Origin of the sequence: Streptomyces sp. CB01373, from assembly GCF_002803075.1 — a bacterium.
In the GTDB taxonomy this organism is placed as follows: Bacteria; Actinomycetota; Actinomycetes; order Streptomycetales; family Streptomycetaceae; genus Streptomyces.
Genome location: NZ_NNBK01000011.1, coordinates 167,392 through 249,559, shown reverse-complemented (window position 1 = coordinate 249,559; position 82,168 = coordinate 167,392). Strand labels below are relative to the sequence as shown.

Sequence of the window (82,168 nt, the reverse complement as noted above, 5' to 3'; positions counted from 1 at the left end):
GAGCAGGGCGTAACCGATCTGGCCGGCCGCGCCGGTGACGGTGACGTTCACGGGAGTGCGAGTCATGGCGTTCTCCGTATGACAGCTGGCGGTGGGGCGTCCCTGCCCCGGGGTGCGGGATCCCGCCGCCGGCCGCTGACCGGCGGCGCCGCGATGACCGATCACTCAACGGATGATCGATCTCTTGGCGTCAAGAGAGATCCAGCCGTCAGGCTATCGCCTCTCCGGGATCTCGGACGGCCGGGCCCCTGTGGCCCGGCCCACAGAGCGGCCCGGTGACGTGGGAGAGGCGGCCGCCCGTCCGGGAGAGGAGGGACGAGGGCGGCCGCCGTATGGGGTTGCCGGAAAACCGGACTCCCGTGGGGGTACTGTCCGCGTGCCCGGTTCGGCGGCCCCCACACCTGTCCCGTGCGACTTGTCACCCGGACGGCCCCCACCGCCACTGCGGCTCCCCCAGGGCCTCTCGTTTGGATCATGCCGGGCTCGCGGGCCCTGGCACCGCTCCCCCAAGCTCTTCGAGCAGGGGGCACCCCCAGCCGCGTTGTCGTCGGTTGGCAGGGCTCCGCCCTGCCGCCCTCCTCCGCCTTGCGACGCTCCCCCACTGCCTGAACGGCGTGGGAGGTGCCCCCAGCACCAGACCCCGCTCCCTGATCCGGCCTGAGCCAAACGAAAGACCCTAGCCGGTGCACCCCGTCAGCCCCGACGCCAGCGTCACGCACGCCTTGGCCTGCGTCGCGTCCCGCACCGCGACCATGGGCGTGTACGCGATCGTCTCGCCGTCCGCCGCGAGGGTGCCGCGCTCCGTGCGCGAGCCGACCGTGACCCGGACCTCGTCCCCCTGGACGGCCCGGGTGATGCGGGCCCAGGCGGCGCCGCAGGTCTTGCTGTAGCGGACCTCGACCAGGGTCGCGCCGACGGTGACGCTCTCGGCCGTGCTCACCAGGTTGCCGCTGCACCCCATGGCCTCGGCGTCCTTGCCGGTGCAGCCGTCCGCGACGCACTTGACGCCGGGCGGCAGGCTGACGTCGGCGGAGGGGGAGGGCGACTTGGCCGTGTCCGCGGCCTTCTTGCCGTCCCCGCCGCCGGTGAGGAAGAAGACGGCGCCGACCACGGCCAGGGAACTGGCCGCACCCGCGAGGAACATCAGCACCTGCCGCTTCCGCCCCCTGCCGCCGGAGGCAGCGGGGCGCTGAGAGCGCGGGGGCTCGCCGTTCGGGCCCGGTGAAGCCGGGGTGTACGGGCCGCCGGGGTCGCTCGGGGCGTAGGAGCCGGAGGAGACCACGGGCTGCGGGCTCGTGAGTCCGGCGGCCGGTCCGGCACCGCCGGCGGCGGGCGCCTTGTCGTCGGAGGCGCGGCCGCCCGTGCGGGACGGGCCGCGGTAACCGGCCAGCCCCCAGGAGTTGCCGCCCGTCGACGCCGGGGAGCCGGAGGCGGAACCGGAACCGGTGTCCTTGCCGGCTCCCGCGGCCGAGTCGGGGCGGGCGTCGGAGCCGGAGCGGTCGGGGTCCGGACCGGCGCCGGGAGCGGCGGGCCCCGGTGCGGTGGCCGGGAGGTAAGCCGTCGGCACGGCGTCCTCCGGGACCGGCGGCGCCTTTCTCGCCGTGCCCTCGCGGGCGTCGGCGTCGGACGCCGTCGGCTGCACGGGCACCGCGGGGGACGCGCCCGCCGGGCCCGCGCTCCCCGGGGCCGCCGTGGCGGTGCCGTTCCTGCGGGCGGTCTTGCCCCCGCCCGCCTCGGCGCCGGATGCCCCCGCGCCGGCCTCCCCGAGCGCGACCCGCGCCTGGGCTATCCGGATGGCCTCCATGGTCCGGTCGTGGCGCATCTCCGCACGGCTCCAGGCCCGTTCGGCCAGCTCCCACATGGTGGTGAGGTGGACCGGATTGGTGCCGGTGACCTCGGCGAGCGCGACGACCGCACCCTTGGGCGCCAGGAGCCGTCCGTTGAGATACCGCTCCCAGGACGTCTTGCTGTAACCCGTGCGATCGGCAAGCGCGGCGATGCTCAGACCGCCGCGGTCCACGAGCCTGCGCAATTGACTCGCGAACTCCCTGATCTGTGGATCGAGTTCATCGGGCAAGGCCTTCCAACGAGGCATCGCTTCCCCTTCCCCCCGGTACGTGCTGGTTGTTCCCCGCGCGTGACACCTGTGCCGATTCCCTGTTCTCACTGCCCAGTTCTCGCTACCCACAGGAGCGCGCCCCGTCAGGATCTCAGGTCCCGCCCCCAGGGGCGCACGGAAGCACTCGGGCCGACGCTCGCGCCCGGTGCGACTGCCCACGCTAGCCCGACGGGCGGACGGTCTCAGCCGCGTGGCGGGATCTGTCGACATTTCGCCACATCCCGGATCCCGGCGTGACCTCGCGCGTCGCAGCGGCCCCCGGCTCCCCGGCCGGGGACCGGGTCCGAGGTCCTGTGGCAAAGCGCGGACAGCGTGGCGGAACGGTCACTTCCGTGCCACAGCGCACGGACAGGCGTTGAACAGCCCGTTCACCGTGCAGGAGGGTTGGTCCCGGCGACGGCCCGTCCTGACTCGGGGGAGAGGACGGGCCGCCGCGTGCCAGTGCTGTGGCCGGGAAGGTTTGCCGGAAAGCTCGCGGTGCCGTGCCGGGCGTCGCGAGCCGGTGAACCTTTCCGGTCGCGGCACTAGCCGTTGCGGACCGTGAAGTGCAGCGCGTCGTCCAGGAACGGGATCTCCAGCCAGGGCCTCGGCTGGGCCATCAGCGCCAGCAGGACGATGGTGCAGCCCAGTACGGCGAAGGTGATGATGTCCGTGAAACGGGAGCGGACCGCGAGCATGCCGACCCGGGGCAGGAACCAGCGCAGTGCGGCCCCGCCCAGCAGCGCGAGGCCGATCAGCAGCAGACCGACCCTGAAGGCGTCGAGGGCGGTCACCAGCAACCCGAGCCCCACCGTGCCCAGCACGGCCAGCAGCGGCCACTGCCGGGCGGGCGCCAAGGCGCCGCCGGGCGCGGCCCGGCCGCCGCCCTCCGGCCGCGCGGTGTCCCGGGTGAACAGCGGAAAGCGGCGTGTGCCCCGGCGCGCCCTGCCCGTGGCGTCCACGACGCCGATCGGGTCACGTACCTCTGTCTCCGGCTCCGCGGGAGCGGCCTCCCGCCCGGTGCCCTCCACGTCAGCCGACACTGCGCTCCGCCGCCTCGACCACGTTCACCAGCAGCTGGGCGCGGGTCATCGGGCCGACCCCGCCCGGGTTCGGGGACAGCCAGCCGGCCACCTGGGCCACGTCCGGGTGGACGTCGCCCACGATCCGGCCCTCGGCGTTGCGGGAGACACCGACGTCGAGGACGGCCGCGCCGGGCTTGACGTCCTCGGCGCGGACCAGGTGCGGGGATCCGGCCGCGGCGACGATGATGTCCGCCCGGCGCAGGTGCGCGGACAGGTCGCGGGTGCCGGTGTGGCACTGGGTCACCGTGGCGTTCTCGCTGCGCCGGGTGAGCAGCAGCGGCATCGGACGGCCGATGGTCACGCCGCGTCCGACGACCACGACCTCGGCGCCCTTGATCTCCACGCCGTGGCGGCGCAGCAGCGTCAGCACGCCGTTGGGGGTGCAGGGCAGCGGGGCGGGCTCGTTCAGGACGAGCCGGCCGAGGTTCATCGGGTGCAGGCCGTCCGCGTCCTTGTCCGGGTCCATCAGCTCCAGGACGCGGTTCTCGTCGATGCCCTTGGGCAGCGGCAGCTGGACGATGTAGCCGGTGCAGGTGGGGTCCTCGTTCAGCTCCCGGACGACCGCCTCGATCTCCTCCTGGGTCGCCGTGGCCGGCAGTTCCCGCTGGATGGAGGCGATGCCGACCTGGGCGCAGTCGCGGTGCTTGCCGGCGACGTACTTCCGGCTGCCGGGGTCTTCCCCGACCAGGATCGTGCCGAGGCCGGGCGTGACGCCCTTCTCCTTCAGCGCCGCCACGCGGGCGGTCAGATCGGTTTTGATCTCGGCTGCGGTGGCCTTGCCATCGAGAATCTGGGCGGTCATGTCCTTATCCTCGCGGATGACCGGCTCCCGGTTCCAATCCGGGAGGCCCGTGGGCCTTTCCGGGCGTCCGCACACGTGATCGGCGATGTTGCACTTGCACAACACATGGTTCCCCGGGCTGGACAACATCTCGCCCCGCCTAGAACGATGAACGCCGCAACAGCGCGGTTCGGGTTCGGGGGGCAAACCGCTCAGATCGTGTCGTTCCTCCGCGCAGTCCGCGTCGTCCCCGCAGTTCAACGGAGGAACCGGCCATGAGTTTCGGCTCGCCCAACGATCCTTACGGAGCGCCGCAGAACCCTCAGCAGGGCTACGGCCAGCCCCAGCCGCAAGGCCAGCCCGGCTACGGCTACCCGCAGGCGCCCCCCATCCCGCCCCAGCAGGGTTACGGCTACCCGCAGCAGCCCGGCCACCCGGGCGGCGCCGGTCCCCGCGTCGCGTCCATGGGCCGCCGCTTCGGTGCCCGCCTGATCGACGGCGTCATCTTCGGCGTCATCTACGGCATCCTCATCGCCGCGGGTGCCTCCAGCTTCGTCGGTGCGGCCAAGGACTGCGATCCGAACGCCGCCGACTACAGCACCTGCATCAACAACGCGAGCTCCGACTTCACATCCAAGTTCGGCGCCGTCTTCGGCACTATGATGATCATCACCCTGCTCTACGAGTGGCTCATGGTCGGCCTGCTGGGCCGCACCCTGGGCAAGATGGCCGTCGGCCTGTACGTGGTGAACGCCGAGACGGGCGGCAAGCCGGGACTGGGCAAGGCGTTCATCCGCTGGGTCATCCCGACGGTGGGCAGCGTCGCCTGCGGTATCGGCCAGCTGCTGGTCTACCTGTCCCCGTTCTGGGACAAGTCGGGCCGCCAGCAGGGTTGGCACGACAAGGCCGCCGGCACCATGGTCGTACAGAACTGACACACGCCGCGCAAGAGAACACTTCGCGCCATTCATTCCCGAGGGCCGTGTCCCACCCCGTAAGGGGGGACACGGCCCTGGTGCGTCGCCCTGGTCTGGATTCCGTAGCCGTCAGGCACGGGGAGACGCACCTTGTACAGCATCATCGTGGTACCTCCGCCGGCCACGGGGGACGGACGACACAGCAGGCCAGGTAGTCCCAGTTCCGGCTCGCCGGCATCGCGGGCAGCGCCCAGGCGGCGTCGCCGTGCTGGAAGAGCGGATCCGTCTGGTACTGCGACAACGCCAGTGGCGCCAACGTCTACCTGAGCCCCGACACGGGGTCCGTCGGCCGCATGTACTCCAACCCGTCCTGGTTCGTCTGCAAGTTCGACGGCGGGCAGAACCACGGCGGCCCGCACCCCACCCGCTGGGTCTGGACCCAGGCGGACAACGGGGCCTGGGGCTGGATGAGCGACAACAACATCGCCTCGGAGACCAGCCCGCTGCCCACGTGCTGAGTCCGGCGTGAGCGCGGCCTCCGGCTCTCTCGTGGAGAGGGCCGGAGGCCGCGGTCGTCAGGGACGTTCGCCGATCAGTGGAAGAAGTGGCGGGTCCCGGTGAAGTACATCGTCACGCCCGCCTTCTGCGCGGCCTCGACGACCTGCTCGTCGCGGATCGAGCCGCCCGGCTGGACGATCGCGCGGACACCGGCGGCGATGAGGATCTCGGGGCCGTCCGGGAACGGGAAGAACGCGTCCGAGGCCGCGTAGGAGCCGTCGGCCCGCTCGGCGCCGGCCCGCTCGACAGCCAGCTTGCAGGAGTCGACGCGGTTGACCTGGCCCATGCCGACGCCGACCGAGGCACCGTCCTTGGCGAGCAGGATGGCGTTGGACTTGACCGCCCGGCAGGCCCGCCACGCGAAGGCGAGCTCGGCCAGTTCCCCGGCCGGCAGCGCCTCGCCGCTGGCGAGGGTCCAGTTGGCCGGGTCGTCGCCGTCGGCCTGGAGCCGGTCGGTGGCCTGCAGCAGCACGCCGCCGTCGATGTGCTTGGCCTCCACCCGCCCGCACGGGCCGTTCGGGGCCTTCAGCACCCGGATGTTCTTCTTCTTGGCGAGGGCCTCCAGCGCGCCGTCCTCGTAGTCAGGCGCGACGATGACCTCGGTGAAGATCTCCGCGACCTGCTCGGCCATCTCCTTGCTGACCGGGCGGTTGACCGCGATCACCCCGCCGAACGCGGACAGCGGGTCGCAGGCGTGCGCCTTGCGGTGCGCCTCGGCGACGTCCGCGCCGACCGCGATGCCGCACGGGTTGGCGTGCTTGATGATCGCCACGCACGGCTCGTCGTGGTCGTACGCGGCACGGCGGGCGGCATCCGTGTCCGTGTAGTTGTTGTACGACATCTCCTTGCCGTGCAACTGCTCGGCCTCGGCGAGTCCGCCGACCGGGCCGCCGGTGTAGAGGGCGGCGGGCTGGTGCGGGTTCTCGCCGTAGCGGAGGGTGTTCTTGCGCGCGTAGGTGGCGCCGAGGAAGTCGGGGAAGGAGGACTCGTCGGCGGGCGCGTAGGAGGAGGCGAACCAGGAGGCGACGGCCACGTCGTAGGCGGCCGTGTGCTGGAAGGCCTCGGCGGCCAGCCGCTTGCGGGTGGCGAGGTCGAAGCCGCCGTCCTGCACCGCGGCGAGGACGTCGGCGTAGCGGTCCGGGCTGGTGACGACGGCCACGGACGGGTGGTTCTTGGCGGCGGCGCGGACCATCGAGGGGCCGCCGATGTCGATCTGCTCGACGCACTCGTCGGGCGAGGCGCCGGAGGCGACGGTCTCGCGGAACGGGTAGAGGTTGACCACGACGAGGTCGAAGGGCTCGACACCCAGCTCGCCCAGCTGCCGCCGGTGGTCCTCCAGGCGCAGGTCGGCGAGGATGCCGGCGTGCACCTTGGGGTGCAGGGTCTTGACCCGGCCGTCCAGGCACTCGGGGAAGCCGGTGAGGTCCTCGACCTTGGTGACGGGCACACCGGCCGCGGCGATCCGGCCGGCGGTCGAGCCGGTGGAGACGAGTTCGACGCCGGCTTCGTGCAGCCCGCGCGCGAGCTCCTCCAGGCCGGTCTTGTCGTAGACGCTGACGAGCGCGCGCCGGATGGGCCGCTGGTTCTCGGCGGTCACTGGATAACTACCTTTCGTCCCTCGATGCGATAGCCGTTGCGGGCGAGCCGCCCCACGACCTCGACGAGCAGCCTTCGCTCGACTTCCTTGATGCGCTCGTGCAGCGCGCTCTCGTCGTCCTCGTCCCGGACCTCGACGACGCCCTGGGCGATGATCGGGCCGGTGTCGACGCCGTCGTCGACGAAGTGGACGGTGCAGCCGGTGACCCTGGCGCCGTAGGCGAGCGCGTCCCGCACACCGTGGGCCCCGGGAAAACTGGGCAGCAGGGCGGGGTGCGTGTTGACGAACCGCCCGCCGAACAGCGCGAGGAAGTCCTTCCCCACGATCTTCATGAACCCGGCGGAGACGACGAGGTCCGGCTCGTGGGCGGCGACGGCCTCGGCCAGCGCCGCGTCCCACTCCTCGCGCGTGCCGTAGTCCTTGACCTTCCGCACGAAGGTCGGCAACCCGGCGCGCTCGGCGCGCGCCAGCCCCTCGGTGCCGTCGCGGTCGGCGCCCACGGCGACGATCTCGGCGCCGTAGGCCTCGACTCCCGTCTCGGCGATCGCGTCGAGGAGCGCCTGAAGATTGGTGCCGGATCCGGAGACCAGCACGACGAGGCGCTTGGCCACGGGCTTGGCGGCCACGATGGGGCCCTTTCTCGGGAAGCTGTTTTGTATGGTCGTACGAATGCTTCGCGCTTCCGGATACGGGGAAGCCTACGAAGCGGCCGACCGCCAGCAACGATACCGGCACATCGGACGGCCCCCATGGGACGGGGGCGTGGCCGGAAGGTAGCGTCTGGGGGGAGCTGGTACGGGAACGCACCGCACGCACCACACGTTGACGCGGTGAGAGACCCCGGACCGTGGGCACCCAGCGCACTCGGGGGGACGCTCAGCACCGGAAGGATCCGTGCCCGCGCGGTCGTGCCGGACCATCCGTGCCCGATCAGACGTGCCAGACCTGTCGTGCCAGACCGTTCGTGCCAGACCGTTCGTGACTCACCAAGGGGAAGACGCTCACTTGATGCCGCACCGCAGCCTGCGACTCTCCACGCTCCCTCCGCAGCCCGCGGGAGGGCGGCGCGGTGCCGTATTGCTGCGGGAGCACCCGTCCTCGCCTCCGGACGCGTCCTCGGACGGGCGGGACGGCGCCGGACGCGGCAGCGCCACCCCGGACGACAACCCCTTCGCACCGCCGCCGGAGGGCACCCCCGACCGCCCGTGGCAGCCTCGTCCCCAGTCCGGCGGTGACGGCTCGTCCGAGGGCGGATCCGAGGGGTCCGGCGACGGCGGCGGCCACTGGGGCAGCCAGTGGAGCGACCGTCAGCCCGGCCGCTCCTCCAACGGCTTCGGCGAGCGCCCGCAGCGGCCCGGCGGCCCGCAGAACCCGGGCGGCGGGCCCGGTCCGCGCTGGGACCCCACCGACCCCGCCCAGCGCCGCGCGCGGTACGCCCTGCTGTGCGGCATGTGGGCCTTCTTCTTCGCCCTGTTCAGCTGGCCGTACGTGGCCCTGCTGCTGGGCGCGCTCTCCCTGCACTGGGGCATCAGCTCGCTGCGCGCCAGGCCTCGCGGGCAGGACCCCGACAGCCCGGCCACCGGGGGCCGCCCGCAGACGACGGCCGCGGTCAGCGGCCTGGTCACCGCGTCCCTGGCGCTCGCCCTGGTCGCCGTGAACTTCACGGCGCAGATCGTCTACCGCGACTACTACTCGTGCGTGAACGACGCCCTCACCAACGAGGCCAAGCAGTCCTGCGACCAGCATCTGCCGCAGGAGCTGCGGGGCGTGCTGGCGATCAGCGACTGACGGGGGCGTCCGGCGCGGGGGGTTCCTCCGCGCCGGGGTCCTGTGCGGAAGGCTCCTGCCGGGCGGGCGGAGCGACCGGGTCGCCCTGACCTGGGGCCGGAGGGGAATCCACCGGCTGCGCGGTTCCCTTCGGCCTGGTGTCCTCCTCCCCCGCCGCGGCCTCCCGCGATGCCTCCGTGCCCGCCGCCGCCTCCTTCGGCGCGGTCAAGCGGGCCTGCCGGGCCGCGTCCTCGTGCCAGGAGGGGGCTCCCGGCACCGGCGGGTCGAGGGGCAGGACGTCGTACGGCTCGAGGAGGTCGTCAAAAGGAACGGGCACCGGTGCGGGCTGCGGGGACCGGGGCTTCGGGGTCTTCGCCCGCAGGAGCAGGCCCCACCTGCTCACTCGCGCGCGCACGGCTTCGGCGGCCGACGGCCGCGGCACCGTGACGGTGGTGCCCGCCCCGGCCTCGCCGGTCTTCGGCCGGACCGCGCCGCCCGCCCGAACCCGGAGCGAGCGGCAGCACCACGCCCGCAGCACCACCGCCGTCGGCACTGCCCCCAGCGAGGTCCACACCAGCGCCGCCGCGCCCACCTGCCACCCCACCGGCCCGAACCGGGCGAGCGCGGCGTCCCCGAGCGGGCCGCCGGCCAGCGCCGCGAGAGCCCCGAGGACCGCAGCGCACAGCAGGCAGGCCAGCCCGGCACCGGCCACCGTCCGCCACCACGACCAGGCCCGCAGGCCCGTGCATGCCTCCCCGCCGTCCCGCTCCCGGTCGCCCCGCTCCTCCCGTACCGCCGCCCTGGCCACGAACCACCCCATCGTCAGCCCCGCCGCCACCGGCACCGACGCCGTCGCCCAGTTCAGCTCGGTGCCGGGGCCGGGGTCCGGTACCGCGGCGAGCAGCGGGAAGGACGGCAGCAGCAGGGCCGGGGCGGAGGACAGCGGGCCGACGACATGACCAGCGCCGAGCACGAACCCGGGGCCGGCGGAGTACGCCGCCGCCCACAGCACCGCGTTCGGCAGCAGCGCCAGGCACAGCAGCAGCACGGCGAACCGCCCCGACCAGCCCTCGGTCAGCTCCAGGAAGGCCCGCTGGACCGACCCGGCGTGCGCCACCAGTGACACCGCGAGCATCACGGCCCCGCCGCCGGCGAACACCATGGCCCCGGCGCCCGCCGCCCGTGCCGCGGCACCGAGGCGCGCCCGCGGGCCGGGTCCGAGGAGCAGCCGCCGAACACCCCCCGGCAGCAGGCGCAGCGCCCGTTCCAGGGGTGCCCGGGGGCAGCCGTACGCCGTCCACACTCCACTGCCCGCGGCCGCCGCGGTGACCAGCGGTACGCACACCGCCGCCCATGCCCAGGAGGGCCGCAGCGCACCGCCGGCCGCGTACGCGGCGGCACCGGATCCGACGGCGAGGTAGCCGAGGACGACGCCCGCCCAGGCGGTGTGCGGGGCGACGAGCGGCCCGCCGTCGCTCCCGTCGGTCGTGTCCCGGGCCGCCCGGTGCACCAGCAGCACGGGCAGCGCGAGCAGCAGCAGCGGGGTCACGCCGACAGGCGCGGGAACCCCCGTGAGGGTTTCGGTGCGGATCAGTTCGGAGCCGTGTGCCAGCAGCCACAGCGCGGCGGCGACGTGCAGCGCGCCGCCGGGTCCGCTGTCCGGGTACGGCGAGCTGATCCACAGGACGACGACGAGCACGGCGAACGAGCCGAGGCCGAGGCCCGCCGCGACCGCACCGCTCAGGAACCCGGCTCCGAGGCCGGGTGAGCGGTCCGTCACGCGGGTGCGGAGACGCGACAGCGGGGAACGTCGGCGGGTCGTCTGGATCACGGCCTCCATGCTCCCAACGGCACACGCTTTCCGGGCGCAACAGGCGAACCTCCGTCGTGTCACTCAATATACGATTATGTGCCTATTCACACGGAGGGACGCATCATGACGAACAGTCATGCGAACCCGCTGCCATCCCCCTCGGAGGACCGGCGCTCCGGCGCGAACGTCTCCCTGACGCGGGATCAGGCCGTCGACGAGACGGGCACCCCGCTGACGCCCGCTCAGGCCTTCGACGCGCTGTACGCGTTCTGCGCCCCCGCCCTCGTCCGGCAGGCCTATCTGCTCACGGGCCGGCACGAGCGGGCCCGTGAGTCCGTGGAACAAGCCTTCCAACTGGCCTGGCAGCGCTGGCCGGAGGTGGCGCACGACCGGGACCCGGCGGGCTGGATGCGGGCGACGGTGTACGAGTGCGCGCTGTCCCCCTGGCACCGCTTCCGCCGGCGGGGCGACACCCCCGACCCGCCGTCCGACCCCGCAGACCGCGCGCTGCAAAGCGCCCTGCTGCTGATCCCGCCGTCGTACCGCCGCACCCTCGTGCTCTACGACGGTGTCGGCCTCGATCTGCCCGAGACGGCGGCGGAGACGGAGGCGAGCACTCCGGCCGCGGCGAACCGGCTGATGCACGCGCGCGAGGCGCTCGCCGCGCGTCTCCCCGAGCTGGCCGATCCCGCAGAGCTGCACCGGCGGCTGGTCCGCCTGGCCTCGACGGAACGCCTCGGGGCGGGCGAGCCGGCGGGCGTGCGCACGACCGGGGAACGCCGGACCCGGTTCTGGACCCGGTCCGCCATCGCCTTCACGGCCACCATCATCGGCGCGACGACGCTCACCCTGCGCACCGCGCCCACGCACTACCTGGCCCCGGTGTCCCCCGGGCACGCGGTCCACGGGCTGCCGGTGCAGGGCATGCTCGGCCCGCTCCCGCCGGAGGCGCTCAAGCTGCGCGCCGAGCTGAGGAAGGAGGCGGCGGGCGGACCGGAGCGGCTGGCTCCGGGCGTCAGATGACCCGACCGGTCCACCCGTGCGGCCGGCCCGTTCACGGAAACGCCGGTGGGCCTGCCGGAAACGCCGGTGGGCCCGCCCCCACCTGGGGACGGGCCCACCGGACCGGCTCCGGAGAGCTCAGCCGCCGAGGGCGGCCGGTGCTCAGCCGCCGAGGATGGCGCGGGCCAGCTTGGCCGTCTCGGTCGGGGTCTTGCCGACCTTGACGCCCGCGGCCTCCAGGGCCTCCTTCTTCGCCTGCGCGGTGCCGGAGGAACCCGAGACGATGGCGCCCGCGTGGCCCATGGTCTTGCCCTCCGGGGCGGTGAAGCCCGCGACGTAGCCGACGACCGGCTTGGTCACGTTCTCCTTGATGAACGCCGCCGCCCGCTCCTCCGCGTCGCCGCCGATCTCACCGATCATCACGATCAGGTCGGTGTCGGGGTCGTCCTGGAACGCCTTCAGCGCGTCGATGTGCGTGGTCCCGATGATCGGGTCACCGCCGATGCCGACGCAGGTGGAGAAGCCGATGTCCCGCAGCTCGTACATCATCTGGTACGTCAGCGTGCCCGACTTCGACACCAGACCGATGCGGCCCGGCTTGGTGATGTCGGCCGGGATGATGCCCGCGTTCGACTGACCCGGCGTGATCAGACCCGGGCAGTTCGGGCCGATGATCCGCGTCTTGTTGCCCTTCTTCCCGGCGTACGCCCAGAAGGAGGCCGTGTCGTGCACCGCGATGCCCTCGGTGATGACGACCGCGAGGGGGATCTCGGCGTCGATCGCCTCGATCACCGCGTCCTTGGTGAACTTCTCCGGCACGAAGATGACCGTGACGTCGGCGCCGGTCTTGTCGATGGCGTCCTTGACGGTGCCGAAGACCGGTACCTCGGTGCCGTCGAAGTCCACGCTCTGGCCCGCCTTGCGCGGGTTCACGCCACCGACGATGTTCGTGCCCGAGGCCAGCATGCGACGCGTGTGCTTCTGGCCCTCGGAGCCGGTCATGCCCTGGACGATGACCTTGGATTCCTTGGTGAGGAAGATAGCCATGGTGTTGTGTGACCTCGTCCCTTACTTCGCGGCAGCAGCCAGCTCGGCGGCCTTGTCGGCCGCGCCGTCCATGGTGTCCACTCGCTGCACCAGCGGGTGGTTGCGGTCGTCCAGGATCTGGCGACCCAGCTCGGCGTTGTTGCCGTCCAGACGTACCACCAGCGGCTTGGTGACCTCCTCGCCCTTGGACTCGAGCAGCTCCAGCGCCTGCACGATGCCGTTGGCGACCGCGTCGCACGCGGTGATCCCGCCGAACACGTTGACGAACACGGACTTCACGTCCGGGTCGCCCAGGATGATCTCCAGGCCGTTCGCCATCACCTCGGCGGAGGCACCGCCACCGATGTCGAGGAAGTTGGCCGGCTTGACGCCCTTGTGGGCCTCACCGGCGTAGGCGACGACGTCCAGGGTCGACATGACCAGACCCGCGCCGTTGCCGATGATGCCGACCTCACCGTCGAGCTTGACGTAGTTGAGGTTCTTCTCCTTGGCAGCCGCCTCCAGCGGGTTCGCGGCGGCCTTGTCGTGCAGCTCGTCGAACTCGGGGTGACGGAACTCCGCGTTCTCGTCCAGCGACACCTTGCCGTCGAGGGCGATGACGTCGCCGGAGGCGACCTTCGCGAGCGGGTTGACCTCGACCAGGAGGGCGTCCTCCTTGACGAAGACCTCCCAGAGGCTGACCAGGACATCGGCGACCTTGTCGGCGACCTCGGCCGGGAACTTGGCCGCGGCGACGATCTCCTCGGCCTTCGCCCGGTCCACACCGTCGATGGCGTCGATCGCGATCTGCGCGACGGCCTCGGGGCGGGTGGCCGCCACCTCCTCGATCTCCATGCCGCCCTCGACGGAGGCGATGGAGAGGAAGGTGCGGTTGGCGCGGTCGAGGAGGAAGGAGACGTAGTACTCCTCGAGGATCTCCGGGGCGGTCTCGGCGAGCATGACCTTGTGGACCGTGTGGCCCTTGATGTCCATGCCGAGGATGTCCGTCGCGCGCGCGACGGCCTCGTCCGGAGTGGCGGCCAGCTTGACACCACCGGCCTTGCCGCGGCCACCGACCTTCACCTGGGCCTTGACGACCGACTTGCCGCCCAGCCGCTCGGTGATCTCGCGCGCCGCCTCAGGCGTGTCGATGACTTCACCGGCCAGCACCGGTACACCGTGCTTGGCGAAGAGGTCCCTCGCCTGGTACTCGAACAGGTCCACGCGCTTCCGTCCCTATCAGTGATCTCGCGGTTCGTTGGATGCGTGGGCGTGCCGCGAAGGGCAACGTGACGTCCGCTCTGGGTCACAGGGAAGGCGCACACGGTGTCCGAGCGCGCGGCATGTCCGTCTCGCAGGTTATCCCCGCTTCCGGGGGTGGCCTAAATCGAGGGTCACACCTGAGCGGTGATACCTGTCACATGATGCCGCACTCTCTGGCACGGCGTGCCGTTGAAGCGGGGGCCTCACCGGGCTGGGGTTCGCCGGGTGAGGCCCCCTCGTACAGCCCCGAAGGGCCGCGGGCGGGTGATCCCCACCCCAATGGGAACCGGCCTGCCCTTCCGCGAGGTCCCGTGCGGCACGGCCGGACGGACCGACGGCTTTCAGCCGTCCGGGTCCACCGGGCCCGCGGAGTCGGGTGCTCTCCGCGTCCGGTCAGCCGGGGAAGACGGGGACGGCCTGGGACCGGTCCCGGATGCCGGCCTCGGCGGTCCGGGCGGCGGCGCCGGACAGCAGCCGCAGCGGGGCCCGCTCGGGCAGCGTGACGGCGGGCGCGTCACCGTGCCGCGAGCTGCCGGAGTCGGCCGCCGCGTGGTCGCCGAGCACACCGTCCGCGCCACGGGCGGGGCCGTGCCCCGCGGGGAGCCGGGTGAGCGGGGCAACGAGACCGGCCCTGGGCGCGGGGTGGGTCTGTACGCGCACGGTGGCGCCGCCGAGCCCGGCAGTCGCGCCGGCGCAGCGGGGGCCGTAGGGCGCGGTGACGCCGTGCCCCGTACGGGCGTTGGGCGTACTGGTGTGCCCCTTGGACGTGGTCGGGCCCGCGCTCCCGGTCGGCTGCCGCAACTGAACCTCCCGAGCCGGGGCAACGGGCCCCGACTGCGGCTCCGACGGCAACGGCAACGGCGCCGGAAGGCCGGGCACAACGGGCATGCCAGGCACGACCGGCACCACCGGTGCCTCGGGCCCCGCCCCGACCGCCCCGCCGACCACAGCACCGACCACGTCCCCGACCGGCTGCACAACCGGCCGGACGACAGACCCGGTCACCACGCCCACGACGGACTCGACGGCGGGCTCGACGACGGGCTTCACGACGGGCTTCACGACGGGCCGAACCAACGAGTCGACGACCGGCCCGACCACCGGCCGCACGCCACCTTCGACGACAGGCTGAGCAATCGGCTCGGCAACCGGCTTCACGACACGCTCGACGACGGACCCGGCGACCGGCTCGACCACCGGCCGCATCACGCGCTCGACGACGGGCTGGACGCCGGACGAAGGCAAGGACGCGGGTGCCCGCACCGACGCGGGCGCCGTCTCGGTCAACCGTGCTGCCGGTCCGCCCTCCGCCGCCCTCGCCTGCTGCCCGCAGACGAGCCCGAGGGCGAACAACAGCCCCACCAGCAGCCCAAGTTCCAACGCACGCCGTCCGGCCGCCGTACGCGTCGCGCGCAGAGCGGCACCGGGCAGGGCTGCTGGCCAGGTCAAGAGGGGACGGTTCTTCCCGTACGGCGACAAGGATGTTGGGGGCGTCGATCCTCGCACGGCGCTCCCGAGGGTGCGCAAGCCCTCTCCCACCGGTGGGCGGCCAATGTCACACGGCGTCCGGTATCGGCAGCGGCCGCTTCTCGATCGCCGCCGCCATCACTTCCGGGAACAGGTCGGGCGTGCAGGCGAACGCCGGTGCCCCGAGCGCCGCGAGAGCCGCCGCATGCTCACGGTCGTAGGCGGGCGCGCCCTCGTCGGAGAGCGCGAGCAGCGTCACGAACTGCACTCCGGACGCCTTCATCGCGGCGACCCGCTTCAGCATCTCGTCGCGTATGCCTCCCTCGTACAGGTCGCTGATCAGCACGACCACCGTCTCGGCGGGCCGGGTGATCCGTGACTGGCAGTACGCCAGCGCCCGGTTGATGTCCGTGCCGCCGCCCAACTGGGTGCCGAAGAGCACGTCCACCGGGTCGTCGAGCTGGTCGGTGAGGTCGACGACGGCCGTGTCGAAGACGACCAGCCGGGTGCTGACGGACCGCATGGACGCCAGCACCGCCCCGAACACGGAGGCGTACACGACGGACGCCGCCATCGACCCCGACTGGTCGACGCAGAGGACGACCTCCTTCTTCACCGACTGCGACGCGCGGCCGTAGCCGATCAGCCGCTCGGGCACGACCGTCCGGTACTCCGGCAGGTAGTTCTTGAGGTTGGCCGCGATCGTGCGGTTCCAGTCGATGTCGTGGTGGCGCGGCCGGCTGACGCGCGCGCTGCGGTCGAGGGCGCCGGTGAGCGTGGCCCGGGTACGGGTCGCCAGACGCTTCTCCAGGTCCTCGACGACCTTGCGCACCACGGCCCGGGCCGTCTCTCTCGTCGTCTCCGGCATCGCCTTGTTGAGCGAGAGCAGGGTGCCGACGAGGTGCACGTCCGCCTCCACCGCCTCCAGCATCTCCGGCTCAAGGAGCAGCGTGGCCAGCCCGAGCCGGTCGATGGCGTCCCGCTGCATGACCTGCACCACGGAGGAGGGGAAGTACGTCCGTATGTCCCCGAGCCACCGCGCCACCGAGGGCGCCGAGCCTCCCAGTCCCGCCGAGCGGTCCCGCCCCGTCCGTCCCGCCGGAGGCTTGTCCCCCTTTCCGTAGAGCGCGGCGAGCGCTCCGTCCATCGCCGCGTCCCGCCCCGACAGCGCGCATCCGGTGCCGTCGGCCGGCCCGCCGCCGAGCACGAGCCGCCAGCGCCGCAGCCGCTCCCGGCCCGCGTCCGTCACGTCGTACCCCTCTCCCACGGTCACCCCGCCACCTCCGCGAGCTCGTTGCCCGGCTTCTCCCCGCCGGAACCGGGTCCGTCGAGGCCCAACAGCAGCCGCAGCACGGGCAGTACGGCGTCCGCGCGCTCCTGGTCGGGTTCCTCGGCGAACCCGGGCACACCGCCCGTCAGGCCCCCGGCCCCGCCGCCCGGCCCCGGACCGCGCCGGACCAGCTCGCCGAGCGTTCTGCGCACACCCGGTTCGTACGCCGAGAAGGTGCGCCGCAGCAGCGGCAGCACGTCCGTGAACGCCTGCGCCGGCACGCCGGTCAGCCAGTCGTCGACCAGTCCGAGCAGCCGCTCGTCGTGCACGAGCAGCATCCCGCCCCCACCGCCCACGAAGCCCTCGATCCACGCGGCCGCGTCGGCCGGCGGCGTGCCCGGCGACAGCGCGAGGCTCATGAGGCGTGCCGCCTGCTCCTGCTCGACCTCCCCGTCGTCCAGGAGCAGCCGCACCGCGCGTCCCCGCAGCACCCCGGCGACGGTGTCCCGTCCGGAAAGAGTCCGGAGCACGGTGTGCCAGCGGGCGCGCAGGTCGCCGTGTCCCGCCTTGGGGGGGTCGTCGAGCAGGGCGACCGCGCCGTGCACCGCGTCCACATGGCGCCGTATCTCCTCGGCCGCGTCCGCGTCCAGTGCGACGCAGGCCGGGGGCAGGCCGACGAAGATCCGCTCGGCCAGGCCGGCCGCAACCCCGGCCAGCGCCTCGGTGTCCGTGCCGCGCACGTCCCCGTAGCGCAGGGAGCGAACCAGGGCCGGCAGCGCCTGGGCGAGGTGTCCGACGTCCGCGTCGAGCGCCGCCCGGTCGGCGAGCGCGCGCATGACCACGGGCAGCGCGTCGGGCAGTTCGGCGAGCAGGCAGCGCTCCGCCAGCGCGGTGATCTCGGCGAGGGCCTGTGCGGCCGCGGCGTCCGCCTCCGCCCTGGCGGTCGCGGCGGCCAGTACGGTCGTCCCCCACACCCCGGCCTCGGCGACGCGCACCGAAAGCTCCGGATCCCAGCGCAGCCGCCAGGTCTCGCGGAACGTACCGGTGCTGCCCCGCGAGGCCGTGGGCTCCCCCCAGCCCACGCCCAGCAGCCGCAGCCGGTGGAGCAGCCTGCTGCGCCCGGCGTCGGTCTCCTTGCGCAGGTCGAGCTCCAGATCCCGCTCCGGCGCCTCCGGTTTGAGCCGCAACCGCCTTTGCAGCCGGGCCAGATCGCGCTGCAACGGCACCGCGGGCGCCGCCTCCGGCACCGCGCCCAGCACGTCCCCGACCACCAGCCGGTCGTGCACCAGGGCCAGCGGCACGTCGGAGCCGTCGCACATCACGGCGCGCACCGCGTCCGTCGTCTCGCCCAGGCCCGGCAGCGGGCGGCCGCGCATCGCGGCGAGCGTCCCCGCCAGCCGCACCGCCTCGATGACGTGCGCGGAGGAGACGATCCGGTCCTCCTCACGCAGCAGTCCCGCAACCTTGGTCAGCCACCGCTCGACGGGCCGGTCAGGCACGTCGAACAGATGGGAGTACCAGCCGGGCGAGTCGATGCCCGCGCCGTAGCCGGAGGCCCGGGACAGCCGGCGGTGGGTCCAGGGCACCCAGGTCATGTCCGCCTTGACCCTGGGCAGGCCCTTCAGCAGGGCCCGGTCGGCGGCGACGGTCGCCTTCCGCCGGAGCGCGGGGACGTGCCAGGCCCCGCACACCACGGCGAGATCGTCCCCGAACTCGCGCTGTGCGGCGCGCACTTGGAGGCGCATGTACGCCTCACGCGCAAGATCCCGGTGGTCCTCCCCGCCGGCGTACGCCTCCCGCAGCGCGTCCATGGCCTCCTCCAGCACCAGGAACGGGGCGAACGCGTCGCCCCCACCGGTGCCCCGGTGCTCGACCATGTCCTCCCACCAGCGCTCGGGATCGTCGTACCCGGCGGCCTCGGCGAGCACGGCGAGCGGGTCGACGCGCACCGGGGCCTCGGCAGGGCACGCCTCCGCCGGGGGCTCCGCGGTCCCCTCCACCGCGGAGCCCTCCGCGTCGGCGCCGCCGTCCGCGGGCGGGCCGGCGTCGTCCCTGCCCCACGCGAGCGTGTGCGTGGCCGGCAGGTCGATGAAGCGGGCGGGGACGTCGTGCTCCAGTGCCCAGCGGATGGCGACCCACTCGGGCGAGAAACCGGCCAGCGGCCAGAACGCCGAACGGCCGGGCTCGTCCACCGCGTGGGCGAGGAGCGCGACGGGCGGCCGCATGTCGTGATCGGCGGCGAGCGGGATCAGCGCGTCCGCCTCCGGCGGGCCCTCGATCAGCACCACCCGCGGCCGTGCCGCCTCCAGCGCGGCCCGCACCGCGCGCGCGGATCCCGGCCCGTGGTGCCGGACCCCGAGCAGCAGCGGCCCCGCGCCGTGCGGCCGTCCCCCGGCCTCCTCAACTCCCCTCACGCCGTCCCCTCCTCGTGCTCCCTCGTCCTCGCCCCCCGGTCCAGCTGGGCTCGTCGTCGGCGCGGGCCCGCGCCGTGCCGGCCGACGGGCGTCCGGCGTGGGCCGGCCGTCCGGTGCCGCTCACGCGCTCACCTCCCGGCAGGCGCGGTAGAAGTCCTTCCAGCCGTCGCGCTCGCGGACGACGGTCTCCAGGTACTCCTGCCAGACGACGCGGTCGGCCGCGGGGTCGCGGACGACGGCGCCGAGGATGCCGGCGGCCACGTCACCGGCCCGCAGCACGCCGTCGCCGAAGTGGGCCGCCAGCGCGAGGCCGCCGGTGACCACCGAGATCGCCTCGGCGGTGGACAGGGTGCCGCTGGGCGACTTCAGCTTCGTCCGGCCGTCAGTGGTGACGCCGTCGCGCAGTTCACGGAAGACGGTCACGACGCGGCGGATCTCGTAGGCCCCGTCCGGGACGCCCGGCAGGTCGAGGGAGCGGCCGATCTGGTCGACGCGGCGCGCGACGATGTCGACCTCGGCCTCGGGGCTCTCCGGCAGCGGCAGCACCACCGTGTTGAACCGGCGGCGCAGGGCGCTGGACAGGTCGTTGACCCCGCGGTCGCGGTCGTTGGCGGTGGCGATCAGGTTGAACCCGCGGACCGCCTGCACCTCCTCGCCCAGCTCCGGTATCGGCAGGGTCTTCTCGGACAGGATCGTGATCAGCGTGTCCTGCACGTCGGCCGGGACGCGGGTCAGCTCCTCGACCCGGGCGGTCATGCCCTGCGCCATGGCCCGCATGACCGGGCTGGGCACGAGGGCGTCGCGGCTCGGGCCGTGCGCCAGCAGCCGCGCGTAGTCCCAGCCGTAGCGGATCGCCTCCTCCGGGGTGCCGGCCGTGCCCTGGACCAGCAGGGTCGAGTCGCCGCTGACCGCGGCGGCCAGGTGCTCGGACACCCACGTCTTCGCCGTGCCCGGCACGCCGAGCAGGAGCAGGGCGCGGTCGCTGGCGAGGGTGGTGACCGCGACCTCGACGATGCGGCGGGGGCCCACGTACTTCGGTGTGATCACCGTGCCGTCCGACAGCGTGCCGCCGAGGAGGTAGGTGGCGACGGCCCAGGGCGACAGCTTCCAGCGGGCGGGGCGCGGACGGTCGTCGTGTGCGGCGAGCGCCGCCAGTTCGGCCGCGAAGGCGTGCTCGGCGTGCGGGCGCAGCGCCTGCGCCTCCGGTGTGTTCGCGGGCGCGGAGTGGTTCTGGCGCGGTGCGACGGGTGTCGGTTCGACGGACACAGACATGGCTGAGGCCCCCTCCAGCTCGGCCGGTTCGGATCTGTCACCAACCGTGCACCACGGCACTGACAACGCGTTCTGACCTGCGCAAACGGGCTCGTCAGGTCGATTGTCAGTGGCAGCGTCTACCTTCGACGGCATGACTCAGCAGGGGGTGCGCTGGAGCGCGGACCAGGTGCTGTCACTGGCGCCTGACGCCGCGTCGCGCAAAGCGGGAAGCAAACTCGGCGCGGCCGGGCCGTGGTCCGAGGCGGGGTGTTCCGACGAGGGGGCGGTGTGGGGACTGTGCAAGGGCAGCGGCGGCAGGCCGTATCAGACGGTCGTCGACCTCGCGGGCGGTGCCGGGCCGGCGTACAAGTGCAGCTGCCCGAGCCGGAAGTTCCCGTGCAAGCACGCGCTCGGCCTGCTGCTGTTGTGGACGGGCGACGACGGCGCGGTGCCGTCCGGGCAGGCGCCCGACTGGGCCGGGCCGTGGCTGGCGGCCCGCGGGGAGCGGACGGCGCGGAGGCGGTCGGAGGGGGCCGAAGATCCGGCCTCCGGTTCCGCTGATCCACGGGCGGCGCTGCGCAGGGCGGAGCGCCGCGCCGAGCGGATCACCGCGGGGGTGACGGAGCTGGAGCAGCGCCTGGCCGACCTGCTGCGCGGCGGTCTGGCCCCGGCCGAACAGGCGGGGTACGGGCTGTGGGAGGAGACGGCGGCCCGCATGGTCGACGCGCAGGCTCCCGGGCTGGCGGGACGGGTGCGGGAGCTGGGGGCCGTGCCGTCGTCGGGGCCGGGCTGGCCGGTGCGGCTGCTGGAGGAGTGCGCGCTGCTGCACCTGCTGGGCCAGGGCTGGCTGGGCCGCGAGCGGCTGCCGGAGGGGTTGTCGGCGACGGTCCGTTCCCGGGTGGGCCTGCCCGTCTCCGCGGAGGGGCCCGCGGTGCGGGACCGCTGGCTCGTCCTCGCCCAGTACGACACCGCGGACGCGAGGCTGACCACGCGCAGGATCTGGCTGCACGGCGCCGACTCCGGGCATACGGCTCTTCTGCTCTCCTACGGCGCGGCGGGCCGGGCCCCGGAGCTCGCGCTGCCGGTGGGTCTGGCCCTGGAGGCGGAGGTGTCCTCCCAGCCGGGTGCGGGACAGCCGCGGGCGGTCCTGGGCGAGCGGTTCGCGTCCCCGGCGCCCACCCCGATCCGTCCACCCGGCGTGACGACGGCGCAGGCGGCCGCCCGCTACGGCGCGGCGCTGCGGGACGATCCGTGGCTGGAGTCGGTTCCGGTGACGCTGCGGGAGGTCGTACCGGTCCCTGACGGCGAGTCCTGGCAGCTGGCCGACGCCACCTCCGACTCCGCGCTGCCCCTCACGCGCGCGGCCCGGACGCGACCGGGTCTGTGGCGGCTCGTCGCTCTGTCGGGCGGCGCGCCGGTCACGGTCTTCGGCGAGTGCGGCCACCGGGGCTTCACCCCGTTGACCGCCTGGCCGCGAGACGAGGAAGAAATGGTGACGCTGTGCTGATATCTCATCAACCATCCGTGACATCGACCCTGGCGGCGGGCTCGGAATGTCCGGCAAAGGAGTGACGTCACCGCGCTACGCGGGGCACTGTCGGCACAGCGGGAACCTCTCACCCAAAAGGCGCAAAATATCAGAGAGTATCCCATCTGAATATCTTTTCTCTTCCGCACCACGCATTTGTTCCACCCCAGGGGAAACCCGGTCCATGTGACCCTTCAACCACTCCCGGGCAGCCGGCGACGGAAAGGAAGCTCATGATCAGGAACTCCACCCCGCCGGAGGCGCCTGCCACGGGCGCCTGGGAGGAGTTGGTCACCACCGCCCTGCTCGGCACGGACCGGCGCACGCCCCCGGCCGGCGCGCCCGAACGGACGGCGCCGGTGGCGCTGCTCGACGCGGCGGCCGTGCAGACCGTGCGGCGGCGTGCGGGGCTGCGCCCCGCTCCGGCGGCCCGGCGCCCGGAGCCCGCACCAAAGGATCCGCGTCCGCCGCTGCCCGCGGCCGCGGGCCGCAGGCTGGCCATGCTGCTGGCCGGCCGGCCCGGTACGGCGGGCGGCCGCAGGGGCACGGCACCGGACCTGATGGAACTGCTGCCCCAGTGGCTCGCGGCGGCGAACGCCCACGGGTACGCCCCGCCTCCGGAAGCGCTGCCCGCCCTGCTGGACGCCGCGCGGGGCCGTACGGACCTGCGCCCGGCCGCACTGGCCTTCGGCGGCCCGCGCGCACGGTGGCTGGCGGGCCTGAACCCGGACTGGCGGTTCGCCCTGCGCGCGGCCCCGGGCGCCGCCGTGCCGGCCGGCTCCGAGGACGCCGGCCGCGTCCGGAGGCTGTGGGAGGAGGGCCTGTTCGCGGAGCGGGTCGCGCTGCTGGCGTCGATACGTTCGCGCACGCCCGCGGCCGCACGCGAACTGCTCGCTGGCTCCTGGGCCACCGAGCGGGCCGAGGACCGGCTGATGTTCCTCGACTCCCTGCGGACGGGGCTCGGCCCGGACGACGAGGCGTTCCTGGAAGAGGCACTGGCCGACCGCAGCCGCAATGTACGGTCCACGGCCGCGGAGCTGCTCTCGGCGCTGCCCGGATCCGCGCTCGCCTCACGAATGTCCGGCCGGGCCCGCTCCTGCGTGGCCGTCGACCACACACGCGGGACACCGACGCTCGTCGTCGAGGCGCCGCACGAGTGCGACTCGGCCATGGAACGCGACGGGATCGTCCCCAAGGCTCCGGCAGGGCGGGGCGAACGATCTTGGTGGCTGGGCCAGTTGGTGGAGGCGGCACCGCTGGCGACCTGGCCCGGACGGCTGGGCGGGCGCACACCGCGGGAGATCGTGGCCCTTCCGGTCGCGGACGGATGGCAGGGCGAACTGCACGCCGCCTGGTGCAGGGCGGCGGTGCGGCAGCGGGACGCACAGTGGGCGCGGGCGCTCCTCGGACCACCCGCGGCCTCCGACGCCGGCGGTCCCGGCGCGGTGTCCCTGGCCGAGCGCGCCAAGCTGCTCGGCACGCTGGACGCCGCCGAGCGGGCCGACTGGGTGGCCGGATTCATCGCGGCACACGGACTGCCCGAGGCGTTTCAACTGCTCGGGGTGTGCGCGGTGCCGTGGGCGGCACCGCTCGGGCGGGCGGTGGTCGACGCGCTCAACATCGCGCGGGACGCAGGGAGTTACCCATGGAGTTTCAGTGGAGTGATGGGGCTTGCCGAGCGGTGCCTGGATCCCGCGGAGGCGAGTCGGCTCGACGGACTGCTGGCGGTTCCCGACGAGGCGGAGGACGCGTCGCCGGGGGCCGGAGGGTACTGGGCGGAAGCATTCCAGCGGCTCGTGACGACCTTGCGGCTGCGCTCCACCATGGCCGGGGAACTGGAGACGGCGCGGGCCGGCTGAGTCCCGCACCGGGTGAGGGCAGGTCTCCCTGGGGGCCGCGCCCCCCGGCCGGGCCGCTCGCACCCGGCCGGCGCCGGGTGATCCCGCGGGAGCCGCCGGCGCCCCTACGCCTCGGCCGGCTGGCGGACGTTCGCCCTGACCCAGTCGACGATCGACTGGGTGGTCGCGCCCGGGGTGAAGATCTCCGCGACGCCCTTCTCCTTGAGCGGCGGGATGTCAGCCTCCGGGATGATGCCGCCGCCGAAGACGACGATGTCCTCCGCCTCGCGCGCCCTGAGCAGTTCGATCACCGCGGCGAACAGGGTGTTGTGCGCGCCCGAGAGGATGGACAGGCCGATCGCGTCGGCGTCCTCCTGGATCGCCGTGTCCACGATCTGCTCCGGGGTCTGGTGGAGCCCCGTGTAGATGACCTCCATACCGGCGTCGCGCAGGGCCCGCGCGATCACCTTGGCGCCCCGATCGTGGCCGTCGAGCCCCGGCTTGGCCACCACCACGCGGATCGGACCGGCTGCCACACCCATCACTGCCTCCATGAAGCGACTACATCCATCCGTACCGACAAGTACCGCACACACGGCACGGACACCCCGCACCACACCGGCCGGGTAAGTGAACGAACGTTATCGCCAGCATCCCGCACCCGGCAGTTTCACGACGCAGAGGGAGGGGGAAATCACATGGTGGGACACTCCCCCGAGTTCACCGGCCAGGGGGACCCGCAGGCCGCGCACCGTTCCCCGTCCGCGCGGCCCGAGCGCCGCACTCCTGTGCCGCGGCGCGCGGAGCGCTGCGGGAGCAAACACGACGGGAGCCGCAACGAGGTCGCCGCACCACCGCGCCGCAGGCCGCGCGCCGCGGTGGTGCGACGTATCGGCGAGGGCAGGAAGGGCACCCGGGACCGGTGGGGCACGGCAGCGCGAAGCCCGCCCGGCCGGCCGCCCCTACCGCGACTGCCCACGAGGGCACACGGGGGACAGGGCCGTCCTCCAGCGTGCCGACAGGAGGTCGGCCATGAAGGTCACCAGGGTCGCGGACCCCATTCTCCCGCTCTGCCGGTGCCTGCTGCCGTGCAGGCTGGCGGGGCTCTCACTGGCTCTGCTGAAGGCGACCGCCCTGGAGCTCGCGATCCTCGCGGGCCATCTCCTGCTCTATCCCTCGGGCATCGTCCAGGAGCGCCGCGGCGCCTCCGGCGCGCTCCCGGAGCCCGGTGGCGCCGCCCAGCTGCCGACCGAGGCCAAGCCACCGGTCGTGCTGCTGCACGGGTTCATCGACAACCGCTCGGTGTTCGTCCTGCTGCGCCGCAGCCTCGCCCAGCACGGCAGGCAGCGCGTGGAGTCCCTGAACTACTCACCGCTGACCTGCGACATCCGCACCGCGGCCGAACTGCTCGGCCGGCACATAGAGGAGATCTGCGAGCGCACCGGCAGCAGGCAGATCGACGTCGTCGGGCACAGCCTCGGCGGGCTGATCGCCCGCTACTACGTGCAACGGCTCGGCGGCGACCTGCGGGTCCGCACCCTCGTCACCCTCGGCACCCCGCACTCCGGCACCCGGGTCGCGCCGCTGGCCAACGCCCATCCGATCGTGCGGCAGATGCGCCCCGGTTCCGAGCTGATCGAGGAGCTGTCACGCCCCGCGCCGGGCTGCAGCACCCACTTCGTCAGCTTCTGGAGCGACCTCGACCACCTGATGGATCCGCTGGAGTCGGCCTGCATCGACCACCCCGACCTGAAGGTGGAGAACATCCAGGTGAGCGGAGTCGGGCATCTCGCCCTGCCACTGCACCCCGCCGTGGCGACCGGGATACGACAGGTCCTCGACACCGCACGCCCCGGGGACCCGACCGCCAAGCGCGCCGGCGGAGTGACCGTCGCCTGACAACCGGCCCCTTGGGATCGAACGCGACTCGAACACAGAGTTAAAGCCGTCTCCACACACCGGCGAAACACGGCTGAATGCCCGTTTCCCACTTCGGGGAAACCTGCGGAAGATTGTCGCGCCCTCATACCGCCGGGTACAGTCACCGCACTGCTCTGCCAGCCCCTGTTGTCGAGGCGAAAGAGAAGTTGGTGAACGACCGTCACCCGTCGGGGAGCGCGACCGCCCCGGCTCCGGCCTCCGATGCCGCCTCGACGCCCTACGCGTCGTACAACGGACAGGAAGCCGCGTACGGCGACTTCACCTCCTACGGCGACTACGGCGCCACCGGTTTCCACACCGGCACGTACGCCCCGGTCGACTACGCCGCCGACCATCTCCACGAAGGCTTCACGGGCGCCGAGGCGCACACCACGGGTACGTACGACACCACCGGCTGGACCGCGAACGGCCACCAGAGCCCGGACTACGACCCGTACGCGGCTCAGCACCACACCGCCTACGACACCGGCGCGTACGACACCACCGCCTGGGCGACGGGCTACCAGCAACTGGCCTCCGTCCCGGCACAGTCCGCCCCGGTCGACACCAGCGGCCAGTGGGACGCGCACACCTGGCTCCAGCCGGATCAGACGGCCGTCGCCGACGCCACCCAGCAGTGGGACTGGAACACGCAGACCTTCGACACCGGCGCGTACGACGCCACGCAGTGGAACGGCGACGCCACCACCACGGTCGCCGAGAACTTCGACGCGCCCGAGCCGCACGAGCCTCAGGGCGACTTGGCGGAAGAGGAACCGGCCGCCACCGTCGAGCCGGACGCGGCACCGCCGCTGCTCGACGACGAGGAAGAAGTCACCCCCGCCCCGCCTCCCGCTCCACGAGCGGCCTCACGGGCCGCGGGCCGCTCCCGGCGCCGCCCCCCGGCCAAGCGCTCCGCACTGCTCACGGTGGCCGTGCCCTCGGTCTGCGTGATGGGTGTCGCCGGAATCGCCGCGGCCTCCGTGGGCGGACTGACCGAGGACGGCAAGGACAGCGCGGCGGCCACGCCCGACGCGCACCCGGTCAAGGCGTCCACCGCCAACAACAAGCTGGACACCCAGCTGCAGAGCGTGTCCGCAGGGGCGAACGACTTCGCCGACCGGGCCAGCCGGTACCAGGAGCGCATCGACCTCAAGGCGCAGCAGGAGTCCGAGAAGAAGAAGGCGGCGGAGGAGGCGGCCCGTCTGGAACGGCTGCGCCCCAAGTTCGCCGTCCCCGTCCTGCAGAGGGGTCTCAGCGCCTACTTCGGCCAGGCCGGCGTGAACTGGATGTCCGTGCACACCGGCATCGACTTCCCCGTGTCGTACGGGACCTCGGTGCTGGCCGCCACCGACGGCACGGTCCGCACGCAGTGGAACAGCGCCTACGGCAACATGATGATCGTGACCGCCATGGACGGCACGGAGACGTGGTACTGCCACCTCTCCAGCTACCAGGTCCCCTCCGGTACGACGGTGAAGGCCGGACAGCCCATCGCGTACTCCGGGAACTCCGGCAACTCCACGGGCCCGCACCTGCACTTCGAGGTCAGGCCCGCGGGCGGGTCGCCCATCGACCCGCTGTCGTGGCTGCGCAGCCACGGCCTCGACCCGACGTAGGCCCCGCCCCCACCCCCGCTACAGCTTCTCCACCGGCGCGTACCGCAGCAGCAGCCGCTTGGCCTTGCCGTCGCCGAAGTCGATCGTCGCCTGTGCCTTGTCGCCCGTGCCCGCGACGGCCACCACCGTGCCCAGGCCGAACTGGTCGTGCGTGACCCGGTCTCCGACGGCGAGGGCCGCCACCGGCTTCTCCGAGGTGCGGCGGGTGGCGAAGCCCGAGGCGCCGGACGCCGACGAGCGGGAGCGGGACGAGGACAGCGAGGCCGCCACCGAGGACGCCGGACCGGAGGACGCGAAGCCCGAGCCGCCCGTACGCTTCCAGTCCACGTGTGTCGTCGGGATCTCCTCCAGGAACCGGGAGGGCGGGTTGTACGACGGCTGGCCCCAGGCGCTGCGCATCGCCGAGCGGGTCAGGTACAGCCGCTCCCGCGCGCGCGTGATGCCGACGTAGGCGAGGCGCCGCTCCTCCTCCAGCTCCTTGGTCTGGCCGAGGGCCCGCATGTGCGGGAAGACACCATCCTCCATGCCGGTCAGGAAGACCACCGGGAACTCCAGGCCCTTGGCGGTGTGCAGGGTCATCAGGGTGATGACGCCGTCGCCGTCCTCCTCGTCCGGGATCTGGTCGGAGTCGGCGACCAGGGCGACCTGCTCCAGGAAGTCGGAGAGCGCGACCGGCTCCCCCTCACCACGCTCCTGCTCGAACTCCAGGGCGACGGCGGCGAGTTCCTGGAGGTTCTCGATACGGGTCTCGTCCTGCGGGTCGGTGGAGGCCTGCAACTCGCCCAGGTAGCCGGTGCGTTCCAGGACCGCCTCCAGGACCGTGGCCGGTCCGGCGCCGGACTCGACGATCGTGCGGAGGTCCTCCATCAGCGTGTTGAACCGCTTGACCGCGTTCGTGGAGCGTGCGGCCATCCCGTAGGCCTCGTCGACGCGGCGCAGCGCCTGCGGGAAGCTGATCCTCTCCCGCTGGGCGAGGGCGTCGATCATCGCCTCGGCGCGCTCGCCGATGCCCCGCTTGGGCACGTTGAGGATGCGGCGCAGCGGGACGGAGTCCTCCGGGTTGGCCAGGACCCGCAGGTAGGCCAGGACGTCCCGGACCTCCTTGCGCTCGTAGAAGCGGACGCCGCCGACGACCTTGTAGGGCAGGCCGACGCGGATGAAGATCTCTTCGAAGACACGGGACTGGGCGTTGGTGCGGTAGAAGACGGCGACGTCGCCGGCCTTGGCCTCGCCCGCGTCCGTGAGCCGGTCTATCTCCTCGGCGACGAACTGCGCCTCGTCGTGCTCGGTGTCGGCGACGTAGCCCGTGATGCGGGCGCCCGCGCCGGCGTTGGTCCACAGGTTCTTGGGGCGGCGGGACTCGTTGCGCTCGATGACCGCGTTGGCGGCGGACAGGATCGTCTGCGTGGAGCGGTAGTTCTGCTCCAGCAGGATCGTCGTCGCGTCCGGGTAGTCCTCCTCGAACTGGAGGATGTTGCGGATGGTCGCGCCGCGGAACGCGTAGATCGACTGGTCGGCGTCACCGACCACGCACAGCTCGGCCGGTCGCAGGTCGTCCTCGGCGGGCGGCACGTCGGCCACGTCCGGGGAGTGCTCGCCGGTGCCGACCAGCTCCCGTACCAGGGCGTACTGCGCGTGGTTGGTGTCCTGATACTCGTCGACCAGGACGTGCCGGAAGCGGCGGCGGTAGTGCTCGGCCACGTCCGGGAAGGCGCGGAGCAGGTTGACCGTCGTCATGATCAGGTCGTCGAAGTCGAGGGCATTGGCCTCACGCAGCCGCGACTGGTAGAGGGCGTAGGCCTGGGCGAGGGTCTTCTCGAAGCCGTCGGTGGCCTGGGCGGCGAAGTCCTCCTCGTCGATCAGCTCGTTCTTGAGGTTGCTGATCTTGGCGCTGAACGACTTGGGCGGGTAGCGCTTGGGGTCGAGGTCCAGGTCGCGGCAGACCAGAGCCATCAGGCGCTTGGAGTCGGCGGCGTCGTAGATCGAGAAGGAGGACGTGAAGCCGAGCTTCTTGCTCTCCCGGCGCAGGATGCGCACGCACGCGCTGTGGAAGGTCATCACCCACATCGCGCTGGCGCGCGGTCCGACGAGCTGCTCGACGCGCTCCTTCATCTCGCCGGCGGCCTTGTTGGTGAAGGTGATCGCCAGGATCTGGCCGGGGTGGGCGCCCCGCTCGGCCAGCAGGTGCGCGATCCGGTGCGTGAGCACACGGGTCTTGCCGGAACCGGCGCCGGCCACGATGAGCAGCGGGGAGCCGGAGTGCACCACGGCGGCGCGCTGGTTGTCGTTCAGCCCTTCCAGGAGCGCGGCCGCGTCCACGACCGGCCGGTGGGCGCCGTCGCGGTAGTAGGCGTCCCGGTCCGGGGGCACGTCGAACTTCCCGCCGAACAGATCGTCCGGAACCGGCTCCGGAGCGTGATCGTCCTCGGGCGGTGGCGGGGGCTCTTCCTCGTGGCCGCGGGGGGCCTGGAGATCCGCCAGGAAGCTGTCGTCAAAGAGGCTGCTCATCGCTCTACGAGTCTAGGGCGCCCCACCGACAACCCGTGGCCGCCCCGGAAAGATGACCGTTCCACGGGGCCGAGACGAAGGTCACGAAAACGTATCGGACATACCTCGCATCAACCTTCACACACGCCACACAAGTTGGTTAGCGTGCGGTCTGACCGCATGATCGTCACCGGGGGACTCGCCTGACGACGCGGCCTCCACGCAATCCACCCGCCCTCGACGGCCAACCGGCAGGCGGACGATGGAAGGAGTCGCCTCCCTTGGCGTCGCACAGCAGCACGCGCCCCGCCGCAACGCCCGGACCGGGCACGCGCGGGGCGGACGGCGCCGGGCCGAGCCCGGAGGAGATCGAGAGGAAGCTCGACTACCTGTACGGCCGGGCGGGGTCCACCGCGCGGAGGGACGCCGCGGAGAAGGACGGCGCCCAGAAGAGGGGGGCGAGGCAGCGCGGGCTGGTCGCCGCGCTCCTCGACGACGTCGCCAAGCGCACCGACATGCTCGGCAGGGCGCGCGAGATGCTCGGATCCTTCGCGGCGGCCCCGAACCGCAGCGGTGACGGCACCCCCGAGACCGCCGCCCTGCTGCTCACCGAGACCCCGCAGGGCTACTTCGACCAGGCCCAGCTGATCGGCCGGCTGAACGCACGCCGCGAAAGCCTGGCCGACGGTCCCGGCGCGCGTCCGCCCGCGCCCGAGGCCACGGCACCTGTTCTTCCCGAGCCGCCGGACGAGCAGCAGCACGACATCGGCGCGTCCAAGGCGGTCGTCCAGCGGAAGCTGGCACACGCGCGCGTACTGCTGTCCGCACACCACGCGCACGAGGCGACCCCCACGACCGAGTCCGCCCCGCAGCCGCAGGCGGCAGAGGACGCGCAGAACACCACCACCTCGACTCGGCAGGCCGCCGGCACGACCTCCGGGGCCCCGACCGGCATGTCCCCGGAGCACGCGGTCGGCGGGCTTCCGGAGCAGGCGGTCGGCGGGTTCCCGGAGCACGCGGTCGGCGGGTTCCCGGAACAGGTGGCCGACGCGTTCCCGGAACAGGCGACTGGCGGGTTTCCGGAACAGGCGACCGGCGCGTTCCCGGAACAGGCGACCGGCGGGTTTCCGGTGCAGACGCCCAACGTGGCCCCGGAGCAGGCGGCCGCCATGTCCCCGGGGCACGCGCCCGGCATGTCCTCGGAGCGGACGCCCAGCATGACCTCGGAACACGCGGCCGGCGTGTTTCAGGAGCAGACGCCCGGCATGTTCCCCGAGCAGGTATCCGGCGTGCTCCCGGGGTGGGCGCCCGGTTCCACGGCTGCCACCAGGGCCGATCAGGCCCTCGCCTTCGCTCGTGAACAGATCGGAAAGCCGTATGTGTGGGGGGCGGCGGGTCCGGGGTCGTACGACTGCTCCGGTCTCACCCAGGCCGCCTGGAAGGCCGCGGGTGTCACGCTGCCCCGAGCGGCCCGCGACCAGGCCCAGGCCGGTACGGCGGTTCCGCTCTCCGAGGCCCGGCCCGGAGACCTCGTCTTCTTCGCCTACTTCGACGACCCGGAGCACGTCGGCCTCTACGCCGGTGACGGCGTGCTGATCCACGCGCCGAGGCCCGGCGACCGCGTCCGCGAGGAGCCCGTCCACCACGACGGCGCATCGGCGGCGCACCGCGTGGTCCGACCGGCCTGAGGACGGCGTGTCCCGTCCGGCAGGCTGTCGACGGACCGGTTTTTGTGCGTACCCGCGCGCGTGCCCCGCGCGTGGGCGCGCGAAGCTCCTTAGCATCGGGCCATGCCCGGCACCTCACCCTTGCGCGCCTGGTTGGCGCAGCGCCCTCCGGCGGCCGGTGCCGCCGTGATGGCCACCGGCATCGTCTCGGTCGCCCTGCATCTGGCGGGCTACGAGCTGCTGTCCCGTGTGATCCTCGCGGTGGCGTGCTTCGCCTGGCTGACGCTGGCGGCGGACTTGGTCCTGCGGCTGCTGGGCGACCGGTCGCGGTGGATCAAGGATGCGGGGACGCCGGGCGCCCTCACCGCCGTCGCGGCGACGACCGTGCTCGGGACCCGTTTCTCGGCGCTGGGGTGGCAGACCCTCGCGGAGGCGCTGCTCGCGCTGGCCTTCGTACTGTGGCCGGGGCTGCTGGTGCTGGTGGTCCGCAACTCCCGGCGGCCCATGCCCGGAGCGGTGTTCCTGAGCTGCGTGGCGACCGAGGGCCTGGCCGTGCTCGCCGCCACGCTGGCCAAGACGCAGGGGGTGGCCTGGCCGGCGTACGCCGCGCTGGTGCTGTTCTGGATCGGGCTCGCGCTGTACGTCTTCGCGCTGTGCTGCTTCGACCTGCGGCAGCTGCTCGAAGGACACGGGGACCACTGGATCGCGGGCGGCGCCCTGGCGATCTCGGCACTCGCCGGCGCACGGCTGGTCACCGTCGGCTCGGGCAGGTACCTGTGGGACGGGGACGACAGCGGTGTCCTGCGGACGGTGACCCTGGCGCTCCTCGTGCTCGATCTGTGCTGGTACGCCGTCCTGGTCGTCGCCGAACTTGTACGGCCCCGGCTGCGCTACGACGTGCGCCGCTGGTCGACCGTGTTCCCGATGGGCATGACGGCGGCGGCGACCATGTCCGTCGCGACCGCCGCGAACGTCCCGTCGTGGGGGCTCGGGGAGGTGCTGATGTGGATCGCGGTGGCGGCGTGGCTGGCCGTCGCCGCGGGCGCGGTCCTGGAGGCGCGCACGGAACTCAGGGCGCTGCGCTGACCGTCACGTCCACAGCACGGCGATGAAGATGTTCGCCACGGTGAGCCCGCCCACCAGTCCGAACAGGCTCTTGTCCACCTTTTCGTCGTCCCGCTTGACGTAGACGAGGCCGAGGATCACGATCAGCAGCGCCAGCTTCACGCCGATCTTGATGTTGTCGACGTGGTGGCCCTGGGCCTGGTTGAGCCCGACCAGGACCGCGCCGGTGACCAGCATGGTCAGCGCGCCGTGCAGCATCGCCGGCACGAACCGGGCCGTGCCCCGGCCCATCGCCTTCATCTGGGTGAGGAAGCCGCCGAGCAGTGCGGCGATACCGACGATGTGCAGACCGACGAAGAGATGGATGAGTACGTCCATGACTCGGGAGCCTAACCAGCGGCCTGCCCGCCCCCGGCACCGGCCCGTCCCAAGCGATCCGCATATATGCGAGCCATAGCACCTCGTCCGGCCCGAATGCCCCGGAAACGCCCGCATCGGTCATCGCAGCACGTGAAGGCGGCGTCCCAGGAACAGATTCGCGGTCACATACGGTCAGCCCGCGATCCCCTGGCGCCACTTCCGTACATGACCTCACCAAGCGGTCACCGAGCGGCTTAGCTCCTCCCCCAGGTGACCGGCGTCACCGCCGCCCGGGCCAGGGGCGGCGGCCGGACACCACCGCCGAGAGGTCCGGCGGCGGGCTGCTCCCCTGTGCGGCCCGCCGCCGGACCAGGACCCCGCCTCAGCAGGCCGGCAGAAAGGACGTGACGCTCCAGGTGGCAGCGCACCGCAGGCTCCGACAGCGCTCGCTCGGCGGGAGCACCGTCCGTACGGCCGCCACGATCGCCCTCGCGGGCGCCGCGACGGCGACCGGCTTCGACGGCACCGGGCACGCCGCTCCCCGGCCGGCGCCGGAGCAGATCAAGGCCACGGTGGACACGCTCTACCGGGAGGCGGAGACCGCCACCGAGAAGTACGACGGGGCGAAGGAGAAGGCGGACACGGCCGAGAAGCGGCTGAGAGAACTGGGCGACGAGGCCGCCCGCAGGCAGGGGAGGCTGAACACCGCCCGCGACGCGCTGGGCACGATCGCCGCGGCGCAGTACCGGGACGGCGGGATCGACCCCGTGGTGCAGCTGCTCCTGTCCGACGACCCCCGGCAGTACCTGGACGGGGCCGAGTTCGCCGAGCGGGCCGGCATCCGGCAGACGGCCGCCGTGTCCGACGTGCGCCGGCAGCTACGGGAGATCGGCCGGCTGCGGGAGGACGCGCGGATCGAGCTGACCTCACTCCGCTCGCGGCAGGCGGAACTGCGGCGGCAGAAGAAGACGGTCACCGCCAAACTGGACGAGGCCCGGCGGCTGCTGGCGGGACTGCCCCCGCAGCAGCGCGCCGCGATCGCCCAGGGCGGGGACACGGGGCACGCGACCCGCCACGGCTCCGGTGCCCGGGATCCACTCGTCGGTGACCCGGCGTCGGTCACCGCCCCCGGTGCCCGCGCGGCGACGGCCGTCGCCTACGCCTACCGGAAGCTCGGCAGCCCCTATGTGTGGGGCGCGACCGGGCCCGACGCCTTCGACTGCTCGGGCCTGATCCAGGCCGCCTACCGCTCCGCCGGGGTGGCGCTGCCCCGCACCACCTACGCCCAGATCAACGCGGGCAGCCGCATCCCGCGTTCCGCTCTGCGCCCCGGCGACCTGGTCTTCTTCTACTCCGGTGTCAGCCACGTCGGCCTCTACGTCGGCAACGGCCAGATGATCCACGCACCCAACCCCTCGGCCCCGGTCCGCCTGGCCCCGATCGACCAGATGCCCTTCGCGGGGGCGACCCGGGTGGCATGAGGGGCGCCGGGTATGGGGGCCGCCTGGCCGGGATGCGCGCCGGCGGTCGGCGGCACCCACTCGCAAAAGCATGCCTACCGGCGGCGAAGGTCACACCAGCCGGCGTGCCGTCGCCCAACGGGTCAGCTCGTGGCGGTTGGAGAGCTGGAGCTTCCTCAGCACCGCGGAAACGTGGGACTCCACCGTCTTGACGGAGATGAAGAGCTGCTTGGCGATCTCCTTGTACGCGTAGCCGCGGGCGATGAGCCGCAGCACCTCGCGCTCACGCTGTGTGAGGCGGTCGAGGTCCTCGTCGACCGGCGGGGCGTCGGTGGAGGCGAAGGCGTCGAGGACGAAGCCGGCCAGGCGCGGGGAGAAGACGGCGTCGCCCTCCTGAACCCGGAAGATCGAGTCGATCAGGTCGGTGCCCGTGATCGTCTTCGTCACATAGCCGCGCGCTCCGCCGCGGATCACGCCGATCACGTCCTCCGCCGCGTCCGACACGGACAGCGCGAGGAAGCGTACGGGCCGCTCGGTGTCGGCGGTCAGCGCTGCGCAGCGCCGCAGCACCTCCACTCCGCCGCCCCCGGGCAGGTGGACGTCGAGCAGGACCACCTCGGGCCGGGTGGCGGTGATGACCGTGACCGCCTGGTCGACGTCCGCTGCCTCGCCGACGACCTCCACGCCCGTCTGCTCGGTCTGGCCGATCTCGGCCTGGACCCCGGTGCGGAACATGCGGTGGTCGTCGACGAGGACCACGCGCACGTGTCGCCCGCCCGCCCCCGTCGTCTCCGCTCCCGCCGTACCGTTCGCCTCGGTCGGGTCGCTCATCACGTGTTCTCCGCCCTCTCCATCTCCAGCTCGACCTCCGTGCCGCCGTCCGGCACGGCCCGCAGCCGGGCCGTCCCCCCGTTGCGCTCCATACGGCCGATGATCGATTCTCTGACGCCCATCCGGTCGGCGGGTATCGCGTCCAGGTCGAAGCCGGGTCCGCGGTCCCGGACGGACACGAAGACGGTCCTGCCCTCGACCTCGGCGTAGACCTGGACGGCGCCGCCCTCGCCACCGTACTTGGCGGCGTTCACCATGGCTTCCCTCGCGGCCTGCATCTGGGCGCCGATCCGGTCGTCGAGCGGGCAGTCGCCGACCACGACCACCTCTATGGGGACGCCGTGCTTGTCCTCGACCTCGGCGGCGTTGCGCTTGACCGCCTCGGCGAGGGTGGCCGGTTCGTCGGCCTCGTCCTTGCCGTTGCCTTCCGGCTTGTAGAGCCACGCGCGCAGGTCGCGCTCCTGAGCGCGGGCGAGGCGGCGCACCTCGCCCGCGTTCTCCGCGTTGCGCTGGATCAGGGTCAGGGTGTGCAGCACCGAGTCGTGGACATGGGCGGCGACCTCGGCCCGCTCCTGGGCCCGGATGCGCATCAGGCGCTCCTCGGAGAGGTCCTGGGTCATGCGCACGAGGTAGGGACCGGCGAGCAGGGTTATGCCGACCAGGACGGCGAGCGCCGCCTGGAGGACCGAGCCGAGGTGGGCGGCGGACCCCTGCATCACGAATATGGCGGAGACGCCGGCCGTGACCAGCAGGACGCCCGCGCCGGCGCGGGCCAGGGTGAGCGTACGGCGGCGGCGGCCGACCTCGACCCAGCGGGCCCGGCGGGCGTTGTCCGCCTGGCGCCAGACCAGGGCGACACCCGCGGCGACGAGGACGGCCGGCAGGAGGTAGGCCTTCGCCCCGTTGCCCGGATTGACACTGCCGACGAAGACCATCGCCACGACGACCATGAGGAGCAGGGCGACGATCTGGCCCTTGTCCGGCTTGCGGGCGACGATTCTGCGGCGGCCGTCCGGCGAGGTCTCGGTGGTGACGAGGGACGGCGGCTTCTGGTCGCCGACGCCGCCGACGCCGAGGGGCACGAAGAACCAGAAGGCCGCGTACACCAGCGCGCCGAGGCCGTCGGCCATGAACAGGCCGACGAAGACCAGCCGCACCCAGACGACGGGCAGCCCGAGGTGCCCGGCGAGGCCCCGCGCCACTCCGCCGAGCCAGCGTCCGTCGCTGCTGCGGTAGAGCTTGCGCGGCGGCCGCGGGTCGTCGAGGGGCGCTGCTGCGGCTTCCGGCATGCCACTGATGGTCACACGCCCGGCGGTGCGGGAGCATCAGGGTCCGCCCCCTAGACTCCCCTGATCTTCGAACCTGCCCTTCCGGCCCGCTCTTCGCGGGCACCCGGATCGCGGCCCGGAAGCCGGTCGAACGCATCCCCGGCCGCGGCTCAGGGGCGAATCAGGGTTCGCCCAGGGTCGTCCCGGCTCCCGCCACGGCCGCACGCCCGTCACCATGGACGCATGACGAATCACCAGCACGCCGCGAAGAGGCCGGAGCCCGGCTCCGGCCCGGGCCCGTCCCCGGGCACCGGAGCAGGGGACGCCGTGCCCGGCGCGGGTGCGGGTGCGGAGCGCGGCCCGGGGGCGACGCCGGGAGCGCACTTTGAGGCCGATACCGGGTCGGACGGCACCGAGGGCGTGCCGAGGTTCCGGCGGCACCGGGCGCACCGGATGATCGGCGGCGTCTGCGCCGGTCTGGGCCGGCAGTGCGACATGGACCCGGTGATCTTCCGGATCACGCTGGCCGTGCTGGCGGCGACCGGCGGCATAGGCCTCATCTTCTACGGCTTCGCCTGGCTCTTCGTGCCGTACGACGACGAGGACGAGAACGAGGTGCGCAAGCTCCTCACCGGCCGGGTGGACGGACCGGCGCTGGCGGCCGTGCTGTTCGCGCTGGTCGGCTGCGGGGTCTTCCTGTCCATGCTGGGCAACGGCAGCGTGCTGACCTTCGGCGTCGTCCTGTCCCTGCTGCTCGCCGGCGCCGGGTACTGGTCGCAGCACCGCGGGGCCCCCAGCCCCGATCCGCTCGCCGCCCAGGCCGTCGCCGACGCCCCGCCGGAGGCCCAGGCGCCGCCGGTGCCCGCCATCCACGCCTCCTGGTGGCGCGACCCGATAGTCAAGGACGGCACCCACGTCGGCGGCACGGGATATCTGTGGGGTCCCCAGGACGCGCGCGGCCGGAACGACCGGGGTGGCCGTGACGGCCGGGACCGCTGGGACTTTCGGGACGTCTCCGCTGCCGTCAGCATCGGCCTCGGCGCACGCGCCGGCACGCACGGCGGCGCGTACACACGTCCCGTACGCACCGAGCCGCCCCGTCGCCGCGGCCCGCACGGGATCGGTGGCTGGGTGTTCCTGCTGGCCCTGACCGCCGGCGTCCTCGGCACCCGCCTGACCTGGGACAACCACGCCCTGAACACCAGCCTCCAGACCGGTCTCGCCTGCGCGCTCGCGGTCCTCGGCCTGGGCATGGCGGTGAGCGCGTTCCTGGGGCGGACGGGCTTCGGTTCGATACTGCTGGCCCTGGTCACCGCGGCGCTGCTCGCCGCTTCCACGGCACTTCCGAAGGACGTCACCACGCAGTGGGGGCACCGCACCTGGCAGCCCGCGGCGACGGCGGAGGTCCGGCCCGAGTACCGCCTCGGCACCGGGGAGGGCACCTTGGACCTGAGCCGGATACGCCTCGGCAAGGGAGCGACGGTGACGACGAAGGCGCAGGTGGGAGCGGGCCGGCTGCGAGTGATCGTGCCCGCGGGTGTGACCGTGCGGGCGAACATCGAGGTGGGGCTCGGCGACATCCAGCTGCCGGGCGACTCCTCACAGGACGTGGACGTCGCTCCGGGCCGGCACCAGCAGGTCACGCTGCCCGCGACCGCGGGCGGCAAGGACGCCGGGACCGTGGACCTCAGGCTCCACGTCGGCATGGGACAGGTGGAGGTGAACCGTGCTGCGCCATGAGTTCCAGCCGGGGAAGCTGGTGTCCGGTGTCTTCCTCACCGGCGCGGGCGTGGTCTACGCGGGAGACGCGGCCGGCGCCTGGCACGTCCCGTCGTTCCTGCTGGTCCCGATGGTCGTCGGCGGCCTGTGCCTGGGCGGTGCGGCGGCGGTGGTGAACAGGGCCGTGCGCAGGGACCGGGACGCCCGCCGGACTCCCGGCGGAGCGGGAACGGGAGGGACGGGCTGAGCTACTGGTACTCCCCCGCCATTCGCCGTCGCCGTGCCCGCAGCGCGGCGTCGGCGGAGAGCATCGGGGCGCCGGCGAGGACGAGCGGCAGCCAGGCCATCAGATAGGCGAGGTCGTTGCCGTAGTAGTAGGGGGTGGTGGGCCAGCTGACCGTGAGCCACAGGCTGAGGGAGATCAGCGCGCCGCCGAGCGCGGCCAGGCGGCCCAGCAGACCGATCAGGGTGCCGAGGCCGACGGCCAGTTCGGCGAAGGCGATGGTGTAGCCGAAGCCGACCGGGTTCTTCAAGGCCAGGTCGACCAGGGCCGGGACGGCGGCGGAGTCGCGGACCGCGCGCATCGTCTCGCCGATCGACCCGGGGCCGGTGGCCTGCATGAAGCCGCTGGAGGTGAGCTTGTCGAGGCCGGCGTAGATGAAGGTGACGCCGAGGAAGACACGGAGAGGCAGGAGGGCGTAGCGGGCCGCTGTGTCCCGCCAGGTTCGGTTCGGTTCAGCTTGCATGGTCCGGGTCTCCGTACGAACGTGGGTCATCGCTGCGAGCCGCCTCTCACCGCCGTCGTATGTGTCCCTCAATCGACCATACGTATGCGACGCAGGGCCCGCTCAATCCCACGGGGAGGTTTTTCCGGCTTACGCGTGACTTCGGCTCATGCGTCCCAAGGAGTCGGTGTGCTGACCACCCTCCACAAAACCATCGCGCCCGATCCGCCGGAGGTGTCGCCCGCCGTCATTTCGTCGTTCCGCTGCCCCGTTGCTCCGTCACTCCGTCACTCCGTCACGTCGATCGTGTACCGGTTCGTCTCCACGCCCGCCGCCGTGACCACCTGCACCTCGACCCGGCCCGGTTCCACGTCCGCCGGGACGGGCACGGTCAGTGCCGTGTCCGTGGGGTTGCTGAAGCCGCCCGCGACCGGGACCAGGGGTACGTGCACGTTGACCGGGCCGATGCGGACCCTCATGCGAGCCAGCCGGTCGGCTCCCTGGGCACCCGGCGGGACGAACCCGGCGCCCCGGATCTCGATGTCGTCGCCGGTCCGGATCGGCGCGTCCAGGTCCCCGGCCTCCCGGGCCCGCACCACCGAGAGGACGACCGGCCGCCCGCCGTCCGCGTACTTGCCCGCCAGGTAGGTCGCCGCGGACACCAGCACCACCACCGCCAGCCCCCACGGCAGGTCGGGCAGCTGGTCGGGGCGCCGGGCCAGCCGCACCGCCGCGAACACCAGCGCGACGGCACTGATGACCACGTACTGGATGTCCGTGAAGGCGCCGCGTCCCGCGTCGTCGGTCAGCAGGTCGGCCGCCCGCGGCCGGTCCGCGCGCACCTTCTGGAGCCGCTGCCCCAGCACCCGCAGCCCGACCACCCGCCGTACCAGGACCGCGATTCCGCACACCACGGCGAGCACGGTGACCACACCGGCGCCGCGGGCCAGGTCCAGCCCGGCGATCAGGGCGTCGCGCTCGGTGTGGTCCGAGGCCGCGGCGAGCCGGCCCGCCAGCACCAGCACCGCGTACGCGACGAAGAGCACCCAGCCGGCGGCCACCGCGCGGGAGGTGGAGAGCCGGTTGTCCTCGCCGATGACCGGGGCGAGCGCCCCGCCGCGCGCCCGGTGGAGCCAGGAGGCGGCCGTCAGCGCCCCGGCCACCAGGACGGCCGCCAGCAGTCCCGCCGTCCGGGCGGTGCTCCAGCCCGCGCCGACCGCCGTCAGCGCCTGCACCAGAAGCAGCAGGACGACCACCGCCCACACCGTGTACGCCGTCCAGCGCCACAGTCGCGCCAGCCAGGCCTCTCCCTCGGCCCGCCCTCGTTCGGCGACGAGTTCAGCGGACTGCGTCAGCTCCTCCGAGACCCACTGCCGGGAGGCCGACGCCGAGTGCGCCACGGCCGCCGGCAGGCCGTGGCCCGCGGCGAACTCGTCCCGCTTGAGAAGGAACGCGGCAACAGCCTGCCGGTGTCCCGCACGCGCCCCGTGCGGGCAGTCCCCGCAGGTGCAGCCGCCCCCGTGGGCGGCCACGCCGCCCCTCGCCTCCTGCACCGCCACGCCCGACGCCCGCCTTCCCCGGATCCCGCGGCCCGGCCGCGGCAACAACACCCCTATGCAGAAAGCGAATTGTGCCCTATACCGCCCCGCTCGCGTTCGCCAGGTCCAGTCGGCGCGGGTGAAGCCGGGAACGCCGTGTTGACCCGGCCGCACCCGGCCGCGCCGTTCTCCGCAGGGGCGGCGGGATGTCCGGAGATGTCCCGCACGCCGAGGGACTCAGGTCAGCAGGTCGGGTTCGCTGCGGCTGATGTCCTGCCACAGGGGCTGGTAGTTGATCCACGCCACCAGGTCGCCGCCGAGCTGCTCCCGGGTCGCGACCGCCGGTTCGTGGTCGATCAGGACCGGCCGGCCCGCCGCCCGGGCGGTCAGCTGCACCTGGCAGGAGCGTTCCATGGCCAGGAACCACCAGGCGGCGGCGTCCACCGAGTCGCCGACCGTCAGCAGTCCGTGGTTGCGCAGCACCAGCGCCTTGCGCGAGCCCAGCGCGGCCGCGATCCGGCGGCCCTCCTCCGCGTCGACGGTGACGCCGGTGTAGGAGCCGTAGACGGCGTGGTCCTCGTAGAAGGCGCAGCTCTCCTGGGTGATCGGGTCCAGGAGGTCGCCGAGCGCCGCCAGGGCGCGGCCGTGCACGGAGTGGCAGTGGGCGACGGCGACGACGTCCGGGCGGGCGGCGTGGACCTGGGCGTGCACGGTGAACGCGGCCTGGTTGACGTGGTGGCGGCCCTGGAGCACCTGCCCGTCCTGGTTGACGAGCACCAGGTCGCTCACGGTGACGTGCTTGAACGGCATCCCGAAGGGGTTGACCCAGAAGCAGTCGCTGAAATCGGGGTCGCGGGCGGTGATGTGGCCGGAGACGCCGTCCTCGAAGCCGTACCGGCCGAAGATCCGCAGCGCGCCCGCGAGCCGCTCCTTGCGGTACCGGCGTTCGTCGTCCACCGACTCGTGCATCGGTGGCATCGCGAACTGCAGCTTCTCGGTGGGCAGGGGCGGGGGCGGGGTGGGCGTGGGGCCGTGCATGGGACCTCCGTCGCTGGATCGACGACGTACGGGCCGGAAGCTACCGCCCAACGGGCCCGGATACGAGCGCCGTGCGGTGAAGATGCCGCGCGGTACACCGGCTCCGCGGCCGAATGCCGCCGAATACCGCCGGGTCGCCCCGCCTGCGCGCCGGCCGCCCCCACCTGCCGCCGAGAAAATCCGACAGAAGATGTCGGGTATCCGCGCCAGACTCGGGGCATGGCGACGAACTGGGCGGCCTTCGCCGCCGCGGAACCCGAACTGGCCGCGACCGTCGAGCGGCGGTTCGGGGCGTTCCCGCACCACGTCCTGGTGACCCTGCGCAGGGACGGCTCCCCGCGCACCACGGGACTCGAGGTGCGCTTCCTGAACGGCGAGCTGTGGCTCGGCATGATGCCGGGCTCGCTCAAGGCGTTCGACCTGCGCCGGGATCCGAGGTTCGCGCTGCAGGCGAACCCGGGGCCGGACACCGGAATGGCCGGCGGTGACGCGCGCATCGCCGGGCGGGCGGTCGAGGTGGAGGATCCCGAGGTGAAGGGCGCGTACGTGAAAGAGGTGGAACCGCCGCAGCCGTTCCACCTCTTCCGCACCGAGTTGACGGAGGTCGTACGGACCAGCGTCGAGGACGACACTCATCTGGTCGTCCGGGTCTGGAAGCCCGGAGAGCCGGTGCGGACTCTCAGGCGGACGTAGACCGGAGCGGGGTCACTCCCACTCGATGGTGCCCGGCGGCTTCGACGTCACGTCGAGGACCACGCGGTTGACGTCCCGGACCTCGTTGGTGATGCGGGTCGAGATCTTCGACAGCACGTCGTAGGGCAGCCGCGACCAGTCGGCGGTCATGGCGTCCTCGCTGGAGACCGGGCGCAGCACGATCGGGTGACCGTAGGTGCGGCCGTCGCCCTGGACGCCGACGCTGCGCACGTCCGCGAGCAGGACCACCGGGCACTGCCAGATGTCACGGTCGAGACCGGCCGCCGTCAGCTCCTCGCGGGCGATGGCGTCGGCCTCGCGCAGCAGGTCCAGGCGCTCCTTGGTGACCTCGCCGACGATCCGGATGCCGAGGCCGGGACCCGGGAAGGGCTGGCGCTGGACGATCTCGTCCGGCAGGCCGAGCTCCTGGCCGACCATGCGGACCTCGTCCTTGAACAGCTTGCGCAGCGGCTCGATCAGCTTGAACTCGAGGTCCTCGGGCAGGCCGCCGACGTTGTGGTGCGACTTGATGTTCGCGGTGCCGGTGCCGCCGCCGGACTCTACGACGTCCGGGTAGAGGGTGCCCTGGACCAGGAACTCCACCGCGGGGCCCTCGTCCGCGATGATCTCCGCCTGGGCCTGCTCGAAGACGCGGATGAACTCGCGGCCGATGATCTTCCGCTTCTCCTCGGGGTCGCTGACCCCCTTGAGGGCGGTGAGGAAGCGCTCCTCGGCGTCGACGACCTTCAGCTGCACGCCGGTCGCGGCCACGAAGTCCTTCTCGACCTGCTCGGTCTCGCCCTTGCGCATCAGGCCGTGGTCGACATAGACGCAGGTCAGCTGGGAGCCGATGGCCTTCTGCACGAGTGCCGCGGCGACCGCGGAGTCCACGCCCCCGGACAGTCCGCAGATCGCCCGCCTGTCGCCGACCTGCTCGCGGATGACGGCGACCTGCTCGTCGATGACGTTGCCGGTGGTCCAGTTCGGCTCGAGGCCCGCACCGCGGTAGAGGAAGTGCTCGAGGACCTGCTGGCCGTGCGTGGAGTGCATGACCTCCGGGTGGTACTGGACGCCGTACAGCTTCTTCTCGTCGTTCTCGAACGCGGCGACCGGGACGACGTCCGTGGAGGCGGTGACCGAGAAGCCCGCGGGGGCGGCGGAGCAGGCGTCGCCGTGCGACATCCACACGTCCTGCTCGGCCGGGGTGCCCTCGAAGAGGGTGGAGGAGGGCTTGGAGACGGCCAGTCCGGTGCGGCCGTACTCGCGGGCCCCGGAGTTGTCCACGGTGCCGCCGAGGACCTGCGCCATCAGCTGGAAGCCGTAGCACATGCCGAAGACGGGGACGCCGGACTCGAAGATCGCGCGGTCGAGGCGCGGGGCGCCCTCCTCGTACACCGAGGAGGGTCCGCCGGAGAGGATGATCGCCGCCGGGTTCTTGGCGAGCATCTCCGAAACCGGCATGGAGCTCGGCACGATCTCGCTGTAGACCCGTGCCTCACGGACGCGACGGGCGATGAGCTGGGCGTACTGCGCGCCGAAGTCGACGACCAGGACGGTGTCGGGGGCGGCGGCAGCGGGAGTCGCTGATGACACGGGGTGCCTTCCGGCGTCGGGGGGTCCTTGTGTGTATCGATTCTACCGAGGTGGTCGTGGGTGCCTCCCCGGCGCCCGGAGACCGCCGCCCGGGGGCCGCCCGTCCCGGACCCGCGCCCGGCGGCCCGTCCGCCGCCCGTCTCATCATGCGAGCCGTGTTGGATGCCGCGCCCGGGAGCGGCATACTGGGAGCATGCTCGCGCAGACGACCTTCACCTTTACCTATGGCGACCGGCCCACCGGCTGCCATGGTCGTGCTGCTTGAGCCACTGACAAGCACTTCCCAGGCGCCCCGGGCCGACAAGGTCCGGGGCGCCTGGCGTTGTGGTCCTTGTCCGCCGGGGCACCGCATCCGACATCACCGAGGAGCCCCCGCGATGACCGCCACCGCAGCGCACACCCAGACCCCGGCCGCCACCGCCGCGAGCGGTGCCCGCACCGACGAGGCCACGCACGTGATCACCGGCGCCCGGGAGCGCATCGACGCCCTCGACGACCGGATCATCGGCCTGATCCAGGAACGGATGGCCGTCTCCGCGGTGATCCAGGAGACCCGTCTCGCCTCCGGGGGCCGGCGGGTGAACCTCTCCCGCGAGATGGAGATCCTCGGCCACTACAGGGACGCCCTGGGCAAGCCGGGCACGACCCTGGCGATGACCCTGCTGGAGCTGTGCCGGGGCAGGGTCTGAACCCGGCCGCACGGCACCCTCACCCGTACGGCGCGTGACCGTCGCGCGGGCCGCCTCGTTGTCCCGGTGTCCGTGCCAGCCAGGGACGGGCCCGCAAGAACCACGCGTGGATCTCCGGAGCGATGAGGCGTGCGGATCGTGCCGTGCGTCGTGGGACCTCGCTCCAGGAAGTGACCGGACGGCAGGGGACAGCAGCCCGGTCACCCGGATGAGCGGCCGGCTCCGGGGACGCCCGGGGCCGGCCGGCTCACAGAAACCGCACAGGTCCGGAATCAGGAAGTAGGGCCTCCGCCGCCCAAGGCCGCGGGGGTCCTTCTTCTGTGCGCACGGATACGCCCAGAGATGTGACGCAGGACACACAGGAAACCCACCGACTTGAGCGCAACCTTTCCCGGCCTCCCCTTGTCACATCAGCAGACGGAGGAGGACCTGTGCCAGGAGGGGGGTGCAGGTCTTCTTTCTTTCCCGTGCCTTCCCGCGCCTTCCCGCTCCTTCAGACGGATCGCGACTTCTTCGGCGGCACCGGCGGCATCCCCAGGAACGGCAGCCTCAGCGCGCCGAAGGCGTCCGCCGGAACCGCCGGATGCCGTGGCTCCACCGGCCGCAGACGCTCGTAGGCCGCCCCCTGCGCCGGACGCGGGTCGGCCTCGCCCTTGTTGGGCCAGTAGGACATCGCCCGCTCGGCCTGAGCGGTGATGGTCAGCGACGGATTCACCCCCAGATTCGCCGAGACCGCGGCACCGTCGACGACCGAGATGCCGGAGTGGCCGTGGAGACGGTGGTACGGGTCGATGACACCGGTCTCGGACGAGGCGCCGATCGGGCAGCCGCCGAGGAAGTGGGCGGTGAGCGGAGTGCCCATCAGCTCGCCCACGTTGGACCCGGCGAAGCCGTTGATCTCGGCGGCGAGCGCACTGGCGCCCTCCGTGGCGGCCCTGATCTGCTGGGGGTTGGGCGTGCCGTGCCCCTGGCGGGCCGTGAGCAGTCCCCTGCCGACGCCGTCCGGTTTCAGGTACGTGGTCAGGGAGTTGTCCAGGGACTGCATCACCAGGCCGATGATGGTCCGCTCCGACCAACGGCGGTTGGACAGGGAGCGCAGGACGAGCAGGGGGTGGCGGGCGGCGTTGGCCAGCCAGGCCGCCACCCTGGACGAGCCCTCGGCGTAGGGGACCTGGAGGATCGACAGGCCGCCCATCGCGTTGGAGCCCTTGCCGTAGCGGACCGGCTCGATGTGGGTGTTCTCGTCGGGGTGGACGGAGGACGTGATGGCGACTCCGCGTGTGAAGTCCGCCCTCGGCTTCCCGGTCGCCTTCCGATAGCGCCGGTCGCCGGTCTGGGCGCCCACCAGCGCCTCGGAGTTGGTACGGGTCAACTCGCCAAGGCGCGCGGACAGATGGGGCAGCCGGCCGCTCGCCCTCATGCGGTGCAGCAGCGTCTGGGTGCCGTAGGTGCCGGCCGCGAGGACCACCCTGGGCGCGGTGAACAGACGGCCGGCGCCCTTCTTCTTGTCGTCGGTGAAAAGCGTGGCGACCGCGTAGCCGCCGCGTGAGTCGTCCGTGACCGACACGACCGTCGTCATGGGGTGGACCACCGCGCCCGCCTTCTCGGCGAGGTACAGGTAGTTCTCGTTGAGGGTGTTCTTGGCGCCGTGCCGGCAGCCCGTCATGCACTCGCCGCACTCGGTGCAGGCCCTGCGGTCCGGTCCGGCCCCGCCGAAGTAGGGATCGGCGACCCGTTCGCCCGCCTCCGCCGTCGTCGTGCCGTCGGCGTCCTCGCCGTCGCCGAAGAACACCCCGACCGGAGCCATGTGGAAGGTGTCGCCGAAGCCCAACCGCTGTGCGGCGGACTTCAGATGAACGTCGGAGCAGGTCGTCGTCGGGTTGAGCCGCACGCCGAGCATGCGCCGCGCCTGGTCGTAGTACGGCCTCAACTCGTCCTGCCAGTCGGTGATGTCCCGCCACTGGGGGTCGTCGAAGAAGGGTTTCGGCGGTACGTAGAGAGTGTTGGCGTAGTTCAGGGAGCCGCCGCCGACGCCCGCGCCGGCCAGCACCATGACGTTGCCGAGCAGGTGGATGCGCTGGATTCCGTACATGCCGAGCTTCGGGGCCCACAGGTAGTTCCTCAGGTCCCAGGAGTTCTTCGGCAGGGTCGCGCGGGTGAAGCGGCGGCCCGCCTCCAGGACACCGACGCGGTAGCCCTTCTCGGTCAGGCGGAGCGCGGAGACCGATCCGCCGAACCCCGAGCCCACGACGATGACGTCGTAGTCGTAGCCATGGCCGTCTTGAGACACGTGCTCTCCTCGTCGGAAACGGGTGCCGTCGGGGGCTCTGTCCAGGGGTGCTGTCCAGGGGTGCGTCAGGTGCGTTCTAGCGGAAACGGAACGCCTTCATCAGCCTGAGGCTGCGGGTCATGAACGCCGCGTACCCCTCGTCGTCCATGCCGAGCGACGGGGCCATGGGCAGCAGCCGCTGGTGGGCAACGGTCTGGGCCTCGGTGTACTTGAGGACGCCCTCGGAGCCGTGCCGGCGGCCGAGACCCGAGTCCTTCATGCCGCCCATCGGCGACTGGACACTGCCGTAGGCGGGGGCGTAGCCCTCGTTGATGTTGACCGTGCCGGTACGCAGCCGGGCGGCGACCTCGCGGCCGCGTCGGGCGTCCTTCGTCCAGACGGACGAGTTCAGGCCGTACGGCGTGGAGTTGGCGCGCTCGACCGCCTCGTCGTCGTTCGTGAAGCGGTAGACGGAGACGACCGGGCCGAAGGTCTCCTCCGTGCACACGGCCATCGCGTCCTCGACGCCGTCGAGGATGGTGGGCTCGAAGAAGTACGGGCCGATGTCCAGGCGGGCGACGCCGCCCGCCACCACCTTGGCGCCCTTGGCGACGGCCTCCTCCACGTGCCGGGTGACGGTGGCCAGTTGCCGCTGGCCGACCAGCGAGCCCATGTCGGCGCCGTAGGCCAGGGACGTGCCGAGCCGCATCGCCCGCGTACGGGCGGCGAACCGTTCGAGGAACGCGTCCGCGACCGCCTCGTGGACGTACAACCGCTCGATGGAGATGCACAGTTGGCCGGCGGAGGAGAAGCAGGCGCGGACCGCTCCGGCCGCCGCCTTCTCGATGTCGGCGTCCGCGAGCACCAGCATGGCGTTCTTGCCGCCGAGTTCGAGGGAGACGCCGACCAGGCGGGCGGCGGCACTCCGGGCGACCTCGCGTCCGGTGCGGGTGGAGCCGGTGAAGGAGACGTAGTCGGCGTGCTTGACCACCTCGGGGCCGACGACCGGGCCGTCGCCGATGACGACCTGGAACACCTCGGCGGGCAGCCCGGCCTCGATGAGCAGGTCGCGGGCCCACAGCGCGGTCAGGCAGGTCTCGGTGTCGGGCTTCATCACCACCGCGTTGCCCGCGACGAAGGCGGGCAGTGCGTCGCCGACGGACAGTTCCAGGGGGTAGTTCCACGGGGCGATCTGGCCCACCACCCCGCGCGGGTGGCGCAGTTCGGTGACACGCGTGAGGGTGGGGATGGCACCCGTGTGCCGTCTGGGCCTGAGGTAGGCGGCGGCGCGGCGGCCGTAGTGCCGGGCGGCGACGGCGACGGCCTGCACCTCCTCGTGCGCGTGCAGGCGGGCCTTGCCGGTCTCCAGCTGGATCAGGTCGAGGACCTCGGCCTGGCGGGCGAGCACCAGGTCGTGGAAGTCGAGCAGGACGGCCGCGCGCCGCCGTACCGGCACCCGCGCCCACACCGCCTGGGCGGCGCGGGCGCGTTCGTAGGCGCGGGCCACGTCCTCGGGAGTGGACTCGGGCAGGTCGGCGAGCTTGTCGCCGGTGAACGGCGTGTGGTTGGCGGTCCGCCCGGATCCGGCGACGCCCTTGGTGAGCCGGGCGACCAGCTCCGGGGTCACCACGTCGTCGGCGGTGCGGGCCCCCGCGGGGGCGGGGGCCTGGGGATTGGTGCCGGTCTTCGCCGGGGCCTGCGCGTCCGTCATGACGCGCAGGGTATGCCGGTCGGACGGCTTTGTGTACCCGTCAGTAATAGGGATTCACGGGATTCACCGAGTGCTCACAGCGCGCCAGTGATCACTGGCAACGAACCCGCTGATCAGGGCCTTGTCACAGATCGTCGAGGTCCAGATTGGCGATCGCCGCACGCGCCACCTCGCGGCCGCGTTCGGTGAAGTCCCCCTTGCCGGGGTAGCCGACGGTGAGCTTGTACAGGTCGCCCTCGGAGGTCTTGTAGTAGAAGATCCGCAGCTCACGCGGCGTCGGGTGCGTGCTGTCGTCGGTGGTGTAGACGACCGTGTTCTCGGCGGCCTGCCCGCCGCGGTACGTCGACTCCTTCGGGTGGGTCACCGGGTTCTGGGGCATGCCGAGTTCATAGCTGCCGGACTGCTTGAAGGTGCCGAGGTCGTCGTACATCTGGGCGGCCGCGGAGTCCTTGATGGTGCGCTCCGGTTCCTCCGACTTCCTCAGCAGGCGCAGCCCGACCGTGATGCCGCCGCTCCAGTCGCTGTAGGTCACCCAGTGCTTCTTGTCGTTCTTCCCGTCCGGCACCTGCCGCTGGTAGTCCTTCGGCACGGCGATCGTCGCGGCGACGTCCTGCTCGTGATGGGTCGCCCAGTCCTCGGGCAGCGGGCCGGCGAACGGGTGGGCGATCAGGACGTACGCCGTCACCGCGGCCGCGACGACCGCCGCGCCGAGCCCGAGCCACGCGCCGCGCCCGAGCCGGAGGCGGCGCGGCCCGCCGGGGGCGCCCCCGGCGTACCGCACCAGCCGCGTGGGTGTCGGGGCGGGCGGCGCGGCGGCCGCCTCCAGCAGGGCACGCACCCGGGCGGCGGGCGGCCGGTGCGCCGGGTCCTTGTGCAGCAGGCCGGTGACGGCCTCGGCGAGCGGGCCCTGCGCGGCGGCCGGCGGGGCGGGCGTGGCGTTGAGGACCGACTGGAGGGTGGCCGGGGTGTTGCTGCGGCGGAACGGGGAGACACCCTCGGTGGCCGCGTAGAGGACCACGCCGAGCGACCACAGGTCGGAGGCCGGGCCGGGGCGCTGCCCCAGCACGCGTTCCGGCGCGATGTACTCGGGTGAGCCGACGAAGCCGCCGGTGTCGGTCAGGTTGGTCTCGCCCTCGATCTGGGCGATGCCGAAGTCGGTGAGGACGATGCGGTCGTACCGGCCGAGCAGGATGTTGTCCGGCTTGACGTCCCGGTGCAGGACGCCCGCGGCGTGCGCGGCCTCCAGCGCGCCGAGCACCTCCAGGCCGATCCGGGCCGCCTCGCGGGCGTCCAGGGTGCCCTCCTGGAGCGCGTCGCCGAGCGAGCGGCCCCGCACCAGCTCCATCACGATCCACGGCTGCCCGTCGACGACGGCCACGTCGTGGACGTCCACGACCGCGGGGTGGTCGAGCCGGGCGGCGGCGCGGGCCTCGCGGCGCATGCGTTCGAAGGCGTTGATCCGCTCCCGTTCGGGAAGGTGGTCGGGGACCCGGGGCTCCTTGACGGCGACCTCGCGGTCCACCGTCTCGTCCTTGGCCCGCCACACGGTCCCCATGCCGCCGTGGCCGAGCTTGGCGAGCAGCCGGTAACGCCCGCCGATCAGCCGGCCGGCGCCGTGCTCCGGCGGCTGCGCGGAGTCGGTGCCGCGCGGCCCGGGGGCGGTGCCCTGCGGCTCCACGCGTGTGGCCTGCGGCTGCCCGTCCTCACCGCCCGGTGCGGGGGCGGCGTACGGGCTCTGCGGGTGGGGCACCCGCGCCTGCGGGTCCGGCGGTTGCAGGGCGAAGGTCGTCGGATCGTCGGCCCCGTACTGGGCGCCCCCGTGGTTGCTCATGCGTCCATCCATATCGCGACCGCCTCCGCCGGCTCCAGCAGGCAGCGTATCCGGTCACCGACCCGTGACCTGTGCGTCGAAACCGCCGACCGCTGCGTCGAAGTGCTGCTTGGCCTCGCGCACCCTGCCGACCGGTGCCGACACCCACACGTCGTACATCCGCCCGTCCTGCTCCCAGCACAGGTCGTACGTGTGCCGCGGGCCCTCCGCCGCGCTGAAGCCGTTCCAGGTGAACTCCCAGAGGACGGCCGGGTGTCCGCGGTGGGTGGTGGCGGTGACGCGGCCGTCGCGGTAGCCCGGGTTGGTGTCCGCTCCCGCGGCGTCGGCGCGGCGCATCACCGCGAGCGGGCCTCCGCTCTCCGGCCGGGCCACCTTGATGCCGAGGCGGAAGGTCTCCCCGGGCGACACGTAGAAGACCCGCTCGCCCTGCGGCTCGCGGGTGAAGCCGTCCGGTACGGCGACGGAGAAGCCGGCCGGGTCGTGCACCAGGTGGTGGCCCGAGGGCACGGCGCCCTCGGCGGCGGGCGGGGCGGATCCCGTGACGGTGACCGTGGAGACCGGGACGGGGGGTGAACCCGGCGGCGAAGCAGGCGGTGGTGACGGCGTGTTCGGCCGGGAGGCGGTGCCGTCCGTGGCGTGCGTGGCGTTCGCGGGCATTTGCGGGCCCGAACTCGTCGGCGTCCCGCCGTCGCTGCCGCCGCCCCGCATCAGCAGTGCCACGGCGGACGCGCCCGCCCCGGCCGTCGCGGCCACCAGCAGCGCGGCGACCAGCACGTTCCGGGTGGGGTACCGGGCGGGTGCCCGGGCGGCGGGGTCGGTCGACGCCGGGCCGGGCGCATCGGAGGTGACGGGCACTCCGCGCTGCGTCGGCGCGATCCGGACCGGCGGCCCGGGCGTGCGGCCCGACTCCAGGAAGGCACGCAGCATCCGCTCCGCCTCGGCCGCCGTCAGCCGCCGGTCCGGATCGCGCTCCAGCAGCCCGCGTACGACGGGCAGGATCGGCGCGGCCTGCGCGGGCGGCCGGATCTCGTCGAAGACGACCGCGTGCAGGATGCCGCCGAGCGAGTCGCGCCGGAACGGTGACTCGCCGCTCAAGGCGGTGCACAGCAGCGCGCCGAGCGACCACAGATCCGACTCCGGCCCGGTCCCGGCCCCGGACATCCGCTCCGGAGCGGTGTACTCCGGTGAGCCGACGAAGGACCCCGTCTCGGTGAGCGTCGTCGCGCCGGCCATCCGCGCGATGCCGAAGTCGGTGAGCACGATCCGGTCGGTGCCCGACTCCACCAGGACGTTGGCCGGCTTGATGTCCCGGTGCAGGACACCGGCGGCGTGCGCGGTGCGCAGCGCGCTCAGCAGGGCGACGCCGATGCGGGCGCCCTCGGCGGCGTCCACCGGGCCGCGCGCGGCGATCCGGTCGGCCAGCGAGCCGCCGTCGACCAGCTCCATGACGATGTAAGGGCGCTCGTCCTGCACGACGACGTCGTACACGACGACGAGGTGGGGGTGTCGCAACCGGGCGACCGCGCGGGCCTCGCGCAGGGTGCGCTCCCGCTGGAGTGCGGCCTCCTCGGCGGACAGGGTCTCGTCCAGCGGGATTTCCTTGACCGCGACCCGCCGTTCGAGGAGCTGGTCGGTGGCCCGCCACACGATGCCCATGCCCCCGCGGCCGAGCCTCGCCTCCAGGCGGTAACGGCCCGCGATGACACGGAAGTCGTCCCCCTCGGTCCCCATACGCCCCATCATGCCGCAGGAACCACCCACCCCTTGGGGCGTCGTCCGGCCAACGAAGCGTCCCGGCCAGGGGTCGGCGGGGGGTCAGCCGGCAGCCGGCTGCCAGCTCTGGAGCACGGTCTGGAACTGCTGCCGCGTGCGCGTCCAGTCCTCCTCCGGCGAGGACATGTAGATCGCGTACTCGACGCCCTCGCGGGAGAAGTACGTCTCCTCGACGGCGTGGCGCGGGCCGGGGAACGGCGTGTCCTTCGCCAGGGCCGTCCATGTGTACTCCCACCGGGAGCCCGGGCAGTCGCGGTAGGTGTTCGGCTCCAGACCCACCCGCCGGTAGTCGACCAGCCGCTGGAGCCGCTGCTCGAGGTAGAGCTGGTGCTCGTGAGCGGTGGAGAAGTCCGGCGTGTTCTCCACCGCGACGCGGATGAAGTGCTTGCCGCCGTCGGGGGTGTAGTCGACCTGGTGGGTCGCCTCGTCGAACACTTCCCGCTGCCAGGTCTCGTCGGGGACGGCGAGGCTGAATCCGTAGGGGTCGCGAACGCGCACCCAGCCGTCCGGGAGACCGCCGGAGGCGTCGGTGGTCGAGGAGGGCGTGGACGGCGTGGTGGTCTCCGGCGGCGGGGTCGACGGGGAGGTGGCGGAGTCCTGCCGCCGGTCCTGGTCCCACTTCTGCAGCATCAGGGCGCTGCCGCCGCCGACGAGCGCGGCGAGGGCCACGACCAGGATCAGGGTGCGGCGGCGCCTGGGCATCCGGACCGCGGGGTGCTGCGGCATGGGTCCGATGGCGGCCTGCGCGGGCGCCGGGTACGGGGTCGTGGCCGGCGGCCAGGACCCCGAGGCGGGGTACGCGGCGGCGTGCGCGGCGGTCTCCGGGGGGAGTCCGGCCGCCTGCGTGGGCACGTACGCCTGCGCGCTGCTCGGTCGGCGGCCCTCGGCGGCCTCGGCGAGCATCTGCTCGGCCTCCTCAGCCTGCGGCCGTTCGGCCGGGTCCTTGCGCAGCAGGGCGGTGATGACCGGGGCGAGCGGGCCGGCGTGCCGCGGCTCGCGCGGCTCCTCGTCGACGACCGCCTGCATGGTGCTCAGCGGCGAGGTGCGGCGGAACGGCGACAGGCCCTCCACCGCCGTGTAGAGGGTGGCGCCCAGCGCCCACAGGTCCGAGGCCGGTCCCGGGTCGTGGCCGCGGACGCGCTCGGGGGCCAGGTAGTCGACCGAGCCGACGACCTCGCCGGTGCGGGTGATGGTGGTGTCGCCCTCTATCTGGGCTATGCCGAAGTCGGTCAGCAGGACGCGGCCGTCCTCGCCGAGCAGCACGTTGCCGGGCTTGACGTCGCGGTGCAGCACCCCGGCGGCGTGCGCGGCGCGCAGCGCGCGCAGCACCCACAGGCCGATCCGGGCGGCCTCCGCCGGGTCCATGCGGTCCCGGTCCTTGAGCGCGTCCGCCAGCGAGCGGCCCTCGACCAGCTCCATCACGATCCACGGGCGGCCGTCGTGCTCCAGCACGTCGTGCACCGTCACGACGGCGGAGTGGTTGATCCGTGCCGCCGCGCGTGCCTCCGCCCGGGTGCGCGCCAGCAGCACCTCCTGGTCGCTCTCGGCGACGTAGAGCGCGGCGGTCAACTCCTTGATGGCGACGGCCCGGTGCAGCACCTCGTCGTGCGCGCGCCACACCCGGCCCATGCCGCCGCTGCCGATGGCGTCGGCGAGCCGGTAGCGGCCCGAGAGGAGCAGGCCCTGCATCTGATTCACGTTTCCCCGCAGTGGTCTTGACAGGCTCAGCGTAGGGACCGGCCCCCCGGCTGGGAACCAGCGGGGTCCCAAGAGAGCCTCACTGTGACGGTTGTCGCTCCCCGGACAGTGTGCGGTTCCGGCAGTTCGGGCGGTTCCGGCGGTTGCCGCGGTTCAGCCGGTGTACCGGTACGTCGCCGAGGCCTGCTCGTACAGCGTGGTCACCCGGTCCCGCTGGGACTCGGGCCCCCGTACCTGCACCACGTGGTACTTGCCGTCGATCAGGGCGGCCAGGTTGCGCACGTACAGCTGCCGCCCGCTCCCGTCCGTCCAGGTGAACTGCCCCTCGGCCGTGGTCCGTCCGCCGACCTGGGTGGTCCGCAGACCCGTGGAGGTGGCCCAGCTCGAGTCGCGGTAGGCCTGCAACTCGCGCTCCTTCTCCCGCTGGTACGCCATCGGGTCGCTGCCAAACGTGGCCGCGGTGTCCCGTCCGGGCACGACGATCAGCTCGAACGAGCCCTGGGAGTAGACCACTTGCCTTTGGTTGTTGCCGGGCGTACGGGTCCAGCCCTTGGCGACGGCGACCTGGAAGCCGGCGGGGTCCTTGCGCAGCGTGAAGCCGTCGGCGGCGTCCGGCGCGGTCGTCTGCGTTTCGGCCTCGGCCGAACCGGCCGCCTTCGAGGGGCTGTCGTCCGCCGCGGACGAGGACTCGCCGGGCTGCGGGGCACCGCTCCCGCCGTCGCCGTCCGAGTGCGCCGGGGCGGGGCTCGCCTCGCCGGCGGTTCCGGTGCGGTCGCCGGCCGCCGCGCCGTCGCGGTCGGCCTTCGGCATGAACAGCACGGCGTAGGCGACGGCGGCGGCCATCAGCAGCAGGACGAGCAGGAGCAGTGTGCGGCCCAGGCGCCGCGGCGAACCCGTCTGCCGTCTGTGCCGTGCGTGTGTGGCGGGCAGCCCTGCGCGCCGCCTGCGCACCAGCTCGCCGCGGCGCCGTACGACGGGCAGCCTGCTGGGGTCGGCGGGAGGGGCGGCGATGACGTGGACGCCGGCCTCCGGCTCGGGGGCGGAGCGCACCAGTGAGCGCAGCCAGCCGCTGAGTTCCTCGAAGTCGAGGCGTTCGGTGGGGTCCTGGCGCAGCAGCGACTCCACGACCGGGCGCAGCGGCCCGCACTCCTCCGCGTACGCGGGCGGCTCGGCGCACACCATCTGCACCAGCTCGGCGGTGGACTCCTCCGGGTACGGCGCGTGTCCCTGCACCGCCCGGAAAAGCAGCGCCCCGAGCGCCCACAGGTCGGTCGCCGGGCCGATGGGCGCGGCGAGCTGCCAGTTCTCGTGCACGGGCCCGGCCTGTTCCGGCGCCCAGCGCTCGGTCACCGGCCCCACCACGGCCATCCGGGCCTGCCGCGCCCGCTCGGCGGCCAGCGCGGTGGCGGGCCCCCGCCGCGCGGGGCTGCCGGCCACGACGTCACCCCAACGGGCCGGTACGCCCCCGGCGTCGTCCGCCGTGCCCGCGCCGGGCTCACCGCGCCCTTGCGCGGGCACCATATGGCCGGGCGTGGTTCCGGGTCCTGTGGCGAGCGCCGGGCGCGGGCCGCGGGCGTCGGCGGCGGGTGCGGACGGGAGGGGCGCGGTCGCTCCGGGGTGGGCGGCGGTGCCGTTGCGGGTGGGGGGCCGGACTCCGTAGGGGTCGGCGATCTGTCCTGGCGGAGGGGTGGCGCTCCCGGCGGGCCGTGGCTCGCCCTCGACGGGCGTACGGGCGGTGGGCAGTTCGGCGCGTGCGCTCTGCTGCGCCTCCTGCACCCGGGCGGCCGCCCGCGCTCCGGCGCGGTACGCGGCGATCGCTCCGGCCCGTGCCGCCCTGATGTCCCCGCCGGTCTGCGGCGTCCGCCGCGAGGGCGGCTCGCCGGGCCCCGCGTCCGGGCCGGGCAGCGGCAACGGCCCGGCCGCCCGCGCCTCGATAGCGGCCCGCCGCGCGGCCTCGGGGTCCACCGGCGGGGTGCCCGCGCCGGTCCCGCCCCCGAAGCCAGGACCGCTGGTGATCTCGGTGAGTCCGGCGGAGTCCGTCGCACCCGCGCCGCCGGCCGTACCGCCGGGGCCCATGGGACCGCCCGGCGTGCCGGACGCGCCACCCGGAGCACTCTCGTCCCCGTCGTCCTCGGGCGGGACCGGGTCGTACCCGCACAGGGCCTCCTCGGCCGCGCCGACCGCGAGGCCGGTCAGCATCACGCGGCCGTCGTCGCAGACGAGGACCGTGCGGGCGGTGATGTTGCGGTGCACCCAGCCGTGGGCGTGCAGCACCCTCAGCGCCATGAGGATGTCGGAGGCGACCTCGGCCGCCCGGTACGGCGACAGCGGACTCTCGGCGAGCAGTGCGGCCAGGGGCCGGGCGGCGACCAGTTCGCTGACGACCCACAGCGAGCCGCCCTCCGCGAACACGTCGAAGACCTGGTCGAGCCGGGGGTGGTCGGGTATCCGCGCCGCGGCCTGCGCGGCCTCGACCGCCCGCCGCACCGCCGGATCGGCGGGGCGCCGCGTCGCCGACCGCGCGCCCCGGGCCTCGTCCGCCGAACGCCCCGTACGGACCGGCCCGCGCCGGGAGGCTCCGTCGCGCGCGGTGAAGCCGTCGGGCAGGCCGTCCGCGTCGAGCACCTCCGCCTCGACCACCTCGGGCAACGGCACCTGCCTCAGCAGGACTTCCTGCCCGCTGTAGGTGTCGAAGGCCCGGGTCTCGGTCAGCTCGTACTCGTCGGACGGGGGCAGCGGCAGGCGGTAGCGGTCGGCGAGAACCCGGCCCGCATAGTCGTCCACGTTGCCTCCCCCGGCCGCACGGTCGGTCAATTCCGTTCGCCACGCGTCCCGTTCGGCGATGCTTACGGTCCGCAACCACTCACGATACGTGCCGGAGGCAATCCGCAATGACGGGATGCCAGATCTCGCCGCGCCGAACCCGGAACCCCGGGGACGGGCGGCGGGACCGGTCCGCTCACTACTTCTTCGGCTGGAAGGTCTCCGTCAGCGTCTTCCAGGTGCTCTTGCGCAGGTCGCCGTCCCACGTCGCGGCCTTCGCGCTGTACATCAGCGCGTGCCCGAGGTGGTCGTTCACCACGAACCCGCGGTCTATGCTGCGGTACTTGGTCCCGCCCTCGACGTAGGTGAACTCCCAGTCGGCGGTGTTCCAGCCGCGGTAGTCCACCGCCTCTATGCGCACCCGCTGGTACTGGGAGCGCACCATGTACCTCTCCTGGTTGGTCCAGTCGGCCACCGGGTCGCCCTTGGGCGTGGTCGTCCAGGCGACGAGCAGCCGCTGCCCGTCGGGGCCGGTGAAGCGGACCCCCGCGGAGTCGGTGCTCGCGTACTTCCAGCCCTTGGGCAGCCCGATGGAGAAGCCCTGAGCGCCCTTGTACGTCGTCGCCACGGGGGCGCCGTCGTCGCCGGAGCGGCCGCCTCCGGAGCCGGAATCGGAATCGGAATCGGAAGCAGAACCGGAACCGGAGCCCGCGTCGGAGCCCTTGCCCGATGTCCCGGCGTCGGCGTCGTCGTCCGTGGCCGGTGTGCCGCCGGAGCCGTCGGCCTCCGTCGCGGAGCCGGACCCGTCCTGGCCCGTGGCGGCCTCGCCGCTCTCGTCCTTCTTGGTGGAGGGGCCCGCGGACGAGCCCGCGGTGGCGGCAGGGCGGTCGGCCGCGCTCTTGCCGTCGTCGCTCTTGTCGTCGCCGCCGAGCGTGAAGGCGAGCACGGCACCGGCCACGGCGAGCACCACGACCACCGCGACGATCACGAGCGTGCGCCGCGGCACCACGTCGGTGAGCGACGCCTTGGGCGCCGGGCGCGGCGGCAGGTCCAGGTCCGGCGGGGTCATCACGGGCCAGCCCGAACCGGAGCGGCCCGCCTGCGCGCCACCGGCGCCGCTCCCCGAGGCGGACGCGCTCTGCGTCCGGTCCGCCCCCGGCTGCGCGCCAGAACCGCTCGCGGAGCCGGGGCCCGCCGGAGCCGTGCCGCCGGACGCCGACTCGGCACCGGCCCCCGCCACTGCTGCGGGTTTCGCGACCACGGACGCCTTGCGCACCGAGCGCAGCGCCCCGCGAAGGCGGTCGCCCGGCTCCTCGCCCTGCCCGCCCGCGGAACCGGAACCGGAAGATCCCGAACCGCCTTTGCGGGAACGCCTGTCCGGCTGCGCGGGCAGCGGGACGACCTTGGTCGCGTCCGCGGGCGGCTCCGGCTCGGCGTGCTTCGGTTCGGGCGCGTCGATGACGGCCTTGAGCATGGCCCGGGCGCCCGCGTCGTCGAGCCGCTCGTCCGGGTCCTTGTTGAGCAGGGCGTGGATGACGTCCCTGAGCGGGCCGGCGTTCCTCGGCTCCTCCAGCGGTTCGGTCATCACCGCGGTCAGGGTGGCGATCGCCGAGCCCTTGTCGTACGGCGGCGTGCCCTCCACCGACGCGTACAGCAGGCCGCCGAGCGACCACAGGTCGGCCGCCGGTCCGGGCTTGTGCCCGCGGGCCCGCTCCGGGGAGATGTAGGAGGGGGCGCCGACGAGCATGCCGGTGGAGGTGATGGAGGGGTCGCCCTCGACCTGCGCGATGCCGAAGTCGGTCAGGACGACCCGGCCGTCCTCGGCGATGAGCACGTTGGACGGCTTCACGTCCCGGTGCAGGATGCCCTGGCTGTGCGCGGAGCGCAGCACGTCGAGGACCGCGAGCCCCACCTCGGCCGCCCGCCTCGGCGTGAGCAGCCCGTCCTCGCGGATGGCTTCGGCGAGGGACTTGCCCTCGACGAGTTCCATGACGATCCACGGGCGGTCGTCCTCGTCGACCACGTCGAAGACGGTCACCGCGCTGGTGTCGCGGATGCGCGCGATCGCCTTGGCCTCGCGCAGCGTGCGCGTGATCAGGCGGCGCTTCTCGTCCTCGTCGATGTTCGACGGGAACCGCAGCTCCTTGACCGCGACGGTCCGGCCCAGGGTCTCGTCCTCGGCCCGCCACACCGTGCCCATGCCTCCGCGGCCGAGCACGTCCCCCAGGCGGTAGCGCCCGGCGAGAAGGCGCTCGCTCCTGTCCTGCAGAGAGTCCTGACGAGTGTCCTGACGGGGTGTTCCCGCCCGCTCCGCGTCCGACATGCGTCCCCTCATGCAACCCGCCCTGACAGAGCCTCCATTGTCTCTCACCCGACAAGCACGCGACGCCCAGGGGCCCCCTCGGAACACTCCGGGGGCACGGTCGAACGGCCCGTCGTACACACGGGAATGACGGGCCGTGACAACACGGAAGCCATGGGTGCCGACCCTTCGGACCATTCCGGCCATAATCTGCGCCGGACGTCCACGGCGCGTGTCGTGCGTGTCCTGCGTCTCGTGCGGGACGGCGGACCGGCCCGCAGAGGGTTCATAACGGCACGATCGGCGGATTCACGACGCCACCACCGGCAAGCTCGCCACCGCGCGATCGGCGGGTGCACGAAGGACGATCGGCGCGATCACAACGGCACGATGTCCGGCGCTCCCAGCCGGGCCGCGTCGGCCGTCAGGTCGTCGGGCTGGCGCTGCGACTCCCGCTCGGCCTCCACCCGCTTCTCGTAGTGCTCGACCTCGCGTTCGATCTGGTCCTTGTCCCAGCCCAGCACCGGCGCCATCAGCTCGGCGGCCTCCCGGGCGCTGCGCGTGCCCCGGTCGAAGGTCTCGATGGATATGCGGGTGCGCCGGGTCAGCACGTCGTCCAGGTGCCGGGCGCCCTCGTGGGAGGCCGCGTAGACGATCTCGGCGCGCAGATAGTCGTCGGCCGCCTTGAGGGGAGCGCCCAGGGTCGGGTCCTCGGCGACGAGGGCGAGCACCTCCCGCGCCGCCGACCCGAACCTCCCCAACAGGTGCTCCACGCGCACCACATGGAGTCCGGCCTCGGCGGCGATGCGCGCCCGGGCGTTCCACAGGGCCGGGTAGCCCTCGGCGCCGAGCAGCGGGATCTCCTCGGTGACGCAGTCGGCGACGCGCATGTCGAGCCCGCGCACCGCCTCGTCGACGGCGTCCTTGGCCATCACCCGGTACGTCGTGTACTTGCCGCCCGCGACCACGACGAGGCCGGGCACCGGATGGGCCACGGTGTGCTCGCGCGACAGCTTGCTGGTGGCGTCGGACTCGCCGGCCAGCAGCGGCCGCAGGCCGGCGTACACGCCCTGCACGTCGTCGCGGCCGAGCGGCACCGCCAGCACCGAGTTGACGTGCTCCAGGAGGTAGTCGATGTCGGCGCTGGAGGCGGCCGGGTGGGCCTTGTCGAGGTCCCAGCCGGTGTCGGTGGTGCCGACGATCCAGTGCCGGCCCCAGGGGATCACGAAGAGCACGGACTTCTCGGTGCGCAGGATCAGGCCGGTGCTGGAGTTGATGCGGTCCTTGGGCACGACGAGGTGGATGCCCTTGGAGGCCCGGACGTGGAACTGGCCGCGCTCCCCCACCATCGCCTGGGTGTCGTCGGTCCACACCCCGGTGGCGTTGACGATCTGCTTGGCGCGGATCTCGTACTCGCCGCCGCCCTCCACGTCCCGCACCCGCGCGCCGGTGACCCGCTCGCCCTCGCGCAGGAATCCGGTGACCCGGGCACGGTTGGCGGCCTTCGCGCCGTACGACACCGCCGTGCGCACCAAGGTGGCCACGAAGCGGGCGTCGTCCATCTGTGCGTCGTAGTACTGGAGGGCGCCGACCAGGGCGTCCTTGCGCAGGCAGGGAGCCACCCGCAGGGCGTGACGGCGGGTCAGGTGACGGTGCAGCGGCAGTCCCCGGCCGTGGCCGCGGGCCATCGACATGGCGTCGTACAGGGCGACGCCCGAGCCCGCATACAGGCGCTCCCAGCCCTGGTGCTGGAGCGGGTAGAGGAACGGCACCGGGCGGACCAGGTGAGGCGCGAGGCGTTCCAGCAGCAGGCCGCGCTCCTTCAGCGCCTCCCGGACCAGCGCGAAGTCGAGCATCTCCAGATAGCGCAGTCCGCCGTGTATCAGCTTGCTGGACCGGCTCGACGTACCCGACGCCCAGTCACGCGCCTCCACGATGCCGGTGGACAGACCGCGGGTGACGGCGTCCAGGGCGGTGCCGGCGCCCACCACGCCTCCGCCCACGACCAGGATGTCCAGCTCCCGCTCGGCCATTCCCGCCAGTGCCTCGGCGCGCTGCGCCGGCCCCAGTGTCGCTGTCCTCACCGCTGCCTCCCGCTGTCGGTCGCGCCGGCCGCACCCGTCGGGCGAAGCCCGTTCCCATCCCCCATGCCTCTAGCGTGTCCCCCCGCCTCCTCCCCATGCCCAGATTCTGACCGGGTTGCCCGACTTCAGCCACCAGTGACCCCCGGCCTGTGGACAACTCCGGGGGCGTACCGAGAAACACGCTGGTCAATCCCGCATAACGGTCATATTTACTCCTAGTCTGACATTGCGCTCGCTCGTCCTGTCCACAGGACTTGCGGACCTGCCACGCCTCGGTTATTGGGAAGGACGGCCCACGCCATGCCCGCAGATCTCGCCGTCATCGGACTCGGCCCGCTCGGCCTGCCCCTGGCCCAGGCCGCCGTCTCCGCCGGCATCCACACCGTCGGGTACCGCACCGGGAACGAGTCCGGGTCCCTCAGCCCCGCCGAACTGCGCCGGATGCTCTCGGAGGGCTTCCGGCCGGCCACCAACCCGGCCGAACTCGGCCGGGTGCGCACCGCGGTGATCTGCGCGCCGACCCCGCGGGGCGCGGACGGCGGGCTCGATCTGAGCCAGGTGGAGTCAGCCGCACGCGCGCTCGCCGGGCACATGCGCCCGCACACCACCGTGATCCTGGAGTCGCCCGCACATCCCGGCACGACGGAGGAGTTCCTGCTCCCGCTGCTGGAAAACGGCTCGGGGCTGCGGGCGGGCCGCGACTTCCACCTCGCCTACTCGCCCAGCCGCGTCGACCCCGGCAACCGCGGGATCACCCCGGCCAACATGCCCAAGGTGATCGGCGGACTCACCCCGGCCTGCACCGAGTCGGCCGCGGCCTTCTACGGGCGGCTGACCGACAAGGTGGTACGCGCGCGGGGGCTGAGAGAGGCGGAGACGGTCCAGCTCCTGGAGACCAACTACCGGCACGTCAACATCGCCCTGGTCAACGAGATGGCCGTGCTCTGCCACGACCTGGGCGTCGACCTGTGGGACGTCGTGCGCTGCGCGGAGACCAAGCCGTACGGCTTCCAGGCCTTCCGCCCCGGCCCCGGCGTCGGCGGCCACGGCCTCCCGCAGGACCTGGCCGGCCACGCGGGCTGCGGGCTGCGCATGGTCGAACTCGCCGAGCAGGTCAACGGCCGCATGCCGCGCTACGTCGTCCAGCGCGCCGCCGCCCTGCTGAACGAGCACGGCAAGTCGGCCCGAGGCGCCCGGGTCCTGCTGCTCGGCGTCACCTACAAGGCGGACCTCGCCGACCTCCAGGGCACGCCCGCCGAGGAGATCGCCGTCCGCCTGACGGGCCTCGGCGCCTCGGTCAGTTACCACGACCCGTACGTGCCCGCGTGGAGCGTCCGCGACCGGCCCGTGCCCCGCGCGGACTGCCTGTACGAGGCGGTGGCCGACGCCGACCTGACGGTCCTGCTCCAGCAGCACCGCACCTACGACCTCCAGGGCCTCTCGGTGAAGGCCCAACTGCTCCTGGACACCCGCGGGGCCGCGCCCACGGGGGCGGCGCACCGGCTGTGAGAGGCGAAGGGGCCCGGTCGTCCGCCTGAGCGGACGACCGGGCCCCTTTCGCGGGCCGTGGGCGCGTGTGTCAGCGCTTGTGCTGGGAGTCCCCCACCGTCACCTCGACGCGCTGGAACTCCTTGAGCTCGCTGTAGCCGGTCGTGGCCATGGCGCGGCGCAGGGCGCCGAAGAAGTTCATGGAGCCGTCGGGGATGTGCGAGGGACCGGTGAGGACCTCCTCGATGGTGCCGACCGTGCCGAGGTCGACCTTCCGGCCGCGCGGCAGCTCCTCGTTGACGGCCTCCATGCCCCAGTGGTGGCCCTTGCCGGGCGCGTCGGTGGCACGGGCCAGCGGGGAGCCCATCATCACGGAGTCGGCGCCGCAGGCGATCGCCTTGGGCAGGTCGCCGGACCAGCCGACGCCGCCGTCCGCGATCACGTGCACGTACCGGCCGCCGGACTCGTCCATGTAGTCGCGGCGGGCGGCGGCCACGTCGGCGACCGCGGTGGCCATCGGAACCTGGATGCCGAGCACGTTGCGCGTGGTGTGCGCGGCGCCGCCGCCGAAGCCGACCAGGACACCGGCCGCGCCGGTGCGCATCAGGTGCAGGGCCGCGGTGTAGGTGGCGCAGCCGCCGACGATCACCGGCACGTCGAGCTCGTAGATGAACTGCTTGAGGTTCAGCGGCTCGTGCGAGGACGACACGTGCTCCGCCGAGACCGTGGTGCCGCGGATGACGAAGATGTCCACGCCCGCGTCCACGACGGCCTTGGAGAACTGGGCGGTGCGCTGCGGGGAGAGCGCGGCGGCGGTGACCACGCCCGCGTCGCGCACCTGCTTGATCCGCGCGCCGATCAGCTCCTCCTTGATGGGAGCGGCGTAGATCTCCTGGAGGCGGCTGGTCGCGACCTCGGCGGGCAGCTCGGCGATCTCGTCGAGCAGCGGCTGCGGGTCCTCGTACCGCGTCCACAGGCCCTCGAGGTTGAGCACGCCCAGGCCGCCCAGCTCGCCGATGCGGATGGCCGTGGCCGGGGAGACGACCGAGTCCATGGGGGCCGCCAGGAAGGGCAGCTCGAAGCGGTAGGCGTCGATCTGCCAGGCGATCGAGACCTCCTTCGGGTCCCGCGTACGGCGGCTGGGGACGACGGCGATGTCGTCGAAGGCGTACGCCCGGCGGCCGCGCTTGCCGCGCCCGATCTCGATCTCAGTCACGTCTGTGGCCTTTCCCTGATGCGTTGCAGCGTCTTCCAGTATCGCCGACACCCATGGCAAAGGCGGCCCCGGAGGCTTCCGGAGCCGCCCTGCACGGCGTGCCGCCTACTTGCTGCTGTAGTTCGGCGCCTCGACCGTCATCTGGATGTCGTGCGGGTGGGACTCCTTCAGGCCCGCCGAGGTGATCCGGACGAAGCGGCCCTTGGATTCCATCTCCTCGATGGTGGCCGCGCCCACATAGCCCATGGTCTGGCGCAGACCGCCGACGAGCTGGTGCAGGACGTTGGCCAGCGGGCCGCGGTAGGGCACCTGGCCCTCGATGCCCTCGGGCACGAGCTTGTCGTCGGAAGCGACCTCGGCCTGGAAGTAGCGGTCCTTCGAGTACGACCTCGCCTGGCCGCGGGACTGCATGGCGCCGAGCGAGCCCATGCCCCGGTAGGACTTGAACTGCTTGCCGTTGATGAAGAGCAGCTCGCCGGGCGACTCCTCGCAGCCCGCGAGCAGGCTGCCCAGCATGACCGTGTCGGCGCCGGCGGCGAGCGCCTTGCCGATGTCGCCGGAGTACTGCAGGCCGCCGTCGCCGATCAGCGGGATGCCCGCCGGACGGGCGGCGAGGGACGCCTCGTAGATGGCGGTGACCTGCGGGACGCCGATACCGGCGACCACACGCGTGGTGCAGATCGAGCCGGGGCCCACACCCACCTTGATGCCGTCGACACCGGCGTCGATCAGGGCCTGGGCGCCGTCGCGCGTGGCGACGTTGCCGCCGATCACGTCGACGGACACGCTCGACTTGATCTTCGACATCCAGCTCAGCGCGTTGCTGTTGTGGCCGTGCGAGGTGTCGACGACCAGGAAGTCCACCCCGGCCGCGGCGAGCGCCTGGGCACGCTCCAGGGCCTCGGGGCTCGCGCCCACCGCGGCACCGACGAGCAGCCTGCCCTCGGAGTCCTTGGCCGCGTTCGGGTACTGCTCCGCCTTGACGAAGTCCTTGACGGTGATCAGGCCCTTGAGGACGCCCGCGTCGTCGACCAGCGGCAGCTTCTCGATCTTGTGCTTGCGCAGCAGTTCCATGGCGTCGACGCCGGAGATGCCGACCTTGCCGGTGACCAGCGGCATCGGCGTCATGACATCGCGCACCTGGCGGCTGCGGTCGGACTCGAAGGCCATGTCACGGTTGGTGACGATGCCCAGCAGCTTGCCGGCCGGGTCCGTGACGGGCACACCGCTGATGCGGAACTTGGCGCACAGCGCGTCCGCCTCGGCGAGCGTCGCCTCCGGGTGCACCGTGATGGGGTCGGTGACCATGCCGGACTCGGACCGCTTGACCAGGTCGACCTGGTTGACCTGGTCCTCGACCGAGAGGTTGCGGTGCAGCACGCCCACGCCGCCCAGCCGGGCCATCGAGATCGCCATGCGGGACTCGGTCACCTTGTCCATCGCCGCCGAGAGCAGCGGGATGTTGACCCGGACGTTGCGGGAGATACGGGACGATGTGTCGACCGCGTTGGGGAGCACCTCGGATGCGCCCGGCAGGAGGAGCACGTCGTCGTAGGTCAGCCCGAGTGTCGCGAATTTCTCGGGCACTCCGTCGACGTTGGCAGTCATGACACCTTCCCCAAATGGCCTTGATCGGTGCGGATGTCCATGCTAACGGGAAGCACGCCTCTCTCATTCCACGGTTCTGAGCAGCCGCCGGATTCGTACTTTCGTACGGAAATGACCTGCCGCGCGTTCAACCGGGGCGGTGAGTGAGGGGCGGGACGGCCGCCTACTGTTCGGCCAGGGCGCGCAGCCGGCTGAGCGCGCGGTGCTGGGCCACCCGGACCGCTCCGGGTGACATTCCCAACATCTGTCCCGTTTCCTCCGCGGTCAACCCCACCGCGATGCGCAGCAGCAGCAGCTCGCGCTGGTTCTCCGGGAGGCTGGCCAGCAGCTTCTTGGCCCACTCGGCGTCGCTGCTGAGCAGGGCGCGCTCCTCCGGGCCGAGCGAGTCGTCCGGGCGCTCGGGCATCTCGTCCGAGGGCACGGCCGTCGAGCCCGGGTGCCGCATGGCGGCGCGCTGCAGGTCGGCGACCTTGTGGGCGGCGATGGCGAAGACGAAGGCCTCGAAGGGACGGCCGGTGTCCTTGTAGCGCGGCAGGGCCAGCAGGACCGCGACGCAGACCTCCTGGGCGAGGTCCTCGACGAAGTGCCGGGCGTCGCCCGGGAGCCGGGACAGCCGGGTGCGGCAGTAGCGCAGCGCCAGTGGGTGGACACGGGCGAGCAGATCGTGCGTGGCCTGCTCGTCGCCGTCGACGGCGCGGTGGACGAGCGCACCGATCGCCCCTTGGGCAAGTGCCGCCTGGTCGTCACGCATCGGTCCATGGTGCCTTGACGTCGTCCGGTCCGTGGCACCGCCTTCGTGGTTGTGCACCGAAGCGTTATGAGCAGGTGCGCCGAAGCTCATCCCCTGCGCCCTCCCCTTCCGCTCGACCAACTCGTCCGCGAGGAACTCCACACCCTCAAGGATGCGTCATCCGCGGCGAAACAAGCAGCGGGCCTCCGGCGGGGCGCTTTGCCACCGGCGCCCGCGGTGCTGTATGGCACCTCGCGCGTGTTCCGGCCCCACGTTCCCACAGGGCCGCGACGGCCGCCTGCCGTCTCCCGGCCGCCCGGGGCCGGGGAGCGGCACCCGTGCGGGGACGTGCGAGCGGCACGGCCGCGCGTCCGGCCGGCCGGACACCCCCCACGCTCGTCGCCGCGCGTGGGGGTGGCGTCACGTTCCGGTACGCCGGTCCGGGGCGGCCCGACCGGGATCCGCACGGGTCCTAGGGCGTGTTTCGAAAGTGCCGTCTGCCCCGCGACGCCTGGCACGCACGCTCGCTGCGTTGTCGGGATCGCCCACGTACACCCAGTACGAGGGCGACCCTCCGCCTTGCGATCGCACGCACCAGACGCCGCGGGGCCCGCCCTCCGGGCGAACGACGCCACTTTCGAAACACGCCCTAGCGGACCAGGCCCCAGCGGAAGCCGAGGGCCACCGCGTGTGCGCGGTCCGACGCGCCGAGCTTCTTGAACAGCCGGCGGGCGTGGGTCTTCACGGTGTCCTCGGAGAGGAACAGCTCGCGGCCGATCTCCGCGTTGGAGCGGCCGTGGCTCATGCCCTCCAGGACCTGGATCTCCCGAGCGGTGAGCGTGGGCGCGGCGCCCATCTCGGCCGAGCGCAGCCGGCGCGGGGCGAGCCGCCAGGTGGGGTCGGCGAGGGCCTGCGTCACCGTGGCCCGCAGCTCCGCGCGGGAGGCGTCCTTGTGCAGGTAGCCGCGGGCGCCGGCGGCCACGGCGAGCGCCACGCCGTCGAGGTCCTCGGCGACGGTCAGCATGATGATGCGCGCGCCGGGGTCCGCGGACAGCAGGCGCCGGACGGTCTCGACGCCTCCCAGACCGGGCATGCGCACGTCCATGAGGATGAGATCGGAGCGGTCGGCGCCCCAGCGGCGGAGGACTTCCTCGCCGTTGGCCGCCGTCGTCACACGCTCGACGCCGGGCACGGTCGCGACCGCGCGGCGCAGCGCCTCTCGGGCAAGCGGGGAGTCGTCGCAGACGAGGACGGATGTCATGGCCGTCCTCCGCAGCTGATGCGCGTCACCTTGAGCCTCCAGGCTGGTACGGAATCGTCACCTGTGCGGTCGACCGTCTCGGGCGCCCGCCCGAGCGCTTGTGTTCTCAACCGCCTCCGCACTCTCAACGACGGTCACTCGAAAGAGTTACGGGGCTGTACGCCGTCTTCGGCACTCTACGTGAGGGAACGGACACAGAGCAGACATGAACGTCAGACCCTCAACTTTTCATCACAAGCTATGCCCCATTTAGCCCCTTTTGTTCCCGTTTCTAGGTGTCTAGGGCTAGATTCGCAATGAGTCATATTTTCATCTCCTTAGATCGGAGATGTACGGTCGTTGGCACCGTATCCGCCACGAACGGCTACAAGGGGTCACGTAATGGCAGATTTCTCCCGCCTTCCCGGACCGAACGCGGACCTGTGGGACTGGCAGTTGCTGGCTGCCTGCCGCGGGGTCGACAGCTCGCTCTTCTTCCATCCCGAGGGCGAGCGCGGGGCGGCTCGGAGCGCTCGAGAGAACTCGGCCAAGGAGGTCTGCATGAGGTGCCCGGTCCGTGCGGAGTGCGCGGCACACGCCCTGGCGGTGCGCGAGCCGTACGGAGTGTGGGGAGGCCTGACCGAGGACGAGCGCGAGGAGCTCATGGGGCGGGCACGGAACCGGCTGGTGTCGGCGTCGTCGACCAGCGGGGACACCGCCTCCGAAAACTGAAGGAACGTTTTTTCTGATCCGTTCGCAGAGAGCCGCAGCAGGGCACGCGTCACGCGTGCCCTCGCGATACCCCGACCCCTGATCCGCCGACCGCCCGCCGGCCGATCCCCTGATCCGCCGATCCCCCGCCGACCGCCTGCCCGCCGATCCCGATCACTGACCCGGACCCCGGTCCCCCTTGTGCCGGCCCGTGTCAGCGGGCCCCGGCCCGCACCAGCTCCTCCAGCGTCGCCGCCACCGCCGGCACCTGTGCCAGGTCGGGCAGGGTGAGGGCGACGATCTCCCGCCGCACCGCCGGTTCCAGCTCCACGGTGCACGCGCCCCTGGGCCGCACCGACTCGACGGCGAGCTGGGGCAGGACGGCGACACCCAGTCCCGCGCCGACCAGGCCGACCACCGCCGGGTAGTCGTCGGTCGCGAAGTCGATGCGCGGCGTGAAGCCGGCGCCCTCGCACACCTGGACCAGCTGGCCGCGGCAGCGCGGGCAGCCCGCGATCCACGGATCGCCCGCGAGGTCGCCGATGGCCACGGACCCCGCACGGGCCAGCCGGTGCCGCTCGGGCACCAGGGCCACGAGCCGGTCGGTCAGCAGCGGCCGTACGACCAGGTCCTCCCACTCCGCGGCGTCCGCGGCCCCCTCGTAGCGGAAGGCGAGGGCCACGTCGCAGTCGCCCTGGCGCAGGAGTTCGACGGACCTGGGCGGCTCGGCCTCCTCCAGGGAGACCCGGGTGCCGGGGTGCGCGGCGCGCAGCGCGGCGAGCGCGGTGGGCACGAGCGTGGAACTTCCGCTGGGGAAGGAGACGAGCCGTACCCGCCCGGCCCGCAGCCCGGCGATGGCGGCGATCTCCTCCTCGGCGGCGGTGAGCCCGGCGAGGATGCCGGTGGCGTGCCGGACGAGCGCGTCGCCGGCCTGGGTCAGGCGCATCTCACGGCCGGCCCGGACCAGCAGCGGGGTGCCGACGGCCGCCTCGAGGGCCTTCATCTGCTGGCTGACGGCGGGCTGGGTGCAGCCCAGCTCGCGCCCCGCCGCGGAGAAGGAGCCGGTGGTGGCCACGGCACGCAGCACACGGAGATGACGAGCCTCGATCACACCAACGAGCATAAGTGAAACTTGGGCGGGCGGCGGATTATCGCGTCGACACTTTGACCGGCGCTCGCCTACCGTGCCCGCATGAAGCTTCTGTCTGTGAACCTGGGCCGCGCCGAGGCCGTTCCGTACACCGACCAGCCGGACGGTGTGACCGGCATCGGCAAGCGGCCCGCGGACGGGCCGGTCAAGGTGTCGGCGCCCGGGCCGAAGGGGGTCGGCGCGAGCGGGCTGGCCGGGGACGCGGTGTGCGACACGCGGCACCACGGCGGCGACGACCAGGCGGTGTACGCGGTGGCGCGCGAGGACCTCGACGAATGGGAGCGCGAGCTGGGCCGGACGCTGGCCAACGGCGTCTTCGGCGAGAACCTCACCACGCTCGGCCTGGACATCACCGGCGCGCGGATCGGCGAGCGCTGGCGCATCGGCTCGCCACTCGGCCCCTCGGTGCTCCTGGAGGTCACCAGCGGACGGATTCCCTGCCGGACCTTCCAGGGCCATCTGGGTGAGAAGGGATGGGTGAAGCGGTTCACGCAGCGGGCGGCGCCGGGCGCGTATCTGCGGGTGCTGGAGGCCGGTGAGATCCGGGCGGGCGACCCCGTCGAGATCGTGCACCGCCCGGACCACGACGTGACCGTGGGCCTGCAGTTCCGGGCCATGACGACCGAGCGCCCGCTGCTGCCCCGGCTGCTCGCGGCGGGTACTGCGCTGCACCCGGAGTCGCTGGCGGCGGCCCGGAAGTACGCGCGCGAATACGCGGGCTGACCGGCTGTCATCGTCCCGGCCGACACGTGGGCATCACCGGTCGGGAGGGCCTGTGCGGAGATCGGGACAAGGCGCCGGGGGCCACTAACCTTTCGGCATGACAACGGCTCTGATTACGGGATCGACCGCGGGCATCGGCGCCGCCTTCGCGCGGCGGCTGGCGGCCGACGGGCACAACCTGGTGCTGGTGGCGCGCGACACCGCGCGCCTGACGGAGCAGGCCACCGAGCTGCACGACCGGCACGGCATCGAGGCGGAGGTGCTGACGGCCGACCTGGCGACGGACGCGGGCATCGAGACGGTCGCCGCCCGGCTGGGCGACCGCAAGGACCCCGTGGACCTGCTGGTCAACAACGCCGGCTTCGGCAACAAGGGCCGTTTCCTGGACGTGTCGATGGCCGACGAGCTCAGGATGATCAAGGTGCACGTCGAGGCGGTGCTGCGGCTGACGTCGGCGGCGACCTCGGCCATGCGCGAGCGCGGCCGGGGCGGGGTCGTGAACGTGGCCTCGGTGGCCGCCTTCGTGCCGCGCGGCACGTACGGCGCGTCGAAGGCGTGGGTCGTGCAGTTCACCCAGGGCGCGGCGCGCGACCTGGCCGGCAGCGGCGTACGGCTGATGGCGCTGTGCCCCGGCTTCGTGCGCACCGAGTTCCACGAGCGGGCCGGCATGGGCACGGACAACATCCCGAACTGGATGTGGCTGGACGCGGACAAGCTGGTCGCGGCGGCGCTGACGGATCTGGCCCACGGCAAGACCCTGTCCATCCCGGATCCGCGGTACAAGGCGCTGATGGGCCTGGTGAAGGTGACGCCGCGCGGCCTGCTGGGCGGGATCACCTCGAAGACGGGCCGCAAGTACGGACCGCAGTGACGGTACGGAGGTGATGGAGGCGCCCCGGTGGGAGAATGGCACCGACGGAAAACCGGACCGGGCCAGGGGACCGGAGGCGCGTCATGACCTTCGTACAGCTCATCGACTGCAGGACGAGCCGGTTCGAGGAGATGAACCGGCTGCTGGACACCTGGGTGGAGAAGACCGGGGGCAGGCGGACCGCGACGCACGCGGTCGTCGGCAAGGACCGCTCGGACGGGACCCATGTCGTCGAACTGGTGGAGTTCCCGTCGTACGAGGAGGCGATGCGGACCTCGAACCTGCCGGAGACCGACGAGATCTTCCGGGGCCTGGTCGCCCTCTGCGACGAACTGCCCACCTTCACGGACCTGGACGTCGTGCGGGACGAGCCGCTCCGCGCGACCCTCGTACGCCGTTTCTACGGCACCCTGACGACCGCCGGTGAGCTGCCGCCGCTCAACGACCTGATCGACGAGGACTGTCACAGCCACGACCCCGTCAACCCCCAGGTCACCATCGGCCTGGACGCCATCCGCCGCGACTTCCGCATGTGGCGCGACGCCTTCGACGCCTCCTTCACGGTCGAGGACCTGATGGCGCAGGGCGAAAGGGTCTGCGCCCGCTGGACCTGGTCCGCCGCGCACCGGGGCGAGTTCCTCGGCATCGCCCCCACCGGCAAGCGGGTCACCATGACCGGCATGACCGTCTTCCGGTTCGGCGACAACGGCAGGATCACCGAACTGTGGTGGCAGCACGACCAACTGGGACTGCTGCAACAGCTCGGCGCGCTGGACGAGTTGGAGCAGTAGGCAGGGCCCACCGGAAGACGACGGGCCGGCAGCCGCGAAGGGTGAGCGCCTGGAGGTCAGTAGTGGTACCGGGCCTTGATGATCACGACTTCCTTCTCCGTGGCCCGGTAGACGAGGCGGTGCTCGTCGTCGATCCGGCGTGACCAGTAGCCCGACAGATCGCCCTTCGGCGGCTCCGGCTTTCCGATACCGGTGAAGGGGTCGCGCTGGATCTCGCCGATCAGACGCACGAGCTTGCGGAACAGCTTCCTGTCGGCGGACTGCCAGTACAGGAGGTCCTCCCACCCGCTGGGGCGGAACCGTACGTCCCTCACTCCCCGTCCTCCGCCAGAGCCTCCAGCTCCTCCATGCTCTTGGTGATCACCGGGGTGTCGGCGGCCTTGTCCGCGGCGACGGCCGCCATGAGGTGAGCGGCGTTGGCCGGCGAGCGCAGCAGGTAGACGGTCTCCTGCCAGGAACGGAAGTCGTCGGCGGACATCAGTATGGCGTTGCCGCCCCTGGAGGTGATCTCGACCGGCTCATGGTCGTCGTTGACCTGCTGGATCAGCGGGAAAAGCCTGGCGCGGGCCTCGCTGGCGGTGATGGACACGGGCGCCTCCTCCACGGGACTCGTACGGGAGAACCGTACCACTCGACCGGTACGAGTTCCTGGTACCAGTCGGACAGGATCACGCTTCCCCGTGGTCCGGCAACACCGATGCCCGGCACCCCCGAAGGGGCACCGGGCACCGGTCGTTCGGCTCAGTTCAGCGGAGCGCTCAGTGGGCGTGGCCGTGGCCGTGGCCCGCTGCGGCCGGCTCTTCCTCTTCCTTCTTCTCGACGACCAGGGTCTCGGTCGTGAGCAGGAGGGAGGCGATGGAGGCGGCGTTCTCCAGGGCGGAGCGGGTGACCTTGACCGGGTCGATGACGCCGGCCTTGACCAGGTCGCCGTACTCGCCGGTGGCGGCGTTGTAGCCGCTGCCCTTCTCCAGCTCCGCCACCTTGGAGACGATGACGTAGCCCTCGAGGCCGGCGTTCTCGGCGATCCAGCGCAGCGGCTCGACGGCGGCCTTGCGGACGACCGCGACACCCGTGGCCTCGTCGCCGGTCTTGTCGAGGTTGCCCTCCAGGACCTTCACGGCGTGGACGAGCGCGGAGCCACCACCGGAGACGATGCCCTCCTCGACCGCGGCGCGGGTCGCGGAGATGGCGTCCTCCAGACGGTGCTTCTTCTCCTTCAGCTCCACCTCGGTGGCGGCGCCGACCTTGATCACGCACACGCCGCCGGCCAGCTTCGCGAGGCGCTCCTGGAGCTTCTCGCGGTCCCAGTCGGAGTCGGTGTTCTCGATCTCGGCCTTGATCTGGGAGACGCGGCCCACCACGTCTTCCTTGTTGCCGGCGCCGTCGACGATCGTGGTGTCGTCCTTGGTGACGGTGACGCGGCGGGCGGAGCCGAGGACGTCAAGACCGGCCTGGTCGACCTTGAGACCGACCTCCTCGGAGATGACCGTGGCGCCGGTGAGGACCGCCATGTCCTGGAGCATCGCCTTGCGGCGGTCGCCGAAGCCGGGGGCCTTGACGGCCACGGCGTTGAACGTGCCGCGGATCTTGTTGACGACCAGGGTCGACAGGGCCTCGCCGTCGACGTCCTCGGCGATGATCAGCAGCGGCTTCGAGGCGTTCGCCTGGATGATCTTCTCGAGGAGCGGGAGCAGGTCCCCGATGGCGGAGATCTTGCCCTGGTGGATCAGGATGTACGGGTCGTCGAGGACGGCCTCCATACGCTCCTGGTCCGTGACGAAGTACGGGGACAGGTAGCCCTTGTCGAAGGCCATGCCCTCGGTGAAGTCCAGCTCCAGACCGAAGGTGTTGGACTCCTCGACGGTGATGACGCCGTCCTTGCCGACCTTGTCCATCGCCTCGGCGATGAGCTCGCCGACCTGCTGGTCCTGGGCGGACAGCGCGGCGACCGCGGCGATGTCGGACTTCTCGTCGATCGGGCGGGCCGAGGCGTGCAGGTCGTCGGAGACGGCCTTGACCGCGGCGTCGATGCCCTTCTTCAGAGCGGCCGGGGAGGCACCCGCGGCGACGTTCTTCAGGCCCTCGCGCACGAGCGCCTGGGCGAGCACGGTGGCGGTGGTGGTGCCGTCACCCGCGATGTCGTTGGTCTTGGTCGCCACCTCCTTCACCAGCTGGGCGCCGAGGTTCTCGTACGGGTCCTCGATCTCGACCTCGCGGGCGATGGTGACGCCGTCGTTGGTGATGGTGGGCGCGCCGAACTTCTTGTCGATGACGACGTTGCGGCCCTTGGGGCCGATCGTCACCTTGACCGTGTCGGCAAGCTTGTTGACGCCGCGCTCGAGGGCGCGACGGGCGTCCTCGTCGAACTTCAGGATCTTCGCCATGGCAGCGGGAGCCCTCTCGAAATCTGGTGGAAAGACACTGCGCCCCGGGCGCCCGGCTTCTTATCGGTCGCGGGGGGCCAGGGGCGCAGCTCAAGCAGAATTGCTTCGGCTTCGTTAAGAAGCGGGTGAACTACTTCTCGATGATCGCGAGGACGTCGCGAGCCGAGAGGACGAGGTACTCCTCGTTGTTGTACTTCACCTCGGTGCCGCCGTACTTGCTGTAGAGCACGACGTCGCCGACCTTCACGTCGAGCGGAAGACGGTTGCCGTCCTCGAAGCGGCCCGGGCCCACGGCCAGGACGACGCCCTCCTGGGGCTTCTCCTTGGCGGTGTCCGGGATGACCAGGCCAGAGGCCGTGGTCTGCTCGGCGTCGAGCGGCTGGACCACGATGCGGTCCTCGAGCGGCTTGATGGCAACCTTGGTGCTGGCGGTCGTCACGATCCGACCTCCCCCTTCGGAGATCTCACGGGGTTAACTGTCTGAGGTGGCGACCAGGTCGATCCGTCGTCGCGGGTGCCGGACCTGCCCGTCGCTGTGTTGGCACTCTCCAGGGGGGAGTGCCAGACCTGAGACTATGACCGCGATTAGCACTCGGTCAAGCGGAGTGCCAATTGCCTCGTGGCGCGTCGGCGGGTGGGGTGCGTTTGGGGAACGCGCGTTCGAGGTGTTGTGGGTGTGTGTGGGCGTCCCTGGGGGCTTCGCCCCCAGGCCCCCGAGTCGGCCTGAACGGCCTCGTCCTCAAGCTCCCCCAAGCTCTTCGAGCAGGGGGGACCCCCAGACGGGCTGGTTTTTGCCGGACTCGCCTCAGAGATAGTCCTGCAGCCGTCCCACCGTCAGGCCCTTTTCCTGGATGGTGCGGAGCAGGCGGGTCGTGCGGTCGCGGAGGGGCGGGCCGTCGAGGTCGTCGTCGTCCGAGGCGACGAGGAGGATGTCGCCGGGGCGCAGTTCGTGATGGCCGTGGCTGAAGCGCAGGCCGGTGTCCGTCGTGGCGGCGCGCCACAGGACGACGGCCGAGACCCCGCAGTCGGCGGCGGCGCGCAAGGTCGTCGTGTCGTATCTGCCGTAGGGCGGGCGGAAGAGGCGGGGGGTGACGCCGAAGCGGGAGCGGATCTTGTCCCGCTGGCCGCAGATCTCGGCGCGCTGGCCCGCGTAGGGCAGTCCACGCAGCGAGGGGTGGTCCAGGGTGTGGTTCTGCAGGTCCGCGCCGACCGACATCAGGTGCGCGAAGTGCCCGTACCCCGGTCCGACGACACTGTCCGTGAGGAACATGCTGACCGGCAGCCGCAGTTCACGGACCATGTCGACGAACCGCGGATCCTTCTCCGCGCCGTCGTCGTAGGTGAGGAAGACGACCGGGTCGGAGGTGGCGATCCGGTCCACGACCTCGGGCAGGCCGGCCGACGGGCCGGCGCCGGCGCGGCGCGCCGGACGGGCCGGCGGCTTCGGCGGTGCGGGCAGCGGCGCCCTGAGGCCCCAGCGCCGGTAGGCCTGGTCGGCCGCCGCCGGGCTCGGCGACCGTACGCCCTGTGCCGCCTTGCGGCCGAGCCGTTCGAGGGGGTCGACGGACGTGGCGCAGCCGGCCAGCAGGGAGGCGGCGAGCAGGGCCACCGCCACGTGCCGGGACCTGAGGGGCCGCAGCCTCACAGGTAGTCCTCCAGCCGGGCCACCGCGTACCCGTCGGCCGTGACCTTCTTCAGGAACCGGCGCATGTCGTCGGCCATCGTGCCGTTCCACTCGCCCCGGCCGCGGAAGTGGGTGAGCACGATGTCGCCGGGGCGCAGCCGCTGGTCGTCCTCGCGGAACTCCCAGTGGTCGACGTAGACCTCCTCGTTCCAGATCGGCGCGTACTCGATGCCGCAGGACTTGGCGGCGCGCAGGGTGTCCTGGTTGTAGTTGCCGTAGGGCGGGCGCATCATCCTCGGGCGCTTGCCGAACTGCTTCTCCATGATGTCCTGCGTGTCGCAGATCTCCCGGCGCTGCTCCTCGTAGGACAGGCCCGGCAGGTAGGGGTGGTGCAGCGTGTGGTTGTTGAGGGTGACCCCCAAGGCCTGCATCTTCCGGAAGTAGTCGTAGTCGTCCTTGATCAGGTAGTCGCTGAGGAAGGCGGTGTACGGGATCTTCAGGTCCCGCATCATCCGCAGGAACTCCGGGTCCTTCTCCGCTCCGTCGTCGATGGTCAGGAAGACGACCTTGTCCTTGGTGGGGACCGTGGTGAAGACCGGGGGCAGGTTCCAGTCCTCCTGGTGGTTCACCTCGAAACCGGCGCGGGCGGTGGCCCTGAGTTTCTTCGTGGGCGGCTTCGGGGGGATCAGCGGGACCTGCTCCAGGCCCCAGCGCCTGGCGGTGGCCGCCCGCTGCGCGTAGGAGATGTGCAGGCGGTCGGCGTAGGAGCCGAGGGCGGGGGCGGCGGGCGCCTGGTGGCGCGGCTGGCCGGGGGCCGGGCGTACCTGTGCCTCCGGCTCCGCGCAGCCGGAGGCGAGCGTGGCGACGGCGAGCACCGCGAGTCCGCCGCGGATCCGGTTCCCGCGCATCAGGAACCTTTCAGGACTATTTTTATCGTTTTGTCCTACAAGCCTCATGGCGCCGGATCCTCGCAGGCCCACCGCCCGGAAGCCGGGGCGACACCGCGACCGGAGGCACACCGTCCACCGACTGGCCCACAATGAGCCGGTGAACGACCACCTCCACGCCTTCGCCTCGCTGCTCACCCCCGAGGGCCGCGCCCTCCTCGACGAGGTACGCGGCACCGAACCCGCCGACGAACTCGCCGTCGCCACCCGGCTGCGCCGTGAGCACCCCGCCGAACTGGTGTCGGCGGCGCTCGGCCAGGCCCGGCTGCGGCAGCGGGCGGCCGCGAAGTTCGGGGCCGAGGACGCGGGCCGGATGTTCTTCACGCCGAACGGCGTGGAGCAGTCGACGCGGGCGAGCGTGGCGGCCCACCGGGCGGCCCGGCTGCGGGAGTCGGGGGTGACCTCGGTCGCGGACCTGTGCTGCGGGATCGGCGGCGACGCGATCGCCCTCGCCCGCGCCGGGATCCGGGTCCTCGCCGTGGACCGGGACCCGCTGACCGCCGCCGCGGCCCGCGCGAACGCCGAGGCGCTCGGGGTGGCGGACCTGATCGAGGTGCGCGAGGCGGACGTCACGGAGGTCGACACGGCCTCGTACGACGCGGTGTTCGTGGATCCGGCCCGCAGAGCGGGAGGAGGCCGGGGCGCGCGCATCTTCGACCCGGAGGCGTACTCGCCGCCGCTTTCCTGGGCCGTCGGTGCCGCCCTCCGGGCCCCCCGCGCGGCCCTGAAGATCGCCCCCGGCATCCCGCACGAGCTGGTCCCGCCGCAGGCCGAGGCCGAGTGGATCTCCGACGGCGGGGACGTGAAGGAGGCGGTGCTGTGGTTCGGCACCGAGCCGGGCCTGATCAGGGCCACCCTGCTGCCCGGCCCGCGCACCCTGCGCGGCCGCGGCCTGCCCGACCCCGCGGTCCGCACCCCGGGCCACTACCTGTACGAGCCCGACGGCGCCGTCATCCGCGCCCACCTGGTCGCCGAGGTCGCCCAGGAGCTCGACGGCGGCCTGATCGACGCGACCATCGCGTACGTGACCGCCGACGAACTCCGCCCCACCCCGTACGCCACCGCCTACGAGATCACCGACCGGCTGCCCTTCAACGTCAAGAAGCTCAAGGCGCTGCTGCGGGAGCGCGAGGTGGGCACGCTGACCGTGAAGAAGCGGGGCTCGGCGGTGGAGCCCGAGGAACTGCGCAGGAAGGTCCTTCCGAAGCCGCACGGGAAGAACGCGGCGACGGTGTTCCTCACCCGCGTCGCGGGGGCCCCTGCCATGCTGATCGGCCACCCGGCGGCCTGACGCCCGCGGGAGGCGGCGACCACCCCGCCGGGGCGCCCTCAGCCGTTCTCGGCGGCCCGCCTCAACAGCAGTTCCCGCTCCCGCTCGTTGCGGGCCAGGGACGCCGCCCGTTCGAACTCGGCGCGCGCCTCCGCCGTGCGTCCGAGACGGTTCAGCAGGTCCGCGCGGACGCTGGGCAGCAGGTGGTAGGCGCGCAGGGCGGGTTCGGCAGCCAGGGCGTCGACGATCTCCAGGGCCGGGGCCGGTCCCTCTGCCATCGAGACGGCGACCGCGCGGTTCAGCTCCACGACGGGGGAAGGGGACCGGGCGGCCAGGAGGGCGTACAGGGTGACGATGGCGGGCCAGTCGGTCTTTTCATAGGTGTACGCGCGCGCGTGGCAGGCGGCGATGGCAGCCTGCAGGGCGTACGGACCGGGGGCCCCGGTGGTGTCGGCGCGGGCCAGCGCGGCGACACCACGGGCGATGAGCATGCGGTTCCAGCGGCGGCGGTCCTGGTCCTTGAGCAGCACCGGTTCGCCGTGCGGACCGGTGCGGGCGGCGGCGCGGGAGGCCTGGAACTCCAGGAGGGCCACCAGGGCGTGCGCCTCAGGTTCCTTCGGCATCAGGCCGGCCAGCAGCCGGGCCAGGCGCAGCGCGTCCTCGCACAGCCCCGGGCGCAGCCAGTCGTCGCCGGCCGTCGCGGCGTACCCCTCGTTGAAGATCAGGTAGATGACGCCGAGGACCGAGCCGAGCCGGGCCTCGCGCTCGGGGCCGTACGGCACCTCGAAGGCGACGTTCCGCTGGGCCAGAAGGCGTTTGGCGCGCACGATCCGCTGGGCGACCGTCGACTCGGGCACGAGGAAGGCGCGGGCGATCTCGGCCGTCGTCAGGCCGCCGAGCAGCCGCAGGGTGAGGGCGGTGCGCGCCTCGGCGGACAGCACAGGGTGGCAGGTGGTGAAGACCAGGCGCAGCAGGTCGTCGTCGATGTCGTCCGGGGCCGAGGGCTCTTCGGGCGGCGGGACCGCCTCCAGGTTCCGGCCGATCTCCTGGAGCTTGTGCGCGTACTGCTCCCGGCGGCGCACCAGGTCCACTGCCCGGCGCCGGGCAGTGGTCATCAGCCAGGCGCCGGGGTTTCCCGGCAACCCGTCCCGGGGCCACTGCTCCAGCGCGGCGACCAGGGCGTCCTGCGTCAGCTCCTCGGCGATGCCGATGTCCCGCACGATCCGGGCGACGGCCGCGACGACCCGCGGCGACTCCAGCCGGAAGACGGTCTCGAGGTCTTCCTCCAGAGCGCCGGGGGGTTCGGTGGGCCGGGCGTGCTGCTGTTCCACAACCCACCATCGAACACCCCCGGCGGCCCTGGGCCAAGGAGCACTCAGCCCTCGGCGATCTCGCGCACCTCGCACGTCACCGTCCAGAACTCCTCGTGCACCTTGAGGAACCGCTTGGCCCACTCGACGGCCTCCGCCATGTCCTTGCACTGCATGAACGCGTAGCCGCCGACGACCTCCTTCGACTCCGTGAAGGGCCCGTCGGTGACGGAGATCCGCCCGCCCTCCCAGTGCACCCTGGTGCCCTGCGCGGACGGCATCAGCCCGGCGGTGTCCAGCATCACTCCCGCCTTGGTGACCTCCTCGATCAGTTCCCCCATCCGCTGCATCAGCTCGGGGCTGGGCCCCTCGGCGGGCACGGTGCTCTCGTCGATCTTCACAAGCGACAGGTAACGCGGCATCGGTGACTCCTCGGCCGGCCGGCGGGGCCTCTCCCCGCCTCTCACCCCGTACGTCGAACAGGGGACGGCGGAATCGACACACGCCCCGGAATTTCTTCGGAGATTTTTCCCGAAGGGCGTTTCAGCAGGTCAGAGGGGTCCGCGGACAAAGGTCACCGCAGCGACGTCCACAGCTCGGCCGCGTCCGGTTCCTGCGCCACCACCCGGTTGGGGTTCCACGGGGCCGTCACCACCGGCATGGTCACCGTCTTCACGTTCTGCGCCGACAGGCCCCGCAGGCTCTCGCCGAGGGTCGTCAGCTCGCCCAGCGAGTCGAGGCCGGTGTCGGTGGTCAGGCTGCCGGTCACCGCGTCGGCGACCCGGTAGAGCCCGGCGGGGTCGTTCAGCAGGCCGGAGTCGGACATCTGCTCCAGCAGCGCCTTGACCAGCGTCTGCTGGAGGCCTATGCGGCCCAGGTCGCTGCCGTCGCCCACGCCGTACCGGGTGCGGGCCAGGGCGAGGGCGTCGGTGCCGCCCAGATGGTGGGTGCCGGCCTTCAGGTGCAGATGGCTCTTGTCGTCGTCGATGTCCAGCTCGGTGGTGACGGTGACCCCGCCCATCGCGTCCACCAGCTTCGCGAAGCCGGAGAAGTCGATCTCGACGTAGTGGTCCATGCGGATGCCGGTGAGCATCTCGGCCGTCTTGACCGCGCACACCGGACCGCCCACCGAGTACGCGCTGTTGAACATGGCGTAGTGGGCCACCGCCGTGGAACCGCCGGACTCCAGCGGGCAGGACGGGCGGGTCACCAGCGTGTCGCGCGGGATGCTCACCACGGTGGCCGAGGTCCGGCCCGCGTCGATGTGCACGATCATCGCGGTGTCGGAGCGGGCGCCCTCGCTGTCGCCGCCGCCGAGTTCCTTGTTCTGCGCGCCGCTGCGCGAGTCCGAGCCGAGGACCAGGATGTTGAGGGCCCCGCTGGGCAGATCGGCCGTACCCGCCGACGGCGCGCTGAGCGGTCTGGGCGGGCGGTCGTCCCCGAGCGCGCTGTTGATGTCGACGCCCTTGATGTTCTGGTTCAGGTGCCAGTACGCGAGGCCCGCCGCCGCGACGCCCAGCATCAGGACGCCCGTCAGACCGAGTCCCACGGCCTTCAGGGCCCGTGACCGCCGGCCGGATTCTCCGCCCGCGTCCCAGCTCCCGCTGTCGCCGTCGGTGTCGCCCCGGTCGCTGTCATGTCCCCTGTTGTGTCCCCTCACGGGGAGGAACATACGTCCGACTCACGCGGGACCCGACAGGGGGAGGCGCCCATGACCGATTTCTTCGGAAAATCTCATCTTCCCCGAACCTATGGGCACTTGGGCTTCACTTCGCGGGCGCCGCCGTGCTGCTGCGCACCACCAGACTCGTGGCCAGCTCCACCCGGGTCGCCGCCGGCACGTCCTCCTCGCGCCCGAGGTCGAGGACCAGCTTCGCCGCCGCCTCGGCCATCTCCGTCAGCGGCTGGCGCACGGTCGTCAGCGGCGGCCCGACCCAGCGCGCCACCGGCAGGTCGTCGAAGCCGACCACGCTCAGGTCCTCCGGGACGCGCAGGCCCAGTTCGCGCGCCGCCTCGTACACGCCGAGCGCCTGGAGGTCGTTGCCCGCGAAGACGGCGGTCGGCCGGTCCTCGCGGCGCAGCAGCTTCAGACCGAGCCGGTAGCCGGCCTCGTGGTGGAAGTCGCCGGTCACGATCAGCGACGGGTCCACCGGCAGCCCGGCCGTCTCCAGCGCGGCCCGGTAGCCGTCGACGCGGGCGCGGCTGCACATCATCCGGGAGGGCCCGCTGATGGCGCCGATGCGGGTGTGCCCGAGCTCCACCAGGTGCCGGGTGGCGGCCAGCCCGCCCTGCCAGTTGGTGGCGCCGATCGAGGGCACGTCGGCGCCCGGGTCGCCGGCCGGGTCCATCACCACGAACGGGATGGAGCGGCTGGTCAGCAGCGCCCGCTGGGACTCGTCGAGCCCGGACAGCACCAGGACCACGCCGTGCGGCCGGCGGGCGGCGACCTGGTCGGCCCAGGTCCGCCCGGGAGTGAGCCGGCCGGCGCTCTCGGAGAGCACGACGCTCAGCCCCGCGTCCCGCGCCACGTTCTCCACGCCCCGGATGACCTCCATCGCCCAGGCGCTCTCCAGCTCGTGGAAGACCACGTCGATCAGCGGCGAGCGGGTCGCCTCCGCCCGCCTGCGCCGGTAGCCGTGCGCCCGCAGCAGTTCCTCGACCCGGGAACGGGTGGTCGGGGCGACGTCGGCACGACCGTTGAGAACCTTCGAAACAGTCGGAGCCGACACACCGGCCTCGCGGGCGATCTCGGCGAGCGTGGCGGTCTGCGTTCCTGCGGTCTTCGTCGGCTTCATGGCCGCGATCGTATCTCTGCGCGACCCCTTGACGAACCCCCTCGACCGCTTTAGGTTCCCGGAACATTCGAAGTGCCATACGAAACATTCGGCAACTCGAAGAGTTCGGCCAGACGAACATTCGGAACACGACATTCGTGAGAGGTGCCGTCACATGGAGTCCTACAGCAGGCGCTGGTTTCTCGGCGCCGGCGCCACCACCCTCATCACCGCGGGCCTTACCGCCTGCGGTTCCGGCAGCGGCTCCGGCGGCTCGGGCGACACGCTCACGGCGATGGTGTACGGCGACGACGCGGTGAAGGTGCAGTCCGCGGCCGTCAAGCGGTTCAACGCCTCCGCCGCGGCCAAGAAGGCGAACGGCAGGATCCAGCTGGAGAAGGTGCCGGGCTCGGACTACCCGGCCAAGCTGCGCACCGCGATGGGCTCGCCGCACGCCCCTGACGTGTTCTTCAACTGGGGCGGCGGCTCCATCAAGGCGTACAAGGACGCGGGCCAGCTGATCGACCTCACCGACACCATCGGGTCCGAC

At 72.6% G+C, this 82,168-nt stretch carries 66 protein-coding genes (1 of these 66 cut by a window edge); 22 read left to right on the top strand and 44 right to left on the bottom strand.

Annotated elements, in window-relative coordinates; all coding sequences use genetic code 11:
- Window positions 1-676 precede the first annotated feature (676 nt).
- From CG719_RS19000 to CG719_RS18990, 3 genes are all read right to left on the bottom strand, one after another.
- On the bottom strand, window positions 677-2,095 hold the full coding sequence (locus tag CG719_RS19000; RefSeq protein ID WP_100569841.1) for a DUF2690 domain-containing protein: 1,419 nt from the start codon (window positions 2,093-2,095) through the stop codon (window positions 677-679).
- Window positions 2,096-2,643: 548 nt separating this feature from the next.
- Window positions 2,644-3,141, bottom strand: coding sequence for a DUF3017 domain-containing protein (locus CG719_RS18995; RefSeq protein ID WP_199836685.1), 498 nt, complete (start codon window positions 3,139-3,141; stop codon window positions 2,644-2,646).
- Window positions 3,131-3,985: a bifunctional methylenetetrahydrofolate dehydrogenase/methenyltetrahydrofolate cyclohydrolase gene (locus CG719_RS18990; RefSeq protein WP_100569839.1), complete on the bottom strand. Its 855-nt coding sequence runs from the start codon at window positions 3,983-3,985 to the stop codon at window positions 3,131-3,133. The genes CG719_RS18995 and CG719_RS18990 overlap by 11 nt, the downstream gene beginning before the upstream one ends.
- Before the next feature lie 254 nt (window positions 3,986-4,239).
- Between CG719_RS18990 and CG719_RS18985 the strand changes: the two genes are divergently transcribed.
- The gene (locus CG719_RS18985) at window positions 4,240-4,899 is read left to right on the top strand and encodes an RDD family protein (RefSeq protein ID WP_100569838.1); all 660 of its coding nucleotides are present in this window, start codon (window positions 4,240-4,242) and stop codon (window positions 4,897-4,899) included.
- A gap of 335 nt (window positions 4,900-5,234) precedes the next feature.
- A complete protein-coding gene (locus CG719_RS36485) occupies window positions 5,235-5,399 on the top strand; it encodes a hypothetical protein (RefSeq protein WP_234375638.1) in 165 nt (54 codons plus the stop codon).
- A 74-nt stretch (window positions 5,400-5,473) separates the two neighbouring features.
- On the opposite strand, the gene purH is transcribed toward CG719_RS36485, so the two are convergent.
- On the bottom strand, window positions 5,474-7,036 hold the full coding sequence (gene purH, locus CG719_RS18975) for a bifunctional phosphoribosylaminoimidazolecarboxamide formyltransferase/IMP cyclohydrolase (protein WP_100569836.1): 1,563 nt from the start codon (window positions 7,034-7,036) through the stop codon (window positions 5,474-5,476).
- The gene (purN, locus tag CG719_RS18970; protein WP_100569835.1) at window positions 7,033-7,662 is read right to left on the bottom strand and encodes a phosphoribosylglycinamide formyltransferase; all 630 of its coding nucleotides are present in this window, start codon (window positions 7,660-7,662) and stop codon (window positions 7,033-7,035) included. The genes purH and purN overlap by 4 nt, the downstream gene beginning before the upstream one ends.
- A 382-nt stretch (window positions 7,663-8,044) precedes the next feature.
- On the opposite strand from purN, the gene CG719_RS18965 reads away from it, so the two are divergent.
- Complete coding sequence (locus CG719_RS18965) at window positions 8,045-8,824, top strand: hypothetical protein (protein ID WP_100569834.1); 780 nt, start codon at window positions 8,045-8,047, stop codon at window positions 8,822-8,824.
- Here the strand turns inward: CG719_RS18965 and CG719_RS18955 are convergent.
- Entirely contained in the window at window positions 8,814-10,643 is a 1,830-nt protein-coding gene (locus CG719_RS18955; protein ID WP_199836684.1) for a cell division protein PerM, read from the bottom strand. The genes CG719_RS18965 and CG719_RS18955 overlap by 11 nt on opposite strands.
- Before the next feature lie 96 nt (window positions 10,644-10,739).
- Here CG719_RS18955 and CG719_RS18950 point away from each other — a divergent pair, with 96 nt between their 5' ends.
- On the top strand, window positions 10,740-11,639 hold the full coding sequence (locus tag CG719_RS18950; RefSeq protein ID WP_100569833.1) for an RNA polymerase sigma factor: 900 nt from the start codon (window positions 10,740-10,742) through the stop codon (window positions 11,637-11,639).
- 141 nt (window positions 11,640-11,780) lie between these two features.
- Here CG719_RS18950 and sucD read toward each other — a convergent pair whose 3' ends face one another.
- The 6 genes from sucD to CG719_RS18920 form a co-directional block, all read right to left on the bottom strand.
- Window positions 11,781-12,665 carry a succinate--CoA ligase subunit alpha gene (gene sucD, locus CG719_RS18945; protein WP_100569832.1) on the bottom strand — a complete coding sequence of 295 codons (885 nt, stop codon included), beginning with the start codon at window positions 12,663-12,665 and terminating at the stop codon, window positions 11,781-11,783.
- A 21-nt stretch (window positions 12,666-12,686) separates the two neighbouring features.
- On the bottom strand, window positions 12,687-13,868 hold the full coding sequence (gene sucC / locus CG719_RS18940; RefSeq protein WP_100569831.1) for an ADP-forming succinate--CoA ligase subunit beta: 1,182 nt from the start codon (window positions 13,866-13,868) through the stop codon (window positions 12,687-12,689).
- Between the two features lie 432 nt (window positions 13,869-14,300).
- Complete coding sequence (locus CG719_RS18935; RefSeq protein ID WP_159024893.1) at window positions 14,301-15,356, bottom strand: hypothetical protein; 1,056 nt, start codon at window positions 15,354-15,356, stop codon at window positions 14,301-14,303.
- Between the two features lie 106 nt (window positions 15,357-15,462).
- Window positions 15,463-16,647 carry a VWA domain-containing protein gene (locus tag CG719_RS18930; RefSeq protein WP_199836683.1) on the bottom strand — a complete coding sequence of 395 codons (1,185 nt, stop codon included), beginning with the start codon at window positions 16,645-16,647 and terminating at the stop codon, window positions 15,463-15,465.
- Entirely contained in the window at window positions 16,644-19,058 is a 2,415-nt protein-coding gene (locus CG719_RS18925; protein ID WP_100569829.1) for a DUF5682 family protein, read from the bottom strand. The genes CG719_RS18930 and CG719_RS18925 overlap by 4 nt, the downstream gene beginning before the upstream one ends.
- A gap of 120 nt (window positions 19,059-19,178) precedes the next feature.
- Complete coding sequence (locus CG719_RS18920; protein WP_100569828.1) at window positions 19,179-20,330, bottom strand: ATP-binding protein; 1,152 nt, start codon at window positions 20,328-20,330, stop codon at window positions 19,179-19,181.
- Window positions 20,331-20,463: 133 nt separating this feature from the next.
- On the opposite strand from CG719_RS18920, the gene CG719_RS18915 reads away from it, so the two are divergent.
- A complete protein-coding gene (locus CG719_RS18915; protein ID WP_100569827.1) occupies window positions 20,464-21,819 on the top strand; it encodes an SWIM zinc finger family protein in 1,356 nt (451 codons plus the stop codon).
- Window positions 21,820-22,073: 254 nt separating this feature from the next.
- Window positions 22,074-23,699, top strand: coding sequence for a DUF5691 domain-containing protein (locus CG719_RS18910; RefSeq protein ID WP_100569826.1), 1,626 nt, complete (start codon window positions 22,074-22,076; stop codon window positions 23,697-23,699).
- A 104-nt stretch (window positions 23,700-23,803) separates the two neighbouring features.
- Here the strand turns inward: CG719_RS18910 and CG719_RS18905 are convergent, their stop codons facing one another.
- The gene (locus CG719_RS18905; RefSeq protein WP_100569825.1) at window positions 23,804-24,220 is read right to left on the bottom strand and encodes a cobalamin B12-binding domain-containing protein; all 417 of its coding nucleotides are present in this window, start codon (window positions 24,218-24,220) and stop codon (window positions 23,804-23,806) included.
- Between the two features lie 490 nt (window positions 24,221-24,710).
- On the opposite strand from CG719_RS18905, the gene CG719_RS18900 reads away from it, so the two are divergent.
- Together CG719_RS18900 and CG719_RS18895 are read left to right on the top strand one after the other, a co-directional pair.
- Window positions 24,711-25,577, top strand: coding sequence for an esterase/lipase family protein (locus tag CG719_RS18900; RefSeq protein ID WP_100569824.1), 867 nt, complete (start codon window positions 24,711-24,713; stop codon window positions 25,575-25,577).
- A gap of 77 nt (window positions 25,578-25,654) precedes the next feature.
- Window positions 25,655-27,217 carry a M23 family metallopeptidase gene (locus tag CG719_RS18895; protein WP_100569823.1) on the top strand — a complete coding sequence of 521 codons (1,563 nt, stop codon included), beginning with the start codon at window positions 25,655-25,657 and terminating at the stop codon, window positions 27,215-27,217.
- A gap of 18 nt (window positions 27,218-27,235) precedes the next feature.
- Here the strand turns inward: CG719_RS18895 and pcrA are convergent, their stop codons facing one another.
- A complete protein-coding gene (pcrA, locus tag CG719_RS18890; protein ID WP_100569822.1) occupies window positions 27,236-29,725 on the bottom strand; it encodes a DNA helicase PcrA in 2,490 nt (829 codons plus the stop codon).
- 260 nt (window positions 29,726-29,985) lie between these two features.
- Here pcrA and CG719_RS18885 point away from each other — a divergent pair, with 260 nt between their 5' ends.
- The gene (locus CG719_RS18885; protein ID WP_234375637.1) at window positions 29,986-31,392 is read left to right on the top strand and encodes an NlpC/P60 family protein; all 1,407 of its coding nucleotides are present in this window, start codon (window positions 29,986-29,988) and stop codon (window positions 31,390-31,392) included.
- Between the two features lie 102 nt (window positions 31,393-31,494).
- The gene (locus CG719_RS18880) at window positions 31,495-32,457 is read left to right on the top strand and encodes a tellurite resistance/C4-dicarboxylate transporter family protein (protein WP_100569821.1); all 963 of its coding nucleotides are present in this window, start codon (window positions 31,495-31,497) and stop codon (window positions 32,455-32,457) included.
- 3 nt (window positions 32,458-32,460) lie between these two features.
- On the opposite strand, the gene CG719_RS18875 is transcribed toward CG719_RS18880, so the two are convergent.
- Window positions 32,461-32,814, bottom strand: a complete 354-nt coding sequence (locus CG719_RS18875) for a hypothetical protein (RefSeq protein ID WP_100569820.1) — start codon at window positions 32,812-32,814, stop codon at window positions 32,461-32,463.
- Between the two features lie 386 nt (window positions 32,815-33,200).
- Between CG719_RS18875 and CG719_RS18870 the strand changes: the two genes are divergently transcribed.
- Window positions 33,201-34,277, top strand: coding sequence for an NlpC/P60 family protein (locus CG719_RS18870; RefSeq protein WP_442802733.1), 1,077 nt, complete (start codon window positions 33,201-33,203; stop codon window positions 34,275-34,277).
- A 90-nt stretch (window positions 34,278-34,367) separates the two neighbouring features.
- Here CG719_RS18870 and CG719_RS18865 read toward each other — a convergent pair whose 3' ends face one another.
- The gene (locus CG719_RS18865) at window positions 34,368-35,087 is read right to left on the bottom strand and encodes a LuxR C-terminal-related transcriptional regulator (RefSeq protein ID WP_100569819.1); all 720 of its coding nucleotides are present in this window, start codon (window positions 35,085-35,087) and stop codon (window positions 34,368-34,370) included.
- A complete protein-coding gene (locus CG719_RS18860) occupies window positions 35,087-36,376 on the bottom strand; it encodes an ATP-binding protein (protein WP_100569991.1) in 1,290 nt (429 codons plus the stop codon). The genes CG719_RS18865 and CG719_RS18860 overlap by 1 nt, the downstream gene beginning before the upstream one ends.
- A 222-nt stretch (window positions 36,377-36,598) precedes the next feature.
- Here CG719_RS18860 and CG719_RS18855 point away from each other — a divergent pair, with 222 nt between their 5' ends.
- Window positions 36,599-38,095, top strand: coding sequence for a PspC domain-containing protein (locus CG719_RS18855; protein ID WP_100569818.1), 1,497 nt, complete (start codon window positions 36,599-36,601; stop codon window positions 38,093-38,095).
- Entirely contained in the window at window positions 38,082-38,321 is a 240-nt protein-coding gene (locus CG719_RS18850) for a hypothetical protein (protein ID WP_100569817.1), read from the top strand. Before CG719_RS18855 ends, CG719_RS18850 begins: the two co-directional genes overlap by 14 nt.
- Before the next feature lies 1 nt (window position 38,322).
- Here the strand turns inward: CG719_RS18850 and CG719_RS18845 are convergent, their stop codons facing one another.
- The 3 genes from CG719_RS18845 to CG719_RS18835 all read right to left on the bottom strand — a co-directional run bounded on the left by CG719_RS18845 (window position 38,323) and on the right by CG719_RS18835 (window position 41,375).
- Complete coding sequence (locus tag CG719_RS18845) at window positions 38,323-38,850, bottom strand: DoxX family membrane protein (RefSeq protein ID WP_100569816.1); 528 nt, start codon at window positions 38,848-38,850, stop codon at window positions 38,323-38,325.
- A gap of 236 nt (window positions 38,851-39,086) precedes the next feature.
- The gene (locus CG719_RS18840; protein ID WP_100569815.1) at window positions 39,087-40,358 is read right to left on the bottom strand and encodes a hypothetical protein; all 1,272 of its coding nucleotides are present in this window, start codon (window positions 40,356-40,358) and stop codon (window positions 39,087-39,089) included.
- A 216-nt stretch (window positions 40,359-40,574) separates the two neighbouring features.
- On the bottom strand, window positions 40,575-41,375 hold the full coding sequence (locus CG719_RS18835; RefSeq protein ID WP_100569814.1) for a class II aldolase/adducin family protein: 801 nt from the start codon (window positions 41,373-41,375) through the stop codon (window positions 40,575-40,577).
- Between the two features lie 219 nt (window positions 41,376-41,594).
- Between CG719_RS18835 and CG719_RS18830 the strand changes: the two genes are divergently transcribed.
- Window positions 41,595-42,068, top strand: coding sequence for a pyridoxamine 5'-phosphate oxidase family protein (locus CG719_RS18830; RefSeq protein ID WP_100569813.1), 474 nt, complete (start codon window positions 41,595-41,597; stop codon window positions 42,066-42,068).
- A gap of 12 nt (window positions 42,069-42,080) precedes the next feature.
- Here CG719_RS18830 and guaA read toward each other — a convergent pair whose 3' ends face one another.
- Window positions 42,081-43,661: a glutamine-hydrolyzing GMP synthase gene (guaA, locus tag CG719_RS18825; protein WP_100569812.1), complete on the bottom strand. Its 1,581-nt coding sequence runs from the start codon at window positions 43,659-43,661 to the stop codon at window positions 42,081-42,083.
- Between the two features lie 377 nt (window positions 43,662-44,038).
- Here guaA and CG719_RS18820 point away from each other — a divergent pair, with 377 nt between their 5' ends.
- Window positions 44,039-44,350, top strand: a complete 312-nt coding sequence (locus CG719_RS18820; RefSeq protein WP_100569811.1) for a chorismate mutase — start codon at window positions 44,039-44,041, stop codon at window positions 44,348-44,350.
- 493 nt (window positions 44,351-44,843) lie between these two features.
- Here the strand turns inward: CG719_RS18820 and CG719_RS18815 are convergent, their stop codons facing one another.
- The 8 genes from CG719_RS18815 to CG719_RS18780 all read right to left on the bottom strand — a co-directional run bounded on the left by CG719_RS18815 (window position 44,844) and on the right by CG719_RS18780 (window position 60,781).
- Window positions 44,844-46,640: a GMC family oxidoreductase N-terminal domain-containing protein gene (locus CG719_RS18815; protein WP_100569810.1), complete on the bottom strand. Its 1,797-nt coding sequence runs from the start codon at window positions 46,638-46,640 to the stop codon at window positions 44,844-44,846.
- 76 nt (window positions 46,641-46,716) lie between these two features.
- On the bottom strand, window positions 46,717-48,330 hold the full coding sequence (locus CG719_RS18810) for a succinic semialdehyde dehydrogenase (RefSeq protein ID WP_100569809.1): 1,614 nt from the start codon (window positions 48,328-48,330) through the stop codon (window positions 46,717-46,719).
- Between the two features lie 124 nt (window positions 48,331-48,454).
- The gene (locus CG719_RS18805) at window positions 48,455-50,161 is read right to left on the bottom strand and encodes a serine/threonine-protein kinase (RefSeq protein WP_100569808.1); all 1,707 of its coding nucleotides are present in this window, start codon (window positions 50,159-50,161) and stop codon (window positions 48,455-48,457) included.
- Window positions 50,162-50,215: 54 nt separating this feature from the next.
- Window positions 50,216-51,892, bottom strand: a complete 1,677-nt coding sequence (locus CG719_RS18800) for a serine/threonine-protein kinase (RefSeq protein ID WP_100569807.1) — start codon at window positions 51,890-51,892, stop codon at window positions 50,216-50,218.
- An 84-nt stretch (window positions 51,893-51,976) separates the two neighbouring features.
- Window positions 51,977-53,623 carry a serine/threonine-protein kinase gene (locus CG719_RS18795; protein ID WP_100569806.1) on the bottom strand — a complete coding sequence of 549 codons (1,647 nt, stop codon included), beginning with the start codon at window positions 53,621-53,623 and terminating at the stop codon, window positions 51,977-51,979.
- Between the two features lie 162 nt (window positions 53,624-53,785).
- Window positions 53,786-56,416, bottom strand: a complete 2,631-nt coding sequence (locus CG719_RS18790) for a protein kinase (RefSeq protein ID WP_100569990.1) — start codon at window positions 56,414-56,416, stop codon at window positions 53,786-53,788.
- Window positions 56,417-56,594: 178 nt separating this feature from the next.
- The gene (locus CG719_RS18785; RefSeq protein WP_100569805.1) at window positions 56,595-58,718 is read right to left on the bottom strand and encodes a serine/threonine-protein kinase; all 2,124 of its coding nucleotides are present in this window, start codon (window positions 58,716-58,718) and stop codon (window positions 56,595-56,597) included.
- Between the two features lie 356 nt (window positions 58,719-59,074).
- Window positions 59,075-60,781 (bottom strand): glycerol-3-phosphate dehydrogenase/oxidase, encoded by a 1,707-nt coding sequence (locus CG719_RS18780; protein ID WP_100569804.1) that lies wholly within the window; start codon window positions 60,779-60,781, stop codon window positions 59,075-59,077.
- 300 nt (window positions 60,782-61,081) lie between these two features.
- On the opposite strand from CG719_RS18780, the gene CG719_RS18775 reads away from it, so the two are divergent.
- The gene (locus tag CG719_RS18775) at window positions 61,082-62,290 is read left to right on the top strand and encodes a nucleotide sugar dehydrogenase (protein WP_100569803.1); all 1,209 of its coding nucleotides are present in this window, start codon (window positions 61,082-61,084) and stop codon (window positions 62,288-62,290) included.
- Window positions 62,291-62,360: 70 nt separating this feature from the next.
- Here the strand turns inward: CG719_RS18775 and CG719_RS18770 are convergent, their stop codons facing one another.
- The 4 genes from CG719_RS18770 to CG719_RS18750 all read right to left on the bottom strand — a co-directional run bounded on the left by CG719_RS18770 (window position 62,361) and on the right by CG719_RS18750 (window position 67,084).
- Entirely contained in the window at window positions 62,361-63,485 is a 1,125-nt protein-coding gene (locus CG719_RS18770; protein WP_100569802.1) for a GuaB3 family IMP dehydrogenase-related protein, read from the bottom strand.
- A gap of 105 nt (window positions 63,486-63,590) precedes the next feature.
- Window positions 63,591-65,093, bottom strand: coding sequence for an IMP dehydrogenase (guaB, locus tag CG719_RS18765; RefSeq protein WP_100569801.1), 1,503 nt, complete (start codon window positions 65,091-65,093; stop codon window positions 63,591-63,593).
- 163 nt (window positions 65,094-65,256) lie between these two features.
- A complete protein-coding gene (locus tag CG719_RS18760) occupies window positions 65,257-65,844 on the bottom strand; it encodes a sigma-70 family RNA polymerase sigma factor (RefSeq protein WP_100569800.1) in 588 nt (195 codons plus the stop codon).
- Window positions 65,845-66,472: 628 nt separating this feature from the next.
- Entirely contained in the window at window positions 66,473-67,084 is a 612-nt protein-coding gene (locus CG719_RS18750; RefSeq protein ID WP_003948568.1) for a response regulator transcription factor, read from the bottom strand.
- A 381-nt stretch (window positions 67,085-67,465) separates the two neighbouring features.
- Here CG719_RS18750 and CG719_RS18745 point away from each other — a divergent pair, with 381 nt between their 5' ends.
- Window positions 67,466-67,795 (top strand): WhiB family transcriptional regulator, encoded by a 330-nt coding sequence (locus CG719_RS18745; RefSeq protein WP_100569799.1) that lies wholly within the window; start codon window positions 67,466-67,468, stop codon window positions 67,793-67,795.
- A gap of 193 nt (window positions 67,796-67,988) precedes the next feature.
- Here CG719_RS18745 and CG719_RS18740 read toward each other — a convergent pair whose 3' ends face one another.
- Entirely contained in the window at window positions 67,989-68,885 is an 897-nt protein-coding gene (locus tag CG719_RS18740; protein WP_100569989.1) for a LysR family transcriptional regulator, read from the bottom strand.
- A gap of 81 nt (window positions 68,886-68,966) precedes the next feature.
- On the opposite strand from CG719_RS18740, the gene CG719_RS18735 reads away from it, so the two are divergent.
- The 3 genes from CG719_RS18735 (at window position 68,967) to CG719_RS18725 (ending at window position 71,309) form a co-directional block, all read left to right on the top strand.
- Window positions 68,967-69,647, top strand: coding sequence for an MOSC domain-containing protein (locus CG719_RS18735; RefSeq protein ID WP_100569798.1), 681 nt, complete (start codon window positions 68,967-68,969; stop codon window positions 69,645-69,647).
- A 97-nt stretch (window positions 69,648-69,744) separates the two neighbouring features.
- Window positions 69,745-70,518: an SDR family NAD(P)-dependent oxidoreductase gene (locus CG719_RS18730; RefSeq protein WP_100569797.1), complete on the top strand. Its 774-nt coding sequence runs from the start codon at window positions 69,745-69,747 to the stop codon at window positions 70,516-70,518.
- Between the two features lie 83 nt (window positions 70,519-70,601).
- Window positions 70,602-71,309: an ester cyclase gene (locus CG719_RS18725; protein ID WP_100569796.1), complete on the top strand. Its 708-nt coding sequence runs from the start codon at window positions 70,602-70,604 to the stop codon at window positions 71,307-71,309.
- A 56-nt stretch (window positions 71,310-71,365) separates the two neighbouring features.
- Here CG719_RS18725 and CG719_RS18720 read toward each other — a convergent pair whose 3' ends face one another.
- From CG719_RS18720 to CG719_RS18695, 6 genes are all read right to left on the bottom strand, one after another.
- Window positions 71,366-71,623: a Txe/YoeB family addiction module toxin gene (locus CG719_RS18720; RefSeq protein WP_100569795.1), complete on the bottom strand. Its 258-nt coding sequence runs from the start codon at window positions 71,621-71,623 to the stop codon at window positions 71,366-71,368.
- Window positions 71,620-71,898: a type II toxin-antitoxin system Phd/YefM family antitoxin gene (locus CG719_RS18715; protein WP_100569794.1), complete on the bottom strand. Its 279-nt coding sequence runs from the start codon at window positions 71,896-71,898 to the stop codon at window positions 71,620-71,622. Before CG719_RS18715 ends, CG719_RS18720 begins: the two co-directional genes overlap by 4 nt.
- Window positions 71,899-72,067: 169 nt before the next feature.
- Window positions 72,068-73,693, bottom strand: a complete 1,626-nt coding sequence (gene groL / locus CG719_RS18710) for a chaperonin GroEL (RefSeq protein WP_100569793.1) — start codon at window positions 73,691-73,693, stop codon at window positions 72,068-72,070.
- 130 nt (window positions 73,694-73,823) lie between these two features.
- Window positions 73,824-74,132, bottom strand: coding sequence for a co-chaperone GroES (groES, locus tag CG719_RS18705; protein WP_100569792.1), 309 nt, complete (start codon window positions 74,130-74,132; stop codon window positions 73,824-73,826).
- A gap of 366 nt (window positions 74,133-74,498) precedes the next feature.
- Window positions 74,499-75,338: a polysaccharide deacetylase family protein gene (locus CG719_RS18700; protein WP_100569791.1), complete on the bottom strand. Its 840-nt coding sequence runs from the start codon at window positions 75,336-75,338 to the stop codon at window positions 74,499-74,501.
- On the bottom strand, window positions 75,335-76,273 hold the full coding sequence (locus CG719_RS18695; RefSeq protein ID WP_376492643.1) for a polysaccharide deacetylase family protein: 939 nt from the start codon (window positions 76,271-76,273) through the stop codon (window positions 75,335-75,337). Before CG719_RS18695 ends, CG719_RS18700 begins: the two co-directional genes overlap by 4 nt.
- 91 nt (window positions 76,274-76,364) lie before the next feature.
- Between CG719_RS18695 and CG719_RS18690 the strand changes: the two genes are divergently transcribed.
- On the top strand, window positions 76,365-77,555 hold the full coding sequence (locus CG719_RS18690) for a class I SAM-dependent methyltransferase (protein ID WP_442802732.1): 1,191 nt from the start codon (window positions 76,365-76,367) through the stop codon (window positions 77,553-77,555).
- A 38-nt stretch (window positions 77,556-77,593) separates the two neighbouring features.
- Here CG719_RS18690 and CG719_RS18685 read toward each other — a convergent pair whose 3' ends face one another.
- The 4 genes from CG719_RS18685 to CG719_RS18670 all read right to left on the bottom strand — a co-directional run bounded on the left by CG719_RS18685 (window position 77,594) and on the right by CG719_RS18670 (window position 81,639).
- A complete protein-coding gene (locus CG719_RS18685; RefSeq protein WP_234375636.1) occupies window positions 77,594-78,865 on the bottom strand; it encodes an RNA polymerase sigma factor in 1,272 nt (423 codons plus the stop codon).
- Between the two features lie 44 nt (window positions 78,866-78,909).
- On the bottom strand, window positions 78,910-79,266 hold the full coding sequence (locus CG719_RS18680; RefSeq protein ID WP_100569789.1) for a YciI family protein: 357 nt from the start codon (window positions 79,264-79,266) through the stop codon (window positions 78,910-78,912).
- A 152-nt stretch (window positions 79,267-79,418) separates the two neighbouring features.
- Entirely contained in the window at window positions 79,419-80,516 is a 1,098-nt protein-coding gene (locus tag CG719_RS18675) for an LCP family protein (protein WP_100569788.1), read from the bottom strand.
- Window positions 80,517-80,610: 94 nt separating this feature from the next.
- Entirely contained in the window at window positions 80,611-81,639 is a 1,029-nt protein-coding gene (locus tag CG719_RS18670; RefSeq protein WP_100569787.1) for a LacI family DNA-binding transcriptional regulator, read from the bottom strand.
- A 154-nt stretch (window positions 81,640-81,793) separates the two neighbouring features.
- Between CG719_RS18670 and CG719_RS18665 the strand changes: the two genes are divergently transcribed.
- Window positions 81,794-82,168, top strand: partial view of an ABC transporter substrate-binding protein gene (locus CG719_RS18665; protein WP_100569786.1) — the 5' end (the start) only. Its footprint extends 933 nt past the window's final position; only the first 375 of its 1,308 coding nucleotides appear in the window; its start codon is at window positions 81,794-81,796; its stop codon lies beyond the right edge, outside the window.

Bases quoted from the DNA above. Each gene is read 5' to 3' on its own strand.
- CG719_RS19000 (WP_100569841.1), bottom strand. From the start codon at position 2,095: ATGCCTCGTTGGAAGGCCTTGCCCGATGAACTCGATCCACAGATCAGG.
- CG719_RS18990 (WP_100569839.1), bottom strand. From the start codon at position 3,985: ATGACCGCCCAGATTCTCGATGGCAAGGCCACCGCAGCCGAGATCAAA.
- CG719_RS18985 (WP_100569838.1), top strand. From the start codon at position 4,240: ATGAGTTTCGGCTCGCCCAACGATCCTTACGGAGCGCCGCAGAACCCT.
- CG719_RS36485 (WP_234375638.1), top strand. From the start codon at position 5,235: ATGTACTCCAACCCGTCCTGGTTCGTCTGCAAGTTCGACGGCGGGCAG.
- CG719_RS18965 (WP_100569834.1), top strand. From the start codon at position 8,045: ATGCCGCACCGCAGCCTGCGACTCTCCACGCTCCCTCCGCAGCCCGCG.
- CG719_RS18955 (WP_199836684.1), bottom strand. From the start codon at position 10,643: ATGGAGGCCGTGATCCAGACGACCCGCCGACGTTCCCCGCTGTCGCGT.
- CG719_RS18950 (WP_100569833.1), top strand. From the start codon at position 10,740: ATGACGAACAGTCATGCGAACCCGCTGCCATCCCCCTCGGAGGACCGG.
- sucD (WP_100569832.1), bottom strand. From the start codon at position 12,665: ATGGCTATCTTCCTCACCAAGGAATCCAAGGTCATCGTCCAGGGCATG.
- CG719_RS18920 (WP_100569828.1), bottom strand. From the start codon at position 20,330: ATGTCTGTGTCCGTCGAACCGACACCCGTCGCACCGCGCCAGAACCAC.
- CG719_RS18915 (WP_100569827.1), top strand. From the start codon at position 20,464: ATGACTCAGCAGGGGGTGCGCTGGAGCGCGGACCAGGTGCTGTCACTG.
- CG719_RS18910 (WP_100569826.1), top strand. From the start codon at position 22,074: ATGATCAGGAACTCCACCCCGCCGGAGGCGCCTGCCACGGGCGCCTGG.
- CG719_RS18905 (WP_100569825.1), bottom strand. From the start codon at position 24,220: ATGGGTGTGGCAGCCGGTCCGATCCGCGTGGTGGTGGCCAAGCCGGGG.
- CG719_RS18900 (WP_100569824.1), top strand. From the start codon at position 24,711: ATGAAGGTCACCAGGGTCGCGGACCCCATTCTCCCGCTCTGCCGGTGC.
- CG719_RS18895 (WP_100569823.1), top strand. From the start codon at position 25,655: ATGCCCGTTTCCCACTTCGGGGAAACCTGCGGAAGATTGTCGCGCCCT.
- pcrA (WP_100569822.1), bottom strand. From the start codon at position 29,725: ATGAGCAGCCTCTTTGACGACAGCTTCCTGGCGGATCTCCAGGCCCCC.
- CG719_RS18880 (WP_100569821.1), top strand. From the start codon at position 31,495: ATGCCCGGCACCTCACCCTTGCGCGCCTGGTTGGCGCAGCGCCCTCCG.
- CG719_RS18875 (WP_100569820.1), bottom strand. From the start codon at position 32,814: ATGGACGTACTCATCCATCTCTTCGTCGGTCTGCACATCGTCGGTATC.
- CG719_RS18865 (WP_100569819.1), bottom strand. From the start codon at position 35,087: ATGAGCGACCCGACCGAGGCGAACGGTACGGCGGGAGCGGAGACGACG.
- CG719_RS18860 (WP_100569991.1), bottom strand. From the start codon at position 36,376: ATGCCGGAAGCCGCAGCAGCGCCCCTCGACGACCCGCGGCCGCCGCGC.
- CG719_RS18855 (WP_100569818.1), top strand. From the start codon at position 36,599: ATGACGAATCACCAGCACGCCGCGAAGAGGCCGGAGCCCGGCTCCGGC.
- CG719_RS18845 (WP_100569816.1), bottom strand. From the start codon at position 38,850: ATGACCCACGTTCGTACGGAGACCCGGACCATGCAAGCTGAACCGAAC.
- CG719_RS18835 (WP_100569814.1), bottom strand. From the start codon at position 41,375: ATGCACGGCCCCACGCCCACCCCGCCCCCGCCCCTGCCCACCGAGAAG.
- CG719_RS18830 (WP_100569813.1), top strand. From the start codon at position 41,595: ATGGCGACGAACTGGGCGGCCTTCGCCGCCGCGGAACCCGAACTGGCC.
- CG719_RS18820 (WP_100569811.1), top strand. From the start codon at position 44,039: ATGACCGCCACCGCAGCGCACACCCAGACCCCGGCCGCCACCGCCGCG.
- CG719_RS18810 (WP_100569809.1), bottom strand. From the start codon at position 48,330: ATGACGGACGCGCAGGCCCCGGCGAAGACCGGCACCAATCCCCAGGCC.
- CG719_RS18805 (WP_100569808.1), bottom strand. From the start codon at position 50,161: ATGAGCAACCACGGGGGCGCCCAGTACGGGGCCGACGATCCGACGACC.
- CG719_RS18800 (WP_100569807.1), bottom strand. From the start codon at position 51,892: ATGGGGACCGAGGGGGACGACTTCCGTGTCATCGCGGGCCGTTACCGC.
- CG719_RS18795 (WP_100569806.1), bottom strand. From the start codon at position 53,623: ATGCAGGGCCTGCTCCTCTCGGGCCGCTACCGGCTCGCCGACGCCATC.
- CG719_RS18785 (WP_100569805.1), bottom strand. From the start codon at position 58,718: ATGTCGGACGCGGAGCGGGCGGGAACACCCCGTCAGGACACTCGTCAG.
- CG719_RS18775 (WP_100569803.1), top strand. From the start codon at position 61,082: ATGCCCGCAGATCTCGCCGTCATCGGACTCGGCCCGCTCGGCCTGCCC.
- guaB (WP_100569801.1), bottom strand. From the start codon at position 65,093: ATGACTGCCAACGTCGACGGAGTGCCCGAGAAATTCGCGACACTCGGG.
- CG719_RS18760 (WP_100569800.1), bottom strand. From the start codon at position 65,844: ATGCGTGACGACCAGGCGGCACTTGCCCAAGGGGCGATCGGTGCGCTC.
- CG719_RS18750 (WP_003948568.1), bottom strand. From the start codon at position 67,084: ATGACATCCGTCCTCGTCTGCGACGACTCCCCGCTTGCCCGAGAGGCG.
- CG719_RS18745 (WP_100569799.1), top strand. From the start codon at position 67,466: ATGGCAGATTTCTCCCGCCTTCCCGGACCGAACGCGGACCTGTGGGAC.
- CG719_RS18735 (WP_100569798.1), top strand. From the start codon at position 68,967: ATGAAGCTTCTGTCTGTGAACCTGGGCCGCGCCGAGGCCGTTCCGTAC.
- CG719_RS18730 (WP_100569797.1), top strand. From the start codon at position 69,745: ATGACAACGGCTCTGATTACGGGATCGACCGCGGGCATCGGCGCCGCC.
- CG719_RS18725 (WP_100569796.1), top strand. From the start codon at position 70,602: ATGACCTTCGTACAGCTCATCGACTGCAGGACGAGCCGGTTCGAGGAG.
- groL (WP_100569793.1), bottom strand. From the start codon at position 73,693: ATGGCGAAGATCCTGAAGTTCGACGAGGACGCCCGTCGCGCCCTCGAG.
- CG719_RS18695 (WP_376492643.1), bottom strand. From the start codon at position 76,273: ATGAGGCTTGTAGGACAAAACGATAAAAATAGTCCTGAAAGGTTCCTG.
- CG719_RS18680 (WP_100569789.1), bottom strand. From the start codon at position 79,266: ATGCCGCGTTACCTGTCGCTTGTGAAGATCGACGAGAGCACCGTGCCC.
- CG719_RS18675 (WP_100569788.1), bottom strand. From the start codon at position 80,516: ATGTTCCTCCCCGTGAGGGGACACAACAGGGGACATGACAGCGACCGG.
- CG719_RS18670 (WP_100569787.1), bottom strand. From the start codon at position 81,639: ATGAAGCCGACGAAGACCGCAGGAACGCAGACCGCCACGCTCGCCGAG.